Origin of the sequence: Ensifer sp. 22521, assembly GCF_052044795.1 — a bacterium.
Lineage (GTDB): Bacteria > Pseudomonadota > Alphaproteobacteria > Rhizobiales > Rhizobiaceae > Ensifer.
In genome coordinates this window covers 111,988-219,543 of sequence record NZ_JBQENM010000012.1, presented here as the reverse complement: position 1 = coordinate 219,543, position 107,556 = coordinate 111,988, and the positions used below count along the sequence as shown (strand labels likewise).

The 107,556-nt window shown below is 63.0% G+C and carries 102 protein-coding genes (1 of these 102 only partly in view); 51 read left to right on the top strand and 51 right to left on the bottom strand.

Annotated features, from left to right (window positions below; genetic code table 11):
• From ACTJKE_RS20550 to ACTJKE_RS20540, 3 genes are all read left to right on the top strand, one after another.
• Window positions 1-1,042: aldehyde dehydrogenase family protein (locus ACTJKE_RS20550; protein WP_440692281.1), on the top strand; the 1,042-nt coding region annotated here is incomplete at its 5' end.
• A 53-nt stretch (window positions 1,043-1,095) separates the two neighbouring features.
• Entirely contained in the window at window positions 1,096-2,841 is a 1,746-nt protein-coding gene (gene araD, locus ACTJKE_RS20545) for an L-arabinonate dehydratase (protein ID WP_112994308.1), read from the top strand.
• Between the two features lie 232 nt (window positions 2,842-3,073).
• Entirely contained in the window at window positions 3,074-3,751 is a 678-nt protein-coding gene (locus ACTJKE_RS20540; protein ID WP_110879329.1) for a hypothetical protein, read from the top strand.
• A 194-nt stretch (window positions 3,752-3,945) separates the two neighbouring features.
• Here ACTJKE_RS20540 and ACTJKE_RS20535 read toward each other — a convergent pair whose 3' ends face one another.
• From ACTJKE_RS20535 to ACTJKE_RS20520, 4 genes are all read right to left on the bottom strand, one after another.
• Window positions 3,946-4,779 carry a transglutaminase family protein gene (locus tag ACTJKE_RS20535; RefSeq protein ID WP_112994310.1) on the bottom strand — a complete coding sequence of 278 codons (834 nt, stop codon included), beginning with the start codon at window positions 4,777-4,779 and terminating at the stop codon, window positions 3,946-3,948.
• 15 nt (window positions 4,780-4,794) lie between these two features.
• On the bottom strand, window positions 4,795-5,733 hold the full coding sequence (locus ACTJKE_RS20530) for an alpha-E domain-containing protein (protein WP_057252951.1): 939 nt from the start codon (window positions 5,731-5,733) through the stop codon (window positions 4,795-4,797).
• Window positions 5,734-5,737: 4 nt separating this feature from the next.
• Window positions 5,738-7,132 carry a circularly permuted type 2 ATP-grasp protein gene (locus tag ACTJKE_RS20525; RefSeq protein WP_058326564.1) on the bottom strand — a complete coding sequence of 465 codons (1,395 nt, stop codon included), beginning with the start codon at window positions 7,130-7,132 and terminating at the stop codon, window positions 5,738-5,740.
• A 235-nt stretch (window positions 7,133-7,367) separates the two neighbouring features.
• Window positions 7,368-8,453 carry a YeiH family protein gene (locus tag ACTJKE_RS20520; protein WP_425985107.1) on the bottom strand — a complete coding sequence of 362 codons (1,086 nt, stop codon included), beginning with the start codon at window positions 8,451-8,453 and terminating at the stop codon, window positions 7,368-7,370.
• An 81-nt stretch (window positions 8,454-8,534) separates the two neighbouring features.
• Here ACTJKE_RS20520 and ACTJKE_RS20515 point away from each other — a divergent pair, with 81 nt between their 5' ends.
• The 3 genes from ACTJKE_RS20515 to ACTJKE_RS20505 all read left to right on the top strand — a co-directional run bounded on the left by ACTJKE_RS20515 (window position 8,535) and on the right by ACTJKE_RS20505 (window position 11,003).
• The gene (locus tag ACTJKE_RS20515) at window positions 8,535-9,404 is read left to right on the top strand and encodes a LysR substrate-binding domain-containing protein (protein ID WP_440692278.1); all 870 of its coding nucleotides are present in this window, start codon (window positions 8,535-8,537) and stop codon (window positions 9,402-9,404) included.
• Between the two features lie 81 nt (window positions 9,405-9,485).
• On the top strand, window positions 9,486-9,941 hold the full coding sequence (locus tag ACTJKE_RS20510; protein ID WP_113511358.1) for a GyrI-like domain-containing protein: 456 nt from the start codon (window positions 9,486-9,488) through the stop codon (window positions 9,939-9,941).
• A gap of 183 nt (window positions 9,942-10,124) precedes the next feature.
• Window positions 10,125-11,003 carry a DMT family transporter gene (locus ACTJKE_RS20505; RefSeq protein ID WP_058321187.1) on the top strand — a complete coding sequence of 293 codons (879 nt, stop codon included), beginning with the start codon at window positions 10,125-10,127 and terminating at the stop codon, window positions 11,001-11,003.
• 50 nt (window positions 11,004-11,053) lie between these two features.
• Here the strand turns inward: ACTJKE_RS20505 and ACTJKE_RS20500 are convergent, their stop codons facing one another.
• The 3 genes from ACTJKE_RS20500 to ACTJKE_RS20490 all read right to left on the bottom strand — a co-directional run bounded on the left by ACTJKE_RS20500 (window position 11,054) and on the right by ACTJKE_RS20490 (window position 14,334).
• Window positions 11,054-12,604: a DEAD/DEAH box helicase gene (locus tag ACTJKE_RS20500; RefSeq protein WP_112994362.1), complete on the bottom strand. Its 1,551-nt coding sequence runs from the start codon at window positions 12,602-12,604 to the stop codon at window positions 11,054-11,056.
• Window positions 12,605-12,899: 295 nt separating this feature from the next.
• A complete protein-coding gene (locus ACTJKE_RS20495; protein ID WP_113131784.1) occupies window positions 12,900-14,000 on the bottom strand; it encodes a DNA alkylation repair protein in 1,101 nt (366 codons plus the stop codon).
• A gap of 34 nt (window positions 14,001-14,034) precedes the next feature.
• Entirely contained in the window at window positions 14,035-14,334 is a 300-nt protein-coding gene (locus ACTJKE_RS20490; protein ID WP_440692275.1) for a hypothetical protein, read from the bottom strand.
• A gap of 147 nt (window positions 14,335-14,481) precedes the next feature.
• Between ACTJKE_RS20490 and ACTJKE_RS20485 the strand changes: the two genes are divergently transcribed.
• On the top strand, window positions 14,482-15,156 hold the full coding sequence (locus ACTJKE_RS20485) for a helix-turn-helix transcriptional regulator (protein WP_058321186.1): 675 nt from the start codon (window positions 14,482-14,484) through the stop codon (window positions 15,154-15,156).
• Between the two features lie 126 nt (window positions 15,157-15,282).
• Complete coding sequence (locus ACTJKE_RS20480; protein WP_057252966.1) at window positions 15,283-15,732, top strand: host attachment protein; 450 nt, start codon at window positions 15,283-15,285, stop codon at window positions 15,730-15,732.
• Window positions 15,733-15,798: 66 nt separating this feature from the next.
• Here the strand turns inward: ACTJKE_RS20480 and ACTJKE_RS20475 are convergent, their stop codons facing one another.
• Both ACTJKE_RS20475 and mnmD read right to left on the bottom strand, forming a co-directional pair.
• The gene (locus tag ACTJKE_RS20475; protein ID WP_440692272.1) at window positions 15,799-17,385 is read right to left on the bottom strand and encodes a trimethylamine methyltransferase family protein; all 1,587 of its coding nucleotides are present in this window, start codon (window positions 17,383-17,385) and stop codon (window positions 15,799-15,801) included.
• Window positions 17,386-17,636: 251 nt separating this feature from the next.
• Window positions 17,637-18,368: a tRNA (5-methylaminomethyl-2-thiouridine)(34)-methyltransferase MnmD gene (mnmD, locus tag ACTJKE_RS20470; RefSeq protein ID WP_113511368.1), complete on the bottom strand. Its 732-nt coding sequence runs from the start codon at window positions 18,366-18,368 to the stop codon at window positions 17,637-17,639.
• A 39-nt stretch (window positions 18,369-18,407) separates the two neighbouring features.
• Between mnmD and ACTJKE_RS20465 the strand changes: the two genes are divergently transcribed.
• A complete protein-coding gene (locus tag ACTJKE_RS20465) occupies window positions 18,408-19,550 on the top strand; it encodes an NAD(P)/FAD-dependent oxidoreductase (protein WP_113511355.1) in 1,143 nt (380 codons plus the stop codon).
• A 67-nt stretch (window positions 19,551-19,617) separates the two neighbouring features.
• Here ACTJKE_RS20465 and ACTJKE_RS20460 read toward each other — a convergent pair whose 3' ends face one another.
• A complete protein-coding gene (locus ACTJKE_RS20460; RefSeq protein WP_113511354.1) occupies window positions 19,618-20,007 on the bottom strand; it encodes a PRC-barrel domain-containing protein in 390 nt (129 codons plus the stop codon).
• A gap of 270 nt (window positions 20,008-20,277) precedes the next feature.
• On the opposite strand from ACTJKE_RS20460, the gene ACTJKE_RS20455 reads away from it, so the two are divergent.
• The 5 genes from ACTJKE_RS20455 (at window position 20,278) to uraH (ending at window position 23,654) form a co-directional block, all read left to right on the top strand.
• Window positions 20,278-21,078, top strand: coding sequence for a DUF1045 domain-containing protein (locus tag ACTJKE_RS20455; RefSeq protein WP_113511353.1), 801 nt, complete (start codon window positions 20,278-20,280; stop codon window positions 21,076-21,078).
• A 127-nt stretch (window positions 21,079-21,205) separates the two neighbouring features.
• The gene (puuE, locus tag ACTJKE_RS20450) at window positions 21,206-22,135 is read left to right on the top strand and encodes an allantoinase PuuE (protein WP_057254309.1); all 930 of its coding nucleotides are present in this window, start codon (window positions 21,206-21,208) and stop codon (window positions 22,133-22,135) included.
• Entirely contained in the window at window positions 22,135-22,638 is a 504-nt protein-coding gene (gene uraD / locus ACTJKE_RS20445; protein WP_057252976.1) for a 2-oxo-4-hydroxy-4-carboxy-5-ureidoimidazoline decarboxylase, read from the top strand. The genes puuE and uraD overlap by 1 nt, the downstream gene beginning before the upstream one ends.
• A gap of 87 nt (window positions 22,639-22,725) precedes the next feature.
• Complete coding sequence (locus ACTJKE_RS20440) at window positions 22,726-23,232, top strand: ureidoglycolate lyase (protein ID WP_113511351.1); 507 nt, start codon at window positions 22,726-22,728, stop codon at window positions 23,230-23,232.
• 59 nt (window positions 23,233-23,291) lie between these two features.
• A complete protein-coding gene (gene uraH, locus ACTJKE_RS20435; RefSeq protein WP_113511350.1) occupies window positions 23,292-23,654 on the top strand; it encodes a hydroxyisourate hydrolase in 363 nt (120 codons plus the stop codon).
• Between the two features lie 194 nt (window positions 23,655-23,848).
• Here uraH and ACTJKE_RS20430 read toward each other — a convergent pair whose 3' ends face one another.
• The 4 genes from ACTJKE_RS20430 to ACTJKE_RS20415 form a co-directional block, all read right to left on the bottom strand.
• A complete protein-coding gene (locus tag ACTJKE_RS20430) occupies window positions 23,849-24,985 on the bottom strand; it encodes an alpha-hydroxy acid oxidase (protein ID WP_057252982.1) in 1,137 nt (378 codons plus the stop codon).
• Between the two features lie 114 nt (window positions 24,986-25,099).
• Window positions 25,100-26,416, bottom strand: coding sequence for a guanine deaminase (gene guaD, locus ACTJKE_RS20425; protein ID WP_113511349.1), 1,317 nt, complete (start codon window positions 26,414-26,416; stop codon window positions 25,100-25,102).
• Window positions 26,413-27,651, bottom strand: a complete 1,239-nt coding sequence (puuD, locus tag ACTJKE_RS20420; RefSeq protein ID WP_113511347.1) for a urate hydroxylase PuuD — start codon at window positions 27,649-27,651, stop codon at window positions 26,413-26,415. The genes guaD and puuD overlap by 4 nt, the downstream gene beginning before the upstream one ends.
• Window positions 27,652-27,724: 73 nt before the next feature.
• On the bottom strand, window positions 27,725-28,639 hold the full coding sequence (locus ACTJKE_RS20415) for a LysR substrate-binding domain-containing protein (protein WP_057252987.1): 915 nt from the start codon (window positions 28,637-28,639) through the stop codon (window positions 27,725-27,727).
• Window positions 28,640-28,668: 29 nt separating this feature from the next.
• Between ACTJKE_RS20415 and ACTJKE_RS20410 the strand changes: the two genes are divergently transcribed.
• Entirely contained in the window at window positions 28,669-28,989 is a 321-nt protein-coding gene (locus ACTJKE_RS20410; RefSeq protein ID WP_113511345.1) for a hypothetical protein, read from the top strand.
• Window positions 28,990-29,007: 18 nt separating this feature from the next.
• Here ACTJKE_RS20410 and xdhB read toward each other — a convergent pair whose 3' ends face one another.
• The 3 genes from xdhB to ACTJKE_RS20395 all read right to left on the bottom strand — a co-directional run bounded on the left by xdhB (window position 29,008) and on the right by ACTJKE_RS20395 (window position 33,707).
• On the bottom strand, window positions 29,008-31,344 hold the full coding sequence (gene xdhB / locus ACTJKE_RS20405) for a xanthine dehydrogenase molybdopterin binding subunit (RefSeq protein WP_113511343.1): 2,337 nt from the start codon (window positions 31,342-31,344) through the stop codon (window positions 29,008-29,010).
• Between the two features lie 2 nt (window positions 31,345-31,346).
• Window positions 31,347-32,822, bottom strand: a complete 1,476-nt coding sequence (xdhA, locus tag ACTJKE_RS20400) for a xanthine dehydrogenase small subunit (RefSeq protein ID WP_440692267.1) — start codon at window positions 32,820-32,822, stop codon at window positions 31,347-31,349.
• 108 nt (window positions 32,823-32,930) lie between these two features.
• On the bottom strand, window positions 32,931-33,707 hold the full coding sequence (locus ACTJKE_RS20395; protein WP_113511341.1) for a 3-hydroxybutyrate dehydrogenase: 777 nt from the start codon (window positions 33,705-33,707) through the stop codon (window positions 32,931-32,933).
• Window positions 33,708-33,962: 255 nt separating this feature from the next.
• On the opposite strand from ACTJKE_RS20395, the gene glpK reads away from it, so the two are divergent.
• The 5 genes from glpK to sbmA all read left to right on the top strand — a co-directional run bounded on the left by glpK (window position 33,963) and on the right by sbmA (window position 40,291).
• A complete protein-coding gene (gene glpK / locus ACTJKE_RS20390) occupies window positions 33,963-35,450 on the top strand; it encodes a glycerol kinase GlpK (protein WP_440692264.1) in 1,488 nt (495 codons plus the stop codon).
• Between the two features lie 165 nt (window positions 35,451-35,615).
• Entirely contained in the window at window positions 35,616-36,674 is a 1,059-nt protein-coding gene (locus ACTJKE_RS20385; RefSeq protein WP_057252995.1) for an LLM class flavin-dependent oxidoreductase, read from the top strand.
• A 100-nt stretch (window positions 36,675-36,774) separates the two neighbouring features.
• Window positions 36,775-37,524: a type I methionyl aminopeptidase gene (gene map, locus ACTJKE_RS20380; RefSeq protein WP_057252997.1), complete on the top strand. Its 750-nt coding sequence runs from the start codon at window positions 36,775-36,777 to the stop codon at window positions 37,522-37,524.
• A 135-nt stretch (window positions 37,525-37,659) separates the two neighbouring features.
• Complete coding sequence (locus ACTJKE_RS20375) at window positions 37,660-38,859, top strand: MFS transporter (RefSeq protein ID WP_440692262.1); 1,200 nt, start codon at window positions 37,660-37,662, stop codon at window positions 38,857-38,859.
• Between the two features lie 163 nt (window positions 38,860-39,022).
• Window positions 39,023-40,291, top strand: coding sequence for a peptide antibiotic transporter SbmA (gene sbmA, locus ACTJKE_RS20370; protein ID WP_058321173.1), 1,269 nt, complete (start codon window positions 39,023-39,025; stop codon window positions 40,289-40,291).
• Between the two features lie 21 nt (window positions 40,292-40,312).
• On the opposite strand, the gene ACTJKE_RS20365 is transcribed toward sbmA, so the two are convergent.
• Complete coding sequence (locus ACTJKE_RS20365) at window positions 40,313-41,320, bottom strand: polysaccharide deacetylase family protein (RefSeq protein WP_082616096.1); 1,008 nt, start codon at window positions 41,318-41,320, stop codon at window positions 40,313-40,315.
• 221 nt (window positions 41,321-41,541) lie between these two features.
• Here ACTJKE_RS20365 and ACTJKE_RS20360 point away from each other — a divergent pair, with 221 nt between their 5' ends.
• Together ACTJKE_RS20360 and ACTJKE_RS20355 are read left to right on the top strand one after the other, a co-directional pair.
• A complete protein-coding gene (locus ACTJKE_RS20360) occupies window positions 41,542-42,129 on the top strand; it encodes an NnrU family protein (protein WP_058321172.1) in 588 nt (195 codons plus the stop codon).
• A 280-nt stretch (window positions 42,130-42,409) separates the two neighbouring features.
• A complete protein-coding gene (locus ACTJKE_RS20355; RefSeq protein WP_057253003.1) occupies window positions 42,410-43,078 on the top strand; it encodes a tetratricopeptide repeat protein in 669 nt (222 codons plus the stop codon).
• Between the two features lie 104 nt (window positions 43,079-43,182).
• Here the strand turns inward: ACTJKE_RS20355 and ACTJKE_RS20350 are convergent, their stop codons facing one another.
• Entirely contained in the window at window positions 43,183-43,437 is a 255-nt protein-coding gene (locus ACTJKE_RS20350; protein ID WP_143032950.1) for a hypothetical protein, read from the bottom strand.
• Here ACTJKE_RS20350 and der point away from each other — a divergent pair.
• The gene (gene der / locus ACTJKE_RS20345) at window positions 43,418-44,851 is read left to right on the top strand and encodes a ribosome biogenesis GTPase Der (RefSeq protein ID WP_057253007.1); all 1,434 of its coding nucleotides are present in this window, start codon (window positions 43,418-43,420) and stop codon (window positions 44,849-44,851) included. The two genes, ACTJKE_RS20350 and der, sit on opposite strands and share 20 nt — an antisense overlap.
• A 304-nt stretch (window positions 44,852-45,155) precedes the next feature.
• Here der and ACTJKE_RS20340 read toward each other — a convergent pair whose 3' ends face one another.
• On the bottom strand, window positions 45,156-46,073 hold the full coding sequence (locus ACTJKE_RS20340; RefSeq protein WP_440692260.1) for a sugar kinase: 918 nt from the start codon (window positions 46,071-46,073) through the stop codon (window positions 45,156-45,158).
• Window positions 46,074-46,270: 197 nt separating this feature from the next.
• On the opposite strand from ACTJKE_RS20340, the gene bglA reads away from it, so the two are divergent.
• Together bglA and aac(6') are read left to right on the top strand one after the other, a co-directional pair.
• Window positions 46,271-47,905: a beta-galactosidase BglA gene (bglA, locus tag ACTJKE_RS20335; RefSeq protein ID WP_440692258.1), complete on the top strand. Its 1,635-nt coding sequence runs from the start codon at window positions 46,271-46,273 to the stop codon at window positions 47,903-47,905.
• Window positions 47,905-48,369, top strand: coding sequence for an aminoglycoside 6'-N-acetyltransferase (aac(6'), locus tag ACTJKE_RS20330; RefSeq protein ID WP_057253013.1), 465 nt, complete (start codon window positions 47,905-47,907; stop codon window positions 48,367-48,369). The genes bglA and aac(6') overlap by 1 nt, the downstream gene beginning before the upstream one ends.
• Window positions 48,370-48,393: 24 nt before the next feature.
• Here the strand turns inward: aac(6') and ade are convergent, their stop codons facing one another.
• Both ade and ACTJKE_RS20320 read right to left on the bottom strand, forming a co-directional pair.
• Window positions 48,394-50,091: an adenine deaminase gene (ade, locus tag ACTJKE_RS20325; RefSeq protein WP_440692255.1), complete on the bottom strand. Its 1,698-nt coding sequence runs from the start codon at window positions 50,089-50,091 to the stop codon at window positions 48,394-48,396.
• 129 nt (window positions 50,092-50,220) lie between these two features.
• Complete coding sequence (locus ACTJKE_RS20320) at window positions 50,221-51,546, bottom strand: aspartate aminotransferase family protein (RefSeq protein ID WP_113511335.1); 1,326 nt, start codon at window positions 51,544-51,546, stop codon at window positions 50,221-50,223.
• A gap of 272 nt (window positions 51,547-51,818) precedes the next feature.
• Here ACTJKE_RS20320 and ACTJKE_RS20315 point away from each other — a divergent pair, with 272 nt between their 5' ends.
• Window positions 51,819-54,071, top strand: a complete 2,253-nt coding sequence (locus ACTJKE_RS20315; RefSeq protein WP_113511334.1) for a glycoside hydrolase family 9 protein — start codon at window positions 51,819-51,821, stop codon at window positions 54,069-54,071.
• A 162-nt stretch (window positions 54,072-54,233) separates the two neighbouring features.
• Window positions 54,234-55,322, top strand: coding sequence for a Gfo/Idh/MocA family protein (locus ACTJKE_RS20310; RefSeq protein ID WP_440692285.1), 1,089 nt, complete (start codon window positions 54,234-54,236; stop codon window positions 55,320-55,322).
• Window positions 55,323-55,343: 21 nt separating this feature from the next.
• Here ACTJKE_RS20310 and ACTJKE_RS20305 read toward each other — a convergent pair whose 3' ends face one another.
• The 6 genes from ACTJKE_RS20305 to ACTJKE_RS20280 form a co-directional block, all read right to left on the bottom strand.
• The gene (locus ACTJKE_RS20305) at window positions 55,344-56,375 is read right to left on the bottom strand and encodes a Gfo/Idh/MocA family protein (RefSeq protein ID WP_058321166.1); all 1,032 of its coding nucleotides are present in this window, start codon (window positions 56,373-56,375) and stop codon (window positions 55,344-55,346) included.
• Between the two features lie 176 nt (window positions 56,376-56,551).
• Window positions 56,552-56,896, bottom strand: coding sequence for an ArsR/SmtB family transcription factor (locus tag ACTJKE_RS20300; RefSeq protein WP_057253023.1), 345 nt, complete (start codon window positions 56,894-56,896; stop codon window positions 56,552-56,554).
• Between the two features lie 119 nt (window positions 56,897-57,015).
• Window positions 57,016-57,759: a HugZ family protein gene (locus ACTJKE_RS20295; RefSeq protein ID WP_440692252.1), complete on the bottom strand. Its 744-nt coding sequence runs from the start codon at window positions 57,757-57,759 to the stop codon at window positions 57,016-57,018.
• 193 nt (window positions 57,760-57,952) lie between these two features.
• On the bottom strand, window positions 57,953-59,002 hold the full coding sequence (choV, locus tag ACTJKE_RS20290) for a choline ABC transporter ATP-binding protein (protein ID WP_057253027.1): 1,050 nt from the start codon (window positions 59,000-59,002) through the stop codon (window positions 57,953-57,955).
• A complete protein-coding gene (gene choW / locus ACTJKE_RS20285; protein ID WP_440692250.1) occupies window positions 58,999-59,844 on the bottom strand; it encodes a choline ABC transporter permease subunit in 846 nt (281 codons plus the stop codon). Before choW ends, choV begins: the two co-directional genes overlap by 4 nt.
• Window positions 59,845-59,925: 81 nt before the next feature.
• Window positions 59,926-60,882: a choline ABC transporter substrate-binding protein gene (locus ACTJKE_RS20280; RefSeq protein ID WP_057253031.1), complete on the bottom strand. Its 957-nt coding sequence runs from the start codon at window positions 60,880-60,882 to the stop codon at window positions 59,926-59,928.
• 247 nt (window positions 60,883-61,129) lie between these two features.
• Between ACTJKE_RS20280 and ACTJKE_RS20275 the strand changes: the two genes are divergently transcribed.
• From ACTJKE_RS20275 to ACTJKE_RS20240, 8 genes are all read left to right on the top strand, one after another.
• Window positions 61,130-61,717 (top strand): thymidine kinase, encoded by a 588-nt coding sequence (locus ACTJKE_RS20275; protein ID WP_058321163.1) that lies wholly within the window; start codon window positions 61,130-61,132, stop codon window positions 61,715-61,717.
• Window positions 61,718-61,794: 77 nt separating this feature from the next.
• Complete coding sequence (locus tag ACTJKE_RS20270) at window positions 61,795-62,181, top strand: c-type cytochrome (RefSeq protein ID WP_057254321.1); 387 nt, start codon at window positions 61,795-61,797, stop codon at window positions 62,179-62,181.
• Between the two features lie 166 nt (window positions 62,182-62,347).
• A complete protein-coding gene (locus ACTJKE_RS20265; protein WP_110879312.1) occupies window positions 62,348-63,436 on the top strand; it encodes a hypothetical protein in 1,089 nt (362 codons plus the stop codon).
• Between the two features lie 58 nt (window positions 63,437-63,494).
• Window positions 63,495-64,643, top strand: a complete 1,149-nt coding sequence (locus ACTJKE_RS20260; protein ID WP_112946630.1) for a hypothetical protein — start codon at window positions 63,495-63,497, stop codon at window positions 64,641-64,643.
• Window positions 64,644-64,645: 2 nt separating this feature from the next.
• Complete coding sequence (locus ACTJKE_RS20255) at window positions 64,646-66,565, top strand: AAA family ATPase (RefSeq protein ID WP_440692247.1); 1,920 nt, start codon at window positions 64,646-64,648, stop codon at window positions 66,563-66,565.
• 16 nt (window positions 66,566-66,581) lie between these two features.
• The gene (locus tag ACTJKE_RS20250; RefSeq protein WP_057253039.1) at window positions 66,582-67,871 is read left to right on the top strand and encodes a DUF6638 family protein; all 1,290 of its coding nucleotides are present in this window, start codon (window positions 66,582-66,584) and stop codon (window positions 67,869-67,871) included.
• A gap of 3 nt (window positions 67,872-67,874) precedes the next feature.
• Window positions 67,875-69,098 carry a DUF2333 family protein gene (locus ACTJKE_RS20245; RefSeq protein WP_093234002.1) on the top strand — a complete coding sequence of 408 codons (1,224 nt, stop codon included), beginning with the start codon at window positions 67,875-67,877 and terminating at the stop codon, window positions 69,096-69,098.
• A 172-nt stretch (window positions 69,099-69,270) separates the two neighbouring features.
• Window positions 69,271-70,950, top strand: a complete 1,680-nt coding sequence (locus ACTJKE_RS20240; RefSeq protein ID WP_058321158.1) for a formate--tetrahydrofolate ligase — start codon at window positions 69,271-69,273, stop codon at window positions 70,948-70,950.
• A 99-nt stretch (window positions 70,951-71,049) separates the two neighbouring features.
• Here ACTJKE_RS20240 and ACTJKE_RS20235 read toward each other — a convergent pair whose 3' ends face one another.
• Window positions 71,050-71,559, bottom strand: coding sequence for a DUF1993 domain-containing protein (locus ACTJKE_RS20235; RefSeq protein ID WP_058321157.1), 510 nt, complete (start codon window positions 71,557-71,559; stop codon window positions 71,050-71,052).
• A 243-nt stretch (window positions 71,560-71,802) separates the two neighbouring features.
• Between ACTJKE_RS20235 and ACTJKE_RS20230 the strand changes: the two genes are divergently transcribed.
• Window positions 71,803-72,255 carry a thioesterase domain-containing protein gene (locus tag ACTJKE_RS20230; RefSeq protein WP_058321197.1) on the top strand — a complete coding sequence of 151 codons (453 nt, stop codon included), beginning with the start codon at window positions 71,803-71,805 and terminating at the stop codon, window positions 72,253-72,255.
• Between the two features lie 30 nt (window positions 72,256-72,285).
• On the opposite strand, the gene ACTJKE_RS20225 is transcribed toward ACTJKE_RS20230, so the two are convergent.
• A complete protein-coding gene (locus ACTJKE_RS20225) occupies window positions 72,286-73,206 on the bottom strand; it encodes an extensin family protein (protein ID WP_112994336.1) in 921 nt (306 codons plus the stop codon).
• 399 nt (window positions 73,207-73,605) lie between these two features.
• On the opposite strand from ACTJKE_RS20225, the gene ACTJKE_RS20220 reads away from it, so the two are divergent.
• The 3 genes from ACTJKE_RS20220 (at window position 73,606) to ACTJKE_RS20210 (ending at window position 78,181) form a co-directional block, all read left to right on the top strand.
• The gene (locus tag ACTJKE_RS20220) at window positions 73,606-75,711 is read left to right on the top strand and encodes a TonB-dependent receptor domain-containing protein (protein ID WP_440692243.1); all 2,106 of its coding nucleotides are present in this window, start codon (window positions 73,606-73,608) and stop codon (window positions 75,709-75,711) included.
• Between the two features lie 123 nt (window positions 75,712-75,834).
• Complete coding sequence (trpLE, locus tag ACTJKE_RS20215; protein WP_192494823.1) at window positions 75,835-75,879, top strand: trpE operon leader peptide TrpLE; 45 nt, start codon at window positions 75,835-75,837, stop codon at window positions 75,877-75,879.
• A gap of 112 nt (window positions 75,880-75,991) precedes the next feature.
• The gene (locus ACTJKE_RS20210; RefSeq protein ID WP_112994338.1) at window positions 75,992-78,181 is read left to right on the top strand and encodes an anthranilate synthase; all 2,190 of its coding nucleotides are present in this window, start codon (window positions 75,992-75,994) and stop codon (window positions 78,179-78,181) included.
• 97 nt (window positions 78,182-78,278) lie between these two features.
• On the opposite strand, the gene ACTJKE_RS20205 is transcribed toward ACTJKE_RS20210, so the two are convergent.
• Window positions 78,279-79,205, bottom strand: a complete 927-nt coding sequence (locus ACTJKE_RS20205; protein WP_058321153.1) for a LysR substrate-binding domain-containing protein — start codon at window positions 79,203-79,205, stop codon at window positions 78,279-78,281.
• Between the two features lie 177 nt (window positions 79,206-79,382).
• On the opposite strand from ACTJKE_RS20205, the gene ACTJKE_RS20200 reads away from it, so the two are divergent.
• The 3 genes from ACTJKE_RS20200 to queF all read left to right on the top strand — a co-directional run bounded on the left by ACTJKE_RS20200 (window position 79,383) and on the right by queF (window position 82,616).
• Window positions 79,383-80,957, top strand: a complete 1,575-nt coding sequence (locus ACTJKE_RS20200) for an MFS transporter (protein WP_440692241.1) — start codon at window positions 79,383-79,385, stop codon at window positions 80,955-80,957.
• Window positions 80,958-81,082: 125 nt separating this feature from the next.
• Window positions 81,083-82,000 carry a cation diffusion facilitator family transporter gene (locus ACTJKE_RS20195; RefSeq protein WP_113133449.1) on the top strand — a complete coding sequence of 306 codons (918 nt, stop codon included), beginning with the start codon at window positions 81,083-81,085 and terminating at the stop codon, window positions 81,998-82,000.
• 151 nt (window positions 82,001-82,151) lie between these two features.
• Entirely contained in the window at window positions 82,152-82,616 is a 465-nt protein-coding gene (gene queF / locus ACTJKE_RS20190) for a preQ(1) synthase (RefSeq protein WP_057253061.1), read from the top strand.
• Window positions 82,617-82,636: 20 nt separating this feature from the next.
• Here the strand turns inward: queF and ACTJKE_RS20185 are convergent, their stop codons facing one another.
• Together ACTJKE_RS20185 and ACTJKE_RS20180 are read right to left on the bottom strand one after the other, a co-directional pair.
• Entirely contained in the window at window positions 82,637-83,152 is a 516-nt protein-coding gene (locus ACTJKE_RS20185; protein WP_440692238.1) for a chloramphenicol phosphotransferase CPT family protein, read from the bottom strand.
• A gap of 11 nt (window positions 83,153-83,163) precedes the next feature.
• A complete protein-coding gene (locus ACTJKE_RS20180) occupies window positions 83,164-83,742 on the bottom strand; it encodes a HupE/UreJ family protein (RefSeq protein ID WP_057254325.1) in 579 nt (192 codons plus the stop codon).
• A 238-nt stretch (window positions 83,743-83,980) separates the two neighbouring features.
• Here ACTJKE_RS20180 and ACTJKE_RS20175 point away from each other — a divergent pair, with 238 nt between their 5' ends.
• Complete coding sequence (locus ACTJKE_RS20175) at window positions 83,981-84,568, top strand: ATP-dependent Clp protease proteolytic subunit (RefSeq protein WP_057253064.1); 588 nt, start codon at window positions 83,981-83,983, stop codon at window positions 84,566-84,568.
• A gap of 408 nt (window positions 84,569-84,976) precedes the next feature.
• Window positions 84,977-86,686 carry a 2-isopropylmalate synthase gene (gene leuA / locus ACTJKE_RS20170; RefSeq protein WP_057253066.1) on the top strand — a complete coding sequence of 570 codons (1,710 nt, stop codon included), beginning with the start codon at window positions 84,977-84,979 and terminating at the stop codon, window positions 86,684-86,686.
• A gap of 112 nt (window positions 86,687-86,798) precedes the next feature.
• On the opposite strand, the gene ACTJKE_RS20165 is transcribed toward leuA, so the two are convergent.
• From ACTJKE_RS20165 to ACTJKE_RS20145, 5 genes are all read right to left on the bottom strand, one after another.
• Window positions 86,799-87,179: a DUF6481 family protein gene (locus ACTJKE_RS20165; RefSeq protein ID WP_057253069.1), complete on the bottom strand. Its 381-nt coding sequence runs from the start codon at window positions 87,177-87,179 to the stop codon at window positions 86,799-86,801.
• A 37-nt stretch (window positions 87,180-87,216) separates the two neighbouring features.
• Window positions 87,217-87,441 carry a hypothetical protein gene (locus ACTJKE_RS20160; protein WP_057253071.1) on the bottom strand — a complete coding sequence of 75 codons (225 nt, stop codon included), beginning with the start codon at window positions 87,439-87,441 and terminating at the stop codon, window positions 87,217-87,219.
• Window positions 87,442-87,625: 184 nt separating this feature from the next.
• The gene (locus ACTJKE_RS20155; protein WP_053248201.1) at window positions 87,626-87,835 is read right to left on the bottom strand and encodes a cold-shock protein; all 210 of its coding nucleotides are present in this window, start codon (window positions 87,833-87,835) and stop codon (window positions 87,626-87,628) included.
• Window positions 87,836-88,312: 477 nt separating this feature from the next.
• On the bottom strand, window positions 88,313-89,140 hold the full coding sequence (locus ACTJKE_RS20150) for an anti-sigma factor family protein (protein WP_093233993.1): 828 nt from the start codon (window positions 89,138-89,140) through the stop codon (window positions 88,313-88,315).
• Window positions 89,141-89,143: 3 nt separating this feature from the next.
• The gene (locus tag ACTJKE_RS20145) at window positions 89,144-89,662 is read right to left on the bottom strand and encodes an RNA polymerase sigma factor (protein ID WP_058326532.1); all 519 of its coding nucleotides are present in this window, start codon (window positions 89,660-89,662) and stop codon (window positions 89,144-89,146) included.
• 375 nt (window positions 89,663-90,037) lie between these two features.
• Here ACTJKE_RS20145 and ACTJKE_RS20140 point away from each other — a divergent pair, with 375 nt between their 5' ends.
• On the top strand, window positions 90,038-90,895 hold the full coding sequence (locus ACTJKE_RS20140; RefSeq protein ID WP_440692235.1) for a DUF3313 domain-containing protein: 858 nt from the start codon (window positions 90,038-90,040) through the stop codon (window positions 90,893-90,895).
• Window positions 90,896-90,982: 87 nt separating this feature from the next.
• Here ACTJKE_RS20140 and ACTJKE_RS20135 read toward each other — a convergent pair whose 3' ends face one another.
• Together ACTJKE_RS20135 and ACTJKE_RS20130 are read right to left on the bottom strand one after the other, a co-directional pair.
• Window positions 90,983-91,534 (bottom strand): tetratricopeptide repeat protein, encoded by a 552-nt coding sequence (locus tag ACTJKE_RS20135; RefSeq protein WP_440692233.1) that lies wholly within the window; start codon window positions 91,532-91,534, stop codon window positions 90,983-90,985.
• A 235-nt stretch (window positions 91,535-91,769) separates the two neighbouring features.
• On the bottom strand, window positions 91,770-92,672 hold the full coding sequence (locus tag ACTJKE_RS20130) for a metallophosphoesterase family protein (protein ID WP_057253082.1): 903 nt from the start codon (window positions 92,670-92,672) through the stop codon (window positions 91,770-91,772).
• Window positions 92,673-92,743: 71 nt separating this feature from the next.
• Between ACTJKE_RS20130 and ACTJKE_RS20125 the strand changes: the two genes are divergently transcribed.
• On the top strand, window positions 92,744-93,253 hold the full coding sequence (locus tag ACTJKE_RS20125) for an NUDIX domain-containing protein (RefSeq protein ID WP_440692231.1): 510 nt from the start codon (window positions 92,744-92,746) through the stop codon (window positions 93,251-93,253).
• 28 nt (window positions 93,254-93,281) lie between these two features.
• Here the strand turns inward: ACTJKE_RS20125 and ACTJKE_RS20120 are convergent, their stop codons facing one another.
• On the bottom strand, window positions 93,282-94,259 hold the full coding sequence (locus tag ACTJKE_RS20120; RefSeq protein ID WP_440692229.1) for a glutathione S-transferase family protein: 978 nt from the start codon (window positions 94,257-94,259) through the stop codon (window positions 93,282-93,284).
• Window positions 94,260-94,518: 259 nt separating this feature from the next.
• Here ACTJKE_RS20120 and ACTJKE_RS20115 point away from each other — a divergent pair, with 259 nt between their 5' ends.
• The gene (locus tag ACTJKE_RS20115; protein WP_057253085.1) at window positions 94,519-95,064 is read left to right on the top strand and encodes a GNAT family N-acetyltransferase; all 546 of its coding nucleotides are present in this window, start codon (window positions 94,519-94,521) and stop codon (window positions 95,062-95,064) included.
• 89 nt (window positions 95,065-95,153) lie between these two features.
• On the opposite strand, the gene ACTJKE_RS20110 is transcribed toward ACTJKE_RS20115, so the two are convergent.
• The 6 genes from ACTJKE_RS20110 to ACTJKE_RS20085 are packed head-to-tail and all read right to left on the bottom strand — an operon-like array spanning window position 95,154 to window position 102,896.
• A complete protein-coding gene (locus tag ACTJKE_RS20110; protein ID WP_112994345.1) occupies window positions 95,154-95,576 on the bottom strand; it encodes a GNAT family N-acetyltransferase in 423 nt (140 codons plus the stop codon).
• Between the two features lie 10 nt (window positions 95,577-95,586).
• On the bottom strand, window positions 95,587-96,060 hold the full coding sequence (locus ACTJKE_RS20105) for a GNAT family N-acetyltransferase (RefSeq protein WP_440692226.1): 474 nt from the start codon (window positions 96,058-96,060) through the stop codon (window positions 95,587-95,589).
• A complete protein-coding gene (locus tag ACTJKE_RS20100) occupies window positions 96,057-98,126 on the bottom strand; it encodes a hypothetical protein (protein ID WP_440692224.1) in 2,070 nt (689 codons plus the stop codon). Before ACTJKE_RS20100 ends, ACTJKE_RS20105 begins: the two co-directional genes overlap by 4 nt.
• A gap of 10 nt (window positions 98,127-98,136) precedes the next feature.
• Window positions 98,137-100,962 carry a DUF4159 domain-containing protein gene (locus ACTJKE_RS20095; RefSeq protein ID WP_058321139.1) on the bottom strand — a complete coding sequence of 942 codons (2,826 nt, stop codon included), beginning with the start codon at window positions 100,960-100,962 and terminating at the stop codon, window positions 98,137-98,139.
• Entirely contained in the window at window positions 100,959-101,879 is a 921-nt protein-coding gene (locus ACTJKE_RS20090) for a DUF58 domain-containing protein (protein WP_112994347.1), read from the bottom strand. Before ACTJKE_RS20090 ends, ACTJKE_RS20095 begins: the two co-directional genes overlap by 4 nt.
• A 3-nt stretch (window positions 101,880-101,882) precedes the next feature.
• Complete coding sequence (locus ACTJKE_RS20085) at window positions 101,883-102,896, bottom strand: AAA family ATPase (protein ID WP_057253096.1); 1,014 nt, start codon at window positions 102,894-102,896, stop codon at window positions 101,883-101,885.
• Between the two features lie 171 nt (window positions 102,897-103,067).
• Between ACTJKE_RS20085 and ACTJKE_RS20080 the strand changes: the two genes are divergently transcribed.
• Genes ACTJKE_RS20080 through ACTJKE_RS20070 form a run of 3 tightly spaced genes read left to right on the top strand, consistent with a single transcriptional unit; the run spans window position 103,068 to window position 105,576 of the window.
• A complete protein-coding gene (locus ACTJKE_RS20080; protein WP_440692221.1) occupies window positions 103,068-103,691 on the top strand; it encodes a DUF1285 domain-containing protein in 624 nt (207 codons plus the stop codon).
• Window positions 103,688-104,320, top strand: coding sequence for a CoA pyrophosphatase (locus tag ACTJKE_RS20075; protein WP_058321137.1), 633 nt, complete (start codon window positions 103,688-103,690; stop codon window positions 104,318-104,320). The genes ACTJKE_RS20080 and ACTJKE_RS20075 overlap by 4 nt, the downstream gene beginning before the upstream one ends.
• The gene (locus tag ACTJKE_RS20070) at window positions 104,317-105,576 is read left to right on the top strand and encodes a CCA tRNA nucleotidyltransferase (protein ID WP_440692219.1); all 1,260 of its coding nucleotides are present in this window, start codon (window positions 104,317-104,319) and stop codon (window positions 105,574-105,576) included. Before ACTJKE_RS20075 ends, ACTJKE_RS20070 begins: the two co-directional genes overlap by 4 nt.
• A gap of 74 nt (window positions 105,577-105,650) precedes the next feature.
• Here the strand turns inward: ACTJKE_RS20070 and ACTJKE_RS20065 are convergent, their stop codons facing one another.
• Entirely contained in the window at window positions 105,651-105,836 is a 186-nt protein-coding gene (locus tag ACTJKE_RS20065; protein ID WP_057253104.1) for a DUF1059 domain-containing protein, read from the bottom strand.
• Window positions 105,837-106,031: 195 nt separating this feature from the next.
• On the opposite strand from ACTJKE_RS20065, the gene ACTJKE_RS20060 reads away from it, so the two are divergent.
• Entirely contained in the window at window positions 106,032-106,574 is a 543-nt protein-coding gene (locus ACTJKE_RS20060; protein WP_057253106.1) for an adenine phosphoribosyltransferase, read from the top strand.
• Window positions 106,575-106,646: 72 nt separating this feature from the next.
• Here the strand turns inward: ACTJKE_RS20060 and ACTJKE_RS20055 are convergent, their stop codons facing one another.
• The 3 genes from ACTJKE_RS20055 to ACTJKE_RS20045 all read right to left on the bottom strand — a co-directional run.
• Window positions 106,647-106,859 carry a hypothetical protein gene (locus ACTJKE_RS20055; protein ID WP_057253108.1) on the bottom strand — a complete coding sequence of 71 codons (213 nt, stop codon included), beginning with the start codon at window positions 106,857-106,859 and terminating at the stop codon, window positions 106,647-106,649.
• 154 nt (window positions 106,860-107,013) lie between these two features.
• Entirely contained in the window at window positions 107,014-107,484 is a 471-nt protein-coding gene (locus tag ACTJKE_RS20050) for a MaoC family dehydratase (RefSeq protein WP_082616006.1), read from the bottom strand.
• Window positions 107,484-107,556: the 3' end of a MaoC family dehydratase gene (locus tag ACTJKE_RS20045; protein WP_112994348.1), read on the bottom strand. Its footprint extends 380 nt past the window's final position; the window shows 73 of its 453 coding nt (coding positions 381-453); its start codon lies beyond the right edge, outside the window; it ends in the stop codon at window positions 107,484-107,486. The genes ACTJKE_RS20050 and ACTJKE_RS20045 overlap by 1 nt, the downstream gene beginning before the upstream one ends.

Genomic DNA, 107,556 nt, shown 5'->3' with positions numbered 1-107,556 from the left:
CGAGATCACCCGCGAGCCGGTCGGCGTCGTCGGCATCATCACGCCCTGGAACTTCCCGATCGCCATTCCCGCCTGGAAGATCGCGCCGGCGCTTTGTTACGGCAATACCATCGTCTTCAAGCCGGCCGAACTGGTGCCCGGCAGTTCCTGGGCCATCGTCGACATCCTCCACCGTGCCGGCCTGCCGAAGGGTGTCCTGAACCTCGTGATGGGCAAGGGCTCGGTCGTCGGCCAGGCGATGCTCGACAGCCCCGATATCCACGCCATCACCTTCACCGGCTCGACCGGCACCGGCAAACGGGTGGCGCTCGCCTCCGTCGAGCACAATCGCAAATACCAGCTGGAGATGGGCGGCAAGAACCCCTTCGTCGTGCTCGACGATGCCGATCTGTCGGTGGCGGTCGAGGCCGCGGTCAACTCCGCCTTCTTCTCCACCGGCCAGCGCTGCACCGCCTCCTCGCGCATCATCGTCACCGAGGGCATCCACGATCGCTTCGTGGCCGCCATGGGCGAACGGATGAAGGGGCTGACGATCGACGATGCCTTGAAATCCGGCACCCATATCGGCCCGGTGGTCGATGAGAGCCAGCTCAACCAGGACACCGACTACATCGCCATCGGCAAGCAGGAGGGCGCCAAGCTCGCCTTCGGCGGCGAGCTGCTGAAGCGCGACACGCCCGGCTTCTACCTGCAGCCAGCGCTGTTCACCGAGGCGACCAATCAGATGCGGATTTCGCGGGAAGAAATCTTCGGGCCGGTCGCGTCCGTCATCCGCGTCCGCGATTACGACGAGGCGCTCACTGTGGCCAACGACACCCCCTTCGGCCTGTCCTCGGGCATCGCCACCACCAGCCTCAAGCATGCGACCCATTTCAAGCGCAATGCCGAGGCCGGCATGGTCATGGTCAACCTGCCGACGGCCGGCGTCGATTTCCACGTGCCCTTCGGCGGCCGCAAGGGCTCGTCCCACGGTTCGCGCGAGCAGGGCCGCTACGCCGCCGAGTTCTACACAACCGTCAAGACGGCCTACACGCTCGCTTAACGGGCGCCGTCACAGGCCCGCGTGACTGCGCGGGCCGCCTAAGGAAGGATAAGATGAAGAAGAAAGCTGAATGGCCGCGCAAGCTGCGTTCGCAGGATTGGTTCGGCGGCACCGGCAAAAATGCCATCATGCACCGCTCCTGGATGAAGAACCAGGGCCTGCCGGCGGACACGTTCGATGGTCGACCGATCATCGGCATCTGTAACACCTGGTCGGAACTGACGCCGTGCAATGCGCATCTGCGTGATCTCGCCGAGCGGGTGAAGCGTGGCGTCTATGAGGCCGGCGGTTTCCCGGTCGAGTTTCCGGTGTTCTCCGTCGGCGAGAGCACGCTACGTCCGACGGCGATGATGTTCCGCAACCTTGCAGCGATGGACGTCGAAGAGGCGATCCGCGGCAATCCGGTCGATGGCGTCGTGCTGCTCGGCGGCTGCGACAAGACCACGCCGAGCCTGCTGATGGGGGCTGCCAGCGTCGATATCCCGGTTATTCTCGTCTCCGGCGGCCCGATGCTGAACGGCAAATGGCGCGGCAAGGATGTCGGCTCGGGCACGGCGATCTGGCAGTTCTCCGAGATGGTGAAGTCCGGCGAGATGTCGCTGGCGGAATTCATGGATGCGGAGCAGGGCATGGCCCGTTCGGCCGGAAGCTGCATGACCATGGGCACGGCTTCCACCATGGCCTCGATGGCCGAAGCGCTCGGCATGACGCTGCCCGGTAATGCCGCGATCCCCGCGGTCGACGCACGCCGGCGAGTGATCTCGCAGCTCTCCGGCCGCCGCATCGTCGACATGGTCAAGGAAGATCTGAAGCCGTCCGACATCCTGACGAAGCAGGCCTTCGAGAATGCCATCCGCGTCAACGGCGCCGTCGGCGGCTCGACCAATGCGGTGCTGCACCTCTTGGCGCTCGCCGGCCGCATCGGCGTCGATCTCAGCCTCGACGACTGGGATCGCCTCGGCCGTGACGTCCCGACGATCGTCAATCTGCAGCCGTCGGGCAAATACCTGATGGAGGAGTTCTACTACGCCGGCGGTCTCCCGGTCGTGATCAAGGCGGTCGGCGAAATGGGTCTCCTGCACAAGGATGCCTTGACCGTCACCGGCGACACGATCTGGAACGACGTCAAGGACGTCACCAACTACAATGACGACGTCATCGTGCCGCGCGAAAAGGCCTTGACGCAGTCGGGCGGCATCGCCGTGCTGCGCGGCAATCTGGCGCCCAAGGGCTGCGTGTTGAAGCCATCGGCCGCCTCGCCGCATCTGATGCAGCACAAGGGCCGCGCCGTGGTCTTCGAGAGCATCGAGGACTATCACGCCCGCATCAACCGCGACGATCTCGACATCGACGAGACCTGCGTGATGGTGCTGAAATATTGTGGCCCGAAGGGTTATCCGGGCATGGCCGAGGTCGGCAATATGGGCCTGCCGCCGAAGGTGCTGAAGAAGGGCATCACCGATATGATCCGCATTTCCGATGCGCGCATGTCCGGCACGGCCTATGGCACGGTCATCCTGCATACCGCACCGGAAGCGGCCGATGGTGGCCCGCTGGCGCTGGTCGAAAACGGAGACATGATCGCCGTCGACGTGCCGGCCCGCACCATTCACCTCGACATTTCGGACGAGGAACTCGCCCGTCGTCGTGCGGCCTGGGTGTCGCCAGTCAAGCCACTAGCCGGCGGCTATGGCGGTCTCTACGTCAAGACGGTCATGCAAGCCGATACGGGGGCGGATCTCGACTTCCTCGTCGGCCCGCGCGGCTCGGAAATCCCTATGAACCGCGACAGCCACTGACTTTTCTGTTTGCTGGCGTGCAATGCCGCACCGCTCGTCGGTGCGGCATTTCCATTCGCGCTCCGGCCAGTCGTTTCAAAAAGAAGCGCAATCTTTGCACGTCTTCGGTTTGTATTATCTACAACCTCCGAAACGTTTGGCTTCCGGTAGAGTCAGCGCAACCAGACTTGATCTTCCGACGTCTCCTCTAGCCTGGGTCATTCCGGCCCTACGCTTGAGAAGGAGGACGATCATGCGGAAGAATGTGCTTGCGTTGTCGCTGGGTCTTCTTGCGACGGTGGCGTTATCCGCGCCGGCATTTGGCCAAAGCGCGGAGCGCGATGGTCTCGGTGTCGGGCTGTCCGTCGGCGCAGCGAACGGGCTGAACACCAGTGTGGGGCTCGGAGGATCGGACGGCGTGAATGCCGACGTCGACGCGTCGCTGGGCGGTGCCAACGGCGTCAACGCCGCCGCCAATGCCACGGTCGGCGGTTCGCGCGGCGTCAACGCCGATGCGCAGGCGAGCGTCGGTGGCAGCAATGGCATCAACGCGGATGCCGATATCGGTCTCGGCGGTGACAACGGGCTCAACTCTTCCGTTGACGCCAGTGTTGGTGGCCGACGTGGCCTGACTGCCGGCCTCGACGTCAATACCGGCGGTGGCGACAACGGTGTCGATGTCGGGGTGGGCCTGGGGCTTGGGACCGGCACAGGCAGTTCCGGCGGAAGCAGCAGCAGTGCGGGCGGTGGCGGTGCAGGTGTTGGTTCCGGTGGCGCAGTTTCTCCAGGCGCCTCGCTCACGGCGTTCAACAAGCTGTCGAGCGCCGAACGGGTCAAGCTCATCAAGCGTTGCCGCGACGTGGTCAGTGGCGGCTATGACGGCGGACTGGTTTCGCTCTGCCGCATCCTGCAGGCGAGCGCCTCGCGCTAGAGCAATTCCAGGAAAAGTGCGAAACGGTTTTCCGTCAGGAATTGCGTAATTTCAAAGACTTAGATCACTTCAGTGTTTCGATGAAACATTGAAATACAAACGACCGGGCGGGCGTCTGCAGCTTTCATGCCGGGAGATCCAGCTTTCGATGGGGTGTTTATGGCGCCCCATCGAAGAGGTTACTGGCGCAGAGGCTACTGGCTTTGTGACTGGCTCTGACTCTGGCTTTGCTGCTTTTGCTCGACGGTTACCGAAACTTTCAGCGTTTCCTTGGCTTCGCCATGGATCAGGCCGGAGATCGGCGCGGCGTCGCGGTAGCAGAGGCCGGAAGCTATGCGAACGTAGCGATCGTCGGGGCAGATCTTGTTGGCGGCGTCGAAGCCGACCCAGCCGAGCCCGTTCAGATGCACTTCGGCCCAGGCGTGGCTCGCCGTCTGATCCGGCTGGCCTTCCATCATCAGATAGCCCGAGATGTAGCGCGCCGGCAGGTCGAGCGAGCGCGACGCTGCGATCAGGATGTGGGCGTGGTCCTGGCAGACGCCGCTGCCGCTTTCGAGCGCATCCTCGGCCGTCGTCTCCGCGTGGGTCTCGCCGGGTTTGTACTCAACCGCCTTGTGGATTGTCTCCATCAGCGCATGCATGCGGGCAAGGTCGGTGTCGCCTTCGGCGGATTTTGCGAGTTCGCGGATCAGCTTGCCGGCCTTGGTCAAAGGCGTTTCGCGGGCATAGAGCCAGAGCGGTACGTAGGACTGGTGCGGCCCGAAGACGCCGGCGCGGTCCTCCGTATGGACCTCGCCGGAGGCGGTGATGCGGATCGCGTCGCGGTCGCCGTCGACGCTGACGAGATGAACCCGGTTGCCGAAGTGGTCGTCGTAGCTCACTTCGATTGCCGCGCCATCGACAAGGGTATCCCAGCCGAGAACGGTCTGGCCGGCCTGGGTCAGTGGCGTCAGCCGCAGACGCTGCAGCGCGTATTGCACGGGTTCGTCATAGTGGTATTCGGTCGTGTGGCTGATCTTCAGGTGCATGCCATTCTCCCGAACTCAGTTGAACCGGTAACCGTCGGAGATTTCCTGTCCCAGACGGTTGTTGTGGCTGATGAAGTCTTCGAGATATTCGTGCAGGCCCACATCCATGATGTCCTTGATCGACTGGCTGCGCAGCGACGCGAGCGTGCGGTCGGCCGTGTCGTGGGCGGCGTGGCGCTCGCCATATTCCCGTTCGAGGTAACCGAGATTACTGGCGATCTTCTCGTAGCAATAGGCAAGCGAGCGGGGCATGCGGCCGTTGGAAATCAGGAAGTCGGCGATGTTGGCGGGGCGGAGCTCGGCATCATAGACCCAGCCATAGGCGCGGTGGGCCGAGACCGAGCGCAGGATCGATTCCCACTGAACATTGTCCATCGACGAGCCGACGGCGGCGACTGCCGGCAGGAGCACGTAGTATTTCACGTCGAGGATGCGGGCGGTGTTGTCGGCTCGCTCGATGAAAGTGCCGATGCGCGAGAAGTTGAAGATCTCGTTCCGGAGCATCGTGCCGTGGAAGGCACCACGGATGAGGCCGGCGCGGCGCTTGATCGTATCGATGATCTCGGGCATGTCGGTCGGACGGGCCTTCCTGGAGAGGATCGTCTTCATTTCGAGGTAGCATTCGTTCGTCGCTTCCCAGGTCTCGCGCGTCAGCGCCGTGCGGACCATGCGCGCATTGTGGCGTCCCGCCTCGATGCACGACATCACGCTCGACGGATTGGCGCGGTCGCGCAAAAGGAAATCGATCGCGTCGATGCTCGTCAGCGTCTCGTGCACTTCGTCGTAGAGTTCGCGCACGCCCGCACTTTGCAGCACGCCGTCCCAGTCGCCCTCCGTCGCTTCGCTGCGGGTCAGCGCCATGCGCAGTCCGGCATCGATCAGTCGGGCGCTGTTTTCGGCGCGTTCGATGTAGCGGAACATCCAGTAGAGACCGTTTGCAGTTCTTCCCAACATGGTCTCAGTCCTCCAGTACCCAGGTGTCCTTGGTCCCGCCACCCTGGCTGGAGTTCACGACGAGCGAACCAGCCTTGAGTGCCACGCGCGTCAGGCCGCCGGGAATGATCTGCACCTTGTCGGAGACGAGGACATAGGGGCGAAGGTCGACGTGCCGGGGCGCGATACCCTTGTTGACGAGGATCGGCACGGTGGAAAGCGAAAGCGTCGGCTGGGCGATGTAGTTGGTCGGGCGGCTCTTCAGCTTTTCGGCAAAGAAGGCGCGCTCCTTCTTGCTGGCGGTCGGGCCGACCAGCATGCCGTAACCGCCGGATCCGTGCACCTCCTTGACCACCAGCTCTTCCAGATGTTCGAGCACGTATTTCAGGCTCTGTGGCTCGGAACAGCGCCAGGTCGGCACGTTTTCAAGCAGTGGCTTGCGGCCAGTATAGAACTCGACGATCTCGGGCATATAGGAATAGATCGCCTTGTCGTCGGAAATCCCGGTGCCGGGCGCATTGGCAATTGTGATGTTGCCGGCGCGGTAGACATCCATGATGCCGGGAATGCCAAGCGCCGAATCCGGACGGAAGGTGAGCGGATCGAGGAAGTCGTCGTCGACGCGGCGGTAAAGCACGTCGATCGCCTCGTAGCCGCGGGTGGTGCGCATCTTCACCTTGCCGTCGATGACGCGCAGATCCGAACCCTCGACCAGTTCGACGCCCATCATGTCGGCGAGGAAGGCATGTTCATAGTAGGCGGAGTTGTAGATACCGGGCGTGAGCACGGCGACGCGCGGCTTGCCGCTGCAGCCGGGGGGTGCCAGCGACGCCAGGCTCTGGCGCAAGAGATTCGGGTAGTTCTCCACCGGGCGCACGCGGTTCTGATGGAAGAGTTCGGGGAACATCTGCATCATCGTCTCCCGGTTTTCCAGCATGTAGCTGACACCGGATGGCGTGCGCGCATTGTCCTCGAGCACGTAGAACTGATCTTCACCTGTTCTCACGATGTCGGTGCCGACGATATGGGTGTAGACGCCGCCCGGCGGCCTGAAGCCGATCATCTGCGGCAGGAAGGCGACGTTCTTCTCGATCAGCTCTCGCGGCACGCGTCCGGCGCGGATGATTTCCTGCTTGTGGTAGATGTCGTCGAGAAAGGCGTTGAGCGCGATGACCCGCTGTTCGATGCCTTGGGCGAGCTTGCGCCATTCGCGGCCGGAAATGATGCGGGGGATGAGGTCGAAGGGGATGAGCTTTTCGGATGAGTCTGCGTGTCCGTAGACCGCGAAGGTGATGCCGGTTTTCCGGAATATGTTCTCGGCTTCCCTGGATTTGGCTATGAGCCGATTTTTGTCCTGGCTGGCATACCATTCATGATAGGTCGAATATGGCTGGCGCGGACTGCTATCCGCATTCATCATTTCGTCAAATGCCAAAGGCGTGGTCCCCTTATTTTTGACCATTTGAGTACAACGCTGGTTGCAATGCAAGAAGCGTGCTCAGTCGCCGGAAAAGAAAATTGGCATCGATCTTCTCGCCCATTCACGGGGAAAACTGCCCAACAACCCGGCAGCGGGATCCGGCCGCCGAAAGGTGTGGCGGCCGAGCGGCTGCAAAATATGCATATGCTCTAAAATTGGGCGCGGATTTTCGGTGCTAGCCGAGGCCCAGGCAAGCGATCGCGAGCGCTGACAGGATGCAGAGCACGAGAAGCGAGAGCAGGGCAGCGGCACTGGCGCGCGGGCCGGCATTGGCGAGCGTGCGGACGTCGACCTCGAGGCCGAGAGCGGCCATGGCGATGACGGTCAGCCAGGTGGAGACCTTCACGGCGCCTGTCGCGACCGGGTCGGGGACTACGCCGCTATTGCGGGCAATGGCGACGACCAGGAAACCGAGGATGAACCAGGGGACGAAGTGGGCGACAGGAGTGAGGCGCGATCCCACTGTGCGGCGTTCGCTCGGTTCGGCTTCAGGTTCAGCATCGCGGCCGCCGATCAGCGAGAAACAGAAGACGACGGGGCCGAGCATCAGCACGCGCACGAGCTTGACGAGCGTGCCGACCTGAACCGAGAGCGAACTGAAAGGGCTGGCAGCGGCGAGAACCTGCGGCACGGCATAGACGGTCATGCCGGCAAAGACGCCGTAGCCCTGCGGCGTCATGCCGAGCCAGCCGCCGACGAAGGGTAGAGACAGGACGACGGCGATGCCGAGAATGGCGGTAAAGGAAATGGCGGCGGCAACCTCTTCGCCGCGGGCGCCGATTGCCGGAGCGACGGCGGCGATGGCGGAATTGCCGCAGATGGCGTTGCCGCAGGCGATCAAGGTCGCGAGCCGCTTCGGCAGGCCGAGCAGCCGTGCGATCAGGTAGCCGGTGGCGATCGACATGACAACCATGGCGACGATGGTGACAAGCAGGGTCGGCCCGCTTTCGGCGAGCGCATCGAAGCTCAGCATGGCGCCGATCAGGACGATTGCGGTCTCCAGCAGAACCTTGGCGGAGAAATGGATGCCGGAGAGGAAGCGGGCGCTGGGCGTCCAGATCGTGCGGACGATGGTGCCAAGCAGAATGGCAAGAACGAGGGCCTCCAGCCATGCCCGGCCCGTCCAGCGCCACTCGATCCATTCAAGGCCGATGGCCGCGAGCGCGACGAGGCAGCAGAGGAAAAGGCCCGGAAGAATGCAGGTCAGGCGGGAGGAGGCGGAGCAAAATGCGGAGCGAAATGTGGGATGCGATCTGGACATGGCGGGCAACCTACGCCGATCCATGAATCAGTCTAACGGATTATTCTTGTCATTCTGATCGATTTTTGCGATTGATTTGCCATGACACTCGATCAACTTAGAATCTTCGTCGCGGTCGCCGAGCGCCTGCACATGACGAAAGCCGCCGAGGCGATGAACGTCACCCAGTCGGCCGCAAGTGCTGCCATCGCGGCGCTCGAAACCCAGCACGGCGTGCGTCTGTTCGATCGCGTCGGCCGTGGTCTGGCACTGACGGACGCGGGCAAGACGTTCCTGCCGGAGGCGAGGGCGGTTCTCGCTCGGGCGATGGCCGCGGCGGCCTGCCTCAACGATCTTTCCCAGCTTCGCCGCGGCGAACTGTCGATTGCCGCTAGCCAGACGGTTGCGAGCTACTGGCTGCCGGCGCGTCTGGCGCGCTTCACCCACGACTATCCGCAGGTCGACGTGAAACTCACCGTGCGCAACACCGCCGTCGTTGCCGAGGCGGTAGAGGAGGGGACGGTGCAGCTCGGCTTCGTTGAAGGGCGGGTCGATGGTGCCAAGCTCGACCACCGCCGCGTCGCGGTCGATCGCATCGCGGTCTATGCTTCGCCCGCGCATCCGCTTGTCGGCGCCCCGGTCAATCTGGAGATGCTGCTTGCCGCGCGCTGGGTGCTGCGTGAAGAGGGCTCCGGCACGCGGGCAATGTTCCTGCAATCGATGGGGGATTATGGAGCGGAGCTTGACGGGTTGAAGATCGAGCTCGAGCTGCCTTCGAACGAAGCGGTACTGACGGCCGTCGAAAGCGGTCCTTTTGTCACGGCCGTGTCCCGGCTCGCCGCCCAGCCCTTCGTTGATAGCGGCCGGCTGGTCGAGTTGCCGTTTGAACTGGCGGAGCGCAATTTCGAGCTTTTGACCCATCGCGAGAGGCAGTTCAGCCACGCCGCGCGCGCCTTCGTGGAACTGCTTTGAGGCAAATTCCGTTCTACTCCTGCGATTGGCCTTTGTGTGGCCGGCCAAAAGTTGCAGGACCTTCGTTTGATGAGGTGGGTCATGGCGTTCGAAATCGTTGAAAGACCGGCCCAGCGTATAGCCGGCTCGTTTTGGGAAGGCACGTTTGGTGAGGCGGCCGATGGAGCCGTGCGCCGGCTGATCGCTGAGATGCAGGGGCACCACCAACATCTTCACCCGGGGGATCATGCGGCGCTGGTCGGCCTTTCCTGGAACGACCGCCCGGACGGCTTCCGCTATCTTGTCGGCTACATCTCCGACAAGGCCGAGACAACGGTTCATCCCGGGCATGTCGACCTGCCGGCCATGCGTTTTGTCACCGCCTTGCATCATCCGGAAAGCGGCGACGCCTTTGCCCACTATCAGAGAATGTTCGACTGGATGGCGGCTGAGGGACACGCTGCCGATACCACCGTGCTGCACTATCGCGAGGAATATGATCCGGGCTTCGTTTCGCTGTCGCTTTCCTCGCTCCGGCTGATGGTTCCGATTGGCTGATGCTTGCCATCAGAAAAATTGCTTTGACCATCAGTGTGGTCGCGTCTACTTGCCTCAATGCCTAAATCGCAATGATTAGGCTCGAAATCATCCGGTAGATCAGAGTATTCAGCGACTTGAGGCCGCCTTCCGTTGAGCGGGCTGTACGCCGCCGCTCTGCCGCCGTTATCCGATAGGCCCATCATGCTCGCCCGCCTGGCTCCCGCCATCTTCGTTCTGCTCTGGTCGACCGGCTGGGTCGTCGCGAAATATGCGGCTGCCTACGCGGATCCGCTGACCTTTCTGGTTTTGCGCTACACGCTGGCGATCGCGCTCTTCATCCTGTTTTGCATCGTCACCGGCGCCCGGTGGCCAAAGTCCTGGTCGGTGGCCGGCCATGCCGTGGTGTCAGGCATGTTTTTGCACGGGCTCTATCTCGGCGCCGTCTGGTGGGCGATCGGTGAGGGTGTTCCCGCCGGTATCTCCGGCATCATTGCCGGCCTGCAGCCGTTGATGACTGCCGTCGCGGCGGCCTTCGTGATCGACGAAAAGCTGACGACCCAACAGAAGCTCGGACTGGTGCTCGGCTTCTTCGGCATTGCGCTAGCCGTGCTGCCGAAGGTGCTGGCGATAGATACCGGCGCGACGCCGATCCACCTCCTGCCTGTCATCGTCAACGTGCTCGGCATGGCCGCCGTCACCTATGGCACGCTCTATCAGAAGCGCCATCTCCAGAGCGGCGACATCCGCAGCATCGCAGCACTGCAATATCTCGGCGCGCTGATCGTGACGATCCCGCTGGCGCTGCTGCTGGAAGATCTGCACGTCACCTGGAACCTCCAGGTCGTGCTCGCACTCGCCTGGTCGGTCCTAGGGCTTTCGATGGGGGCGATTGCGCTGCTGCTCTATCTCATCCGCCGCGGCCAGGTGTCCCGCGCGGCGTCTCTGATCTATCTGGTTCCGCCGCTTGCCGCAGTGCAGGCGTGGCTCTTCTTCGGCGAAGCGCTGACGCTGCCGATGGTCATCGGAACGGTGATCGCCGTCGCGGGCGTTTATCTTACCAACCGCAAGCAGCGGGCATAAAAAACGGCGGGTCGCTTAGGCCCGCCGTTCATTTCAGCGATTTTTAGAAATCAGCCCTGGTGGCCGCGGTTGCCGCCGTTGCCACGACGCTGGCCCTGGCCGCCTTCGCGACGCTCGCCACCACCGCGGTTTTCGTTGCGGCCGCCATGGTTGCGGTCGCGACGGTCGCCCTGCTTCTGGCCGGGACGTCCGTGGTGCTTCTTGCCCTCATGGTTGCGGTTGCCTTCGCCACGGCCGTCGTTCTGCGGATGGCCGTGATCGCGGCGCTCCTGGCGCTGCGGGCGGCGCTCGTCGCGCAACAGGTCATCGCCGGTAAAGCCGCTGGTCGCTGCCACCGGCTCGCCGGCCGGGCGTTCGCGACGCGGAGGACGGCCGCCGTTCTGGTGCTGGCCGCCGCCATTGCCCTTGCGATGGCCGGCGCCGTTGTTGCCGCGGCCGCTGCGACTCTTGGAGGGGCGGGCCTGGTCGGCCGGCGCTTCGCCGCTGGCAACAGCAATGTTGATGCCCATCAGCTTCTCGATGTCGCGCAGCAGGCGGATTTCGTCCGGAGCGCAGAAGGCTATCGCGATGCCGTCGCGGCCGGCGCGCGCGGTGCGGCCGATGCGGTGAACATAGGCATCAGGCACTTCCGGCAGGTCATAGTTGTAGACGTGGGTGACGCCGGGGATGTCGATGCCGCGGGCGGCGACGTCGGTGGCGACAAGCACGCGGATCTCGCCATCACGGAAGGCCTTCAGTGCCCGCTCGCGCTGGCCCTGGCTCTTGTTGCCGTGGATCGAGGCGGCCTTGAAGCCCACGTGGTCGAGGTGCTTCATCAGCTTCTCGGCACCATGCTTGGTGCGGCTGAAGATCAGCGACAGGCCGTCCGGATTGTCGGTCAGCGTCTTCTTGAGGATGGTCGTCTTCAGGTCCTTGCCGGGAACGAAGTGAACATACTGTTCGACCTTGTCGGCGGCCTTGCCCGGAGGTGTGACTTCAACCTTGATCGGGTTGGTCAGGTACTCGCCGGCAAGCTCGGCAATCTGCTTCGGCATGGTGGCCGAGAACAGCAGCGTCTGGCGGTTCTTCGGCACGAGCTTGGAGATCTTGCGCAGGTCGTGGATGAAGCCGAGGTCGAGCATCTGGTCGGCTTCGTCAAGGACGAGGTAGCGCCCTTGCGTCAGCGTCACGGCCTTGCGGTTGACGAGATCGAGCAGGCGGCCCGGTGTTGCGACCAGGATGTCGACGCCGCGGGCGAGCTGCTCGGTCTGCTTGTTGATCGAGACACCGCCGACGACAACGCCGATTTTCAGCGGAGACTTCTTGACGAAGAGCTTGAGGTTGGCAGCGATCTGGTTGACCAGTTCGCGGGTCGGGGCAAGTACGAGGGCGCGGATGTTGCGCGGATCGGGGCGCTTGCCTTCGGCAACGAGCTTTTCGATCATCGGCAGGCCGAAGGCGGCCGTCTTGCCGGTGCCGGTCTGGGCGAGACCGATGAGATCGTTGCCCTTCAGCACCTGAGGAATGGCCTGCGCCTGGATCGGCGTCGGTTTTTCGAAGCCGTTGGCGGACAGGGTCTCCAGAATGTGCTCGGAGAGGCCGAGATCTTTAAAGGTGGACAAATGCATATACCTTTTGGGGGCGCCAAACGCATTCGCCGGAACCGCATCCTTGCTGTTCCGGTGTCGTTTGGCGTCAAGAACCCCGCGTGAATTGGGAACTTGTGGGTTAAGAAAAAAGTCGTCAAGCGCCTGTGCTGTCGCCGCTTACGGCGTATGGGTGCGCTTTTCCTTCTTCACGGCTTTCTGTGTTGCCGAGGGCGCGCTCACGCGGCGGCCTGAAGGTGACGCTGGGCACCATGTCGTCGTTTTGGGCGAAAAAGTCAAGGTGCATCTTTTCGCAGGTGCGAAATGAGATCTACTCCAGCGCGAGATCAAAGCCGGCTTCAGCCGCTTCCTGGCCGTTGACGAGGATGACGATGCGGTGCGCGCCCGGATAGTAACGCCGGGTGGTGATCGGTCGGATCGCATGGCGTTTTTCGATCTCGATCGAGCGGCCGGGCGCAAGCGTCGCCGAGGTCCATTTGAACACTTTCGGCGATGACGCGCCGTTCGCCTTGCGGTGATGCACGGCGTAATCGATCATCACCTTCTGGCTCGTCTCGGCGTCATGACTGACGGCCAGACGCAGGCCGAGGCTTTCGCCGAGCACGATCTCGGAGCGGTCGAGCGAGAACCTGGCATTGATGCCGGCCGGGGGAGCGAAGCCGAAATTGCCAAGCGCGTCCGGGTGGCCCTGCTTCAGGAGCGTGCGCGAGGCATGGCGCAGCAACTGGCGGCGCTCCGGCGCCGCGTCGCCGATATGCCCGGCGACGAAAGCCACCACCAGATCCGGATGGTCCTTGGCGATGTCGTTGAGGCTGTTGGCGACCGAGCGGCGCACATAGTCCTCGGGGTCGTCGAGAAGGGCCGTCAGGATCGGCAGGATCGGCTTCGGATCGCGGATGAGTTTCGGCAGCCGCATTGCCCAGGGCAGGCGCGGGCGCGTGCCTTCGCTCGCCAGCCGGCGGACGTGATGGTTGGTGTCTTGGGTCCAGGAGTGGATCGTGGCAAGAGCGCGCTCCTGATCGCGATCGATGAAGACGCGAATGCCGAACTCGGCGGTGAAATGCGGCGTCAGTGCACGCAGCAGCGACAGCGACAGGTCGAACTCCCCAAGGCCGCGCAAGGCAACGTACTGGCTGAGGGGGAGCAATGCCCAGCCGCTGAGACCGGGCGCATCGTCTCGGGGCAGGCAGGCCGCAAGAATGGCGGCCGCTTCAGGGAACGGCTGCGGCAGCGTTTCGACCAGCGCATCACGGATCTTGAGCGAACGCTGCATCAGTTCCAGCGTTTCGAGGCCATCGCCCGCTAGCCGCAAGAATTTCTCCCGATCGAAGGCGCTGGCGCCACGGGCGATCCGGTCGGCGATATCGGTGACGACGCCGGGGTGCAGCAGGTTCTTCAGTGGTTCGGCCATCGCTAGGCAGTCCTTCGCTCGTTTCTCTGGCCGCTCAGATCTTCTGGCGGTCGGTAAAATGCTGCACCAGCATTACCGCGCTGATCGTCGCCGCGTAAGGCGCAAACTCCGGATCGACACGAACGCGCTCACCGGCCGATTGGGCGGCCTCAAGCGTCTCCCATTCGACCAGGTCCGCAAACATGCCCGAGGTCTCGCAGGAATCGACGGCGCGCCAGGAGACGAACCCGGGATAGCGGGAAACGGCCTGCATCGCCCGGCGGCGCGTGGCTGTCGCCGCGGGTTTGTCGAGAACGATGCAAACGGCAAGCTCAAGGATGTGGTCGCTGGTCATGTTCATGCTCCATGTCTGTTGGAGCTTGATTTAGCATAGGGCAACTGACAGCCTTATGGCCATAGTCGACACCGGCATGCTTGTGCCTGCCGGACGGTCGCTATAGCCCTTTCAAACGTGGGAGAGAATGGCGAAGGGAGACCACGGATGAGACCCGCCGACCGGCTGTTTCGCATTATCCAGCTCCTGCGCGCGACCGGCCGGGCGATGACGGCGCGGGAGATCGCCGAGAAGATGGAGGTCGCGCAGCGGACGATCTATCGCGACATGGAGCATCTGATCGCTTCCGGTGCGCCAATCGATGGCGAGCGTGGTGTCGGCTATCTGCTGCGCGGGGCCTTCGACGCGCCGCCGCTCGCCTTCACCTTCGAGCAGCTCGAAGCGCTCGCCTTCGGTGCCAGGGCCGTGCAGATGCTGGGCGACGGGCGACTTGCTCGATCGGCGCGCGAGGCGATGGAGAAGATCGCCCACGGCTTGCCTCCCGAACACCGGCAGCGGCTGATGGCGGCACCACTTCGCGCCTTCCGCTCGGCGCTCCAGCCGGAACCGCCGGCACTGCTCGGCGATCTGCGCCAGGCGATCGCGGAGCGGCGCAAGCTTCGCCTTAGCTATGACAGCCTCAAGAACGAGCACTCAGAGCGGATCATCTGGCCGCTGGGCTTAAGCGTCTTCGGCCACTTCTGGCTGCTGACGGGCTGGTGCGAGCTGAGGTCGGATTTCCGCGATTTCCGCGTCGACAGGATCAGCTCCGTTCACGTCGAGCGCGAGCGTTACGAGGTGACAGCGGAGCGCAGCTTCGAGGCCTATGTCGCGCGGATGTGATCGCCGTTACAGGCCGAAACAATTGCTGCTGAGCGGCGTTTTGATGGAACCGAACCGAGCCTCGCGCGTTTCCTTCCAGGGCCTTTTCGGCCCGCCACGATCAACACCTTTCACTGGGAGACAATCGTGCAGAACCGGACATGGATACTGGTCGCGGACGGCAACACCGCGCGCATCGTCAAGGGCGTGAACCTGTTGAAGGAGGAACGCCAGCGGCCGGACGAGGAAACCTTTCACACCGAACCGAAACGCGTTCAGGACATCATGGCGGATAAGCCGGGCAGAGCGCACTCGTCCGACGGGCACGGCCGCTCCGCCATGGAATACAAGAGCGATCCCGTTCGCGAGGAGCAGCAGCGCTTCGTCGCCGACGTTGCTGAAAGGCTGGAAAGTTACGCGGCCGACCACGCTTTCGACAGCCTGGTGATCTGCGCCGCCCCAAGGACGCTCGGCGATTTCAGAAAACAGCTCTCCGCGCATGTGAGGGAGCGGACGGTCGCTGAGATTGACCGCAATTGTGTCGCTGCAACGACGGAGCAATTGATCGCCACGGCGCGGGCTGCCGTCTTTCCCTGAGCCCGGCTTGTAGGGCTCGCCTCCATACTAGCGGCTGCTCGTGCAATCAGCCAACGCGGCGCTCCGTCAGAAGTCCGTCGGGACGCCGCCCTCTGCCTTACGTCTGGCGACAAAGGCATCAAGTTCCTCTTCGATCGCCGGATCGAGCGGCGGGCGCTCATATTCGTTGAGCTTCTGCTTGAAGATCCGGTTGGCATGATCGTAGGTGGTCGGCCGTCCGGCTTCTGTCCAGGTCTCGAAGTTGCGCCAGTCGGACAGGATAGGCGAATAGAAGGCGGTCTCGTAGCGCTGCAGCGTGTGCAGCGTGCCGAAGTAATGGCCGCCGGGGCCGACGTCGCGCACGGCGTCGAGGCCTAGCGCATCCTCGCTGACATCGAGCGGCGTCAAATATTCCGCCACCATCTGCAGCATGTCGACGTCGAGAATGAACTTCTCGAAGGAGGCCGTGAGCCCGCCCTCGGTCCAGCCGGCTGCATGCATGACGAAGTTGCCGCCGCCCTGGGTCAGCGCCCAGAGCGACATGGCGGACTCGTAGGCGGCTTGAGCGTCGAGCGTGTTGGCGGCATTGGTGTTCGAGGTGCGGTAGGGGATGTTGTAGCGGCGGGCGAGCTGGCCGCCGGCGACCACCGCCTTCATGTATTCCGGCGTGCCGAAGGCGGGTGCGCCGGTCTTCATGTCGACGTTCGAGGTGAAACCGCCATACATGACGGGTGCGCCGCGCCTGACCATCTGGGTGAAGGCGATGCCGCACAGTGCCTCGGCGTTCTGCTGAACCAGTGCGCCGGCGATCGTCACCGGTGCCATCGCGCCGGCCAATGTGAAGGGCGTGACCACCACCACCTGATTGCGCGAGGACATCTCGATGATGCCCTGCAGCATCGGTCCGTCGAGGCGGAGCGGAGAGGAGGTGTTAATGATGGTGAACAGCGAAGGCTCGCGCTCCATCTGCTCCATGGAGATGCCGCGGCCGATGCGGGCGATCTCGATGCCGTCGGTGTTGCGCTGCTTCCCAAGCGAATAGGCGTGGAAGACCTTGTCGGTAAGCTTCACCATGTCGGAGAGGCAGTCGAGGTGGCGGACTGAGGCATGCAGATCGACCGGCTCGACCGGATAGCCGCCGGTCGTGTGCACGATGTCGTAGGACTGGGCGAGCTTTACCAGCTTGCGGAAGTCTTCATGGTTGCCGGTGCGGCGGCCGCCATCACGATCGGCGACGAAGGGCGCGCTGGCGATCTGGGCGAAGACGAGATTGTTGCCGCCGATCGCGACGTTGCGCGCCGGGTTGCGGGCGTGCATCGTGAAGGCCGGAGGCACGGAGGCGATCATGTCCATGATCAGCCCGCGGTCGAAGCGCACCCGGTCGGTGCCGGGCGTCACATCGGCGCCTGCGGCCTTCATCCGGTCGCGTGCTTCCGGCAGGATGATGTCCATGCCGATCTCTTCGAGGATGGTCAGCGACGCGTCATGGATCGCTTCGAGCGCATCTTCCGAAAGCACCGTGGACTTCGCCAGCGTATTGACAAGATTGAGGTATTTTCCGCCTGTGGACTTGCGGGTCCGCTCAGCGCCGCGGCCACCTGGCCTGCGTCGCCGCTCCAGCGGGGTCGAGGCCGCATCACCGGTTGCTGCATCGGGAAACTGATCGTCGTTCATGAAGGACCCACCGTGTTGCCGATGGGGTTGTGTCGCAGATTCTCGGCGGCGATGGCCCGCCATTTGCGACAGTTCAGTTCTCTTGTGGAGTAAATCGTTTCCGCTGACGCATTTTCGCAGTGCGATGGCGCAACCGTTCAAGACACATCGAAATCGGGGCGGGGCGCCTACAGCGCCGCGCGTCTTATCAGACGCGCAAAGGTCGCTGTAGCACTTTGATTTTCTGCATGTCTCCTTAAATCGAGATCGATTTAAGGAGACATGCAGTAGGAGCGGTCGCCCCGCAGCATCTCGCGCTTGCCGGCGAAACCCTTGCGTTTTTCGACGACGAAACCGGCGGCCTGAAGATTGCGGCGGACGAAACCGGCGGCCGCATAGGTCGCGAAGCTGCCGCTGGGCGCGGTTTTTTCGAAGACGAGCCGCATCAGCTCTTGCGACCACATGTCGGGATTGCGCGAGGGGGCGAAGCCATCGAGATACCAGGCGTCGAACGGATGTTCGGTGCGGGCGACACCTTCGAGCGCCGCACCGCAGACGACCGTGAGGGTGACGCCGTCGCCAAAGTCGATGCGGACGTCACCGTCGGGGTCTGCCGGCCAGCGGGAGACCAGGGCCAGCCGTTCCGTGTCGATCTCCGGCCAGTGGATGAGCGCGCGGGAAATCTCGTCGGCGGCCATGGGAAATCGCTCGAACGAGACGAAGTGCAGACAGTCGCCGGCTCCAGCGGTTGCCTTCCACTGGCGCCACGTCTCGCAGAAATTGAGCCCGGTGCCGAAGCCCAGTTCGCCGATGCGGAAGGTGCCCGCACCGACCCAGCGATCCGGCAGGCCGTTGCCCGAAAGGAAGACGTGGCCGCATTCCAGCCGCCCATCGGTGCGGCAATAAAAGTGATCGCCAAACTCCCGGGAATAGGGCATATCGCCCTCGTGCCAATCAAGGTTTTGGCGCGCTGGCGGGTCGATCGGGTCTGCTGGTCCTGTCATGGCAAAGGCGATAATCCGCCGGCCGGAGAAGGTCAATCGATGAGCGAGCTTTTGGTCGTCGGCGGCGGCATCATGGGGCTGTGGGCCGCCCTTTCCGCCGCGCGCAAGGGCATGATTGTGCGGCTCGTCGAGCAACAGGCGATCGGTGCCGGCGCGAGCGGCGGCCTGCTGGGCGCGCTCATGCCGCATATGCCCGACCGCTGGAATGCCAAGAAACAATTCCAGTTCGAAGCGCTGGTGTCGCTCGAACAGGAGATCGCGCAGCTCGAAGCCGAGGCGGGGGTGTCGACCGGCTATCGCCGCACCGGGCGGCTGATGCCGCTCGCCAAGCCGCACTTACGCGACATTGCGCTCCGGCATGAGCAGGACGCGCGACAACAATGGCGCGCGGGCGACCGGCAATTCTTCTGGCATGTCCAGGAGGGCGGCCCGGAGGGTTGGCCAGGCACGGAGGCAACGGCGCATGGCGTCGTTTTCGATACGCTCGCCGCGCGGGTGTCGCCGCGCCGCACGCTGTCGGCCCTGCGTGCCGCCTTGTTGCAGTTGCAGAATGTTCAGATCGATGAAGGCTCGGGCGTGCGCGCCATCCTTCCGGCGCACGGCAGGGCCGAGCGTGACGATGGCAGCCGGCTCAGCTTCGACCATTGCATCATCGCTGCCGGCATCGGCAGTTTCCCGCTGATCGATGCCGTGTCGGGGCCGCTGAAAGCGACGAGCGGCACGGCCGTCAAGGGCCAGGCCGCGCTCTTGAAGGCGGATGTCGATCCAGGCCTGCCGGTTATTTTCACCGACGGCGTCTACATCATCGCTCATGACGATGGCCATGTGGCGATCGGCAGCACCAGCGAGAACAGCTTTGCCGATCCACTGTCCACGGACGAACAACTCGACGATCTCCTTCGACGCGCCACGTTGCTGGCGCCGCGTCTGGCGGATGCGGAGGTGGTCGAGCGCTGGGCCGGGCTCAGGCCAAAGTCGGCGGGGCGCGAACCCATGGTCGGGCGGCACCCTGACCATTCGAACATTTCCGTGCTGACCGGCGGCTTCAAGGTGAGCTTCGGGATTGCGCATCAGCTGGCGCGCTTCGTTGTCGACGAGATCGCCGGTCTCCCGACGCTCGATCTGCCGGAATCCTTCCTGTGCCGGAACCACATCGCGGCGCTTCGCGAGAAGCATCTCTAGGCTTGGGCATGGGAAGGGCCCCGCCGCAGGCGGAGCCTCACATATTCGGACATTCGAAAGTTCGACCTTACATCCAGTAGGGTGGCACGCCGTAGTAGTCGTAGACGCGACGGCCGTTTTCCTCGTTCCAGTCGTATTCCTCGTTGCCGCGATATTTCGGCGCGCGCTCGACCTGATCGCGCGTAACGTCGGTGCGATAGCCGCCGAGGTTTTCGTCATAGGTCAACTTCGCCCAGGGCAGCGGATAGTGGTCTTCGCCAAGGCCAAGGAAGCCGCCGAAACCGAGCACGGCGTAGGCAACGCGACCGCAGCGTTTTTCGATGATCACGCGCTCGATCGAGCCGATGTGCTTGTTGTCGGAGCCATAGACCTTCGTGCCTTCAACCTTGTCGCTCGCGATCAGGTCATGGGTTTCCTTGATCCGGGCATCCTGCAGGTTTGCGTTGTGATAGCTCACGCTTCTTCTCCATCCTTGATTGTTACCTTGAGTGAACGGCCGTTGGGCCGGATGGTTCCGAAAATCTGGTGCGCAAACCGGTGGGATCGCGTGGTTTTGCACGATCCACTTCGTCAATCTGTCACGCAAATCACCTAAGACGCGGCCAATAGATCACGAAGATCCCGGGTCGGATCGATACTCATAAGCGTGATCGATCTCATTGGAGCGGGGCGGAAAACCGCAGGCACTTTTCCTCGTCCCGCTCGACACGGATAACCGGAGCCAGACATGCGCTACGCCATTTGTTTTACGCCGCCGATGGCCGACCCGCTTTCCGCGGTCGCCGCAAGCTGGCTTGGGCGCAACGTCTATTCCGGCGAACCGACGGAACTGCCTTCGGTTGCGGGCCTGAGTTCTGCCGACATCGCCTACCATACGGCCGTACCGCGCCGCTTCGGTTTCCATGCGGTGATGATGTCGCCGTTTCGTCTGCATCCGGATATGACGGAATCACAACTCCTGAAGGCGCTCATGCATTTTGCCGGCGCGCAGACACCGTTCGAAATCGATCGCCTGGAGGTCGCCCGCATCGGCCGGTGCTTCGGTCTGATGCCGCAGGTCCCGAGCACCGCGATGCATCTGCTGGCAGCCAATATCGTTCAGGAGTTCGATGCTTTTCGTGCGCCGCTCAGCGAAGACGAGATCGAGCGCTCCGATCCGGATCGGCTGACCGCACCGCAGTTTTCCAATTTGCACCGCTGGGGCGATCCTCATGTGATGGACGAGTACCGCTTCCACATGATGTTGACTGGCCCGCTCGCGTCGGACGCGATACGCCAGGTCGAGGCGCCGCTTCGCGAGCTGTTCGAGCCGTACCTGGCGACGCCGCTTGCCATCGGCAGTCTTGCCCTCTTCGTCGAGCAGGAGACCGGCGCGCCCCTGCGTGTGCATTCGCAGCACCCGCTCGGCAAGATCTCCACGAATGCGCGCGCCGAGCGCGCCAAGCGCGTTGCCGCCGATCCCTCTCTTGGTTCGGGATCGATCCGGCCCTTGCCGCTCATCGTCGCGGCATTGATGGCGCATCGCTAGTGAGAGCGCAGAATTCAGCCTTCGTCTCATTCCGAACTCGTCGCCCAGCAACCCTTCGCGGGTAGATTTCGGTATCGACAATCCGGTCGGCGGTGATACCGTTCTGGAAAAATCGAAGGGTGATTTGATGTCTGAGACTAAGTATCCGCGCGACCTCGTTGGCTACGGCCGCAATCCGCCGAAGGCAAACTGGCCGGGCGATGCGCGCATTGCCGTGCAGTTCGTGCTGAACTACGAGGAGGGCGGCGAGAGCTGCATTCTCGATGGCGACGCGGCGTCCGAATGTCTGCTGTCCGAGATCGTCGGCGCGCAGCCCTGGCAGGGACAGCGTAATCTCAACATGGAATCGATCTACGAATATGGCGCACGCTCCGGTTTCTGGCGGCTGTGGCGCATGTTCACGAGCCGTAACGTTCCGCTGACGGTCTACGGCGTGACGCTCGCCATGGCGCGCAATCCGGAAGCGGTTGCGGCCATGAAGGAAGCCGGCTGGGAAATCGCCAGCCACGGCCTGCGCTGGCTGGAATACAAGGATTTTCCGGAGGAGGTCGAGCGCGAGCATATCCGCGAAGTCGTCCGTCTGCATACGGAACTGACCGGCGAGCGCCCGCTCGGCATCTACCAGGGCAAGCCTTCGGCCAATACGCTGAAGCTGGTGCTGGAGGAGGGCGGCTTCCTCTATTCCTGCGACAGCTACGCCGACGAACTGCCCTATTGGGTGCCGGGGCTGCCGGCCGACAAGCCGCATCTGATCATCCCCTATACGCTCGATGCCAACGACATGCGTTTTGCCACCAACCAGGGCTTCAACTCCGGCGACCAGTTCTTCACCTATCTCAAGGACAGCTTCGACGTGCTCTATGAGGAAGGCCGTCAGGGCGATGCCAAGATGATGAACATCGGCCTGCACTGCCGGCTCGTCGGCCGCCCTGGCCGCGCCGCAGCCCTTGCCCGGTTCATCGATTACGTGATGTCGCACGATAAGGTCTGGGTGCCCAGGCGCATCGACATCGCCAACCACTGGTACCAGCACCACAAGCCGGAAGGGACGCTCTGATGTCCGACCGCGACGCCTTCGTCGCCCGTTTCGGCGGCGTGTTCGAGCATTCGCCCTGGGTGGCCGAACGCGCTTACGATCGCGCCGCGGCGGCGGGTTTGATGGCGGGCAACGTGCATTCGGCGCTCTGCCAGGCTTTTCGTGCGGCGTTGCCGCGCGAAAAGCTGCAAGTGCTGCGCGCCCACCCGGATCTCGCCGGAAAGCTGGCGATCGCGGGCAAGCTTACGGCAGACTCGACCGCCGAGCAGGCGTCTGCTGGCCTCGATCGGTTGACGCCCGAGGAACATCAGCGCTTCACGGCGCTGAACGATGCCTACACGAAGAAATTCGGCTTCCCCTTCATCATCGCCGTGAAGGGGCTCACCAAGGGTCAGATTCTCGCCTCCTTCGAAAGCCGCATTGACAATTCGCCCGAAGAGGAATTTGAAACCGCTTGCGCGCAGGTGGAAAAAATCGCCCGCCTGCGGCTGCAGTCGATGCTTCCTGGAGACGAAAATGCCTGACAAAACCGTTCGATACGCGTCCTCGCACATGGGGGAGGCCATCGAACCGGACTTCGCACGCGCGCCAATGCAGGAGGTTAACGCCTGATGTCGCGCCTGCTTACGATCGAACCGCTGACGCGCGACGCCTTTGCACCCTTCGGAACCATCATCGAAGCCGATCCGGCGACGATGCGCTACATCAACGGCGGCAACACGGAACGTTTCCACGGGCTGGCGCGCGCCGATGTGGTCGGCGACGGCGCCAATGTCATCATCAACATCTTCCGCGGTCAGCCGCGCGCTTTTCCCTATGCGGTGACGATGATGGAGCGCCACCCTCTCGGCAGCCAGAGCTTTTCACCGCTCGACGATCGCCCCTGGCTCGTCGTCGTTGCCGAAGACGAGGACGGGCGTCCAGGCACGCCTCGGGTATTCCAGGCGAGCGGCAAGCAAGGGGTCAATTACGGCCGCAACGTCTGGCATCACCCGCTGATGTCGATCGGCGCGGTCAGCGATTTCCTGATCGTCGATCGCGATGGGCCGGGCAACAATCTCGAAGAGTTTTTCTACGATGAGCCCTTCGTCATTGAGAGCCCCAGTCTGGTGTTATGAGGAAAGGGTGTGCGGTCTTCCGCGCCCATCCCGTGCCAACTGATGAATGAGAGGATAGGATGAGCAGCACCGGCAGACTGACGACCCACGTTCTCGACACCGCGCTCGGCAAGCCGGCCGAGGGGCTGCGCATCGATCTCTACTGGCTCGAAGGCGAGGAGCGGCAGTTGATCCGCACCGTTCATACCAACAGCGACGGGCGCGTCGACGGGCCGATGGTCGAAGGCGTCGGCTTCCTGGTCGGCAATTACGAGCTGGTCTTTTATGCCGGCGACTATCTGCGCCGGTCAGGCGCGACGCTGCCGGAACCGGCCTTCCTCGACCGCATCCCCTTGCGCTTCGGCATCGCCGATCCGGCGAGCCACTATCACGTGCCGCTGCTGCTTTCGCCCTATGGGTATTCGACCTATCGGGGGAGCTGAGGCGTAAGGGGTCTTGCGCTCGCTTCGCGTTTTGCCGAAAGGGTCACTCCAAGCTCCCTCATCCTCGCCCTTGTGGCGGGGATCCAGCGACCCGAAGTCTGTCGGGTCAAAAGACCTTTCAGCCCAAGGACTTGGGCTGGCTAGATTCCTGTGACAAGCACAGGAATGAGGGCGGGAGTGGCTGATGCCGTGGCCTATTCCGCCAGGATGCTGCGGTCGACGTCGTTGATGTTGCGTTTGCCGCAGAGCGCCATGGTGATGTCCATCTCCTTGCGGATGATTTCCAACGCCTTGGTCACGCCGTCCTTGCCCATGGCGCCGAGGCCATAGAGGAAGGGGCGGCCGATATAGGTGCCCTTGGCGCCCATGGCGACGGCCTTCAATACGTCCTGGCCGGAGCGGATGCCGCCGTCGAGATGTACCTCGATCTGGTGGCCGACCGCATCGACGATGCGCGGCAGCATGCTGATGGAGGAGTGGGCGCCGTCGAGTTGGCGGCCGCCATGGTTGGAGACGATGATCGCATCGGCACCGGTCGCCGCCGCCATCTTGGCGTCTTCGGGATCGAGAATGCCCTTGAGGATCAGCGGTCCGCCCCAGCGCTCCTTGATCCACTCGACGTCCTTCCACGAAAGCTGCGGGTCGAACTGTTCCGCCGTCCAGGCGCCGAGCGAAGAAAGATCGGTGACGCTCTTTGCGTGGCCGACGATGTTGCGGAAGGTGCGGCGCTTGGTGCCGAGCATCTTCATGCACCAGCCGGGGCGCGTCGCCATCTGCCAGAGATGCTTCGGCGTCATCTTCGGCGGTGCGGAGAGGCCGTTGCGCAGGTCCTTGTGACGCTGGCCGAGGATCTGCAGGTCGAGCGTCAACACCAGCGCCGAGCACTTCGCCGCCTTGGCGCGGTCGATCAGGTTCAGCACGAATTCGCGCTCGCGCATGACGTAGAGCTGGAACCAGAAGGGCTTGGTGGTGACGGAGGCGACGTCCTCGATCGAGCAGATGCTCATGGTCGAGAGCGTGAAGGGGACACCAAAGGCTTCGGCGGCCTGGGCCGCCAGCATCTCGCCGTCGGCGTGTTGCATGCCGGTGAGGCCGGTAGGCGCCAGCGCCACCGGCATCGACACCTTCTGGCCGATCATCGTCGTTTCCAGCGAACGATCGGTCATGTCGACCAGCACCCGCTGGCGCAACTTGACCTTGGCGAAATCCTCCTCGTTGGCGCGATAGGTGCCCTCGGTCCAGGCGCCGCTGTCGGCGTAGTCGAAGAAGAGCTTCGGCACGCGGCGCTTGGCGAGCGCCTTGAGATCGCTGATTTCGAGGATTTGCGTCATGAAAACGGCCTTCGTCCAACGGAGATTGAACGAGCCATTACCATGTTTGCCGGAGGCTTGTTAATAGCCGGAACGCAGAGAGGTCAATTTTCTTGACCTCTCTGGATTTGGCGGTCACGTGGCGGCGAGTGCCGATTTCGCCGGCTTGCCGGCGACATAGGTTTCGACGATCGCGCGGTCGTCGCCCATGGTCTGTAGCAGGAAGAGTTCGTCGGCGAGCGAATTGACCACTTCGGCCCGAAGCGCCATTGCCCGCGTTGCCGCCATGTCGAGCACGATGAAGTCGGCATCGGTTCCGGCTTCGAGCGTGCCGATCCTGTCGACGAGCGAGAGCGCCTCGGCATTGCCGCGCGTCATCATGAAGAAGCTGTCGAAGGGGTTCAGCCGCTCGCCCTGCAACTGCAGGATCTTGTAGGCCTCGTCGAGCGTTTTCAGCATCGAGTAGCTGGTGCCGCCGCCGATGTCGGAGGCGACCGAGGTGCGGACCGGCTTGTCGCGGCGGGTAAGCGCCCGCAGCGGAAAGAGGCCAGAGCCGAGGAAGAGGTTGGAGGTCGGGCAGAAGACGGCGACGGAGCCAGTCTCGCTCATCGCATCCGCCTCGCGCTCCGAAAGATGGATGCAGTGACCGAAGAGGCTTTTCGATCCAAGCAACCCGTAGCGGGCGTAGACGTCGGTATAGTCTTTGGCATCCGGATAGAGCTCACAGGTGAAGGCGATCTCGTCGCGGTTTTCCGAAAGATGCGTCTGTACGTGCAGATCGGGGAACTCGTGCACCAGCGATTTGGCGACGTCCATCTGCTCGGGCGTCGAGGTGATGGCGAAGCGCGGGGTGATCGCCACATGGTTGCGGCCCTTGCCGTGCCAGTCGCGGATGACGGCGCGGGTTTCGTCATAGCCCATCTGCGGCGTGTCGAGCAGCCCTTGCGGTGCGTTGCGATCCATCATCACCTTGCCGGCGACCATGCGCATGTCGCGGCGCAGCGCCTCGGCGAAGAAGGCATCGGCGGACGCCTTGTGCACCGAGCAATAGGCCGTCGCCGTCGTCGTGCCATGGCGGACCATCTCGTCGAAGAAGCGGGTCGCGATGCGTTCGGCATGGGCGGTTTCGACGAAGCGGCATTCCTCGGGGAAAGTGTAGGTGTTCAGCCATTCCAAGAGATTGGCGGCATAGGAGGCCATCACCTGCATCTGCGGGAAATGCAGGTGCGTGTCGATGAAGCCGGGCACGATCAGGTGCGGGCGATGATCGACTTCCGCGACATCTTCAGGCGCGCTTGTCTTCACCGCGGCGTAAGCGCCACTCGCAAGGATCTGGCCACCCTCGACCAGAAGCGCGCCATCGCTCTCGTAGCTATAGGCGGCGCTGTCGTCGATCGACGTTGGCGCGCGGTTATAGCTCAGCAGTCGGCCGCGGATGAGGGTGGTGGTCATTGTGTCTTGCCTTCCTCGACGGCGCTTTCGAACCAGGCTGTCAGCAACTGGCGCTCGTCCGTCGTCATGTCTGTCACGTTGCCGGGCGGCATCGCATGGCTGCGCCCGGCCTGGATATAGATTTCGCGGGCATGTGCGGCAATCTCCGCATCGCTTTCCAGCAACACGCCCTTCGGCGCCTGGGTGATGCCCTCATAAACGGGTTCTGCCGCGTGGCACATGGAACAGCGGGTCGAGACCGTATCCTTGACGGCGGGGAAGTGCGCGTTCGCGGCGAAGCGCGAAAAGACCGGTGCGACCTCGGCCTTCTCGCCGCCGGTCAGCACCTTCGGCACGGTCGAAAGCCACATGATCAGGATGAAGAGAAGCGCAGTCACAAGCCAGGTCCAGGTTGGCTTGCCCTTGCGGGCATGGGTGGTGTTGAACCAGTGGCGAATAGTGACGCCCATCAGGAAGACGAGTGCGGCGATGATCCAGTTGAACGCCGTCGCGAAGGCCAGCGGATAGTGGTTCGACAGCATGAAGAAGATGACCGGCAGCGTCAGGTAGTTGTTGTGCAGCGAACGCTGTTTCGCCTGGGCGCCGAGCTTCGGGTCCGGCGTGCGCCCGGCTATGAGGTCAGCGACGACGATCTTCTGGTTCGGAATGATGATGAAGAAGACGTTGGCCGACATGATCGTCGCGGTAAACGCGCCAAGATGCAGGAAGGCGGCGCGGCCGGTGAAGACCTGCGTGTAGCCCCAGGCCATGACGACCAGCGCCACATAGAGCAGCGCCATCAGCCCCCAGGTGTTGCCGCCGATCGGCGACTTGCAGAGCAGATCGTAGAAGATCCAGCCGATGCCGAGCGAGGCAAGCGAGATCAGGATCGCTGTGGTTGCGGAGATATCGAGCACATGGCGGTCGATCAGGAAAAGATCGGCGCCGCCGTAATAGACGAGACAGAGCATGGCGAAGCCCGAGAGCCACGTCATGTAGGATTCCCATTTGAACCAGGTGAGATGCTCAGGCATCGAGGCCGGCGCCACCAGGTATTTCTGGATGTGGTAGAAGCCGCCGCCATGCACCTGCCACTCCTCGCCATAGGCGCCGACCGGCAGGTGGTCGCGCTTCGTGAGGCCGAGGTCGAGCGCGATGAAATAGAAGGATGAGCCGATCCAGGCGATGGCCGTGATCACGTGCAGCCAGCGGACGGCAAAGGCCAGCCATTCCCAGGCAATGGCGAACTCGTACATTCAGATCCCCTTTTGTCTCTATCGCTGCACCTTGCGCAAAAACGACGGAGGGGAAAAGGGGGCAGGGCTCTCGTCAAGCGCTATTTGCGTGCAGGAAGCTCGGCGGACAAAGCTCGCCGAGGATCCAGTCGCGGAAAATCCGGATCTTGGGCGTGTTGCGGCGCGCGTGCGGATAGGCAAGCCAGTAGTCGCAGCCGTCGCTGCAGCGCAGATCAAAGGGCTGGTAGAGCCGGCCGAGCGCGACATCATCCGGATAGAATTCCGGCGTCAGGATGGCGACGCCCTGGCCGGCGACGGCTGCGCGTGCCTCGAAGGTCTGTGCGCCAAGCCGGCTGTGCGGCCGTCCCTCGAGATCGGGATCGTCGACCCCGGCGGCCTTGAACCACATCGGCCACCAGGGATCGCCGGCATCGATGATGCGAAGCTTCAAGAGGTCGCGTGGTTCGTGTACGCCGCCGATGGTCTCGGCGAGCGCCGGGCTCAGCATCGGGCTGAACTCGACGCGCATCAGCGGATGGGTGTCGAGGCCGGGCCAGACGCCCCCGCCGGAGCGGATCGCGAGGTCCGCGGGCTCGCGGCTAAAATCGGTGAGCGAGTCACTCGTCGTCAGCCGCACGGCAATGTTGGGATGGGCGAGTTGGAAGCTGCCGATGTTGCGGGCAAGCCATTGCGAGGCGAAGGTCGGGGTCGAACTGATGAGGAGCGCGCTGTCGATATCGCCGCGGGCATTGGAGACGGCTTCCTGCAGCATCTCGAAGGCTTCGGTCACACGCGGTGCCAGCCGCTGGCCGACGTCGGTCAGCGAGATCTGACGCGGGCGCCGCAGGAAAAGCGGTTCGCCGACATTCTCCTCGATCAACTTGATCTGGTAGCTGACGGCGGTCTGGGTCATGCCCAGTTCTTCGCCGGCCTTGGTGAAACTGCCGAGCCTGGCGACCGCTTCGAAGACCCGCAGCGCATTCAGCGGAAACTGCTTCGACATCTTCATGGATAAGTTCTCTTGATGCATGCAGACGGATGTTCGATTGGATTTCGATCCTCCTCCACGGCATCCTCCAAGTCAACTTCCCAAGACGAACAGGTGCTGAAATGACTTGCGACACATTCGAACGTACTGAAAGAAAACCATTTCTTTCAATCGAGCCGGTCATACGGCTCACGGCTGCCCTGTTCGGCGGCCTCGTTGCCCCCAAGCCGATGCTGGATGTCAACGCTCTCTCCGACCACATGAAGAGAGATATGGGTTTCATGGATGTGCAGAGCCCCCACAGCGACGACGAGGAGGCGATGGCCAACGCTCGCCGCTTGTTCAGCATCAATGAACTGCCGCGGATCTAAGGTAAATTTTGGTGGCCGTCAGCGATTTCTGAGACGCTCGACGGCCATCAGCACACGCTCCGGTGTTGCCGGGGCATCGAGCCGCGGGCACTCGCGATAATCCGCGACACTGGCGACCGCCATCGACAGCGCCTCCAGAACCGAGATCGGCAGCATGAAGGGCGGCTCTCCCACCGCCTTGGAGCGGCCGATGGTTTTCTCGGTATTGCTCGACCATTCGGCGAGCTTCACGTTGAAGATCTGCGGCCGGTCGGAAGCGAGCGGGATCTTGTAGGTGGAGGGGGCGTGGGTGCGAAGCCGGCCCTTGTCGTCCCACCACAGTTCCTCCGTCGTCAGCCAGCCCATCCCTTGCACGAAGCCGCCCTCGATCTGGCCGATGTCGATCGCCGGGTTCAACGAACGGCCGACATCGTGCAGCACGTCGACACGGTCGACCATGTATTCGCCGGTCAGCGTATCGACAGACACTTCCGAAACCGAAGCGCCATAGGCGAAATAGTAGAAGGGCGTGCCGCGGCCACTGGCACGATCCCAGTGGATCTTCGGTGTCTTGTAATAGCCGGCGGCCGACAGCTGGATGCGGCCCATATAGGCCTGCTTGATGAATTCGGGAAAGGGGATGAGCTCTTCGCCGATCTTCACATGGTTGGGCACGAAGCTGACATGATCAGGCGTCGTCTGCCAGCGCTCGCAGGCGAAGGCGACCAGCCGCTCCTTGATCTGGCGCGCGGCGTCATGAGCCGCCATGCCGTTCAAGTCCGAGCCCGAGGAGGCGGCGGTCGCAGAGGTGTTCGGCACCTTGCCGGTGGTTGTTGCGGTGATACGCACCCGGTCGAGGTCGACCTGGAAACTGTCGGCGATCACCTGCGCCACCTTGATGTAGAGGCCCTGGCCCATCTCGGTGCCGCCATGGTTCAGGTGGATCGAGCCGTCCTGGTAGATGTGCACCAGAGCCCCCGCCTGATTGAAGGCGGTCATGGTGAAGGAGATGCCGAACTTCACTGGCGTTAGCGCGATGCCCTTGCGGATGATGCGGCTCGTCCGGTTGAAGTCGAGGATCGCCTGGCGACGCGCCTGATAGTCGGCGCTCTCCTCAAGCTCGGCGACGATGCGGGCAATGATGTTGTCTTCGACCTTCTGGTGGTAGGGCGTGACGTCCCGGCCCGAGCCGCTCTCGCCATAGAAGTTCAGCTTGCGGATTTCGAGCGGATCCTTGCCGAGCTGGTAGGCGATTTCCTCGAGGATGCGTTCGCCGCCGAGCATGCCTTGAGGCCCGCCGAAACCGCGATAGGCGGTGTTCGAGACCGTGTTGGTCTTCAGCGGCTGCGAGGTGAGCTTCACATGTGGGTAGAAATAGGAGCTGTCGGCATGGAAGAGTGCCCGGTCGGTGACGGGGCCGGAGAGGTCCGACGAAAAGCCACAGCGCGCCGCATAGTTGGCATGAACCGCATGGATGCGGCCGTCGTCGTCGTAACCGACGTCGTAGTCGACGAGGAAGTCATGGCGCTTGCCGGTTGCCGTCATATCCTCGTCCCGGTCCGGGCGGAATTTCACGGCGCGGTTGAGCTTCTTCGCCGCAACCGCCGCAAGCGCTGCGAACTGATTCCCTTGCGTTTCCTTGCCTCCGAAGCCGCCGCCCATGCGGCGGACGTTCACCGTCACCGCATTTGAGGGCACGCCGAGCACATGCGAGACCATGTGCTGGATCTCGCTCGGATGCTGGGTCGAGGACCAGACGGTGACCTCGTCGTCCTCGCCGGGAATGGCGAGCGCGATATGGCCTTCGAGGTAGAAGTGCTCCTGGCCGCCGACGCGCATTTGCCCTTTGAGCCGGCGTGGCGCTCTTTCCAGCTCCGCCTCGGCGTCGCCGCGCTGCAGGCTCAGCGGCTGCGTCACCAGTTCGCCGCCATGGGCGAGCGAGTCGAGGATGTCGGTGAAATGCGGCAGGTCGCGATAGGTGATTTTCGCCAGCCGTGCCGCCCGGCGGGCGATGTCGCGGGTCTCGGCGATCACCGCAAAGGCGGGTTGTCCATGAAACTGCACGAGACCATCGGCAAGCACTGGCTCGTCATGCAGGTGGCTCGGGCTGATGTCGTTGGAATGCGGCATGTCCTTGGCGGTGAGCACGCAGACGACGCCGGGTACGGCGGCGACGGCCGAGAGGTCCATCGCGGTGATCTCCGCGTGCGCCCGGTCGGTCATGCCGAGTGCGCCATGCAACGTGCCCACGGGTTCCGGCATGTCGTCGATATAGTCGGCGGTGCCGGCGACATGTTTGTGGGCGCTGTCGTGGCGCTGCGCCGCGTGCATCTCGCCCCGGATTGCCTTGCGTTCCTCGAAGGTGGACTTGTCCATGATCATCTGTCTCCCGCGGCGTAGCGCACCAGTTGCGCGGGCTCGCCACCGCTTTCCAGGAAGAAACGCATCAAGAGGTTTTTCGCCGCTAGCATGCGGTAGTCGCTTGTCGCCCGCCAGTCGGTGAGCGGCTGGTAGTCGGTCTCGAAGGCGACTTGTGCTGCGCGAACCGTCTCCTCGGTCCAGGGCTTGCCGATCAGCGCCGTTTCCACATTCGTGGCGCGCTTCGGCGTGCCGGCCATGCCGCCGAAGGCGATGCGGGCGGAGCGGACCACTCCGCCGTCTACCGACAGGCGGAAGGCGCCGAGCAGGGCGGAAATGTCCTCGTCGCGGCGTTTTGAGATCTTGTAGGCGGCAAAGAGATCGCCGGCCGGAAGACTTGGCACGAAGATGCTTTCGACGAATTCGCCCGGCTTACGGTCCTGTTTGCCATAGGCGATGAAGAATTCTTCGAGCGGCAGCGTCCGGCGACCCTCCGTCGAGCGCAGCGTCACGGTGGCGTCGAGCACGATCAAGGGCGGCGGGCTGTCGCCGATCGGCGAGCCGTTGGCGATGTTGCCGCCGATCGTGCCCATGTTGCGCACCTGCTCGCCGCCGATCCGGTCGATCAGCGGGCCGAGGCCGGGAAAGGCTTTGCCGAGCGCGGCATAGGCCATCGTGTAGCTAACGCCGGCACCGATCGTCAGACCCGGCTCCGTCTCCTCGATGCGCTGCAGCTCGGCAATGCCGTTGATGAAGATGGCCGGGTTGATCGGCCGCATCTGCTTGGTCACCCAGAGGCCGACATCGGTGGAACCGCCAACCACGGTCGCCCCCGGATTGTCGGCAAGCGCTGTCGCCAGGCCGTCGCCGTCCGCAGGCACGATCAGACAGGTGTCGCCCTGGCGAATGGTGATCGTCTCGGTCGGCGCCAGTGCCTTCAGCCGGACGGTGATCGTTTCGCGTTCTCGCGTGATCGGGTCGAAGATTTCGGAGGGGCGCGCCTTTGCCGCCGCTTCCGCGGCGCGCACGATCGGCTCATAGCCGGTGCAACGACAGAGGTTGCCCTGCAGCGCCTTTTCGATATCAGCGCGGCTGGGATCGTCGTTTGCGAGCCACAGGCCATAGAGCGACATGACGAAGCCGGGCGTGCAGAAGCCGCATTGCGATCCGTGGAAATCGACCATCGCCTGCTGCACCGGATGCAGCGTCCCGTCCTGGCCGGCAAGATGCTCGACGGTGACGACATGGGTTGCCTGCAGCGAGCCGAGGAAACGGATGCACGCGTTGACGGCTTCATAGACGAGCCTGTCGCCGGCAAGCTTTCCGACGAGCACGGTGCAAGCGCCGCAGTCGCCCTCCGCACAACCTTCCTTGGTGCCGGTCAACCGACGCTCCAACCTCAGGTAATCGAGCAGGGTCGCGGTCGGTGCGATGTCGGAAAGCGCGACCTCGCGATCGTTGAGGATGAAGCTGATGCTTCCGTTCGGCTGGGGCATGCCACTCATTCCCTGCTGCTGCATGTTACCTGAAATCACTTTGATCTTAGGTGGTTATGCAGAAAAGCAAAGGGCCGTGGAAACTTTTGGCTGTGTCCGTGCGTGTGGCTACTGTGCCGTCCAGCCGCCGTCCATCGACACATGCGTGCCGGTGATCTGGGCGGCATCGTCGCCGGCGAGATAGACGGCGAGCGAAGCCACCTGTTCGACGGTGATGAACTTCTTGGTCGGCTGGCCCTTCAGCATCACGTCGTTGATGACCTGCTGTTCGGTGATGCCGCGGGTACGCGCCTGATCGGGGATCTGCTTTTCGACGAGCGGCGTCAGCACGTAGCCCGGGCAGATGGAATTCGCGGTGATGCCGTTTTCGGCGACTTCGAGAGCGACGGTCTTGGTCAGGCCAAGAACGCCGTGCTTGGCCGCGACATAGGCGGCCTTGAAAGGCGAGGCGACGAGGCCATGGGCGGAGGCGATGTTGATGATGCGGCCCCAGCCCTTCGCCTTCATGCCGGGAATGGCGGCGCGGATCGTGTGGAAGGAGGAGGAGAGGTTGATCGCGATAATCCGATCCCATTGCTCGACCGGAAAATCCTCGACCTTCTCGACATATTGGATGCCGGCATTGTTGATGAGGATATCGACGCTGCCGAAGCGCTCGGTTGCTGTCACGATCAGATCGGCGATCTCGGCGGGTTTCGTCATGTCGGCGCCGTGATAAAGCACCGTTCCGCTCGTCAGCGCGCTGACGTCGTCCGTCGCTTGTCTGATCTCATCAGGACTGCCGAAGCCGTTCAGCACGATGTTGGCACCGCCCTTGGCGAAAGCCTTGGCGATCGCAAGCCCGATGCCACTCGTCGAACCGGTGATGACCGCTGTTTTCGTCATTGCTGCTCTCTCCCTTTGTGCCGCTTCGGACTGCTTTGTTGCGGCGCAACAGCGCCAGCCTACGCGTAAAACGGGCGCACTGACAATTGTGTTTTTGAGCTCCGGGCCGCAGAGTTGCCGCGGGGGCCAGCGAAGCCGATCGGTTGCGTTTTGTTTTCGTTTGACATTCGTTTTGCCATCGTATTGAAGTTTTCGAAATGAGATCCCGCCCTTGAGGACGGGTGAATAAACATGCGTGTGGCCGGGGAGGGGCATATGGGCGGATATATTCTCGCGATCGATCAGGGTACGACCTCAAGCCGGGCGATCGTCTTCGACGGTCAGCAGCAGATCGCTGGCGCCAGCCAGAAGGAATTCAAGCAGCACTTCCCCAAATCCGGCTGGGTCGAGCACGATCCCGAGGAAATCTGGCAGACGGTCCTTTCGACGGTCCAGGAAGCGATCGCCAAGGCGGGCATCACCGCCGGCGACCTTGACGGCATCGGCATCACCAATCAGCGCGAGACGGTCGTCGTATGGGATCGCGAAACCGGCAATCCGATCCACAATGCCATCGTCTGGCAGGACCGCCGCACTGCGTCCTATTGCGACAGGCTGAAGAAGCAGGGGCTGGAAAAGACCTTCACCAGGAAGACCGGCCTGCTGCTCGATCCCTATTTCTCCGGCACCAAGCTCAACTGGCTGCTGACCAACGTCGACAGGGCCCAGGCGCGCGCTTCCAAGGGTGAGCTCTGCTTCGGCACGATCGACACCTTTCTCATCTGGCGGCTGACCGGCGGCAAGTCCTTCGTGACCGATGCCACCAACGCCTCGCGCACGCTCCTCTACAACATCTCGGAGAATGCCTGGGACGACGAACTGCTGAAGATCCTGAAAGTGCCGCGCGCCATGCTGCCGGAGGTCAAGGACTGCGCCGCCGATTTCGGCGTCACCGACCCGGCAATCCTTGGCGCCGCCATCCCGATTCTTGGCGTTGCCGGCGACCAGCAGGCGGCGACGATCGGCCAGGCCTGCTTCAAGCCGGGGATGCTGAAATCCACCTATGGCACTGGCTGCTTCGCGCTGCTCAACACCGGCAAGGACATGGTGCGGTCGAAGAACCGGCTGCTCACCACCATTGCCTATAGGCTCGACGGCGAAACGACCTATGCGCTGGAAGGTTCGATCTTCGTTGCCGGTGCTGCCGTGCAATGGCTGCGCGACGGCCTGAAGGTGATCAAGGCGGCACCTGATACCGGGACGCTCGCCGAGAGCGCCGATCCGACGCAGGAAGTCTACCTGGTGCCGGCCTTCACAGGGCTTGGCGCGCCGCACTGGGACCCGGATGCGCGCGGCGCGATCTTCGGCATGACCCGCAACACCGGCCCCGCCGAGTTTGCCCGCGCCGCGCTCGAAGCCGTCTGCTACCAGACGCGCGACCTGCTCGAGGCGATGCACAAGGACTGGCGCAACAACGGCAAGGAAACGGTGCTGCGCGTCGATGGCGGCATGGTCGCCTCCGACTGGACGATGCAGCGGCTGTCCGATCTGCTCGACGCGCCGGTCGACCGGCCCGTCATTCTCGAGACCACCGCGCTCGGCGTCGCCTGGCTTGCCGGCAGCCGTGCTGGCGTCTGGCCGAAGCAGGAGGCGTTCGCCCAGTCCTGGGCGCGTGACCATCGCTTCGAGCCGACCATGGACGAGAAGACGCGAAAGGCCAAGCTCAGGGGCTGGCGCAACGCCGTCAAGCGCACGCTGAGCTGAGAACCAGGACTGGGCGGTTTTCGCCCGCATCATCCGGTTCCTGCCAATCATCCGACACAGGCTCCATTCATGCTCATCCGGGAAACACAGCGTTTCCCGGATGAGCATTTGCTGCCCACGCGCGCGGCAACTATCTGTTGTCACAACAGAAATAGGACGGGCATCATGGAACTCGGGCTTTATACATTTGCGGATGTCGATCCGAATGCGGCAGACAAGGGCAAAGAGGGGCAGCGGCGCCTCAAGAACCTTCTCGAAGAGATCGAGCTTGCCGATCAGGTCGGCCTCGACGTTTTCGGTCTTGGCGAGCATCACCGCCCTGACTATGCGGCCTCGGTACCCTCGGTCATTCTGGCCGCTGCCGCCGCAAAGACGAAAAACATCCGGCTGACCAGCGCCGTGACGGTGCTGAGCTCGGACGATCCGGTGCGCGTCTTCCAGCAGTTTTCGACGCTGGATCTGATCTCCAATGGCCGCGCCGAGATCATGGCCGGTCGCGGCTCCTTCATCGAATCCTTCCCGCTCTTCGGTCAGTCTCTCGACGATTACGACCAGCTCTTTGCCGAGAAGCTCGATCTGCTGATGGCGCTGCGCGACAGCGAGAAGGTCACCTGGTCGGGCGAGATGCGGCCGGCGATCCATGATCGCGGCGTCTATCCGCGGCCGCTGCAGGAGGTGCTGCCGCTCTGGATCGCCGTTGGCGGCACGCCGCAATCGGTGGCGCGGGCAGGAGCACTCGGCTTGCCGGTGGCGCTCGCCATCATCGGCGGCGAGCCGCGCCGTTTTGCGCCGCTCTTCGATCTCTACCGCGAGGCCGCGCGCCGGGCCGGCCAGGATGCGACCAAGCTGAAAACCAGCATCAACGTGCACGGCTTCATTGCCGACACGACGGACCTCGCCGCAGACCAGTTCTACGGACCGCAGGCAGAGGTGATGAACCGCATCGGCCGCGAGCGCGGCTGGGGACCGACCAACCGGGCGCATTTCGACCAGGCACGCAGCCCGAACGGGAACCTCTTCCTTGGCGACCCGGAGACGGTGGCGGAAAAGATCGTCGAGAACTGGAAGCTGTTCCGCAACGATCGTTTCCTGCTGCAGATGGCGATCGGGCCGATGCCGCATGACCAGATCATGCGCGGCATCGAGCTCTACGGCACCAGGGTGGCGCCGCTGGTGCGCACGGCGCTGGCGGAAGAGAAGGCGGCGGCACGGGCCGCCGTCTGACCTCAAACGCCGGGTTCAGTGTTCGATTGCCGACCGTCCCGTTCGGCGCTGGCATAACGTATAGCGACACGCTACATGTGAGCGCGAAAGCGAGACACGGATGACCCTCAACAACGAAGAAGATCTGCTGCGGCTGAAGGAAATCGGCCGCATCTGCGCCAATGCCTTGCAGGCGATGGGCGAGGCGCTGGAGCCCGGCATCACCACGGCGGAACTGGACGCGATCGGCCGCAAGGTGCTGGAAGAGGCCGGCGCGCGCTCGGCGCCCGAGCTCTGCTACAAGTTTCCCGGCGCCACCTGCATCAGCGTCAACGAGGAAATCGCCCACGGCATTCCCGGCAGCCGGGTGATCCAGGCGGGCGACCTCGTCAATATCGACGTCTCGGCCGAGAAGGACGGCATCTTCGCCGATACCGGCGCCTCGTTCCCGGTGCCACCGGTCACGGCCGCGATCGACCGGCTTTGCCGCGACGGCAAGCGGGCGATGTGGGTGGGCCTCAAGCAGGTGCGTCCCGACCAGCCGCTGGCGGCCATCGGCAACGCGATCGGCGACTTCGCCCGCAAGAACCGCTATTCGCTCGTCACCAACCTCGCCAGCCACGGCATCGGCCGCTCGCTGCACGAGGAGCCGACCGAGATCGCCACCTGGCCTGATCCACGCGAACGGCGCCGGATGACGGACGGCATGGTCTTCACCGTCGAACCCTTCCTGTCGATGGGCGCGCAATGGGCCGAAGGCGGCAACGACGATTGGACGCTCTACAGCGATCCAAGGGCGCCAACGGTGCAATACGAGCACACCGTCGTCGTCACGCGCGGCGGGCCGTTGGTCGTGACGCTGCCCGGCTAGATCAGGGATGCGATTGCGGGCCGCGGCCGTCATCGCTCCTCTAACCCATTGAAATCGGCGATCGTTCGATTTCTTCAATAGGACCTTCAATTATTGTCGTTTGTGGCGCGTCGTGTTGCGGTGCAATAAACTGACATGACCACGCTCGACAGACCGCTTCAGGCCAATATCTCCGCCACGGCAACCGCCGGCGCCATTGCCATGGCCGTCGCCATGGGGTTCGGCCGATTCTCGTACACGCCGATCCTGCCGGCGATGATGACCGATCTTGGTCTCTCGCCCGGCGATGCCGGCCTCATCGCCTCGGCCAATTTCGTCGGGTATCTCGCCGGTGCCATTCTCGCCGCCTATGGCTGGGCGCACGGGCACGAGCGCCGGATCGGTCTTCTATCGCTCATCGCCACGACGGTGCTGCTTGCGGCGATGGGGCTCTCGTCCTCTGTCGTCGTGCTGGCGCTGATCCGCTTTCTGGCCGGCCTTGCCAGCGCCTTTGCGATGATCTTCATCTCCGGCATCGTGCTTGGCCACGGCCTGCTTGCACGATCGGAGCATGTGCCGGCCGTCCATTTCGGCGGCGTCGGCCTCGGCATCGCATTTTCGTCGCTCTGCGTCTGGGCAAACCCGCTTGCGGGTCATGCCAGCCTGACGACCTCCATGGGCGACTGGTTCACCGGGGCTCTGGTTGGATTGATCGGGACCATTATCGTCGCGGGACTTCTGCCCGGCGTTCCTTCGTCCGGTGCGGGCACGGTGCGCGAGAAGCCGCTTCGCTGGACGCGACCGCTCACGGTGGTGACGTTCACCTACGCACTCTTCGGCTTCGGTTACGTGATCACTGCCACCTTCCTCGTCGCCATGGCGCGTGACCCAAGCGGCGGCCACGGCATCGAGTTTCTCGCCTGGTTGCTGACGGGCCTTGCCGCCGCACTGTCCGTCTATCTCTGGCGCTTTGCCGTGCCGCGCTTCGGCCTTGCCGGCGTCTACGCAATCGGCCTTCTGGTCGAGGCGGTCGGGCTGGTTCTGACGGTCAGCCTGCCCTTGCCCTATGCGCCGCTTGCCGGCGGGCTGATGCTTGGGGCGACCTTCATGATGATCACGGCTTACGGGCTGCAGATCGGCCGGCAGCTCGCGCCGGAAAGCCCGCGCAAGGCACTGGCGCTGATGACCGCCGCCTTCGGCATCGGTCAGATTATCGGTCCTCTGGTCGCCGGTTGGCTGGCCGACCGCACCGGCAGCTTCTCCGCGCCAACCTTGATTGCGGCAGCCGTGCTCTTCCTCTGCGGCGGCGTCATCCTTGCCGAACTAAAGCGGATATCTGCAGCACTGAAGGGCTGACGGGTGCCATGGGCTGCGGCGGAAAAAGGTCTTGTTCGCCGTGGTTTGCCCGGATGAAATAACAGTAACGTTTATATTATCCGATTGTTGACGACGGCGCTTTGCCCTAGTTTCGGCGCTTCGAGCGGTGACACATCGCCTTACCGAAACGTGAGTAGACCCTTTGTTCCATTCCTTCTTTCCGAAGCCGAAGCTGTTCTTCACCTCCGGTGCCCTCTGGTCGATTATCTGCATTCTCGTCTGGTACACGGTCGGCCCGCAAATCGGCGCCGCGGTTGGCCTGCCGCCATTGGCCCCGGGCGAAAAGCCACCGATCGGCCTTGCGTACTTCTTCACCCCGGACAATCTCTGGTTCTATCTCTACTTCACCATCTTCGTGGCGATATTCGGCGGTGCCTGGAAGATCATCGCCAAGGATCACCCTTGGGCGAACTGGTCGATCTGGGGCTCGGCCTTTATCATCTTCATCGCTTACTTCGCTGTGCAGGCGTCAGTGGCGCTCAACAATTGGCGTGGTCCGTTCTTCGATCTCTTGCAGGATGCGCTTGCCGGAAAGCCCGGCATTACCACCACTCAGTTCTACACGCTGCAACTGCGCTTCCTTGAAATCGGTTTCGTCGGCGTCACGTTGAACGTCGTCACCGCGTTCTTCACCAACCACTATGTGTTCCGTTGGCGCACCGCCATGAACGATTTCTACATGTCGAAGTGGGACAAGCTGCGCCACATCGAGGGGGCGTCGCAGCGTGTGCAGGAAGACACGATGCGCTTCGCCAATATTCTCGAAGGGCTCGGCGTTACCTTGATCAATTCGGTGATGACGCTGGTGGTGTTCCTGCCTTTGCTGTTCAACATGTCGCAGCACGTCTCCGACCTTCCGATCATCGGCGCAGTCCCGCACGCGCTCTTCTGGCTGGCGATCGTGTGGTCGGTGTTCGGCACGGCGCTGCTGGCGCTCGCCGGTATCAAGCTGCCGGGGCTGAATTTCAAGAACCAGCGCGTTGAGGCAGCCTACCGCAAGGAACTGGTCTACGGCGAGGACAATGAGGATCGCGCGCAACCGGTCACGGTGAGGGAGCTTTTCGGCAACGTTCGCCGAAACTACTTCCGCATGTATTGGCACTATCTATATTTCAACATCGCGCGCTATTCCTATGGCCAGCTCGATGCGATTTTCCTGAACTTCATCCTGATCCCGACATTCGTCGCCGGGAAGATCACGATGGGTATCTGGCAGCAGATCGCCACGGCCTTCGGCGAAGTCAGCAACTCGTTCCAATATCTGGTGAATTACTGGTCGACGATCATCGAGCTGCTGTCGATCCACAAGCGCCTGAGAGCCTTTGAGGCGGCAATCTCCGACGAACCGCTGCCGGAAATTGACCAGCGCTATCTGGAGCGCGGCGCTGCAGAAGACGCGCAGCCGGCCTAAGGCCGGCGCTCTCTACGGCAATCAGAAGGCGGAGCGACCCGCCTTCTTTTTTGCCTGCTCGATGACAGGCAAGGCCTGGGCATAGCTGACACAGGCGACGTCGGGTTTTCCGCAGACTTCCGAGAGCAGTCGATCAAGGGCGCGCCAGTAGGCGCCGCCGTTCATTTCGACGAAGTGGAAGCCGAGCTGCAGGGGAATGCGGTCGCCGCCATATTCGCGGTCGAAGGCTTTCCGGTAGGCCTCGTAGGTGCGCTCCTCGAAGCGGGCGCTGTCCTTCTTGTTCTCGACACCCATCGAGTGGCGGACGAAGAGATTGTAGTCCATGCCGATGACAGGGCGCTGCGACGGTCCCTCGGGGATCAACGGCAAGCCGAAGCGCGGCAGACCGTCCTTCGTCGTCGGCCAGCCCGGTCCTTTGGTGACCAGGCTTGCGTCATAGGTGAAGTTGTCCGCCTTCAGCGCCGGCAGCAGGCCGTCGCTCAGCGATAGATAGGGGGCACGGAAGCCTTTGACGCCGGTCTTGGCGAACTCAGCCCAGCCCTGGGGCTCCGCTTCTGGCTTGCCCGCCTTCTTCCAGGCGTCGGCGAGCGCGGTATTGAAGGTCGAGAATTCGCTCTGCCAGTCGGCCTTGCTCCAGCCCTTGCCGTCGAAATGACCGCAGGCGTGGCTGGCGATGTCGTGACCATCAAGATGGGCCTGCCAGATATGGCCGGCACGTGCTGCAATCTCCTCGCGGCTCTGGGCGAAGCCGACATTGGAGCGGCCGGGCTTCTGGCCCGGCGGCCTGTAGATCTCCTTGCCGTCGGCCCGGGTCATCAGGAAGGTGCAGGACAGGAAATAGGTGAAATGCGCGCCGGTGCGCTTGGCCATCGCCAAGCTCTTTTCCCAAAGCGAGTTGTCATGGGCACCGTCGAAGGAGACGATGACCAGCTGCCGGTCAGCGGCGGGGACGGTGGCCGGCGTCGCCGGTTCGGCCCGCGCAAGCGCCGGAACCAGGACAAGGGAAAAGGCGAGAAATGTTCGGATCATGATCAACTGCAGCGATGAATTTTTGTCGCAGATGGTTCGAAATTGCGGCAATCCTTTGATCGGGCTGGAAAAAAGACGCCATCAAGGCTACTCCATAGCAACCTGGACTGGAATCGGTCCAAGGGCGAAGGGCATAGAAAATCAAAGAGCTACAGCGACTCAAGCGCGCCAGATCCGGCACGCGACGCTATCTCCGATATCTCGAACAAAGCGGTGGCCCCATGGCGATACTCGTTCTCGGCATCATCATCTTTCTCGGCATGCATCTCATCCGCGTGGTTGCGCCCGGCTTTCGCGCCGGCATCATCGAGAGTCGCGGCAAGGGCACCTGGATGGGGATCTATGCGATCCTCAGCCTCATCGGCCTCTGTCTGATCATCTATGGTTTCGGCCAGGCGCGCGGCGAAACGGGCATGCTCTACAATCCGCCGGTGTTCCTGCGCCACATAGCGCTGCTCCTGATGCTCTTCGCCTTCGTCTTCCTTGCTGCAGGCTTCCTGCCGGCGGGCCGCATTGCGGTGGCGGTCAAGCATCCGCAGATCCTGTCGATCAAGACCTGGGCTTTGGCGCACCTGCTGGCGAACGGCGAGACGTCCTCGGTCCTGCTTTTCGGATCGTTTCTCGCCTGGGCGGTGATCCTGCGCATCTCGCTGAAGCGTCGCGAGCGGGCAGGGGAGCGCGTGCTGCCGGTGTTCAAGTCATCGACGAACGACGTGCTGGCCATCGTCATCGGTCTCGTCGCCTACGGGCTCTTCGTCTGGAAGCTTCACGAGTGGTTGATCGGGGTTGCCCCCGTGGTGATGGGCTAAGGCAATTCCAGCAAAAGTGCGCAGCGGTTTTGCGTCCCGACTTGCGTGTAACAAAAAATTTAGAGCGACGGAGGTGACCTCGTGTCGACCGTAGGCGCTCTAAATAACGTCGGCCCCCTTACAAGCGCCGCAAAATCGGGTAGAAGGCGCAAAATCCATGAGAGCGTGATGCGTGCGCTAGAACGCGTCGTGCATGCTCGAACAGTTTGAGATTGTGCGCTGTTCCCGTCGATGACGGTCGGAATGGCGTACCAGTGGGCAGGCAAGGCCGGGGCAGTAGATGGCGAACCAAGACGACAGCTTTATCCGCGAGGTCAATGAGGAACTGCGTTCCGACCAGATGAAGAGCATCTGGGCTCGTTTCGGCGGTCTCATCGCGGCGATCGCCGTGCTTATCGTTCTCGGCACTATCGGCAAGGTCGGGTTCGAGTACTGGCAGGAGGGAGCTTCCTCGAAGTCGGGCGACGCCTTCCTGCAGGCGCTCAATCTGGCGAAGGAAAACAAGACGGACGAGGCGCTCGCTGCCTTGAACGCGCTTGAGAAGGACGGCTACGGCGCCTATCCGGTGCTGGCTCGTCTGCGCGCTGCAACGCTTCAGGCCCAGAAGGGCGACACCGATGCGGCGGTGAAGGCATTCTCCGCCATCGGCAAGGACGGCAGCGTTCCGGCTGCCATTCAGGAAGCGGCGCGACTGCGTGCGGCCTATCTGCTCGTCGATACCGGCAGCTACGATCAGGTTTCGGCTGAAGTCGAGCAGCTTGCGACGCCGCAGAACAATATGCGCCACTCGGCGCGCGAAGCGCTTGGTCTCTCGGCCTACAAGGCCGGCGACTACGCCAAGGCGAAGACCTGGTTCCAGCAGATCGTCGACGACACGCAGAGCCCGCGCAACATCACCGGTCGCGCCCAGATGCTGCTCGACGTGATCACGGCCAGCGGCAAGGCCTAAGGTTTCCGCCCATTCCACGTGGATGGGCACAGGGTGCACGACCCTTTCGAATCAGCGCATGATCCCAAAATCGATCTCGATCTTGGGGTTGTGCGCTAAAGCATTTAAAGCAGTTCCAGCAAAAGTGCGTAGCGGTTTTGCGTCCGGAACTGCGGAAGGCAGACAAGCAGTTCCAGCAAAAGTGCGCAGCGGTTTTGCGTTGCGAATTGCAGGCAAACAATCAGATGGGGCAGTTCCTCTACGGAAACGCTCGCGAGCCGCCTGAATGCGGCACAGAACGAAATTACGAGCGCGGCCCGCCCATCGGCTGCGGCGCTCCAAGCGGAAACGGATAGATCCATGAGCTTCACCGTCGCCATCGTCGGGCGTCCCAATGTCGGCAAGTCCACCTTGTTCAATCGTCTGGTCGGCAAGAAGCTGGCGCTCGTCGACGATACGCCGGGCGTCACCCGTGACCGGCGGCCGGGCGAGGCAAAGCTGATCGACCTGCGCTTCCGCATCATCGACACGGCCGGTCTCGAGCAATCGGGGCCCGACACGCTGCAGGGTCGCATGTGGGCGCAGACGGAAGCCGCGATCGACGAAGCCGATCTTTCGCTGTTCCTGGTCGACGCCAAGGGCGGCCTGACGCCGGCCGACGAGACCTTGGCCGAAATGCTGCGCCGGCGCGGCAAGCCGGTGGTGCTGGTGGCCAATAAGTCCGAGGCGCGCGGCTCCGATGGCGGCTTCTACGATGCGTTTACGCTCGGCCTTGGCGAACCTTGCCCGATCTCGGCCGAACACGGCCAGGGCATGCTGGACCTGCGCGACGCGATCGTCGCTGCGATCGGCGAAGAGCGGGCCTATCCGCCGGAAGACGACGTGGCCGAGACCGATATCGATCTGCGCCCGACGTTCAAAGACGAAGAGGGCGAAGAGGAAGAGGCGGAGACAGCCTATGACGAGACCAAGCCATTGCGCGTGGCGATCGTCGGCCGCCCGAACGCCGGCAAGTCGACGCTGATCAACCGCTTCCTCGGCGAAGACCGACTTTTGACCGGGCCGGAAGCCGGCATTACACGCGATTCCATCTCGGTCGAATGGGACTGGCGCGGCCGTACCATCAAGATGTTCGACACCGCCGGCATGCGCCGCAAGGCGAAGGTACAGGAGAAGCTGGAGAAGCTCTCGGTCGCCGACGCGCTGCGCGCGATCCGCTTTGCCGAAACGGTTGTCATCGTCTTCGACGCGACCATTCCCTTCGAGAAGCAGGACCTGCAGATCGTCGATCTCGTCTTGCGTGAGGGCCGCGCGGCGGTGCTCGCCTTCAACAAGTGGGATCTGGTCGAGGACTGGCAGGCGGTGCTCGCCGACCTTCGCGAAAAGACCGAGAGGCTCCTGCCGCAGGCGCGCGGCATCCGCGCCGTGCCGATTTCCGGCCACACCGGTTACGGTCTCGACCGACTGATGCAGGCCATCATCGAAACGGACAAGACCTGGAACCGCCGCATCTCCACCGCGCGGCTCAACCGTTGGCTGGAATCGCAGACGGTTCAGCATCCGCCACCGGCCGTGTCCGGTCGCCGCCTGAAGCTCAAATACATGACGCAGGTCAAGGCACGTCCGCCGGGCTTCATGATTTCCTGCACGCGTCCCGACGCGCTGCCGGAATCCTACGTGCGCTACCTGATCAACGGCCTGCGCAACGATTTCGATCTGCCGGGCGTGCCGATTCGCATGCATTTCCGCGCGGGCGATAATCCTTACGAGTCCAAGGCGAAGAAGCGCCGCTAGGCGCTTCCCAGACTGCTACAAACCTTGAAGATGGTTTTCTGGCGATAGCGCGACCCCAATCTCCCCTCATCCTCGCCCCCGTGGCGGGGATCCAGCGACCCGACGTCCGTCGGGTCAGAGACCCTTCAGCCCAAGGACTTGGGCTGGTCCCGCAGTTCCAGCGGAACCGCTAGAGATTCCTGTGACATGCACAGGAATGACGGAGATTTTGGCTGGCGCAAAGGTTTTTCCGGCAAGCTTACAACTATCAGAAATATCTTAATCAGCAGCCTGAGAAGCGCCGTTAGGCCCTTTCTTCTGCCACCTACGCCGCAGGTAGCCTCTCCCTGGCGACCAGCGCACCGTGATGGCCGATGACGCCGGCGGCGACGCTTGCCGCGAAGGCGGCGGCCTTAGCCGGTTGATCACCGGTGACAAGGCGGGCGACGAAGGCACCGTTGAAGCTGTCGCCGGCGCTGGTGGTGTCGACGACGCGTTCGACCGGGGTTGCCGGTACGTGCTCAATCGGCGCATCGCCGAAGGCAAGCGTCACGCCCTTCTCGCCATCTTTGACGACGACATTGGTGGCGCCAAGACCCTTGTAACGCGCAATCGTCGCTTCGATCGAGGCGTCGCCGAAATGGGTGACTTCGTCGTCGAAGCTCGGCATGACGAGGGTTGCGGCGCGGGCGCCATCGGTCAGCGTCCGGCGCATGCGCTCGGCGTCGTCCCAGAGGCGCGGGCGGATGTTCGGGTCGAAGACCACTTGGCTGCCGGCCGCTTTCGCACGGCGCAGTTCCGACAGCAGCGTTTCGACCGCGTCGGGTGCAAGGATCGCCAGCGTGATGCCGGAATAGAGGATCAGGCCGGAGCCCTCGATCGCGCTTCTCAGATGATCGGCATCGTCGGCGAGCAGCTTGGCTGCCGAGTGCGAACGCCAGTAGGAGAAGCTGCGCTCGCCGTCCTTCAGATGGATCATGTAGAGCCCGGCCGAGCGGCTCTCGATCCGGCGCACGGCTGACGTGTCGATCGCCTTTTCCGCCATGAAGGCCAGCATCTCGTCGGAAACCGTGTCGGTGCCGACCGCGGAGCAATAGCCGACGGTCCAGTCATCAGGCATGAACAGCCGCGCATAATAGGCGGCGTTGAAGGTGTCACCGGCATAACCTTTACGCAGCAGCCCGCCTTCCGCCTGCATGAGCTCGACCATGCACTCCCCGATCGCAAGCATCTTCCCGGCCAACGACTTTCCTCCTCACAAGATTTCGCCTGAGACGGGATAAGGGGCTCAGCCGATCTCGGCAAGAGATTGTTTCTGGTGAAGGGCTCGCGGCGGACCGAGAGGAAGGAACGGCGTTTACTCCCGCGCCGGGCGGCGATACACCTTGGTTCCTCATCATCCCGCTCTGGCGTGGAGCATCGGTCTTCAAGGGGCATTTCATGACGTCTCGGCAGGCATCGAATGACGATTGGTGGCGCGGCGCGGTGATCTACCAGGTCTATCCGCGCTCCTTTCAGGACACCGACGGCGACGGCATCGGCGATCTCAAGGGCGTTACCCGGCGGCTGCCGCATATCGCCTCGCTTGGCGTCGACGCGATCTGGCTGTCGCCGTTCTTCACTTCGCCACAGGCCGACATGGGCTATGACGTATCGGACTACTGCGACGTTGATCCGATGTTCGGCACGCTCTCGGATTTCGACGAGATGCTTGGTGAGGCCCACCGTCTCGGCCTCAAGGTGATCATCGACCAGGTGATTTCCCACACCTCCGATCGCCACCCCTGGTTCGCTGAGAGCCGCTCGAGCCGGACGAACGGGAAAGCCGACTGGTATGTCTGGGCCGATCCGAAGCCGGATGGCACTGCGCCCAACAACTGGCTGTCGATCTTCGGCGGCCCCGCCTGGGAGTGGGACGGGGTGCGCAAGCAGTACTACATGCACAATTTCCTCGGCTCGCAGCCGGACCTCAACTTCCACAATCCGGCGGTACAGGACGCGGTGCTCGATGCCGCCCGCTTCTGGCTCGATCGCGGCGTCGACGGGTTCCGCCTCGACACGGTGAACTTCTATTTTCACGACCGGCATCTGCGCGACAACCCGCCGCTGGTTCCCGATCCGGATGCGACCAGCAACGATGCGCCCGACGTGAACCCCTATGGCATGCAGGACCATCTCTACGACAAGAGCCAGCCGGAAAACATCGCTTTCCTGAGGCGGTTCCGGGCGCTGCTCGACCGCTACGAGGGCCGCATGACGGTCGGCGAGGTGGGCGACGGCGCCCGCTCGTTGAAGACCGTGGCTGCCTATACCGGCGGCGGCGACAAGCTCAACATGTGCTACACCTTCGACCTGCTCGGTCCGGACTTCACCGCGGCCCATATCCGCCGCTGCGTCGAGAATTTCCAGAAGGCCGTCACCGACGGCTGGGTCTGCTGGGCTTTCTCCAACCACGACGTGACGCGCCACGTCAGCCGCTTCGCTCGGAACGAAGCAGAGCGGGAGAGGGTGGCGCGGCTCGCCATCACGCTGCTTTCGAGCCTACGCGGGTCGATCTGTCTCTATCAGGGCGAGGAGCTGGGACTTCCGGAGGCGGAACTCGCTTTCGAGGACCTGCGCGACCCCTATGGCATCCGCTTCTGGCCCTCCTACAAGGGCCGCGATGGCTGCCGGACGCCGATGGTCTGGGAAGAGGCGGCGGCCAATGCCGGCTTTACCGGCGGCAAGCCCTGGCTGCCGGTTCCGGCTGAACACCGCCGCCTGGCCGTGGATGCCATGACCGAAGGCGCGGATACGGTGCTTGGCCACTACCGCGCGACGCTCGCCTTCCGCAAATCGCGACCGGTTCTGCACGATGGCGCGATGCATTTCCTCGATAGCAACAGCGATCTCCTGGCCTTCGTTCGCGAAAAAGATGGCGAGCGCTTGCTCTTCGTCTTCAATCTCACCCGCGAACCGCAGGCGTTTCTGGTCCCCGCTGTCGTCGAGCCCCTGGATTTGCCCGGATATCCGGCGCGCCTCGAAGCGGGTAGCATCCAGCTTGACGGATTATCGGCCTTCTGCGGGAAGCTCTGATGCGCGTATTGTTGATGGATGGCGAAACCATCGGCCGCTGGGTCGAGATGCGTCTGGCGCTCTGGCCGGATACGCCGGAAGCGGAGCACCGCGCGGAAGTCGAGTCCTCTCTTGCCGAGACCGATCGCTATGCGTCGTTCCTCTGCGAGGACGAGGCTGGTGTTGCCGCCGGTTTTGCCGAGGCGTCGATCCGCCGGGACTATGTCAACGGCTGCGAAACCTCGCCCGTGGCCTTTCTCGAAGGGATTTATGTGTTGCCCGGATATCGTCGTCGCGGCGTCGCGCGTGCGCTGATCACGGCGGTGGAACGCTGGGCAACATCGCAAGGATGCCAGGAACTCGCTTCCGACACGGCGACCGACAATCTCAGGAGCCAGAGCCTGCACATGGCGCTTGGCTTCGAGGAGACGGAGCGGGTCGTCTATTTCCGCAAGGAACTGTCGCCGGCCGTGGCAGACAATTGAGGATCCCGCGGGCAGGGATGGAACTCACCCGATCAGCATGAACTTGTCGACATCGACCAGTCCGCGGTCGGAGATTTTCAGGTGCGGGATGACCGGCAGCGGCAGGAAGGCGAGTTGCAGGAAGGGTTCCTCCAGCGTCGCGCCAAGGGCGAAAGCGGCGTGGCGCAGGTGATGCAGCGTATCGCGGACGGACTCGTAAGGTTCGAGGCTCATCAGACCCGCGACCGGAAGCGCGATCTCTCCGGTCACCTTGCCGTCCTCGACCACCACGAAGCCGCCCTTGATCTCGCCGAGCCGGTTGGCGGCGATCGCCATGTCCTCGTCATTGACGCCGACGACGCAGATGTTGTGGCTGTCATGACCGACGGTCGAGGCGATCGCGCCCTTCTTCAGCCCAAAACCCTGGACGAAACCGTTGGCGTGGTTGCCGTTGACGCCGTGGCGCTCGATCACCGCGACCTTGATGATATCGCGGCCGAGGTCGAGGCCGGTCTGGTTGCCGACGGCCGGCAGGCGGTAGCGGCGGTGTTCGGTGATGATCTTACCGGGGAGCACGCCGATGACCGACGTATCGCCATCTGAGACGGGGATGCCGAAGGCACTGGCATGGACATGGCCGGCTTTGACGCTGTCGAGGCCGACGGGCTCAACCGGGTTTCGGGTCGCAAACAGCGCATCGGTCACCCGGCGGCCGCCGGAAAACACCGTCTCGGCCTTGCAGTTCTTCAATGTGTCGATCACCACGAGGTCGGCGCGCCAGCCGGGCGCAACCAGCCCGCGGTCGCGCAGCCCGAAAGCGCGGGCGGCCGAGATCGAGGCGGCGCGGTAGATCGCCAACGGCTCGACGCCGGCGGCGATCGCCGTGCGGATTATGTGGTCGAGATGGCCCTGTTCGGCGATATCAAGGGGATTGCGGTCGTCGGTGCAGAGCGCCAGATAGGGCGACAGGCGCTCGGTGATGATGGGCATGAGCGCATGCAGGTCCTTCGAGACCGAGCCTTCGCGCACCAGAATATGCATGCCCTTGCGGATCTTCTCCATTGCCTCTTCGGCGCTCGTGCATTCGTGATCGGTGCGGATGCCGGCGGCGAGGTAGCCGTTCAGGTCCTTGCCTGACAGCAGCGGCGCGTGGCCGTCGATATGCGCGCCCTGAAAGGCGTCGAGCTTGGCGAGGCAGACCGGGTCCTTGTGCACGACGCCGGGGAAATTCATGAACTCGGCGAGGCCGATGACCTTCGGATGATGGCGGAAAGGCAGAAGCCTTTCGATCGGCAGATCGGCGCCCGACGTCTCCAGATGCGTCGCCGGCACGCAGGACGAGAGCTGGACGCGGATGTCCATGATCGTTTCGAGCGCCGAATCCAGGAAGAACTGGATGCCTTCGGTACCGAGCACGTTGGCGATCTCGTGCGGGTCGCAGACGACGGTCGTGATGCCGAGCGGCAGGACGCAGCGGTCGAATTCATGCGGTGTCACGAGCGAAGATTCGATGTGCAAATGCGTGTCGATGAAGCCGGGCACGACGATGCGGCCGGAAATGTCGATTTCCTCGCGTCCGTCGTAGTTGCCGAAGGTGCCGACGATGCGGTCACCTGATATCGCGATGTCGGAGGCGACGAGTTCGCCGGTCACGAGGTCGAAGAAGCGCCCACCCTTCAACACGATGTCTGCCGGTTCGCGCCCGACGCCCTGATCGATGTAACGTTCCAGCGCTTCGGACATGAGGCAACTCCAGTTTTCTTTGGCGCCCGGTGCGATCGGTGTGATCGCGCCCAGGTTCGATGTGGCAGATAAGAGTAACCCTTCCCCCGTCGCCGGGGAAAGGGTCAAGATCGTTGGCGGTTGGCCTGCTCAGATGTTGCTGTTGAGAACGGCGCGCAGCTTGCCGAAGAGTTCGTCGATCTGCGCCTTGGTGATGATCAGCGGCGGCGACAGCGCGATGATGTCGCCGGTGGTGCGGATCAAGAGGCCGCTTTCATAGGCCTTGAGGAAAGCCGAGAAGGCGCGCTTGGTCGGTTCGCCGGCGATCGGCTGCAGTTCGATCGCGCCGATCAGGCCGAGATTGCGAATGTCGATGACATTCGGGCAGTCCTTCAGAGAGTGCAGGCCCTCTTCCCAGTACGGGGCGAGTTCGGCGGCGCGGGTGAGCAGGCCTTCTTCCTTGTAGGTGTCGAGCGTGCCAAGCGCGGCGGCGCAGGCGATCGGGTTGCCGGAGTAGGTGTAGCCGTGGAAGAACTCGATCATGTGCTCCGGGCCATTCATGAAGGCATCATGGATCTCGGAGGTGACGAAGACGGCGCCCATCGGGATGACGCCGTTGGTGAGGCCCTTGGCCGTGGTGATGATGTCGGGCTTGACGTCGAAATACTGCGCGGCAAACGGCGTGCCGAGGCGGCCGAACCCGGTGATGACTTCATCGAAGATCAACAGGATGCCGTGTTTGGTGCAGATGTCGCGGAGTTTCTGCAGGTAGCCCTTCGGCGGGATCAGCACGCCGGTGGAGCCGGCCACCGGTTCGACGATGACGGCGGCGATGGTCGAGGCGTCGTGCAGCGTGACGATGCGTTCGAGCTCGGTCGCGAGATCGCCGCCATGTTCCGGTTCGCCGCGGGTAAAGGCGTTCTGCGCCGGCAGGTGCGTGTGCGGCATGTGGTCGACGCCGGTCAGAAGCGTGCCGAACATCTTGCGGTTGGAGACGATGCCGCCGACCGAGATGCCGCCGAAGTTGACGCCGTGATAGCCGCGCTCGCGGCCGATCAGGCGGAAGCGCGAGCCGTCGCCCTTGGCGCGGTGGTAGGCGAGCGCTACCTTCAGCGCGGTGTCGACCGATTCCGAACCGGAGTTGGTGTAGAGAACGTGGTTCATACCCTCGGGCGCGATATCGACCAGGCGGTTCGCCAGTTCGAAGGCCTTGGGGTGGCCGAGCTGGAAGGCCGGCGCATAGTCGAGCTCGCCCGCCTGCTCGCGGATCGCCTCGGTGATCTTCGGGCGACAATGGCCGGCGTTGACGCACCACAGACCTGCCGTTCCGTCCAGAACCGTCCGACCGTCATGGGTCGTGTAGTACATGTCCTTGGCGCCGACGAACAGGCGCGGTTCCTTCTTGAACTGCCGGTTGGCGGTGAACGGCATCCAGAAGGCGCGCAGATCATTCGGAGTGTTGAGACGGTTCGACATTGCAGTTCTCCTCGGTCAGTTCTTCGTCAGGCGCTCGCCGCCCGCATTTTTTACCCTTTGGTCAAACTATCAGCGCCCCGGGACGCGTCAAGCCTTGGAAGCCCCGCACAGAGAGCCTGTGGGGTGGCGATTTTTTGTCTTCTGGCTGGAAATTTTCTCTAGCTTAACTTGTTTGCGGCAACGCTGCGTTGCCATGCCTTGCCGGGTCCATGGCCGCCTGTGAATGGGTATGCGCGCCCCGCGGCCCGGCCTGACCAATCGGGAGCTGGGACGTGTCGAGGTTGGGGATAGTACACGCGGCAATTGGTGCGCTCTTCCTGCCAGGTCCGGCAGTCGCTACCGAACTGATCGCCGACGGTCGCTTTGAAAAGGGGCAGGACACGTTCTGGGCGAGCGACGGGCTGACCCTCGAGCGGGAAAACGGGCGGCTCTGCGTGGAGGTCCACGGCGGTGGAGAAGTCTGGAGCCAGATCGTCGGCGTCAATGGTTTGACGCTGGTGCCCGGGCGCATCTATCGCCTGTCGCTGAGGATTGCCGCCAAGCCGGCGCGCTCGATCGCTGTCAGGGTGCAGCGGGCCGCAGATCCCTGGACCGCCATTGCCGAGTTTACGACGGTGGGGTCGCCGGGCGGCAGTCCGTTCTCCGTGGAGTTTGAGGCAACCGAACCGGATGAGGCGCAACTGGTGCTGCCGCTCGGGGGTGCGGAGGCCGGTCGCATCTGTCTTGACGATGTATCGCTGGTCGCGACCGGTGCGGTGTCGCAGGCGGCGAAGCGGGCCACCGAGGGGCCCGTCATTCGAGCAAACCAGCTCGGCTACTTCACCGACGGTCCGAAGCGCGCGACCTTCATTGCCGATGTGAAGCGCCCCATCGATTTCCAGCTGCTCGACGCCAAGGACAAGGTCGTCGGCAAGGGCAAGACGCAACCAAGCGGTTTCGATCCGACGGCGGGCGTCGAAACGCAGGTCGCGGATTTCTCATCCTTCGCGACGGCCGGCGATGGCTATCGCCTTGTGTCCGGCGATTGGGCGAGTGACCGCTTCTCGATCGGCGACAATCTCTATGACCGTCTGCGCGTCGATGCGCTTTCCTGGTTCTATCCCCAGCGTAGCGGCATCGAGATCAAGGCAGCGATCGCCGGCAAGGCCTACGCCCGGTCCGCAGGCCATGTCGGCGTGGCGCCGAACCAGGGCGATACGGCAGTCCCATGCCTCGACAGCAAGCAGGCCGTGGCGCTTTACGGTGGCTGGTCCTGTTCCTATCGACTGGACGTTTCCGGCGGCTGGTACGACGCAGGCGACCACGGCAAATACGCGGTGACCGGCGCCCTGTCCGCCGCGCAACTGCTTGCCGCCTACGAACGCGGGCGTGTCTACGCCGCGGCTTCGCCGGTGACGCGCGACGGTCTCTCTCGCATTCCCGAAAACGGCAACGGCATGCCCGACATTCTCGACGAGGCGCGGTGGGAGCTCGAGTTCCTGTTGCGCATGATGGTTCCGGATGGCGAGCCGCTCGCCGGCATGGTGCACCACAAGGTCCACGACACCACCTGGACCGCGCCGCCGATGCTGCCGAGCGACGATCCGCAGCCGCGGGCGCTTTACCGTCCGTCGACTGCCGCAACGCTCGATGTCGCAGCCGTCGCGGCTCAAGGCGCCCGGCTTTTCGCCGATCAGAATCCGACGTTCTCGGCACGTCTGCTCGCGGCTGCGCGCAAGGCCTGGATGGCCGCCAATGCCAATCCCGCACTCCTTGCGCCGAAGTCGGACGGACTTGGCGGTGGTGGCGACTACGACGACGACAGCATTTCGGACGAACTCTTCTGGGCGGCGACCGAGCTCTATCTGACGACCGGTGACGAGGCCTATCTCGACGTGCTGCGGGCGTCGCCGCTTTGGGCGGCGGATACGCTGTCTCCCGGCGGCGCCTTCGATTGGCGCAACGTCGCCGGCTTCGCGCGACTGCAACTGGCCCTTTATGGTACGGGCTTGCCGGACGACGAGCGTGAACTGATCCGAAACGCGGTGCTTGCGGCAGCGCGGCATTTTCTGTCGGTGCAGCAAACAGAGCCCTTCGGGCTCGTCTACCGACCCGAGGGCAGACGCTACGACTGGGGATCGAACCAGCTGATGCTGCAGAACATCATCGTGTTGTCGGCCGCTTTCGATCTCTCCGGCGAGAAGAGCCTTCTCGATGGTGCGCGCGAGGGCATGGATTACATTCTCGGCCGCAATGCCATGGCACTGTCCTACGTCACAGGCTATGGCACCCGCGCGCCCAAGAACCAGCACAGTCGCTGGTATGCGCACCAGCGGGACCCGCAACTGCCGAACCCGCCGGTTGGCTCTCTCGCCGGCGGTCCGAATTCCACCTTCGTCGATGACGTCGCACGGCAACACCTGAAGGGATGTGCGCCGCAGACGTGTTATGCCGACGACATCGAAGCCTATGGATCCAATGAAATCGCCATCAACTGGAATGCGCCGCTCGCCTATGTTGCCTCGTTCCTTGCCGATGCGCGCTAGAGTATTTCACTATTTCATTGAAACAGTGAAATACTCTAACTGTTTGAAATTACACAATTCCGGACGGAAAACCGTTTCACACTTTTCCTGGAATTGCGCTAGGAGACTGAAAGCGTGACCGGAATAGCCTTTGTCGGAACCGGCTTCGTCGCCGACTATTACATGACGACGCTTGCCAATCATCCGCAGCTCCGGCTTGTCGGCGTCTGGGATCGCGACGCGGTGCGTCTCGACGCCTTTGCGCGCTACTGGAAGGTTTCGCCCTATGCCTCGCTGGATGCGGTGCTCGCCGATCCTACCGTCTCGATCGTCGTCAATCTGACGACGCCGGAAAGCCATTACGCGGTCAACCGCGCCGCTCTCACCGCCGGCAAGCACGTCTATTGCGAGAAGCCGCTGGCGATGACCGTGGAGGAGGCGAGCGAACTGGTCGCGCTTGCCCGCGAGCGTGCTCTGGTGCTTGCCGGCGCGCCGGCCAATGGCCTTAGCGATGCGCAGGCGCTCTGTGCGAGCCTGCTTGCGGCTGGGACCATCGGCACGCCACGTCTGGTCTATGCCGAGATGGAGGATGGGCCGGTCTTCAAGGCGAACTGGCGCGCTTGGCGCAGCCGCTCGGGCGCCCGCTGGCCGGGCGTGCACGAGTTCGAGGTTGGCTGCACGCTCGAGCACGCGGGCTACGCCGCAAGCTGGCTCGTCTCGCTCTTCGGGCCGGTCGCCGAGGTCAGCGCCATTTCGGCCCTGACCTTTCCGGACAAAGGCCCGGGAACCGAGACGCTGACGCTCGGCCCTGATTTCTCGGTGGGTTGCCTGAAGTTCCGCTCGGGCGTGACGGCGCGCGTCACCTGCGGCCTGGCGGCACCGCGCGACCGGTCGCTGACTGTTATCGGCGACAAGGGCACGATCGTGGTGCGGGATCTCTGGGACAATCGCTCGCCCGTTCATGTCGAAGCGGTCGGCGCCAAGCGCTCGTTGATGCATCGCGGTCTCGACTGGCTGGAATGGAAGATGGGGCGCAAGCTGCCCATGCGGCTCTACCCCGGTATGAGGGTGCGCTACCCCAAGACATCGTCAGCGCCGGCGCTTCCGGCCTTTCCGTCGCAGATCGATTTCGTGCGGGGGATTGCCGTTCAGGCCGATGCGATCAACCGCGGCGAAACACCATTCTTCTCCGGCGCGACGGCGCGGCATCTGACCGAGGTCGTGCTCGCGCTCAACAGTGGCTGGCGGGACTATCGTCCGTTCGATTTTTAGGGACTCTTCGGGATGGACCTCTCAGGTAGGTCCATTGGCGCGGATCGTCTCGATAATTTCCAGAGCTTCGATACTGCGTGAAAGCGGCATCAGCGCATGCTCGCGCCGGCCGTCCAGGATGGCCGCGCTGGCGGCCTCGATCTCGAATTGCAGGCCGTTGCCGGGAAACGCATGGTCGAAGCGTTTGAGACCGGGCAGGGGGATCCGCCGCGCAGCCCTGAAAAACGCTTCCCCCGTCGATGTCAGCAGGTTGCGTGCCGGGGCGCTGGTGGCGACGAACAGGCGGCTTGCCTTCAGGAACGGCGCGTCGATGACGAGCGTACCGCGATCGCCGTCGATGACGAAGCGATTGTGGCCGTTTCGATCGAAACCGCACCTCAGGTCAGCATCAAAGCCGTCATAGGCCAGCCTGGCGTCTGCCGAGACATCGACGCCGGTGGGCGCGCTTCTCCAAGTGCCGCCAATGGACTTCGGCTGGCCGAAAAGGTTCAGGCAAAGTGCGATCGGATAGATGCCGAGATCGAGCAGGGAACCGCCGCCCAGGGCCGGATCGAAGAAGCGGCTGTTCGCGTCGAACGGTTTCTCATAGGCAAGTTCCGCCCGGACATGGCGGATGGTTCCGAGCCTCTCTGCACGCAGGCGTGCGCGAACCTCGGCGATTGCCGGCAGGAAGCAGGTCCACAGCGCTTCCATCGCGAAGGTGCCGCTGATGGCGGCTGCGTCTTCAAGGGCGCGCGCGTCGGCGACCGATGTCGTCAGCGGCTTCTCGACCAGCACCGCCTTGCCGGCCGCGAGGAAGAGGGCGGCATGGTCGCGATGGAGCGCATTGGGCGAGGCGATGTAGACCGCGTCGATGTCGGGGGCGGCGGCGAGCGCGCCGATATCGTGAGAGCTGCGGATTCCGCCGAAGCGTGTGGCGAAAGCCGCGGCGTTCGAAGCGCTGCGGGATGAGACCGCGACAAGCGTCGCGTTACCCGCGAAGCGGAAATCCGATGCAAAACTGTTTGCGATTGTGCCGGTTCCGGCAATACCCCAACGGACCTTGTCACGCATTCCCTTGTGTCCGTTGCTCCGGCCGACCCTGCTGCGGCGCATGGTGCCGCCGAAGTCTCAAGGCTCGGTAAACGTCCGTGGAGAAGCCGGATGTGGTGGCGCCCTGCTGAAAAGAATAAGCCCCGCGCGATTTCTCGTGTGGGGCTGTTCGACGGGTTCGCAGAGCGAACCGAATATCAGGCCGACTTGCGGACCGGAGTCTTTTCTGCGGTGACGATCGGTTCGTCGCCGTAGATTTGGTTGAGCGTGCCTAGAATCCGCATCACTGCGTCGGATGAGCTCGAATAATAGATCGTCTGCGCATCGCGGCGGGTGCTGACGAGATTCTGGGCACGGAGCTTCGAAAGATGCTGGGAGAGAGCCGACTGGCTCAGCCCAACCTTGTTGGCCAATGCGCCGACTGCCATCTCTTCCTTGACGAGGGAATCGAGGATGAGAAGGCGCTTAGGGTTTGCCATGGCCGAGAGGAAACCGGCTGCTACCTCGGCTTCATCGTGTTTTTCAGGCGAAAGTGGCTGCATTGCGTGCTCCATGCGAAAAGTACATCACGCGTAATTATGGTTGACGAAGCATGATAATTAGTCGTGATGCATAAAAGGGCAACCACCCACTGCAAGAAATGGGGGTAGCTATCCCGCGATTAACCGTAAAGTTCACGCAAAATTGCCCGTAAATTGGAACTGTCTTCGATAGGTGCCGGGAATTCAAGGCGTTTCAGCCGATCGCCATCTGCAAGATCGAGGCCGGCGGCGTCGATCCCGACGATCTTCCAATTGCCTTCCGGCGCATTGCAGAGCTTGACCGCATAGTGCTGCACGGCGTCCGAATGATCCGCGTTCATGTGCTCGATTGCGCTGGCTTCCGTGGCGGCGAGCGAGGCGATGGCGGGCGTGTCGATCAGCAGATCTTCCGCGGTCAACACATAGGCGCGACCGAAACCGCCGTTGAGGCTGGCGCGCAAGGGCTTCAGCCGGAAGAAGCCGAAATCGGGGAAATCGACGTAGAGGTTCGACTTGGGGTGACGGCGAACGAATCGCTCGCGGATGCGCGCATGGGCTTCACTGTCGCGAGCGACCTGTTCGGCCGTGCATTGCACCGTGAGGCGGGGATGGGCGAGCGGATCGCCCTTGCCGGGCTCGCCGGTCAGCAACGAGGCCCTGATATCGGCAAGCAGCGCCTGGGTGTGGGTGGACAGCTTCGAGATCAGGATGACGGGTACGCCGTCGACATCCATGCCGACAAGAACGCGGCTGACGAAGGGAAAGCCGCCACTGTCAGGCTCGATCGCGGCGAGCGAGCCGCTGCGCGCGCCGCGCAGCAGCGTGCGGGCTAGCGTGCGGGCTTCGTCATCGGTGTCGCGCAATACGCTCGGCTTGTCGCTCATGTCTTTGAACCTTTCCTGCCATGCCATCAATGCCTACAGCGCCGCGTCTTATCAGACGCGCAAAGGTCGCCGTAGCACTTTGAATGGCTGCATGTTTTTATCCTGAAATCGGCTACGTTTTAAGGAAACATGCTGTGACGAAAAAAGCCCGGAACGACGCTCCGGGCTTTTATTGGCTTGATGAGCGGCTTCGTCAACTTTTGTTGCGGTGCCGCGTCAATCCCTGAACGATGTCCTGGGCGTCGATGGTGCCGACGACGGAGCCGTTGTCGACGACCCCGATGCTGCCCGGCTGGCGGGACATGGCGTCGAGAATGTCGACGAGCGGTGTCGTCGGCTTGGCCGTGGCGGTAACGCCGGCAACGGTCGCGCCGCGCTGCACGCCGGTCTGCATCACGTCCTTCGCCATCAGCATGGTGATCGGGTTCATGTGCTGAACGAAATCCGCGACATACTGGTTGGCTGGATTCTTGACGATATCCTGCGGCGTGCCGCACTGGATGATGCGTCCGCCTTCCATGATGGCAATGCGGTTGCCGATGCGGAACGCCTCGTCGAGATCGTGGCTGACGAAGATGATGGTCTTCTTCAGCCTCCGCTGGAACTCGAGCAGTTCGTCCTGCAGTCGCGTGCGGATCAGCGGGTCGAGCGCCGAGAACGGCTCGTCCATCAACAGGATCGGTGCGCCGGTGGCAAAGGCGCGGGCGAGGCCGACGCGCTGTTGCATGCCGCCCGAAAGCTCATTGACCTTGCGCCCCGCCCATTTCGTCAGGTTGACGAGGTCGAGCTGTTCGCCGACACGCGCCTTGCGCTCGGCGTCCGGCATACCGGCAAGCTCGAGGCCGAAGCCGACATTGTCGGCAACGGTGCGCCAGGGAAGGAGCGCAAACTGCTGGAACACCATCGAGACCGTGTGCATGCGGAAGTCGCGCAGCGATTTCGCATTGGTCCGGTAGGGATTGAGCGGCCCGTTCGAGGTCTTCACCTCGACGTCGCCGCGCACCACCGGCGCAAGGCCGTTGACGGCGCGAAGCAAGGTCGACTTGCCGGAGCCCGAAAGCCCCATCAGCACCAGGATCTCGCCCTCGGTGATTTCGAGCGAGGCGCCTGCGACGCCGAGCACGAGGCCGGTTTCGGCACCGATCTCGTCGCGGGTCTTGCCCTGGTCGACCATCTGCAGCGCGATCTGCGGGTTGTTGCCGAAGATGATATCGACGTTCTTGAATACGACGGCGGTGGTCATGCGCCTTCTCCTTCGTCGGACGAGCGGAAAAGGCGGTCGAGGATGATCGCCAGGATGACGATGCAGAGGCCGGCTTCAAAGCCCTTGGCGACATTCACCGAGTTCAGGGCTCGCAAGACCGGAACGCCAAGGCCGTTGGCGCCGACGAGGGCGGCAATCACCACCATCGACAGCGACAGCATGATCGTCTGGGTCAGGCCGGCCATGATCTGAGGCATGGCGAAGGGCAGTTCCACCTTGCGCAGCACCTGGCGGGGCGTTGCGCCGAAGGCCTGGGCGGCCTCGACCAGCGACGGCGGCGTCGAGATGATGCCGAGGCGGGTCAGGCGGATCGGCGCAGGGATCGCGAAGATCACGGTGGCGATAAGGCCGGGAACCATGCCGAGACCGAAGAGGATCAGCGCAGGGATCAGATAAACGAAGGTCGGGATCGTCTGCATCAGGTCGAGGATCGGCCGCATGATGGCATAGATCCAGGCGCGACGGGCGGCGGCAATGCCGAGCGGAACGCCGACGGCCATGCTGACGAAGCTGGCGGCGAGCACCAGAGCCAGCGTTTCCGTTGTTTCCTTCCAGTAGCCCTGGTTGATGATCAGCAGCAGGCCGAGGCCGGTGAACAGCGTTACGCCGATCGAGCGGCGGAACCACCAGGCAGCCGCCGTGATCACGGCAACGACGATCAGCGGGTGAGGGGTCTGGAGAATCCAGAGCAGCACGGCGACAACGCCGGAGAGGAAGCGAGCGAGCTGGTCGAAGAACAGCTCGAAATTCGTCGTCAGCCAGTCGACGAACGCCTTGGCCCAGCCGCCAATGGGGATGCGGTTATCGGTCAGATATTCCACGAAGGTAAATCCGTCTCGTCAGGTCAAAAGGAGCGCATGACGCGGTGAAAAAAGGCGGGGTTTTCCCCGCCTTGATGCCGATCAGAGGCCAAGAGCGGCCTTGACCGCGGCCAGGCCATCGCCGCCGTCCTTGGCGGTCACACCCGCAAGCCACGGATCGACGACCGTCGGATTGGCCTTCAGCCATTCCTCGGCAGCCTTGTCCGGCTCCTGCCCGTCGTTCAGGATCTTGCCCATGATCTCGTTTTCCATCTGGAGCGAGAACTTGAGGTTGGTGAGCAGCTTGCCGACGTTCGGGCACTCGGTGGTGTAGCCGGCGCGCACGTTGGTGAAGACTTCCGCGCCGCCAAAGTTGGCGCCGAAGATGTCGTCGCCGCCCGAAAGATAGGTCAGCTTGAAGTTGGCGTTCATCGGATGCGGTTCCCATCCGAGGAAGACGATCGGCGAGCCATCCTTTTCGGCGCGGGACACCTGCGCCAGCATGCCCTGTTCGGAGGATTCGACCACCTCGAAGCCCTTGAGGCCGAAGGTGTCCTTGTCGACCATGTCGATGATCAGGCGGTTGCCGTCATTGCCGGGCTCGATGCCGTAGATCTTGCCTTCAAGCGCGTCCTTCTTGGTGGCGATATCCTTGAAATCCTTGATGCCGAGCTCAGCGCCCTTGGCGTTGGTCGCCAGCGTGTACTTGGCGCCGACCAGGTTCGGCCCGAAGGATTCGACCGACTTGTCGTCGAGATAGGGGCGAACGTCGTTTTCCTGGGTCGGCATCCAGTTGCCGAGGAAGACGTCGATGTCCTTGTTCTTGAGCGAGGTGTAGGTGACCGGAACCGAGAGAACCTTGATGTCGGTCTGGTAGCCGAGGCCCTTGAGGACGGTGGAAACGGTCGCGGTGGTTGCAGTGATGTCCGTCCAACCGACGTCGGAGAAACGGACGGTACCACAGCTTTCCGGCTCGGCAGCTGCAGCCTGTCCAGCGGCGAGGGCGACGACCGAAACGGCGCCCGCCAGCATCAGTTTGAGAGAGAGTCGTTTTTTCATCGTTGTCGTTCCCCTGCCTCTATTATTGTTTTAGCCAAACACCATTGGATAGCGAATTCAAGCGCTTTGATGTCGAAGGAAGTGTATTGCGTCAATATGCTGAGGGGGTGCACGATGCGACGCTGAATGTCGCATTGTCCACGAAATGGTCTAGTCCGGCGAAAAACTGTGGGTGCCGCAAACACGCTCTGGCCTTCCGGGACAAGGCTCGTCATTACCCGGGAGACGGAAACCGGACGCGGTGAAGATGGCCAAACTCTATTTCAGCTATGCGACGATGAACGCGGGCAAGAGCACGATGCTGTTGCAGGCCTCCTACAACTACCAGGAGCGCGGCATGCGTGTGGTGATGCTGATCGCTGCGCATGACGACCGGGCAGGGGTAGGCCGCATCTCCTCGCGCATCGGTCTTGCCTCCGACGCCATTCCGTTCCATGGCGATGACGACATCTATACGCTGATCGAAACGCTTCATTCCGATGGTGCCGGCGAGATCGCCTGCGTCTTCGTCGACGAGGCGCAGTTCCTCAACGAGGCGCAGGTCTGGCAACTCGCGCGGGTCGCCGACCGGATCGGCATTCCGGTCATGGCCTATGGCCTACGTACGGATTTTCAGGGCAAGTTGTTTCCGGGCTCGATGGCGCTGCTGGCGCTCGCCGACGAGTTGCGCGAGGTGCGCACCATCTGCCATTGCGGCCGCAAGGCGACGATGGTCGTGCGTCTCGATGGTACGGGCAAGGTGGTGCGCGAGGGTGCCCAGGTCGATGTCGGCGGCAACGAGAAATACGTCTCCTATTGCCGGCGCCATTGGGACGACCTGATGCGTTGCGAGTGAGTGCGACCGACTGGCCGCTTGCGGCCGCCTTGGTCGCGGTGCCATTCTCGTCGGGTCCTGTCAGCAAGAGGTTTTCGATGCGGCGCCTGCTTTCCAGTCTTTTCCTCTGTCTTGGTGTCGCAGCTCCGGCTGCCCACGCCGGCGGCGACGCGACGGCGGGTGCCGCGGTGTTCCGCAAGTGCGCGGCCTGTCACACCGCCAGCGAGCCGGTCAATCGCGTCGGCCCGAGCCTGATGGGCGTGGTCGGCCGGCCGGTGGCGTCGGTTGCCGACTACAACTATTCCGAGGCGATGAAGACCTTCGGCGCCGAGGGGCACGTTTGGGACGAGGCGACGCTGAGCGAATATCTCTTGAGCCCCAAGGCGATGGTCGGCGGCACCAAGATGACTTTTCCCGGTCTCAAGAAACCTCAGGACATTGCCGACGTGATCGCCTATCTCAAGGCGCCGCCGGCCGCCAAATAGGCAATGCCTTCGATATCTCAAGCACTTCGCTGCAACGCTTGATCGAAAAAAGCCGCTGCGGCAGGCTTGTTCTCTTTCCATAAACACCCTTTATATAACTGCAATCGAAGGCTGAATAATTCGGCTGGGCTGGCGGATCGCGCCACGGTGGATCGAGGGGCAGGACATGGCGACTCTTCAGAATTTTGACGCGGAGATCGAGAAGACGAAAGGCGTCGTCGAACAGATGCGCGGCAAGCTCGAGCAATCCGGTGTGGTGCTGGAGCAATTCGCCAAGGCCGAGACCAAGCTCGGCGACGTCAACTTCGACATCGAGAACGCCCGCATCCAGGACGTGATCAACCAGCAGAAAGTGATGGAAGCCAACATTGCCGACCTGATCATCGGCCTCGAGGATGCGACCAATGTCTTCGGCTCCGAATTCGAGAGCATGAAGAACTATACCGGCTATGAGAAGTTCATCGGCATCTTCTCCAAGCAGAAGATGCAGCGCATGCGCACCGACCGCGTGCGCAACATGTCGCTTGCCGGCAACCTGCAGGAGCTGCTGTCGAAGTCCGACATGATCGTCGGCATCCTCAAGGAGCAGAAGTCGGTCCTCGACCAGCGCTACAAGACCTCGGAGCAGAGCCTGATCCAGGTGATCGAGCGCCGCAAGGGTACGATGGCGAACCTCGAAGAGGTGCAGAAGCGCATCGAGGAACTGAACCCCCTGCTGCTCGACATCGAAAACCGCATTGCCGCCTCCACGGAGCAGAAGGTCCGCACCGAGCTCGAAGGCGAACGCTCGGCGCTTGCCACCGAATACAACGAGAAGCAGGCCAAGGAACAGGAGCTGCTCGCCGAGAGCCAGACGCTCGAACGCTACACCGCGATGTTCCAGACCTTCGTCGATTCGCTCAACAACCAGATCGCCGCGCAGAACACGCTGATCAACAAGCTGACGATCGATACCGAACAGCGCATCGTGCTCTACAAGGCGCTGGAAGACTCCTTGAAGACGGCTGCCCAGCAGGATGTCGCCCACAAGATCAACACGCTCGGCAGCCAGGTCGACACCGCCGCCGAAGAGACGATGGCCGGCATCGGTGCCGCTGCGCAGCGCCATATCGGCGATCTCCTCGAAATGCATGAAAAGAACATGCTTTCGACGCAGGATATCCAGCGCCGCAAGAAGCTGGCGGACGACGCCTTTGCCCGTCGCTTCCAGGCTGTCATGGACAAGCACAACACTGCCAACTACGTGAAGCAGTGATCGGCAGGCGAATGATCGGAACCGAGTTTGCCGTCTGGCACGCGCCACGGGGATTTGCATGAAAGTCGCGGCTTCATCCGCTGTCGCACAATATTTCGCGTCGATCCACGCCGCACTCGCCGGGCTCGAACTCTTTCTCGGCGACCGCAACTCGCCGCTCTATCGCAACACCGTCGTCGGCGAAGTGATCGTCCCCTATCTCGGCCGGTTGAAGGCGTCGATCGACTGCTGGGAGAACCGCATCGGCTTCGTCGATCAGTTCCGGATCTCGCGCGCCGAAAGCGGTTTTCCGGTGTTCCAGAACGTGCTGGAACTGGAGAACGATCGCCAGACGGCGGCAAAGCGCCTCGCCGACATTCCCACGGCCGATGCGCTGAGGGACGAGATGGTCGATTTCATCCTCCGTCAGAAGGCCTTTCCCGAGGCGTTGCAGACGCGCATGGCCGAGCGGCTCTATCTGGAGCAGATCGGCAAGGGTGAGATCTTCTCGCCCTTTATCTTGCCGGAGACCATCCGCGTCGCCGTCAATTCCAAGACGATGCGTCCCTATTACATCGTGAGCTGGGGCGCCTTCGACGGCGCCAATACCCTGCCGATGGTCTACATGGCGACGATCGAGGATTCCTCCGAGAAGATCGTCGAGATGCTGGTGACCGAGGACGGCAAGCTCAATCCGCAGGTCGAGATCCCGTTGCCGGTTGGTGGTTTGCTCAATCCAGATCTCGCCAGCCGCTTCGACGATTTCGCCTCCAAGAACAGCAGCTATTCGCTGACCCCGGTGACGATCGCGACCAATCTCGACAAGGATTTTGACGAGCTCCATCCGAAGCAGCTGCGCCGCATCGTGCTCGGCCCGTTCTATTCTGCCGGGATCACCGAGAACAATGCGCGCATCAACGACATCCTCTCCAAGGTGCGAAAGACCGAGAATGCCTGGCTTCTGACCTGGACCGTGCAGGAGGTCTTCTCCAAGGCCGAAAGGCCCGCCAAACGCGGCTTCTGGTCATCGACGCCGGCGCAGGAGGAGTTCCACATCGATACCGCCAATCTGGAAGCGGCGCGCATGGGTGTCTCCTCCTACGAGAAGCACGCGCTGGTGCCGCACGACGCCTATCAGGCGCTCTATGCCGCCGGCGAGGCCGAACAGGTGTTCGGCGACTACAAGGTCCACGTCATTTCCGGCAACCAGGTCGTAAGCGAGGTTTGACGATGACACTCAATACGGGGCTGACGACGCTGCACGAGGACGACATCGCCAAGCATCAGGCGGTGGCGCAGGGGCTGGTGACGAAGCTCATCATTCTGGAGCGCGAGGATGCATCCGCCGGGACGACGCTTGCCGGCACCGGCCGCCGCTTCGTCTCGACGGTTTCGACCGGTGGCCAGCGGCGCACACGCGAAGTCGAGCTGACCAAGACCATTCAGTCAGTGCGCCAAGGCGATCCGATGTTGTCGCCGGCCCAGCACGCCGTGCTTTATCGCACACGCCGCGGTATTCAGGTGGCGCTCGCCGTGGCCGACGTCTTTGCGCGGCAGACAAACCTCGAGCAACTGCAGGCGAAAAACGCCACATCGCCGCTCGGAGGAGATGAGGCCAACCAGTTCAAGGCGCTGCTTTCGGCGTCTGCCTATGTCGCCGCGTTTACGCTTGCCGCCTATCTCGGCTCGACGCTTTCAGGTGAGGGCGAGCCGGTGGACGATGCGGTCGAGCCCGACTTTCTGTTCGACACGCCGCAGGACGCATTGAAGAGCCTCATCTCGGCGCTCGACCACGGCATTGCCGGGGCGCCTGACGATCTGGCGCTGACCGCCCGGGCGCGCGCCTTTTCGCGCGTGGCAGTCGAGGGGTTGATCGCGCGCAAGGCGCGGTTCACTGGACTGCAGAGCTTCGAGACCGTGCATATCCGGCTCGACCAGGACGATTTCACGCTGAACGGCTTCGATGTCGCACCGGGCCAGAAGCGCAAGCCGCTGGTGATGACCTTCAAGAAGCCCGAGGAGATCATCGGCAACCACATTGCCAAGTACCAGGCGTTGAAGCTTGCCAAGATGCTGATGGCCTATGACTTCGACCGGCAGATGAACCCCTTCGTCGAGCTTGGCGGCTTCCTCTTCACCTTCATCGGCGACGGCATGCCGGGCACCGGCAAGACGATCCTGATCCAGATGCTCGCCGGCATGCTCAACGAATATTGCGAGATTGCCGGCTACGCCTTCCATTACGAGAATTTCGGCGTTGACCAGATCTCCTCCTATCAGGGCAAATCGGGCCAGAACTGCAAGGAGTTCGTCAACAACGTCATCAACCCGCGCGCGATCGGCTTCGGCACGATCGACGATGTCGACCAGGTGGCGGCGAAGCGCTCCGATGATCGCGCTTCCGCCGGCCAGCATGAGGTGACGGCGGTGCTGATGGAGAGCTTCGCCGGTGCTTCGACGGTGGTGCGCGGCAACTGCACCTTCGGCATGTTCTCCAACTATCCCGAGAATGTCGACGATGCGCTGCGTCAGCGCGCCGGCGCCCGTTGGCTGGTCGACGGGCCGCAGACGGAAGACGACTATGTCGACATCTTCGCGCTGCTCGTTGGCAAGAACCACAAGATCCCGCTCGGCGAACACCAATTGTTCGAGGGGCAGGAGATCAAGCGGGCCGTGTCGCAATCCTATGCCGAGCACGCGCGGCCGAAGGAGGATGGCCTCATCGCCGTCTGGGAGCGTTACCAGAAGGAACGGGGCGCGCTCGCCTCGCTCGCCGATGTCGGCGCCTATCTGCACATGATCAAGGAGGCCGAGCCGCGCTTTACCGGCCGCGCGATCAAGAACATCACCGACGCGATCAAGCTGCGCGCCATGGATGTCGAGCTGCCGGATGACTGGTTCAGGGATGCCGGCTCGTTCATGCACAAGAGCTACGACGAGAAGAAAGCGATGATCGAGGCGCTACGCGGCCCGATCACCATCGACATGGTGCTGCAGGAGATCAACCGCTACGCCGACAGCGAATTCCGCTACACCGACAAATCCGACGATGCCGCCGTCACCGACATCATCCGCCGCGAGCGCCAGCGCGAAAAGGCGATCCGCGAGATCGAGGCGATGAAGCGCGACGGCCGGTGGCAGGGGTTATGATGGGAAGAGCTGACCGATGAAACGCTTGCTCGAAGCCGAGCTCATCTATGGACGGCTGCTCGATGTCTCCGAGCCGCACCTGATCGCGCGTTACAACAAGGCACTCGAAGGCTTCGGCCTGCGCCCGACGGCGTTGACGGCGTTCAGCATCGACATGACCGGGTTTTCGCCCGAAATCGCTGACGAACTGGGTGACCGTGATTATCTCGATCCGAACCGGGTCAACCGCCGGTTCATCATCATGACACCGGATCAGGCGGAGCTGCCGGTCGTGCATACGAGCTTCTCCAATACGGCGGCGCTGATGCACGAATTCTTCAACGCCAACGGCCGCGCGATCAATGCGATCACGATCAAGGACGCGCTCTACGGCGAGATCGAGGATTCGGTTTCGGTCGTCGACGACATCGACGACCTGCTGTCGATCAACGAGGTGCGTTTCCGGGTGCTGTCGGCCGAGGACATGCTCGGCAAGGCCGCCGAACTCAGGGGCCTCGTCGACCGGCTGAAGAAAGTGCCGACGGCCTGGGCCGACGACGAGATGCTGAACCGCATGGTCGAGCTTGCCAAGCTCACCGGCGATATCCGCCAGAATGCGCTGGTGCCGGACCAGCTCGTCTTCCGCCACGAAGCCTTCTGGGCCAATCATTTCGGGGGCGTCTATGTCTTTCTCGACGACAAGACGACGACCGTGATCTGCGACCCCTCGGTCCCCGGCTTCCGCCGCTCGCGGCCATGGCAGGTCAGCTATATCGCCATCAACGATCATGCCCGGATCTACGACTTCCTCGCCTCGACCAAGCGGCTGCAATTGCCACAGGCGTCCTGGGTGGAGGAGTCGGGGCTCTATCAGCACCGGGCCGACATGATCGTGCGCGGGCTGATCGACGAAATTGACCCGACGGCCGATCTCGCCAATGCCGACCGGATCTGGCTGCAGACCTGGATGCACCGCAATGCGGCTGTCGTCGCGAGGGACGGGGCCTATCCGTTCCTGCAGGAGATGATCCGCATGGTTGCCGCGACCGGCACGATCAAGATGCAGGACGTGGCGCCGGCGAACCGCTTCATGCTGGTGCGCGCAGCACCCACCCATCCCGACCAGTGGCTGGTCAACCGACTGATTTCCCAGCTCGTGCCCCGCGATTTCGTCTCGCGCTTCGTCTTCGACAAGCAGGGTTTCTACGACGCCTACGAGCGCTATGGCGAAAGCTTCAAGGCCTATGTTGTGGCGACGCTGACGGGTTCATATCTCAAGGACAAGGCGGCCTTCCGCCACAAGCTTTACGGCCTCAGAGAGGAATAGGACATGTTCGATCCGATCGTTGCGTTTTTCCAGCGGGTCTTTACCGCGATCGGCCGCGGCATAGGTCTCGCCGTTGCCTGGCTGCTCTGGCCGTTCGTTGCGGCCAGTAACTGGTATCGGCAGCGGAGCTGGATCATCAAAGGACCAATCGGCATCGTTCTGCTCGGCCTCATCTTCCTCTACGGCTATTTCATCTGGCAGACGCAGGCCTGGACGAACTTCGATCCTGACTATGTCGAGCGTTACAAGCTGGCCGAGCACAAGGTGCCGGCGGGCTCGCCGAAGAGCGGCCCGGGTGCGACGACGGGCCAATCGACGACCGGTGCGGCGGCAACCAACCTTGCGGCGGCGGCTGCACCGCAGACCGAATCGACACCGGAGGCGCTGGCGGTGGTGCAATTGCCTGCCGGTACCGTGTGCCAGACCTCGGCAATCGTCGATGTCGCCGCCGACCTTATCGATTACAATGTCAACGAGAATGCGTGGATATCGTCGATGCTGCTCTACAAGCTCGGGTTCTTCGGGCTTGACTGGGACGACACGCCCTGGCTCGACAACAAGGCGTCGTTCCAGCGCGGCATCAACCAGGCGGTGCGCCGCACCTCGGTCGAACTGGTCGATTCGCTTGGTCGCGTGCGCGGCACGTCCGGCATCAACAGCGACCTGCAGAGTGCGCGCGGCAATATCCAGTTCGATGAGGAGACCTGGTATTTCGGCCTGAACCCGTTTGGCCCGAAGACGCCGACGCCGAGCTTCTACCGGGCGGCGATGAAGGACCTCAGGGCCTTCAACATCTCGCTCGGCAAATGCGAAGCGATCTTCGACGGCCGCTCCGACAACCTCGTCGAATTCCTCGACCGTGTTGCCAACGATCTCGGCAACACCTCGGCGATCATTCGCGAACGGTCGGAAAACCACAATGGCGGCTGGTTCGACACGCGCGCCGACGACCGCTTCTGGTTCGCCTATGGCCAGCTCTACGGTTATTACGGCATTCTGTCGGCCGCCGGCGCCGACTTCGACAACGTCGTTGCCCAGCGCGGCCTGACGCCGATCTGGACGGAAACGATCAAGCAACTGCGCGCCGCATTGCGCATCCAGCCGCTGATCATCTCCAACGGCGAGGAGGCCGGCTGGATCATGCCGACGCATCTGGCGACGATGGGCTTCTATACGCTGAGGGTACGCTCGAACATCGTCGAAATGCGCGATATCCTCGCCCGATAGGGCTGAACGGCAAGGTGGCGCCTGAACTTCCGGGCGCTGCCGCAGACCTTACTTGAGTTAAAGCGGGATGCGGGCCGAAAGCCGCAGACACGTTTCCTCATCTCGCTCCGGCATCGCGAACTGCGCCTTGAAAGGCGTGGATGAAAACGAGACCCTGGGGAGGGGACATGTCATGACCGAGGTTAAGTCCGATATCGAGATTGCGCGTGCGGCGAAGAAAAAGCCGATCCTGGAGATAGGGGCGGCACTCGGCATCCCGGCGGAAGATCTGCTGCCCTACGGCCACGACAAGGCTAAGATCGGGGCCGATTTCATCGCCCGCCAGCGCGAAAAGAAAAACGGCCACCTGATCCTGGTGACGGCGATCAATCCGACGCCGGCCGGCGAAGGCAAGACGACGACGACGGTCGGCCTCGGCGACGGGCTCAACCGTATCGGCAAGAAGGCGATCGTCTGCATCCGCGAGGCGTCGCTCGGCCCCTGCTTCGGCATCAAGGGCGGAGCCGCCGGCGGCGGTTACGCACAGGTGGTGCCCATGGAGGACATGAACCTCCATTTCACCGGCGATTTCCACGCCATTACTTCAGCGCACAATCTGCTCGCGGCGCTGCTCGACAATCACATCTACTGGGGCAACGAGCAGAACGTCGACATCCGCCGCATCGCCTGGCGTCGCGTGATGGACATGAACGACCGGGCACTGCGCAGCATTGTCGGGCCGCTCGGTGGTGTCGCGAATGGTTATCCGCGCGAGACCGGTTTCGACATCACCGTTGCATCCGAGGTCATGGCCATCCTCTGCCTGGCAACCGATCTGAAGGATCTCGAGAAGCGCCTCGGCAATATCATCGTCGGCAACCGACGCGACAAGAGCCCGGTGTTTGCGCGCGACATCAAGGCCGATGGCGCGATGGCGGTGCTGCTCAAGGACGCGATGCAGCCGAACCTAGTGCAGACATTGGAAAACAATCCCGCCTTCGTGCATGGCGGTCCCTTCGCCAACATCGCCCATGGCTGCAATTCGGTGATCGCGACGACGACGGCGCTGAAGCTCGCCGACTATGTCGTGACGGAAGCCGGCTTCGGCGCCGATCTAGGTGCGGAAAAATTCTTCGACATCAAGTGCCGCAAGGCGGGGCTGAAGCCCGATGCCGCGGTGATCGTCGCCACCGTCAGGGCGATCAAGATGAATGGCGGCGTCAAGAAGGACGATCTCGGCAAGGAAAACCTGGAGGCCCTGCGCAAGGGCTGCGCCAACCTTGGCCGGCATGTACAGAACGTTAAGAAGTTCGGCGTTCCCGCGATCGTCGCGATCAACCACTTCACCTCCGACACCGAGGCCGAGATTCAGGCGATCAAGGACTATGTGACGACACTCGGTGCCGACGCCGTGCTCTGCCGGCATTGGGCCGAGGGGTCGGCGGGAATCGAAGAACTGGCGCGCAAGGTGGCGGATCTGGCCGAGGGCGGCCATTCGCAGTTCTCGCCGCTCTATCCGGATGACATGCCGCTCTTCCACAAGATCGAGACAATCGCCAAGGACATCTATCATGCGAGCGAAGTGATCGCCGACAAGTCGGTGCGCGATCAACTGCACACCTGGGAGAACCAGGGCTATGGCCACCTGCCGATCTGCATGGCCAAGACACAATATTCCTTCTCGACCGACCCGAACCTGCGCGGCGCGCCGAGCGGCCATGCGGTGCCGATCCGCGAGGTGCGACTTGCGGCCGGCGCCGGTTTTATCGTGGTCATCACCGGCGAGATCATGACCATGCCCGGCCTTCCCAAAGTGCCGTCGTCGGAGAAGATCTTCCTGAACGAGCGGGGTTACATCGAGGGGCTGTTCTAGAGCGACCGACTGGCCTGATCGAAACAACGCCGCGCATCCGGCGGGATGCGCGGCGTTGTCGTGTTTTGCATTCCTTTATCTTCGCTTCCAGAATGGAAGTTAGGCAGTGAGGCTGAGGAAGTCGGCCTTGCCGATCGAGACGCCCTTGTGACGCAGGATGTCGTAGGCCGTCGTCAGGTGGAAATAGAAGTTTGGCAGAACGAATCTCAGCAGATACTCTTCGCCCGTGAGCGTCACTTTCAGGGTCGGGAAGTTGAGGACGACCTCGCGGCTGCCGCTATCCTCCAGGTCGACGGGGCGCACAATTTCAAGAAAAGCAACCGTGTTGGCGATGCGCTGACGCAGTTCGTCCAGGGTCTTTTCCTCGTCCGGAAAACGGGGAACCTCGATCGAAGTCAGGCGCCCGACCAGACCCTTGCTCGTGTCGCTCACTCGCTGCACCTGGCCGGCAAGCGTCAGCATGTCCGGCGCCAGCCGGGCAATGACGAGATCATCAGGGGAGATGCCGTTGTCGCGCGCATGAGCCTCGGCCTTGTCGAGCAGTTTGGTGAGCACACCAAGACCGCGAATGAATGCGGGAATGGAGAGCTGGTAGATCGTCAATGCCATGACACATTTCCTTGAGACTGGGCGCAAAACGGGTGGATTTTCCTCATGCCTGTATTTGGGAGCCGGGGTGCCGTCCTGCAAGGCGCGCCGACCGGTATCTTTGTGGTTATGAGGCTGGCCGGAGGCGACTGAACGCGGGCCTGCGGCACTGGCCAGGACATGGGGTCTCGTGCATTGATCGGAGGCGACCTTTGCGCGACACGCAAGGCGTACGCCACTGTAGCAGACACAATGGACACCGCGATGACGCCCCAGGATTTGCAGACCTATCTTCACGCCCATATCCCGCTTTCGGCGGCGATGCAGGTTCATGTAGAGGAGGTAGCGGAAGACCATATCCTGCTCTCGGCGCCCCTGGCACCCAACATCAATCACCGCGAAACGGTGTTCGGCGGCAGCGCCTCGGCGCTATCGATCCTGTCGGCGTGGTCGCTCTTGCATGTGCGGTTGCGCAAAAGCGGCGTGGCTGCGCGCCTGGTGATCCAGAGCAACCGCATGGACTATCTAAAGCCGGTGGCCGGTGCCTTTTCGGCTCGCTCGTCGCTAGCGAATGCCGGGCAGTGGCCGAGCTTTCTGCGATTGCTCGAACGGCGGGGCAGGGCGCGGGCCGTGGTCGTTGCCGACCTGCTTGACGGTGGAGAGGTGGCCGGGCGTTTCGAGGGCGAGTTTGTCGCCCTCGGCTATAGCAATGACTGAGTTGCGGCGACCGGGCTAGGTGATCCCCGCCTAGCGGCAATAGCGATAGTCATTGCGCCGATCGATCACGTCGAGATGCAGGTGGGTTTCGTGGGCGGCGTCGCTGCCGGGATCGAGCACAGTCTTGAAATACAGGCAGGCGGAGGCGGTGACCGCGCGCTGGAAGGCGCCGTCCATCGTGCCATCCTCGTCGCGCGGCTGGATGGCGATCGTCGTTCCGTCGCTCAAGCGGAAGGACGCGATGTCGACGGCGTTGCCGTGGGCATGTTCGGAGATCTTGCCTGACGTTGCATTGTTGCGCAGGCGGCAGATATAGGTCGACGCCTGGTTCAGCGCCTTGATCTTGATGTTCTTGTCGAAGGCGACCTCGGCAGCCGGCTGGGCGGCTTCCTTTGTCCAGCGTGCCAGCGCCAGCGCCGTTTCGCACCGCATCACTCCCTTCGGCGCGAGCGTAACGTCGGGCAGAATGCTGGTGACCTCCAGTGGCTTGTCGATGCCGCAGCCCTTGCCGTCGTCGATGCGCTTGGCTTCGACAAACGTCGCGCCAACCGCTTTCAGGTCGGCGAGGCACTTGGCATATTCGGCAGCATTCTCCGTCTCGACCGGTGGATAGACGATTGGCGCCGGTGCGGGCTTGGCATCCTTCTTCTCGTCGGCGCGCTGGTCCTTTTCGTCCGCCGGCAGCTTCTTGTCCTTTGTCGATTGCTCGTCTCCATCCGCCTGCTTCGGCTGCGGAACGGGCTGTTCGCCGTTGGCTGCCGTCGGCCCTTTCTCCGTCGCGCCCTTGCCGTCGTCCGCCGGTGCCGCCGGCTTCTTGTCGGGTGTGGGAACAGCCTCTTCCGCTCCTGCATCCGTCGGCGGCTTTTCTATCGGGATGGGGCCGTGTTTCGGCAGGCTGGCGCCCGTCAGGATCAGGAGTGACAGCAGGATCAAGGGGAAAGAGCGACGCATCCAGTACCTTTCTCACTGCCCGCGCGGCGGGCTTTGAGCGGAGGGAACGCGCAGAACCGGATCTGGTTTCATGAGATCGCGATGTTTTGGGTGGAATCGATCCAATCATAAACGTGACCGATTCCAATAAATTAGAGCGGGATGCGGGCGGAAGGCCGCATGTACTTTTGCTCGTCCGCTCCAACTCTCCGGCAAAAGCGTTGCAGTTCGGCAACGCCTCGAATTGGCACGACCCCACAAATTGTGGGGAGTATCTTTATATGTTGACAAATAAACTCATGTTTTTTATGCGGCATAAATGAGGCGACGACATGTCGCAACGCCCAGAACGCGCCCAGCCAGCCCCTTGAGTTTGCCGCTCAACAGCAAGCCCGGCCTCGAACCTCAAAGGATTGGTCCATGCTCACCCGGCATCGTCGCCAGGCCCTGTTGGCTTGCACGACAACTCTTGCAATTTCAGTCGCCACCGTCGCATTCGCCCAGAGCCCGACAAACCAGGCAAAGCCGGAAGAGAAAATGGCTGAGGAGACCAAGAAGGGCGAAACCTATCTGTCGCCGATCGTTGCCAAGGGCTCGCGCACCGCTGACCCCTATGCCAAGGCCGGCCCGGTCAGCGTCGTCACGTCCGACCAGATCGACCTGCAATCCGGTCTCGAGACCGACGACCTGCTGCGCGGCGTTCCCGGCACGTCGACCGCCAACAACCCGCAGAACCCGGGCGTCGCCGTCAACATCCGCGGCTTCGAGGGGTCCGGCCGCGTCAACATGATGATCGACGGTGTGCGCCAGAACTTCCGCTTCACCGGCCATGAAGCCCAGGGCTTTGCCTATTTCGATCCGGCATTCCTGTCCGAGATCGATGTCACCCGCGGTGCCGTCACCGGTGTCGGCGGCGGTGCTTTGGCCGGTTCGGTCAACTTCAAGACCTACGACGTCGAAGACCTGATCCAGGACGGCAAGAACTACGGCGGCATCGCTTCTGCCACCTACGGCAGCAACGAGGCCGGCTGGTCGGAATCTTTGATCGGTGCCTATCGTTTCAACGACGTCTTCTCGGTGCTCGGCGGCATCAGCAAGGCTGATCCCGGCAACTACGACAACGGCAACGGCGTAACGGTGCCTTACACCGAGGAAGACCTGCTTTCCGGCCTGTTGAAGTTCGAGGTGACTCCGGATCAGGACCACACCTTCAAGCTCACCGGCATCACCTATGACAACGACTTCTTCGCGAACTCCTACTTCCAGAACGTGAAGAACCAGACCGTTTCGGCCAGCTATTCCTATACGCCGGACAACGAACTCATCGATTTCCGGGCGAACGCCTATTGGAACCGGCTGAAGATGAAGTATGACACCGATATTCGCGGTGGCGGCACGGCGGCCGGTCGTCGCATCACCGACACGGGCAAGGGCTTCGACATTTCGAACACCTCGCTGTTCGATCTCGGTGAGGTTGCCGTCCGGGCGAACTACGGCGTCGAATACTTCCGCGACGACTATGACGTCATCAACAGCACGGCGCGCCCGTCTGGCGGCGTCAACGGCAGCGGCACTAATGCCACGACCGGCGTCTTCAGCAACACGACCTTCACCTATGGCATCGTCGACCTGACGGCCGGCCTGCGGTGGGATCACTTCAGCCTCGATGGCTCCGGCGCCGTGGTGCGAGGCAACCCGATCGGCCTGCCGGCGGGTCCCTACACGGTCGACAAGTCCGACGGCCGTCTCAATCCGAGCGTCACGGTCGCGCTCAACCCGACGGACTGGATCCAGCCCTACGTGACCTACGCCGAGACCTCGCGCTCGCCGACTGTCAACGAAACCTTTGCAGGTGGCACGCACCCGGGTACGAGCGGCCAGTCGTTCTTCCCCAATCCGTTCCTCGAGCCTGAAATCTCGAAGGGCTGGGAAATCGGTGCGAACTTCACCTTCGACGGGCTGCTCGATCCCAGCGACAGCCTGCGTGTGAAGGCGAACTACTTTCACAACCGCATCGACAACTACATCACCGCAGCGCTGCTGGGTGGCGGTCGCCAGATCTTCTTCGTCAACAATCCCGGCACGTCGACGGTGCAGGGCTTCGAACTCCAGGCGGCCTATGATGCCGGCTATGTCTTCGGTGATCTCGCCTACACCTACACCGACAGCAATTTGCCTTCGCAGGTCAATGGATTCGGTGTCCAGAGCTATCTGCCCGACAACATCATCAGCGCAACGCTCGGTGCGCGCTTCCTCGAAGACCAGCGCCTGACGGTCGGCACGCGGCTCTATGCCGTGTCGAACGCATTCGTCGGCGAGATCAACCGCACGCCGCCGAACGTTCCGGGCTATGGCCTCGTCGACCTCTTCGCGAACTACAAGTTCGAGAACGGCTTCGAGGTGACGGCGACGGTGACGAACCTGTTCGACAAGACCTACACGCCGTCGTCGAGCACGATTGCAGGCAGCACGATCGATACGGGCCGCGGTCGCACCTTCCTGGTTACGGCGAAGGCGAAGTTCTGATAGGATGAGATCAACTCCAGTCGGGCGGCTCGCAAGAGCCGCCTCTTTTTTTGATCGATCCGTGATATCCGGCGCGGCTTTCCCGCTTGCGCAAGGCATCAACCCACGCTAACACTTTCGCCCATGGAAAATGCACGCAACATTTCGACCTGGTGGTGGGCTCGCTGAAGCGGCCTTGACCAGTCATGCGTGATTGAGAGATGAAGCCGCCCGGAGATTTCGAGGCGGCTTTTTTCATGTTTGGGCCGCTCAAGGACCGGGCTTTTACGGAGCGAGGCGAATGGCAACGGTAATTCTCGAGGGCGGAGCGGAGAGCTACACCACCAAAGGCGGCATCGTGGTGACGCGCAGGCGACGCGAAGCCTCCTATACGCAGGCGATCGCGAGCTATGTGGACAAGCTCGATGAACGCCGCGGCGCGGTGTTTTCCTCCAACTATGAATATCCCGGCCGCTACACCCGTTGGGACACGGCCGTCGTCGATCCGCCGCTCGGCATTTCCTCGTTCGGCCGCGCGCTCTGGATCGAAGCCTATAACGACCGTGGCGAAGTGCTGCTGTCGATCATCGCCGAGCAGCTGAAGACAGTCGCGGACATCACCCTCGGCGCCTCGACCAGCCGCCGCCTCGATCTGACGATCAATCAGCCTGACCGCGTCTTCACTGAGGAAGAGCGCTCGAAGATGCCGACGGTGTTCAGCGTGCTGCGCGCCGTCACCAATCTCTTCCATTCGGCCGAGGACGCGAGCCTCGGCCTTTATGGCGCCTTCGGCTACGATCTCGCCTTCCAGTTCGACGCGATCGACCTGAAGCTCAAGCGTCCCGACGACCAGCGCGACATGGTGCTGTTCCTGCCGGACGAGATCCTCGTCGTCGACCACTATGCCGCCAAGGCCTGGATCGACCGCTACGATTTCGCCAAGGATGGCAAGACGACCGAAGGCAAGGCGGACGAGATCGCGAGCGAACCATTCCAGACAGTCGACAGCATCCCGCCGCATGGCGACCATCGCCCCGGCGAATATGCCGAGCTCGTCGTCAAGGCGAAGGAGAGCTTCCGCCGTGGCGATCTGTTCGAAGTGGTGCCCGGCCAGAAGTTCTTCGAGCGCTGCGAGAGCAAGCCTTCGGAAATCTCCAATCGGCTGAAGGCGATCAATCCGTCGCCCTATTCCTTCTTCATCAATCTCGGAAACCAGGAATATCTCGTCGGCGCTTCGCCGGAAATGTTCGTTCGCGTTTCCGGCCGCCGCATCGAGACCTGCCCGATCTCGGGTACGATCAAGCGCGGCGACGACCCGATCGCCGACAGCGAGCAGATACTGAAGCTCTTGAATTCCAAGAAGGACGAATCCGAGCTCACCATGTGCTCGGACGTCGACCGCAACGACAAGAGCCGCGTCTGCGTGCCCGGCTCGGTCAAGGTCATCGGCCGCCGCCAGATCGAGATGTATTCGCGCCTGATCCACACGGTCGACCATATCGAAGGGCGGCTGCGCGACGATATGGATGCCTTCGACGGCTTCCTCAGTCACGCCTGGGCGGTGACGGTCACCGGTGCGCCGAAGCTTTGGGCCATGCGCTTTATCGAAAGCCATGAGAAGAGCCCGCGTGCATGGTATGGTGGCGCGATCGGCATGGTCGGCTTCAACGGCGACATGAACACGGGCCTGACGCTGCGCACGATCCGCATCAAGGACGGCATCGCCGAGGTCAGGGCAGGGGCGACGCTGCTCTACGATTCAAACCCGGAAGAAGAAGAAGCCGAAACCGAACTGAAGGCCTCCGCCATGATCGCTGCCATTCGCGATGCGAAATCCGCCAACGCCGGCAAGGCAAGCCGCGACGTTGCGGCGGTCGGCGCCGGCGTCAACATCCTGCTCGTCGACCACGAAGACAGCTTCGTTCATACGCTCGCGAACTATTTCCGCCAGACTGGGGCAACCGTCACGACGGTACGCACGCCGGTCGCGGAAGAGATCTTCGATCGCGTCAAGCCGGATCTCGTCGTGCTTTCGCCAGGACCCGGCAATCCGAAAGATTTCGACTGCAGGGCAACGATCAAGAAGGCGCGGGCCCGCGAACTGCCGATTTTCGGCGTCTGCCTCGGTCTGCAGGCGCTTGCCGAAGCCTATGGCGGGGACCTGCGCCAACTCGCGATCCCGATGCACGGCAAGCCGTCGCGCATCCGCGTGCTGGAACCGGGCATCGTCTTCTCCGGTCTCGGCAAGGAAGTGACCGTCGGGCGCTACCACTCGATCTTCGCCGATCCGTCGAGCTTGCCTAACGACTTCATGATTACAGCTGAAAGCGAAGACGGCACGATCATGGGTATCGAGCACACCAAGGAACCGGTGGCTGCAGTGCAGTTTCACCCGGAATCGATCATGACGCTTGGCGGCGACGCCGGCATGCGGATGATCGAGAACGTCGTGGCGCATCTTGCCAAGCGCGCCAAGATCAAGGCCGCCTGAGCATTCCCGCATTCGGGCGATGCTGACGTTGGGAAGATCTTGACGATATTGAAGAACCAAGGGGCCGCTTCCGTCATGGAGGTGGCCCTTTTTGTTCCTACCGTGTCGCCTGAATGGCTGGCGCGCGCTCGCAGCGATCGGCAAAAAGCCGCTCGCCCAGGAAATCGACGAACACGCGCACCTTTGGCGATAGATGGCGGTTTGACAGCCAGAGGAGGTGAAACTGTCCGGGAGCGTCGAGATAGGCGTCGAGCACCGTGCGGAGCCGGCCGTCACTGAGTGGCTGGCGCGCGAGGAAATCCGGCAGGCAGCCGATGCCGAGACCGCTGAGGACGGCGCCGCTGAGCGCCTCCATGTTGTTGCTGGTGAGCACGGTCTTGATCTGCGGTCCGGGTCCGTCTGAGGGCATGGCGATCGGCCATTCCTGCAGCTTCCGGCTGTTGGGAAAACGGAAGCGGATCGCATGGTGCCCGTCGAGGTCACGCGGGCATTCGGGTGTGCCGTGCCGATCGAGATAGGCGGGGGCGGCGCAGAGCAGAAGCTGGAACGGTCGCAGCGCCCGGGTCATCAGCCGGGAATCCGGCAGCACGCCGCTGCGGACGGCGACGTCGACTTCCTCGTCGATCAGATCGACGATGCGATCGTTGAAGTCGAGGTCGAGCTCGATTTCGGGGTGGCGCCGCACGAACTCCGGCAGCACCGGTAACAGCAGATGGTAGCTGACGATCGGCACGCTGACACGCAGCCGTCCGCGCGGAACGGCCACCGCCTCGGCCAATGAGGCTTCTGCATCGTCGAGGTCGTCGAGAATGCGGCGGCAGCGCTCGTGAAAGAGGCGTCCCTCCTCGGTCAGCCGGATACTACGGGTCGAGCGCTGCAGCAGGCGCACTCCGAGCTGCTTTTCGAGAGCAGTGACTGCCTTGCCGACCGCGGAGGCGGACAGGCCGAGCACGCGCCCAGCGGCGACGAAGCTGCCGAGATCGGCGGTGCGCACGAAGGCGGTCAATCCACTCAGGCGATCCATTGCTGACTTCCTATTCGAGCGTTCTGTTCCGGTATGCCTGTCCTCTTGGCACAATTCTCAGCCGATTATGGCGAAACTATCCTGCATTCGTCAATCGATGCCCAAGCGGCGGACGTCCAGCTGCAGGTTTCCAGGAAGTCTGTGTGGGTATCTCCTTTGCTCCAACGGATGGACGATATGAGAGAAAAGTTCAAAGACGGGCGCGGACGCCGGTTCGTGCTGCTCGCGGTTTGCTGCGCGGCGGCTGCGATGCCGCTCACCTTCACGGGACCAGCCGTGGCGTTGCCGGCGATCAGCCGCAGCCTCGGCGCCGATCCGATCGCGCTCAATTGGGTCACCAATGCCTTCATGCTGACCTTCGGCAGTTCGCTGATGGCGGCAGACGCAGTTGCCGACAGTTTCGGTCGCAAGCGCGTCTTCCTCGGCGGACTTGCTGCCTTCCTGCTGTTCTCGGCTGCTCTGGCATTCGCCGGCAATATCGTCTGGTTCGACGTGTTGCGAGCGCTTCAAGGGATAGGCGCAGCCGCCGCCTTCTCCGGCGGCATGGCCTCGCTCGCCCAGGAGTTCGAAGGAAACGAGCGGCTGAGAGCCTTCAGCCTCGTTGGCGCCAGCTTCGGCGTCGGCCTCGCCTTCGGGCCAATCGCCTCGGGCCTCATGGTCGAGGCCTTCGGGTGGCCCGCGATCTTCCTGCTCGTCGTTGCTCTCGCTGGCCTGGCGCTGGCACTTGGAGCGGTTTTGATGCGGGAGACGCGGGATCCGGATGCCACGGGCCTCGACTGGAAGGGAGCTGCGAATTTCACCGCGGCGCTGACTGCGCTCACCTTCGGCATTTTGCAGGCACCGGAAAGCGGCTGGAGCCACCCTCTCGCGGTCGCCATGTTCGCGGCCTCCGTGCTTTTCTTCCTGGCCTTCTGGTGGATCGAGCGCTCGGTCGCGCGGCCGATGCTCGATCTGACGCTGTTTCGCTATCCGCGCTTCGTCGGCGTGCAATTGCTTGCGGCCGCTCCCGCCTATGGCTTCGTCGTTTTGCTGATCCTGCTTCCCGTGCGTTTCATCGGCATCGAAGGCATGAGCGCGGTCTCAGGTGGCCAGATGATGATCGCGATGTCTGCGCCGCTTCTGATCCTGCCGATTGCCGCAGGTCTGTTGACGCGCTGGTTCACGCCGGCAGCGATCTGTGGAGCGGGCTTGCTGATCTCGGCGGCAGGGCTCTTCTGGCTAAGCCGGTTTCCGGTGGGTTCCGAGCCGGCCGTGCTGCTCGCACCTCTGCTGTTGATAGGACTTGGCATCAGCCTGCCCTGGGGGCTGATGGACGGGCTTGCCGTCAGCGTCGTGCCGAAGGAGCGCGCGGGCATGGCGACGGGGATCTTCAGCACCACGCGCGTGGCAGGCGAGGGGGTTGCGCTCGCGATCGTGACCGCAGTTCTCTCCGCGCTCACCGCTTCGAACCTGGGGCCGGAGGCCGGCGCGAATGCCGCTGCAATGGCCCAGCGCGTCGTGACTGGCAACCTTACGGACGCAGCGCTGCTTGCACCGCAGACATCGCACGCCGTTCTCCTCCACGCCTATGGCGATGCGTTCAGTGCCTTGCTTTGGCTGCTGACTGGCATCACGGTGGCGACCGCAGCCGTCGTGTTCTTCTTCATTGGCCGGGGCAGCAAGGTTGCCGACGGCGACGAAATCGAAGCCAAGCTGTTGGCCCTCGAGGTCATTGCCTGCGGAGAAACCGGAGCCAGCCGAACCAAGCTTTGACAAGCGGGGCCCAATCGCTCATATGCTTAGCGATAGACCGCCTGCGCGAAATTCGCGCGGGCGGTTTTGCGTTTCAATGGGCTTGCGTTTGCAACTCGTTTGCATCTGCATAGGGAATGATAAAAATGTCTGCGTCCGACAACAGAACCGTCCTGCAGCTTGCCTTTTGGGGCATTCCGCTGTCTCTGGCCGTGCTGGGGCTGAAGCTTCTCGCCTGGTGGCTCACCGGCTCGGTGGCCCTTTTGTCCGATGGCCTCGAGTCCACGGTCAACGTGATCGCCGCAGTGATCGCCTATCTGATGATTGGTTATGCTTCCAAGCCGGCGGATGCCGGCCATCCCTTCGGCCACCACAAAGCCGAGTATTTTTCAGCCGTCATCGAAGGCGTGCTGATTGTCGTTGCAGCTCTTTTGATCGTCTGGGAAGCGGTGCCGGCGATCATGGCGCCGGTGGTGATGGAAGCGCCGGCTCTGGGCCTGGCGATCAACTTCGCCGCGGGAGTCGTCAACGCCATCTGGGCCTATGTGCTGATCACAGCCGGCCGCAACCATCGCTCGCCGGCGCTGAGTGCCGATGGTCACCATATCCTGTCGGATGTCGTCACCTCGATCGGCGTTCTCGTCGGCCTCGTGCTTGCCATCGCGACCGGCTACGCGATCCTCGACCCCCTGCTCGCCGTCGTCGTCGCCTGCAACATCCTCTTCCAGGGCTGGATGGTGATCTCGCGTTCGATCGATGGATTGATGGACCGGGCGGTTTCGGGGGAAGAGGAAGAGGCGATCAAGCAGGCGATCGCCGCCAATGCCGCGGGGTCGCTCGGCGTGCACGATCTCAAGACCCGTCAGGCCGGTCCGGCCATCTTTGTGGACTTCCACATGGTCGTGCCGGAAGCGATGCCGGTCGGCGAGGCGCACGATATCTGCGACCGGATCGAGGATGCGATCCGTGTGGTGCATCCGGGCGCCAGGATAGCGATCCATGTGGAGCCGGAGGGCGAGAAGGCGCACGGCGTGCGCGTCAAGACGACGTCAGCGCGCCATTGAAAACACAAACGGCCGATATCGCTTGAACTGCGAGAAGATTTCCTTCTTAAGGCAGTTCTGATTTAAGGGCCGCAAACGGGGCGGGTCGGCGAGGGCGCAAGCCGGTATCGACCGAACCCACGCGCGGATGTTCTCACGGAGCAACAGGCAAATGAGCAAGACTGACGTATCTGGCCTCTCGCAATTGGGCGCGAAGGTCGACCTGCCGCAAAGCCCGGAAGAGGCGGTGCTGGAGCGGGTGCCGAGTGGCAACAAGGGCAAGGACTATCTGGTGCGCTTCACCGCGCCGGAGTTCACCTCGCTCTGCCCGATGACCGGGCAGCCGGATTTCGCCCATATCGTCATCGACTATGTGCCGGATGAGTGGCTGGTGGAATCGAAGTCGCTGAAACTGTTCCTGCACTCCTTCCGCAACCACGGCGCCTTTCACGAGGACTGCACCATCGAGATCGCCCAGCGGCTGGTCTCGCTGCTTTCGCCACGCTGGCTCCGCATCGGCGCCTATTGGTACCCGCGTGGCGGTATCCCGATCGACGTCTTCTGGCAGACCGGCAAGCCGCCGGAGGGCCTGTGGCTGCCCGATCAGGGCGTGCCGACCTATCGCGGTCGCGGGTAAGGGAAAAAGCGGGGTCTCCGCTACGGCTTGAAAGCCCGGCGTTGGCGCCAGGCATCAGCGATGCGCGCGGCAACCTGATCGGTTGGTTCGTGCGTATCCACTTCGAGGTCGTAGTTGCAGTGGGCATGCGTCTTGAGGTGAAACCGGGCTTCACCGATCGTGCGATCGCCGCGCTCGCGACGCTCAAGGTCTTCGATAGGCGCATGAACGCCGATCCAGAAGACGTCCAGATGTGCTGTCAGTTTTCTGATCTCGTCGGACCAGCTTTTCTCCTCGACGATATGCTCGACGATCAGATCGTTGCCGGCCTCGGCGAAAGCCGCAATCGAGCAGTGAAATCCGTCGAAGAACCTGTTGCGTTCGCCGCGCATCCCATGGTGCATGCCACGCTTGAGCACCCGAAAGCCGGCGTCGGCAAGCTGATCTGACGCATAGTAGCAGAAGGGCTCCGGGAGGATTTCCCGGAGCGCCTTTGCCAGCGTGGATTTTCCGGAACTGGACGTGCCGTTCAGAAAGATAATGCGTCCGTGCTGCACGTTTCCTGATCTCAGCCGAAGATCAGGGCTGCACCCGCAACTGCCGTCAGCCCGCCGAGGATGCGCGCCAGCACGTTGCCGCCGGAAAGGCGCTGAAGGGCGATGCCGAGACCGATGCCGGCTACATGAAGCGCTGCGGTCGCGCCAATGAAGCCGACCGAGAAGGCGAGTGCCCCGGCGCTGCCAAGCTCACCGCCATGGGCGTGGCCGTGGAAGAGGGCAAAGACGCCGACGATGGCCGCCGATGCAGCGGTGTCGAGGCGCACCGCCATGGCGACGAGCAGGCCGAGTGCGACCACAGAGGCCAAGATCGCCGGCTCGACGAAGGGCAGTCCGACGCCGGCCATGGCGAGCGCGAAGCCCGCCGCCATCATGGAGACGAAGGCCGTCGGCACGATCCACAGTGCCCGGCCGCCAATCTGGGCGGCCCAGAGGCCGACGGCGACCATGACGAGGATATGGTCGAGGCCGAAGAGCGGATGCGAGAAGCCGGCCGCAAACGAGCCGTTTTCTTCCGGGTTGAGGTGGGCGAAGGCCGGGGCGGCGGAAGCGATCAGCGCCGCGGCAGCAATCAGGATGCGTCTGTTCATGCGTGTCCCCATGGATCGGCGAGGCCTGGGAGGATGGCCCCGTTCTGAATGTTTGGCGCGGTTGATTTTATTGGCCTTTGTCCACCTGTCTATACGGCATTTGGCGGTAGGTGTTTTTACCATAAGCGAAGTGCGCCTTGCCGCTTTGTCGCCGCTTCGGTTTGTTGCATTGTCTTCGGCGTCGAGTCGCATTATCTGACTTTGACTGAAGACTTCATGAGACGCCGGAGAAACACGGATGTACGACAACGACGACGAGGACGACAAGAAGACCGAATTGCCGCTCGGCAAGGAAACGGAGGCGAACCTTTTCAAGTCGCGTTCGATTTTCATCTACGGCACGATCACCCAGGAACTGGCGCAGAAAGTGTGCTCGCAGCTCGTGGCGCTTGCGTCGGCCAGCGATGAGGACATCCGTCTCTTCGTCAGTTCGCCGGGCGGCCACGTTGAATCCGGCGACAGCATTCACGACATGATCAAGTTCGTGAAGCCGAAGGTCTGGACGATCGGCACCGGCTGGGTCGCATCCGCCGGCGCGCTGATTTATGTCGGCGTTCCCAAGGAGCGTCGCCTTTGCCTGCCGAACACCCGCTTCCTGCTTCACCAACCGTCGGGCGGCACCCGCGGCATGGCTTCGGACATCGAGATCCAGGCACGCGAAATCATCAAGATGAACGAGCGCCTCAACAAGATCTTCTCCGAAGCGACCGGCCAGACGGTCGAAAAGATCGCCAAGGACACCGAGCGCGATTACTGGCTGTCGGCTGAAGAGGCCAAGAGCTATGGTCTCGTGTCGCGCATCATCACCTCGGCTGCGGACATCTGAGTTCGCTCAGCCGAACGGATATGAAGGGCACCGGCATCGCGGCGGTGCCCTTTTCTTTTGCAGCGACCTGCGCGCATTGTGCCGCTTGCTCCGGTTCGGCAAGCCGTGTATAGGCTTTGACCATGACCAAGGCCGACGCACACCAGATCGCTACGATCTCTGCTGCACACGATGACAATCGTGCGCCGCTGCGCGCCTTCGCCTCGCTTCTTCTTCTCGGCCTTACTCGCGGTTGCCGGGTTCGCTGAGGAGCGCCCGGCGGCCGAAAAGCCACGCCGGCGGATGCTCCTCGACCCCACAAGAGTTTTAGGACAAAGGCGCGCCCGCCGCTCCATTTGCCATCGCAATCCGGTCCCCGATCGGTTATGGCAATGCGGCCAGAGCGCTCAGTGATGAAGAGAAGCTGCAATGATCCAGAAATCCCATTCCATCAAGAACGGCATGCCGGAAGCGTCGGTGAAGTATCAGCCTTACCCGCAGATCGCACTCACCGACCGCACCTGGCCGTCGAAGACGATCACCAAGGCGCCGATCTGGTGCTCGGTTGACCTGCGCGACGGTAACCAGTCGCTGATCGACCCGATGGGTCACGATCGCAAGGCCCGCATGTTCCAGCTGCTGCTCGACATGGGCTTCAAGGAAATCGAGATCGGCTTCCCCTCGGCCTCGCAGACCGACTTCGACTTTGCCCGCTGGTGCATCGAAGAGGGTAACGTCGCCAAGGACGTGTCGCTGCAGGTGCTGGTGCAGTGCCGGCCCGAGTTGATCACCCGCACCTTCGAGGCGCTCGAAGGCGCCCACCAGCCCATCGTGCACTTCTACAATTCCACCAGTGAATTGCAGCGCCGCGTGGTCTTCGCCAAGGACGTCGCCGGCATCAAGCAGATTGCCACCGACGCTGCCAAGATGATCACCGACATGGCGGCCAAGGCCGGTGGCGGCTACCGCTTCGAGTATTCGCCCGAGAGCTTTACCGGCACCGAACTCGAAGTGGCGCTGGAGATCTGCAATGCGGTCACCGAAATCGTCAAGCCGACTCCCGAAAACAAGCTGATCCTGAACCTGCCCTCGACCGTCGAGATGGCGACGCCGAACATCTATGCCGACCAGATCGAATGGATGTGCCGCAACCTCGACAACCGCGAAAACCTGATCATCTCGCTGCACCCGCACAACGACCGCGGCACCGGCATTGCCGCCACCGAGCTCGGCCTGATGGCTGGCGCCGACCGCGTCGAAGGCACGCTGTTCGGCAATGGCGAGCGCACCGGCAACGTCGACGTCGTCACCCTGGCGCTGAACATGTTCACGCAAGGCGTCGACCCGCAGCTCGACTGCTCGGACATCGAGCGGATCAAGGAAGTCTACGAATACTCCAACCAGATGGTCATTCCGGAGCGCCATCCATACGTCGGCGAGCTGGTCTATACGGCCTTCTCTGGTTCGCACCAGGACGCGATCAACAAAGGCATGAAGGCGATCAAGACGGCCAACAAGCCGCTCTGGGAAGTGCCGTATCTGCCAATTGATCCGCGCGACGTCGGCCGTTCCTACGAGGCGATCATCCGCATCAACTCGCAGTCGGGCAAGGGCGGCATCGCCTACATCCTGCAGGAGGATTACGGCATCAACCTGCCGCGCAACCTCCAGGTCGAGTTCCGCGAAGACATCCAGCGCATTACCGACGAGGAAGGCAAGGAGGTGCCCTCCAGGCGCATCCACGAGCGCTTCATCGAGCGCTATGTCGAGCAGCCGGGCGCGCGCATCAAGTTCGTCGATCACCACACCTATCCGGTCGGCGAGCACAAGGGCGTGCGCGTGGTGGCCGCCGAGATCACCGACAATGGCGAGGTGAAGCGCATCGAAGGCAAGGGCACCGGCCCGATCGACGGCTTCATCAACGCGCTGTCGATCTACCTCGGCATCGATCTTTCGGTCGCTGACTATTCCGAGCACTCACTGCAGCACGGCTCCAACGCGGCGGCCATCGCCTATGTCGAGATGGAGCATCCGGGCGGAAAACTGTTCGGTGCCGGTATCAATACCAACATCGTTGCCGCCTCGCTCGAAGCGATCGTGTCGGCGGCGAACCGCGTTCTGGAAATGAAGCGCGGCTGATCAACAAAAACGCCGCGTGCCCTCAATGGACGGGCGGCGTTTTCGATCAATCGTTGAGACAGGGCAGTCGCAGCTCGGCATGACGGCGTCATGCCGACGCGCCGGTCGTCTGTTATGCCTGCCGCGCCTTGCGGTTGGCGTAGCGCCGGTCGCGTTCGGCCTTGCGAGCGGCCTCGTCCTCGATCACGCGCGAAATGCGGCTCCGGTCAGCGGCCTCGCGTGCCTCGGTCTCGGCTCTAGCAGCGGCTGCGATGGCGGCCTCGCGCTCTGCCGCCTCGGCCTGCAAACGCTCGCGCTCCTCGGCCTTCGCCCGTTCGCGACCAGCGCGCCGTTCCTCGCGGGCCGCAGCGACTGCCTGACGCTCGGCCTGGCGGGCGAGCTGGGTCGGTTCTGCGGCTTCCTTTGCCGCGCGGTAGGCTTCAAGAAGCGCTTTCTTCGCATCGGCAGCGGCGCTGCGACGGTCGGTGAGTTCACTGTTTCTGATGTTTCTCAAGTCTCTCTTCCAGTTGAGGTGTCACCCTGACTGAAGGTCAGGTTTTTCTGACGCGTTTCGAAATGGGGGCGGCAGCACCCGCCAGACGATCTTGCAATTCCTTCGCCAGGCGTGCTTCGCGCAGGCGCGAGGTCTTCTCTTCGCGTGCCTGGACGATGGCGTCGAGTTCCTCGACTGCGCTGCCTCGAGCAAAGAATTGCGATTGCTCCTTGGCAAAGGCAATCTCGGCCCGCTGGCGCGATTTGGTGTGGGTCTCTGTCATGGGGGATCCCGATCTTACAGGCGCGTCGACGGCAGTCACGTCATTCCCGATGTGCAACGCAGTCGCGGGAACGTGCATTCGATGCGCGGAAATAAAAAAGGCCAGGCATATTGCCTGACCTTGATGGGTATCATGCTCTCGGCAGTGCCAGTACATCCGTGGTCAAGGGAGAGCCGATACCGATTCAGGCCGCCTGAAGATTGCAGGCCGACATCTTGCCCGACTTGTTGTCGCGCTCCATGTCGTAGGAGACCTTCTGGCCTTCGACGATTTCGCGCATGCCAGCGCGTTCGACGGCGGAGATGTGGACGAAGGCGTCCGGGCCGCCGTTGTCAGGCTGAATGAAGCCGAAGCCCTTGGTGGAATTAAACCATTTAACTGTGCCGGTGGTCATGATGAACCCTCTCATAGCATATTGAACGACCGCGACGCGGGAGCGCTGCGGATGGTGATAGCGATTTTTGAAAGGAAGGTTCGTTCAGGGCGCAGTTGCTAGATGCGCGGTAACCAAAGCTTAGCAAGCAAATATCGATTTGCCAGAGATAGAGGTAAAGTATTGCAATGTCAACCTTTGGTTTTTTCTTGCCGATTTTTGCCAATTTTGCGGGAGCTGTGACGCTGCAATTCGGACTCAATATTTGGCCATCGCGGTAGTGTATTTTGCGACGTGGTCGCAGGTGTAACCGTTTGGTTGCCTACACAAATTTCTGCTTGCTCCAAATATGGGCGCAGGAATTATGCTTTCTGCCGACCGCGGCCGATGTCTGCTTTTCATGGCAGCGAAATCCCCCTTGGCAACTGGTGTTGCCAAGGGGGCGGCTCCAGAATTTTCGTGTTGGTTGCGGCAAAGCCAAGCTTTGAAGGCGTGAACTCAGATCGTCGCGGCGGCGGCCTCGGCGATATCCTGCATCCCGACATGGGCGGAAGGGCCGACGAGCACGAAGGAGGCGCCACCTCTCTGCCAGGAGACCATGCCGAGATCATCGCGGATGCTCTCGTCAAAATCGTTCGACTGCGGGCCGGTGGTATTCTTGAGGAAGCAGATCGCGAAGATCTCGCCCTCAGTGCTGCGGTAAACGAGCTGTGCCACGGGTTTGCCGTTCGCCACCAGCAGACGGGCGCCTGCGAAGGTCAGGCCCTTGCCGCCAAGCTGCGGAATCTTGAAGGGAACGCCGACGCTGGACGCAAGCCAGGTCTCGATCTTGGGAGCCTCGGAGGCGGGAACCTCGACGAGATGCTCTTTCTGGCGCGAATAGATGCGGTGGTAGTCGGCGATATCGTCCAGCCAGCCGCGCGCCGCTGCCACTTCGGCCGGTTCGCCCACATTGTTTGCCGTGCCGATGACGAAGCCGGCCGAACCGCCGAGCAGCATCAGTGCAACCGATGCGGCAAGCACGCGCGGCCAGATGCGCACGTTTCTGACGTTGGCGGCTGTCGCCGTCACGCGTTCGGTTTTGGGGCTGACACCGGGACCCTGCTTGATCTGTCGCACCAGGGCCAGCGGCACGGGGTCGTGCAGAAAATCCTCAAAGGCCGTATCGCCGAAGCTGCTGCCGGCTTTCAGCTTTTCGAACAAAGCCTTGGCGTCTTCGTCGCGGGCGAGAAGCGCGTCGAGTTCATTTCGTTCCGCTTCGCCGATCTCACCGTCGATATAGGCGGATAGGCGAACTTCGAGTGCGTGACCCTTTGTCTGTTGCAACGGTCAGGCCCTCCTTTCGGTATTCTCGGAGATCATGGCGGCAAGCCTGAGGCGCGCCGTCGACAGCCTGCTCATGACAGTGCCGATCGGAATGCCGAGGATGTCGGCCGTCTCGCGGTAGCTATGGCCTTCGACGTTGACCAGCAGGAACACGCTCGCCAGGCCTTCGGGCATCGACAGGATCATCTTCTGCAACTGGTTGGCGTAGACGGCCTTTTCGGCCGAAGCCTCGATGCTGAGCTCTTCCTGGCCGAGCGCATCGACCGTGCCGCTGCCGGCGCGGACCTTGCGCTTGCGAATCTCGTCGACCCAGAGGTTGCGCGTCATCGCATAGACCCAGCTTTCCAGCCGGCCTTCTCCGTTCCACAGGTGGCTGCGCGTGATCGCGCGCTCGCAGGCTTCCTGGACGAGGTCGTCGGCATCATTGGCGTTGCGCGTCAGCGTCATCGCGAACCGACGCAATTTGGGCAGGAGACTGACCAAGTCGCGTCTGAAGTCCTTCGTTTCTGCCGCTGGACGCATTGCTCTTCCAAATGAAACGTGCCGGATCGTGCATTTATTCGCGGTGCGAGGCACGAGCCGGATGATATGAAACATTTGCCCCTTAGTCTGCAAGGGAAGTGCCGGAACGGGAAGCAAATTCTGCTGCTTCATAGCGTCTTTTCCCAAAAAGCTTTTGCTTGCCGGCCGCCGTTAACCGAGGACTTCGTTACCGTAAACTGCACCGCCACCCCGAGATCGCGTCAAAGTTCGGCCCGAATCTGGCTGGACCCCATGGCACAACTGCAGGTCGATGTCGGGGACACGCCAATGAACGCACAGCATCCTAGCAAGAGAATGAACGCCGCTCGGATCAGGGGCGGCCGATGGGGCAGCGCCCAGCTTCGGCGAGGGGCCATGGCCATGCGCATTGGTGCGGTGGTTCCGCTGCTTGTGGGCCTTGCCGCATGCCAGAGCGCTGAGGTCATCGAAACCGGATCACTATCGTCCTACAAGGATTTCGTCGCCAGCGACGGGATGGTGACCAAGACGAAGTATCGGGTGGATGCCGCCTCGACCAAGAACGTCAAGACGGTGCACGTGATCCCGACGACCTTCGCGGCCAATGCCGATCTCGACAAGCTTGGAGATCCGCAGAGGAAACTGGTGGCGACGGCGATCGACCGGTCGCTCTGCGAGGCATTGAGTGCGCAGTTCGATGTCGTGCCGATATCGAAGCCGGCGGATATGGCCGTGCGCTCCGTGGTCAGCAAGGTCAAATCGACAAATGCCGTTGTTGCGGGCGTGTCGACCGTCACCTCGGCGGTCGCTCCCGTTCCGGTTCCGCGCATTCCGATCGGTCTCGGAAGTCTCGCAGTCGAGGCGGAGGCTTTCGACGCGCGGGGCAAGCAGATCGCCGGGCTGACATGGGCGCGCGGTGCCAACATCCTCACCAATGGTTCCCGCGCATCGACGGCTGCCGACGCCTTTGAGCTTGCCGGAGATTTTTCGGGCGATTTCAGTGCGCTGCTGGAAAAATCGGGTGACCCGATGAAATCCGACTTCGAACTGCCTTCGATGAAGAACGTCAAGAGCAGCGTCGCCTATGCGGTGACCGGCAAACCCTCCGATCCCGATTGTGCTGTTTTCGGCAAAGGATCCGGCCTCGGCGGCATCGCTGGCGGCGCGCTCGGTCTGCCGCCGGAATGGTCGGAGAAGAAGAACGAGAGCGCGCCCATTGCAAGCGGCAGCAGCGGGGGCGCAAAGAAGGGCTAGACAGCCAATGCCGGCGCGTCTCTTGCGCGCTCGGCGCTCTGTCGTTTGGCGCTGCGATCGAGGCGGCNCCTCGATGCTCCCGGTGGGTCAGTACTGGCGCACGCCGCCAAGCGACTGCAACAGTGCGCGGTAGGCCCAGGTGTTCTCCCCGCCACGATCGCGGATCTCGACGAGCTGCACGCGTGCTTCCTCGACGTGTCCCTGTTCGATCAGCGCCTGGCCCATGTAGGAGCGCGCGAGAATGTAGTTCTCGTCGGCCTGGAGCGCGCGCTTGTAGTACTGCATGCCGAGTTCCATGCGGCCGGCCTTGCGGTTGGAATAGCCGAGATAGTTGAGGACGCGGGCGCTCTTCTGGTCCTTGACCGCGCCGAGTACCTTGATGGAATTTTCATACTGGCCGGCATAGGCGAGCTCGCGGGCGGCCTGGAACAGGATATCGTCGCTGAGGTCGCTTTTCTTGGCGTTGACGCAGGCATTCTTCTTTGCGTCCCACACCTTGCAATCCGTGCATTCGCTGGTCGTCTTGGTCTTCTTGGGCGGTTCGCTGGTGTCTTCGCCGGCTGCCATCACGGCCTGCGCCATGAAGCTGGTTGCGCCGGCCACAATCAGGGCGCCAAGCAGGGCCTTTCGGTACATCATGCCATCTCCCGTTCTTCGCGCATGCCCTTGAAAGCCCGCGCGTCGTTTCAAAATGATCGCGTGTCCTTGACGCTCCGAAAGGAGGTGAGCCGCCGTCGGGCGGCTTCAGCCACGAAGCATGCCAGAAGACAATGCACACCACCAGCGGGCGGCGCACGACTGGGGTATGACGCATGAATGCGGGAAAATATTCGCCGGGCGATGAATATTCTGCGAAGTGGCCCGCCTGACGGCTTCAGAAACGCGTCGTTTCGGCGAGTGTCACCGTCGTTGCATCGCCGTTCAGCGCATAGCGTTCGCGCGTCAGCTGCCAATTGCCCGGCTCGCCGGTGATGGTGAAGAGGTTATAGGCTGCTGGCGGCTTGTGGCCGCCCGGGCCTTGCGAGGCCGAGGCGATGCCAACGACCGGGACCGGTGCATTCTGGCCCTTCAGCCAGTAGACGGTGTTGAGATGGGTGTGGCCATGGATCACGAGCTCCGCACCGCCCGAGGAAATCGTCGCGGCGAAACGGCGGATGCCGATCATGCGCTTGTGCATCGAGGCCGCGCCGCGGATCGGCGGGTGGTGGATCATGACGATACGAAAGAGGCCCGCTTCGCCGGCGGCCCGCAGCATGTTGACGGTCGCGCGTGCCTGCCGCTGGCCGAAATAGCCGCTTGCGGCAAAGGGGGGCGTTGCGACAGCGGTCGAGCAGCCGATCAGCGCGACCGGTCCGCGCACCCGCATATAGGGAAAGCAACGGTGCCGGTCGTGCCAATGAGCCGGCGCATCGTCGCCCCGCATGTAGGGATACCAGGCACGGGTGGTCTTTTCGTAGGCGCCCGGCACATAGGCGTCATGGTTGCCCGGAACGATGGAAATGTTCTCCGGCTTGCCGGCATCCGTCAGCCATTCGGTCACTGCCTTGATCTCAAGCGAAGACGCGAGGTTCACGAGATCGCCTGTCATCGCCAGATGGTCAGGATCCTTCTTCTCGATATCCGCCAGCAGGGTGTCGAGCGTGCCGGTAAAGAGATGCCGGCTGCGGTTGCGGTGCCAGTTGACGAAACCGGTGATGCGCTTCGACGCGAGCTCCCTCAAGGACAATTCGGGCAGGGGCCCGAGATGGACATCGGAGATATGGGCAAGTTTGAACATCGCCCCCGTCTAGCGCATATTCCGGCCGAGGGGAATCAGGTCGCCCGATGAATCGCGTGCGGGCCGAAAACATGGGAAGGACGAGACGACTGAACGAGGAATGGCCACCGGAGATGCGGCGCTGGTATCTCCGGCTCCTGATGCGGCTCGCGCATGGCTATTACGCCCTTGCGCGCGGCATGACGATCGGCGTTCGCGCTGCCTGTTTCGATGACGAGGGCCGGGTTTTTCTCGTGCGCCATTCCTATCTGCCGGGCTGGCACCTGCCGGGTGGGGGGCTCGATCGCGACGAAGCCTCGATTAACGGGCTGCTGCGGGAGCTGCGCGAAGAGGGAAACCTGGAGGCAACGGCGCCGCCGGTGCTCATCCAGGTCTACTACAACAGGCGCACGAGCCGCCGCGACCATGTCGTCTTCTACCGCTGCGACGGCGTCAGGCAGACCACGCCGAAGACACCGGATCTGGAGATCGCCGCGAGCGGCTTCTTCACGCTCGATGCGCTGCCGGAGGATACCACGCCGGCGACGCGTCGCCGGCTTGCGGAACTCGCCGGCAGCGCTGCCTTCGACATTCACTGGTAGAGGCGGTCCAGCCGCTCGAACAATCGGTCTACAGCCTCTCGCGTCCGTGCGGGGAGGTGAGGTCGAGCACCGGACCCACTGGCACGACGCCGGTCGGGTTGATGGTCGTGTGGCTGCGGTAGTAGTGCTCCTTGATGTGGCGCATATCGACGGTCTCGGCCACGCCCGGGACCTGGTAAAGCTCCCGGAGGTAACCTTGCAGGTTCGGATAGTCGGCGATCCGGCGGATGTTGCACTTGAAGTGGCCGACATAGACCGGATCGAAACGCACCAGCGTGGTGAACAGGCGCCAGTCGGCCTCGGTGAGGCGGCTGCCGGTCAGATAGCGATGCGACGCGAGGCGTTCTTCCAGCTTGTCGAGCCGGGAAAAGAGCGCGGTGACGCTCTCCTCGTAGGCGGCCTGCGTGGTGGCAAAGCCCGCCTTGTAAACCCCGTTGTTGACGTCGTTGTAGACGTAGGCATTCAACGCATCGATTTCGGCGCGCAGTTCTTCCGGGTAGAAGTCGGTCGTCGAGCCGGTCAGCCCGTCGAAGGCGGAATTGAACATGCGGATGATCTCGGAGGATTCGTTCGAGACGATGGTGTTTTGCTGCTTGTCCCAGAGAATCGGTACGGTCACGCGGCCGGAATAGTGGGCATCGGCGCGGGTATAGATCTGCCACAGCGCCTTCGATCCGAAGAGATGGTCGCCAGTGCCGATGCCGCCGTCCTTGAACTCCCAGCCCTGGGCGAGCATGAGCGGATCGACGACCGAAACGGAAATGAGGTCCTCCAGCTTCTTCAGCTTGCGGAAGATCAGCGTGCGGTGCGCCCAGGGACAGGCGAGCGAAACATAGAGATGATAGCGACCGGCCTCCGCCTTGAAACCGCCGTCGCCGCTAGGTCCCGCGGATCCGTCTGCCGTGACCCAGTTGCGAAACTGCGAAGCGCTGCGCTTGAAATGGCCGTTCGTTGCGACGGTATCGTACCAGACGTCCTGCCAGACGCCGTCCACTAATCTACCCATCTTGAAATCTCCTTCGTGATCCTTGCGCTCATAGATAGCGCTTCCAGCGGCGTCCGATAGATGGCGAAATCCGAACAGTGCGTTTTAGACTTTGACAGCGGGCATTTTTCTGATATCGGCGATCTCACAACTTTTTTCGTGTTGGAAGAAACCGCACTGATGATGTTCTCGGGAAACCTGCGACGACGCTGATGCTGCCAACGCCCGCTTCGGGCGAAGCCATCCCTATGTCTGTTCGCATGCCTGGTTTCTCGATCCCATGAAAAAGCACGATCTCGTCTACCTGACCGAAGACGCGTCCCATGACGCAGCCATCGAAATCATCAATGAAGAAGCCTTCGGCCCCGGCCGGTTTGCCCGGGCGGCCGCGCGCATCCGCGAGCAAGGGCCGCATGATCGGTCGCTGTCCTTCATCTGTGCCGACAACGGCGAGACCATCGCTTCGGTCAGGATGACGCCTGTGATGGCAGGATCGATCAAGGGCCATCTGCTTGGGCCGCTGGCCGTACGGCCGTCGCACAAGAACATGGGTATCGGCCGGGAGCTCGTGCGCATCGCCGTCGAAGCGGCGCGGCGGCAGGGTTCGGAGGCGGTGATCCTCGTTGGCGATCCGCCCTATTATCAGCCGCTCGGTTTCGAGAAGGTGCGCTACGGTGCGCTCGAATTTCCGGGACCGGTCGATCCCGCCCGCGTGCTCGTCGTGCCGATGGCCGAGGGCGTGCATGCTGGCCTTGCCGGCACCATCGGCTGGCGGGACGATGCGGTGGCATCCGCCGTGCCGCTCGAGCTGCAGCTCGCGGTCTGAGACCAGAGCATCCCGCTTTCAGGTGGAAGGATGCTCTAGATCCAAAGTGCTAGAGCGTCCTGTGTGCGTTCAATTGAACGCACGGCGCTCTAGCCGGAGACGATCGATTTCTTCAGGAAGACCCGGGTGCGGCCGATCGGGAAATCCGGCAATTCGCCGAACGCCTCGTAGCCCTGGCGTTCGTAGGCGCGCCGGGCTTGCGGGTTGAAGGTGTCGATCCAGGCATTGTGGCAGCCGCGGCGTCGAGCTTCGTCTTCCGCCGCCTGAAGCAGCTTGCCGGCAAGGCCCTGGCCACGAAGATCCTCCGGCAGCCACAGCCATTGCACGAAGAGCCAGCCCCAGCCGGTGTAGCCGTTCAAGCCACCGCGTTGCCCCTTCGCCTCGGGACCGCCAACGAGCACGGCGAGTGGTCGCCGCTCCGACGGGCCGACATCGGCGGCATTGAAGGCTGTGAGGCCATTGCCGATCGCTTCCAGCGCCTCGGCCGGAGGCGCGTCCGTTACCTCGAACATCGAAAACCTTTCACGCGCGGCGCATGCTGAAGACGTCGAGGCGATCCTCGCCCACGTCCTTTTCATCGAGCCGCCAGCCGAGGCGCTCGTAGAAGGCGCGCTTGCCGGGAAGGGCGCAGAGATGAACGGCCTTGGCGCCGGAATCGAGCGCCGCACGGGCAGCCCTCAGCACGATGTCGCCGCCGATGCCGGTGCCGCGGAACGGCGGGTCGACCCAGACGGCCGCCACCCAGGGGGTGAGATCCGGTCGCTCCTCGAGGTCCGAGGCGATCACCGAGGCGGTGCCGACGAAGCGATCTCCGGCATGCGCCACCAGGCAAAGGGATTCTGCATCTTCGGTGAGGCTCGCCTGGAGCAGGCCGGTAATATGGCTCAAAGGAAAGCGCTGCTGTTCCCACCAGGCGCGCCAGATGCGATCGGCCACGGCATCGAAGAAATGCGGTGTGTCGCGAAGGTTGCTGACGACGACGTTCCGTTCGGTCATCGTCCCTCGCGATACCAGGTGGCGGAGATCAGGAAGAGCAGTGCCGCAAGCCCGAGGAGACCGGTAAACAGCGGCAGCGAGTTGATGCCCTTCAGCACGGTTTCGTCGGTCATGCGGATCGAGAGGCGCTGATCGTCGGCCGAACGTATCGAGCCCCTGACCGGCAGGACCGTCGGCAGATCGAGCGGCCCGTCGGCGCTTGCGAGACGCCGCACCAGTCCCTTGGTCTTCTCCGCCCACGGGCGCAGCTTGTCCTCGGTCGAGATCGCCGCCTTGAACTCGGGCGCATTGGGATCGCCGACATGGGCAAGGGCCGTGAGTTCACCATTGGCCATCTCGAACAGGCCGGTCTCGGTCGTTGCGAGTTCTGCCGAATAGAGACCCGGCTGGCGCTCGGTCAACTTCACGTCCTGCTTTTGACCCGAGGGGGAGACGAGCGAAACGGGACCCGGGTCGCCGTCGATCGTCTGACGGGTGATTTCCAGCGTGCGGCCCCGGGCGCGTGCCGTCAGCGCTTCTTCCTCCAGCGAGGGCTCCTGCATCAGCCAATGGGCGGTGCGGCGATAGAGCGAGACATGCGGACCGCCGCCTTCGAAGCCGCGAGCCCAAAGCCAGCCCTGGTCGGAGAGCAACATGGCAACGCGGCCCTTGCCCACACGGTTGAGCACGAGCAACGGCTTGCCATCGGCTGCTTCCATCACCGTATTGCCCTCAGGCCTGTCGACATCAACCGTACGGAACCAGCGGCCCCAGTGCGGCGGCTCGCTATCGGAGCCTTCGAGGCCGCGGGTTACCGGATGTTTCTTCCCTTCCTCCGACAGGCGGGGGAAGAAGGCCTTCTCGTTCATCACACCCGTGGGCGCGGCCGGAAGCACGGCCGAGAGCGGCGTTGCGGCGATCGAATCGTCGCCGGCATGTTCCGGCCCGGCGGCAATCAGAAGCGCGCCGCCGTTCTCCACATATTGCGCGATGTTGTCGTAGTAGAGGATCGGCAGCAGGCCGCGATGCTGGTAGCGATCGAGGATGATCAGGTCGAACTCGTTGATCTTGTCGACGAACAGCTCACGCGTCGGGAACGCGATCAGCGACAGTTCGTTGATCGGCGTACCGTCCTGCTTTTCCTGCGGACGCAGAATGGTGAAGTGCACGAGATCGACCGCGGCGTCGGATTTCAGGAGATTACGCCAGGCACGCTCACCGGCATGAGGCTCGCCGGACACGAGCAGCACGCGCAGGTTCTCGCGAATGCCGTCGAGCACGTGAACCGCACGGTTGTTGGTCGTGGTCACTTCGCCCGGAACCGCGTCCACCGCAAATTCGAGCACGTTGTTGCCGCCGCGCGTAACCTTGAAGCTGAAGGGGACGTCGGTCCCCGGCTCGGCCCGTTCCCGGGCGATTTCGTTGCCGTTGAGGCGGATGCTGACTTCCGCGGTCCCGCCGGGTGCGGCGCCGTCGTCGACAACCCGGAACGAGAGCTTCTGCTCTTCGCCGACGATGCCGAAACGCGGCGGGTTGATGAGCTCGACGCGCCGGTCGAACTCATCAGGCTTGCCGGTGATCAGGCCGTGAACCGGGGCGTCGAAACCCAGCTTGCGGCTGACATCGGGCACGTCGTGGATCTGGCCATCGGTCACGAAGATGGCGCCGCCGATGCGCGCTGGCGGAACATCGGAGAGCGCTGTCGTAAGTGTGGTGAAGAGGTTGGTCGCCGGCGAGACGCTCGCCGGATCGGACTTGGCCTCGACGATGCGCGGCTCGATCAGCGGTATCGCCGCCAGTCGCGCCTTCAGGCCCTCGATCGCACGATCGGTCTGCTCGGTGCGGTCGCCATTCTGCTGGCTCTGGCTGCGGTCAACGACGATCGCGACGATCGTCGAGAGCGGGTCACGCAGTTCGACGAAGATGGAAGGATTGGCGATCGCCAAGGCGAGTGCGGCCAAGGCGAGGGCGCGCAGCCAGGCGCCGCGTATCTTTCGCCATAGGCCGTAGCCGATGAACAGCGCCGCGACGACCAGAAGCGGCACGAAGAACATCAGTGGAAGCAGCGGAGCAAAACCATAAGTCATCGATCAGCCCTCACTGCCCAAGCCTCTGGAGGAGGTCCGGCACATGAACCTGATCGGACTTGTAGTTGCCGGTCAGCATGTACATCATGATGTTGACGCCCGCGCGATAAGCGTATTCGCGCTGCATTTCGTCCGGCGGTACCGTCGGCAGAAGCGGCGCGCCGTTGGCGTCGACAGCCCAGGCGCCGGCAAAGTCGTTGCCGGTGATCATGATCGGCGTGACGCCATCGCCGCCGCGCACCGGTCGGTTGCTCTGCTCCTCGGCGTCATGGGGGGCGGCTTCCACCCACAACTGGCTCTCGGTGTAACGCCCGGGAAAATTCGAAAGCAGGTAGAAGGCCTTTGTCAGCACGTGGTCTGAGGGCACCGGTTCCAGCGGCGGAATGTCGAGGCCGTTCAGCATCTCCTGCAGGCGCTGCACATTGGGGCTGTCGCCCGCCGCCGAAGGCGTCAGCGAGGAGAACTGGTCGCGCGTGTCGAAGAGCACGGTCCCGCCATTGCGCATATAGGCGTCGATCCGGCTCATCACTCTGCTGCTCGGCATCGGCGCCGTGGCGGATACCGGCCAATAGATGATCGGGTAGAACGCTAGCTCGTCCTGTTCCAGATCGACGCCAACGGGGGCGCCCGGTTCCAGGGCTGTGCGATAGGTCAGGTAGTTGCTGAGGCCCAGGAGGCCCTGTTCCGACAATCGATCGACCTCGGCCTCGCCGGTGATGACATAGGCGAGGTGGGTCGTGTCGAGGCGTTGCAGTGTCTGCGCGTCGCTTGGCTGGCTATCCTGCGCGTGAACAATCGTTGGTGCCAGGGCAGCAAGACCAAGGGTGGCAAGGCCAAGGGTTGCAAGCACGGCTGCCGTGGCGGCGCCACCGGCAGCGCGGTGGCGCAATCCCGTGAGGCCGCCCGCCATATAAAGCACGATCAACGTGTCGATCATGAAAAGCATCAGCGCGAGCCCGAAGAGATAGGGCCGGATCGAGAACGGACGCACGCCTTCCAGCCCTTCCGCGCGTTCGCTGACGAGGTTGCCTCTGATCGGAGCGATGCTGCCGCCGTCGGGGAGAAGATTGTTGGCAACAAAACCCTCTTCCGAGCCGTAGAGGCCGGGCGGTGTGTCTGCGGAAACAATCGGCGCAACTCCGGGGGCGATCTCAAGCGGCCGGGCGCTGCCCGTCTCGGTGGTCAGTTCGCCCCGGGCGTTTACCAGGCGATAGGGCGGCAGCGTCTGCGCCTTGCTTGTCTGGTCGCCGGCAATGCCGCCGGCACGTGAAAGCTGGATGGACCGGCGGAGCATGTCGACGAAGGAGCCTGAAATTGGCAGGTTCGACCAGCCCGGGTCGGCGCTCACGTGGAAGAGCACGATGCGTCCACGTCCGCGTTCGGCTGTCGTGACCAACGGCGTGCCATCGGCGAGGTTGGCCCAGGTCCGTTCGGCAAGGTCCGGTGTCGGCTGCGCCAGAACCTGGCGTTTGACAAGGACATCGCGCGGATGCTCGAGACCGGCAAAGGGGCTGGAAGATGGGTAGTCGGCAAGCGGCTGCGGCTCTGACCAGGAGAGCGCGCCGTCGAGGGACCGTTCGCCCTGCCTGAGCATGACGGGGACGAGCGGGTCGTCGGCAGGCGCGCCGGCCAGCCTCGGGCCGGCAAAGCGAACGAGCATGCCGCCATTCTCCAGCCAGCGCGTCACCAGCGGATAGCTTTCGTCCGGCAACCGGCCGACGTCGGCCATGACCAGGATCGACGGATTTTGAGCGAGAAGTTCGGCAATCGCCTTGCCGATCGCTTCCTCTCGCGGCTCGATCAGGTCGGCGTGCGGTTCGAGCGCCCGCTTGATGTAATAGAGCGGTGAAAGCAGCGGCTGCGACTGATGCACCTCGCCGCTCAGCAAGGCCACGCGACGACGGCGATTGCCATCGTCGAGCAGGTGGATGCCGCCGGCTGTCGCCTGGCCCTCGATCGTCAGACGTGCGAAATCGTTGCGCAGCTCGAAGGGGGCTCTCAACAGGGCATTCGCTGCCGTGGCGCCAGAAGCGAAGCGGAGTTCTCCTTCGGCAATGGCGGTGCCGCGCGCGTCGCGGGCAAAGACGTAATAGGCGCGTGGCTCGCCAAGCGGCAGCCGCGATGCCGTGACCCGCATGCCTTCGTTTTCGTTGGTCGCGGACGTCAACGCGATGGCGCTTTCCGCATTGCCTTCGATCCGGCGGACGTTGGCCGCGCCGATCTCCGCGACTTGGCGCATCGTCTGACCGTCCCCAGCCTCGATCCCGTCACTGAGGAACGCAAGCGTGCCAGGCGGCGAGTTCGCGAGGGCGGCTTTCATGGCGGCAAGCGCCCGATCGCGCGCGGCCGGCAGCGGTTGCGGCTGCGCCGCGGCCAGCCGGTCTCGCGCGGTGGTGGCGGAAGCCGGGGTCGCATCGTGCTGTCGATCGGTCGTGAAGACGATCGAAACCGGCAGATCCTTCGCCTCCGCATCGTCGATGAGCGCATTGGCGGCCTCGACCCGCCGATCCCAATCGGAGACCGTCGCCCAGCTGTTGTCGATGACGAGCGCCAGCGGGCCAGCGGAGGAAAGCGTGTTCTGCCGCGGGTTGAACACCGGATCGGCGATCGCCAGGATCACCGCCGCGGCCATCAGCATGCGCAGCAGCGTCAGCCACCAGGGGCTTTGCGCCGGGGTTTCCTCGCGCTTCATCACGGACGCCAGGATGCGCAGCGGCGGGAACACTTCGGCCGCGGGCCTTGGCGGCGTCATGCGCAGCAGCCACCAGATGACAGGCAGGGCAACCAGGGCGGCGAGGATAGCGGGGTTGGTGAACAGGAAGGGCAAGCTGCTCATAGCTGGCCCCCGTGCGTCGCGCGTCCCGGCATGCCGGAGAGATAGGTGTGCACGGCGACGAGCGCCTCCGAGGCGGGCCGGTCGGTTCTGTGCGGGGTGAAGGTCCAGCCGAGATGGCGGAGCGTCACGCCCAGGCTGTCGCGGCGGCTGACATAGGCGCGCTGATAGTCCTCGCGCAGCACTTCGGCGCGGCCGGCCGTCAGCTTCTCGCCGGTCTCCGGGTCGGTGAATTCGGTGCGGCCGCTATAGGGAAACACCTCTTCTGCAGGGTCGGCGATCTCGACCACATGGCCGCGCAAACCCCGGCGTGCCAGCGGGCCGAGGCGGTCCATGATCTTTTCCGCCGGATCGAGAAAATCGCCGATCAGCACGAGATCGCTGGCGCTGCGGATCATCCCGGTGTTGGGGAGGCCTTCCGCGAGCGGGCTCAGCATGATCGCGGTCGCCAGCCGTTCGGCGGCATTGCGGGCCGAGATCGGCTCCATGATGCCGGGGCAGCCGATGCGTTCGCCGGAGCGCGCGAGGATCTCGGCGAGCGCCAGCATCAGCACGAGCGCGCGGCTCTCCTTGGAGACCGCGCCGAGCCTCGACTTGTACATCATCGACGGGGAGAGATCCGCCCACAGCCAGATGGTGTGCGCGGCCTCCCATTCGCGGTCGCGGACATAGGTGTGGTCGTCGCGGGCCGAGCGGCGCCAGTCGATGCGCGACAGGCTCTCGCCGTCGCTGTAGGGCCGGAACTGCCAGAAATTCTCGCCGATGCCGCGCTTGCGCCGGCCATGCCAGCCGGAAATCACGGTATTGGCGATCCGCCGTGCTTCGACCAGGCAATCGGGAACGAGCATGGCGCGCTGTTGCGCGCGGGAAAGTACTTCACCAGCAGGAGTACGCGAGACTATGTGCCCGACGGTGGCCATTCGTCAGCCTCTGGCCTGTTTCACCAGATCGGCGATGACGTCGCGCACGGTCATGCCTTCGGCGCGCGCAGCGAAAGTGAGCGCCATGCGATGCTGAAGCACGGGCTCGGCAAGCGCCAGGATGTCGTCGATCGACGGCGCCAGGCGCCCGTCGTAAAGCGCGCGGGCGCGGGCGCAGAGCATCAGCGCCTGGCCGGCACGGGGCCCGGGACCCCAAGCAACGTTCTTGTCGGTCGCGGCATTGCCGTTGCCCGGACGGGCGGAGCGCACGAGCGACAGGATCGCGTCGACCACCTTTTCCCCGATCGGCATCTGTCGGATCAGGGCCTGGATCTGCTGTAGCCGCGCTGCATCGATGACCGGGTGAGCGGTTGCTTCGCTGACACCTGTGGTCTCGAGCAGAATCTGCCGCTCGGCCGCAAGGTCGGGATAGCCGACATCGACCTGCATCAGAAAGCGGTCGAGCTGCGCCTCGGGCAGGGGATAGGTGCCCTCCTGCTCCAACGGGTTCTGGGTGGCAAGCACGTGGAAGGGCGCCGGCAGGTCCTTGCGGGCGCCGGCCACGGTGATGTGATACTCCTGCATCGCCTGCAGCAGCGCCGATTGCGTGCGCGGCGAGGCGCGGTTGATTTCGTCGGCCATCAGCAATTGCGTGAAGATCGGGCCGGGAATGAAGCGGAACGAGCGATGGCCGGCCGCATCCTGGTCCATGACTTCCGAGCCGAGGATGTCGGAGGGCATCAGGTCGGGCGTGAACTGCACGCGGCTGGAATCAAGGCCGAGGACCGTGCCGAGTGTGGCGACGAGCTTCGTCTTGGCAAGGCCGGGAACGCCGACGAGCAGGGCATGGCCGCCGGAGAGAACGGCGAGCAGGGTCTGCTCGACAACGCTCTCCTGACCGAAAATAACCTTGCCGACTTCCGCACGCACCCGGGCGATTTCGCCGAGTGCGCTTTCGGCCGCGGCGACAATCGTCTTCTCGTCGATCGCGTCGGCCGCGCCCTTCATGACAGTCATGGTCGTACTCCCCGGTCGCCCGTTGTTAAACCGAATCGCCCTATACCGGGATTTCAGTTGCCAAATTCCAATTTAGACCCTGCCGGACGGCTGACAAGTCGGCGCCGACGCACTATCTCGTGACATATCAAAGGTCTCGATCTGAAAATCGGGGTCAAACGGGACGGAACAATGGCAGAAGCCGAAATTCAGCAAACCGGCGATGCCGCCGGACTGGCGGCACTGATTGCGCGTGCTGCGGGGCAGACCGGCGAAAAGGCGCGCGGCCTGCCGCCGGTGGACCGCTGGAATCCGCCGTTCTGCGGCGACATCGACATGGAGATCCGCGCCGACGGCACCTGGTTCTATCTCGGCACACCGATCGGCCGGCAGCCCTTGGTCAGGCTGTTTTCCACCGTTTTGCGCAAGGACGAGGATGGGCACACCTATCTCGTGACTCCTGTGGAAAAGGTCGGCATCCGCATCGTCGATGCGCCCTTCGTGGCCGTCGAAATGAGCATGACCCAAGGAGAACAGGGCCAGCTCCTGACCTTCCGCACCAATGTCGGCGATGTGGTCGAAGCCGGGCCGGAGCATCCGCTGCGCTTCGTCATCCACGGCGAGAACCGGGAGCTGAAACCATATCTGCATGTGCGCGGGCGCCTGGAGGCGCTGGTCTCCCGGCCCGTCATGTACGACATCGTCGAACTCGGTGAGACGCAGCAAGTCGATGGCACCGAGATGTTCTGCGTGCGCTCGGGCGGCGCCGTCTTCCCGATCATGCCGGCGGCAGAGCTGGAAGCGCTGTCGCGATGAACCGGCATCTCTTCTCCGCTGACGAATTCCGTCGACGTGCGCTGACCCAGATGGGCGGACCGGTGGAAACCTCCTGGCGCGACCATGGCGATTTCCTGCTCAATCCGGGCATCGTGCCCTATCTGGAGACGCTGCATCTGAAGGATGCCGCAGTCCTCGTGCCCGTCGTCGACGATGGCGACGATGCCAGCGTCATCCTGACCCAGCGTACGGCGAGCCTGCGCAAGCATTCCGGCCAGGTCGCCTTTCCCGGTGGGGCCGTCGATCCCGAGGACCGGTCCGTCGAAGTGGCGGCACTGCGCGAAGCGCAGGAGGAGATCGGTCTCGATCCGCGCTTCGTCGAGACCATCGGCCGGCTGCCGCATTACATGGCCATGTCCGGTTTTCGCATCACCCCGGTGCTGGCGGTGGTGAAGCCCGGCTTCGAGCTGATCGCCAATCCGGACGAGGTCGAAAGCGTCTTCGAGGTGCCGCTGTCCTTCCTGATGAACCCCAGCAATCACACCCGCGGTCGCGGGCATTGGCAGGGTGAGGAACGGCATTTCTATCGAATGCCCTATGGCGACCACAACATCTGGGGTATCACCGCCGGCATCCTCCGCATGCTTTATGAAAGGCTTTACGCATGACTTCCGTTGCCGGCGAAGGCTGGTTTTCATCGCCCTCTCTCCGCCGTGTTTTCGAGGTCCTGAACGTCGAGGGCGGCGAGGTCCGGGTCGTCGGCGGCGCGGTGCGCAACAGCCTGATGGGTCTGCCGGCCGGCGACATCGACATGGCGACCACCTGGCGTCCGGACGAAGTGTCCGAGCGGGCGAAGGCGGCAGGCATCAAGGTGGTGCCGACAGGCATCGATCATGGCACCGTAACGCTCGTCATCGACGGAACGCCCTATGAAGTCACGACGCTCCGGCGTGACGTTTCGACTGATGGCCGCCGCGCGGAAGTCGCCTTCGGCAGCGACTGGAAGGCGGATGCAGAACGGCGGGATTTCACCATCAATGCACTTTACGCGAACGACCGCGGCGACGTGTTCGACGATGTCGGCGGGCTCTCGGACATCGAGACGCGCACGCTGCGCTTCATCGGCGATGCTTCAGAGCGGGTTGCCGAGGACTATCTGCGCATCCTGCGTTTCTTCCGGTTCTTCGCGCATTACGGCAGCGGCAGGCCGGATGCCGAGGGCCTGCGCGCCTGTGCCAGGGCGCGCTCGAAGCTTGCAACGCTTTCGGCCGAGCGGGTCTGGGCCGAAACAAAGAAGTTGCTTTCCGCCGCCGATCCCGGCCGCGCGCTGCTGTGGATGCGCCAGGCAGGCGTGCTGACCGAAGTTCTGCCGGAAACGGAAAAATGGGGCATCGACGCGATCCCGGATATCGTTGCCGCCGAGCGGGCCTTTGGCTGGGCGCCGGATCCGCTTCTGCGCCTGGCCGCGATCGTGCCGCCGGACGAAGAGCGGCTGGAGGCAATGGCGGAGCGTCTGCGTCTGTCGAAGGCGGAAGCTGCCTATTTCAGCCGCTGGGCCAAGGCGCCGGCGGTCCCCGCGACCACCGTCGATACGGCCTTCGATCGGTTGCTCTATCGTCATGGAGTGGAGGGGATTGTCGTAGCGCTGCGGCTGGCGCTGGCAACGGCACGGCGCAAGTCGGAAGGCGATCCGGCGCTGCTGTCCGAAACCGCTGCGCTGCGCCGGCTGCTGGCACGCGCCGACGCCTGGAAGCGGCCGAGCTTCCCGCTGAATGGCGGCGATGTGCTGAAGGCCGGCGTTCCGGCCGGCCCGCGCGTGGGAGAAATCCTCAGCGAACTCGAAAATCTCTGGATCGAGCGCAACTTCAGTCTCGACCGGGCAAACCTCATCGCCCGGCTCGAAGCCATGGTGCAGCCGGACTAATCGGACGGCTAGCGCCGCCTTGAGGACGGCTACCCTGCCTTGGCCGGACGGCTTACGCCGCCTTGGCCGGACGGTTACGCCGCCTTGGATTCGTCGGTGATCCGGGCCTTGATGTTGTCGATCATGTTTTCGCGAATAACCGTCTCGCCGTGCGTTTCGCGCATGTGCTCGACGGCGCGGCGCACGATTTCGGCATCGTTGTCGGCGCGCGTGTGCCATTCGCAACCCGGGACGAGGGAACCGCATTCAAACAGGCGCATGGTGCTTCCTTCCCTGTCTAAAGTTTGATGCGAGAGCGCGGCGCGCCGGTCGGGCGACCGCACGATTAGAGTAGCATCAACCCCCAAGGGCGGCCAATTGTTCCCGCCGACGACGCGAGAAGAAACCGTTATAGACAAAGAGGCCGATGGTGTTATGGGTTTGCGGTAACAAGAGACGCAAAGGCCCTTTTGCCCATGACCACCGTTCAATCGGAACTGATCTCCGCCATCCGGAACATTCCTGATTATCCGAAGCCGGGCGTGATGTTTCGCGATATCACCACGCTGCTCGGCAATCCGCGCGCATTCCGCCGCGCGATCGATGAACTGGTGCATCCCTACGCCGGTACCAAGATCGACAAGATCGCCGGCATCGAAGCGCGCGGTTTCATCCTCGGTGGCGCGATTGCACACCAGCTTTCTTCCGGCTTCGTGCCGATCCGCAAGAAGGGCAAGTTGCCGCACGACACCGTGCGCATCGCCTACAGCCTGGAATACGGCGTCGACGAAATGGAAATGCACAAGGACGCGATCAAGCCGGGCGAGAAGGTGATCCTCGTCGACGATCTGATTGCGACCGGCGGGACGGCGGAAGCGGCCACCAAGCTTCTGAAGCAGATGGGCGCCGATATCGTCGCCGCCTGCTTCGTCATCGATCTCCCCGATCTCGGTGGGCGCAAGAAGCTCGAAGCGCTTGGCGTCAATGTCCGCACGCTGATCGAATTCGAAGGTCACTGATCCTGATGGGCGATAGCGGCATCGCGGATCGAAATCCGCGCTGCCGTTCCGCACCGGATCATTTCGATCGCTTCAGAGGCGATTGATCGTCCGCAACATCAGCTGAACTTCACGCTGTGTGGCGGGTGGCAGTGTCTCTACTTCCTTTTGCCAAAACTGTTCGGCTTCCGGAGGCTCGTCTTCCCAACTTCTGACGGATGTCTCGTTATCGTCGATCACGACACGGCGATGGCCGCCAAGACGCAGATAGGCGTCCGCCAGTTCACAGACATGGGTTTTTTCCATGGCCAACACTCCCGTTTCCTTGATGCAAGGCGGGCATCCCGCACGGGGTAAGTGACAGGCGGCACCGCGCTTTGTCTGATGCTGATTTTACGCGCAAACCGCGCTGGAATTAAGATGTCTCTGGAGGGGCGTCGCCCGAAGGCGGCGCTCGTTGCTACACGAACTCGATCACCTTGCTCTCGAAGCGGATCACCGCCTCGCCGTGCTGGTTGTCGCCTTCGCACAGGATCGTGTTGATCCGCCAGCCGGGTTTCGAGGTGAGCGAGCGGCTTTCGAGGAAGGTCACGAAATAGGTGACCGTGTCGCCGGCATAGACCGGCTTCAACCATTTGAGATCGCGAAAACCGGGCGAGGGGCCGAGGTTCGGCGCACGCAGACCCTCGGCGGCGAGCCGGCGCTGCTCGTTCCTCCAGAAGCGGACGAAGCATTGCATCCATCCGGCGCTGGTATGCCAGCCCGATGCGCAAAGCCCGCCGAACAGCGAATGCCGTGCCGCTTCCTCATCGAGATGAAAAGGCTGCGGGTCGAAGTCGCGGGCGAAGCGGATGATGTCTTCGGCCGTGAAGGTCAGGCTGCCGATGGCGGTCCTGGCCCTGGCGGCGTAAAATTCTTCCATCGTCATCATCAGGCTTGCCCCTTCTCGCGGCAGCGAAAGAGAACGGTGCATTCGGAGACCGCTACGGGCTCACCCGCCTGG

What these genes read in the sequence shown, in the direction of transcription:
- ACTJKE_RS20530 (WP_057252951.1), bottom strand. Translation starts at nt 5,733, where the DNA reads ATGTTGGGAAGAACTGCAAACGGTCTCTACTGGATGTTCCGCTACATC.
- ACTJKE_RS20145 (WP_058326532.1), bottom strand. Translation starts at nt 89,662, where the DNA reads ATGCGTCCAGCGGCAGAAACGAAGGACTTCAGACGCGACTTGGTCAGT.
- ACTJKE_RS20195 (WP_113133449.1), top strand. Translation starts at nt 81,083, where the DNA reads ATGTCTGCGTCCGACAACAGAACCGTCCTGCAGCTTGCCTTTTGGGGC.
- ACTJKE_RS20395 (WP_113511341.1), bottom strand. Translation starts at nt 33,707, where the DNA reads ATGACGAAAACAGCGGTCATCACCGGTTCGACGAGTGGCATCGGGCTT.
- choV (WP_057253027.1), bottom strand. Translation starts at nt 59,002, where the DNA reads ATGACCACCGCCGTCGTATTCAAGAACGTCGATATCATCTTCGGCAAC.
- ACTJKE_RS20240 (WP_058321158.1), top strand. Translation starts at nt 69,271, where the DNA reads ATGACCGAGGTTAAGTCCGATATCGAGATTGCGCGTGCGGCGAAGAAA.
- ACTJKE_RS20300 (WP_057253023.1), bottom strand. Translation starts at nt 56,896, where the DNA reads ATGCAGCCACTTTCGCCTGAAAAACACGATGAAGCCGAGGTAGCAGCC.
- ACTJKE_RS20540 (WP_110879329.1), top strand. Translation starts at nt 3,074, where the DNA reads ATGCGGAAGAATGTGCTTGCGTTGTCGCTGGGTCTTCTTGCGACGGTG.
- puuD (WP_113511347.1), bottom strand. Translation starts at nt 27,651, where the DNA reads ATGTACGAGTTCGCCATTGCCTGGGAATGGCTGGCCTTTGCCGTCCGC.
- uraD (WP_057252976.1), top strand. Translation starts at nt 22,135, where the DNA reads ATGTCCGACCGCGACGCCTTCGTCGCCCGTTTCGGCGGCGTGTTCGAG.
- araD (WP_112994308.1), top strand. Translation starts at nt 1,096, where the DNA reads ATGAAGAAGAAAGCTGAATGGCCGCGCAAGCTGCGTTCGCAGGATTGG.
- ACTJKE_RS20505 (WP_058321187.1), top strand. Translation starts at nt 10,125, where the DNA reads ATGCTCGCCCGCCTGGCTCCCGCCATCTTCGTTCTGCTCTGGTCGACC.
- ACTJKE_RS20375 (WP_440692262.1), top strand. Translation starts at nt 37,660, where the DNA reads ATGACCACGCTCGACAGACCGCTTCAGGCCAATATCTCCGCCACGGCA.
- glpK (WP_440692264.1), top strand. Translation starts at nt 33,963, where the DNA reads ATGGGCGGATATATTCTCGCGATCGATCAGGGTACGACCTCAAGCCGG.
- ACTJKE_RS20255 (WP_440692247.1), top strand. Translation starts at nt 64,646, where the DNA reads ATGACACTCAATACGGGGCTGACGACGCTGCACGAGGACGACATCGCC.
- ACTJKE_RS20430 (WP_057252982.1), bottom strand. Translation starts at nt 24,985, where the DNA reads ATGACGCAAATCCTCGAAATCAGCGATCTCAAGGCGCTCGCCAAGCGC.
- ACTJKE_RS20200 (WP_440692241.1), top strand. Translation starts at nt 79,383, where the DNA reads ATGAGAGAAAAGTTCAAAGACGGGCGCGGACGCCGGTTCGTGCTGCTC.
- ACTJKE_RS20410 (WP_113511345.1), top strand. Translation starts at nt 28,669, where the DNA reads ATGTTCGATTGGATTTCGATCCTCCTCCACGGCATCCTCCAAGTCAAC.
- der (WP_057253007.1), top strand. Translation starts at nt 43,418, where the DNA reads ATGAGCTTCACCGTCGCCATCGTCGGGCGTCCCAATGTCGGCAAGTCC.
- uraH (WP_113511350.1), top strand. Translation starts at nt 23,292, where the DNA reads ATGAGCAGCACCGGCAGACTGACGACCCACGTTCTCGACACCGCGCTC.
- mnmD (WP_113511368.1), bottom strand. Translation starts at nt 18,368, where the DNA reads ATGACAGGACCAGCAGACCCGATCGACCCGCCAGCGCGCCAAAACCTT.
- ACTJKE_RS20220 (WP_440692243.1), top strand. Translation starts at nt 73,606, where the DNA reads ATGCTCACCCGGCATCGTCGCCAGGCCCTGTTGGCTTGCACGACAACT.
- ACTJKE_RS20055 (WP_057253108.1), bottom strand. Translation starts at nt 106,859, where the DNA reads ATGGAAAAAACCCATGTCTGTGAACTGGCGGACGCCTATCTGCGTCTT.
- ACTJKE_RS20355 (WP_057253003.1), top strand. Translation starts at nt 42,410, where the DNA reads ATGGCGAACCAAGACGACAGCTTTATCCGCGAGGTCAATGAGGAACTG.
- ACTJKE_RS20260 (WP_112946630.1), top strand. Translation starts at nt 63,495, where the DNA reads ATGAAAGTCGCGGCTTCATCCGCTGTCGCACAATATTTCGCGTCGATC.
- ACTJKE_RS20495 (WP_113131784.1), bottom strand. Translation starts at nt 14,000, where the DNA reads ATGGCCGAACCACTGAAGAACCTGCTGCACCCCGGCGTCGTCACCGAT.
- ACTJKE_RS20485 (WP_058321186.1), top strand. Translation starts at nt 14,482, where the DNA reads ATGAGACCCGCCGACCGGCTGTTTCGCATTATCCAGCTCCTGCGCGCG.
- ACTJKE_RS20235 (WP_058321157.1), bottom strand. Translation starts at nt 71,559, where the DNA reads ATGGCATTGACGATCTACCAGCTCTCCATTCCCGCATTCATTCGCGGT.
- ACTJKE_RS20440 (WP_113511351.1), top strand. Translation starts at nt 22,726, where the DNA reads ATGTCGCGCCTGCTTACGATCGAACCGCTGACGCGCGACGCCTTTGCA.
- ACTJKE_RS20365 (WP_082616096.1), bottom strand. Translation starts at nt 41,320, where the DNA reads ATGATCCGAACATTTCTCGCCTTTTCCCTTGTCCTGGTTCCGGCGCTT.
- xdhA (WP_440692267.1), bottom strand. Translation starts at nt 32,822, where the DNA reads ATGCCCCAGCCGAACGGAAGCATCAGCTTCATCCTCAACGATCGCGAG.
- ACTJKE_RS20080 (WP_440692221.1), top strand. Translation starts at nt 103,068, where the DNA reads ATGGCAGAAGCCGAAATTCAGCAAACCGGCGATGCCGCCGGACTGGCG.
- ACTJKE_RS20515 (WP_440692278.1), top strand. Translation starts at nt 8,535, where the DNA reads ATGACACTCGATCAACTTAGAATCTTCGTCGCGGTCGCCGAGCGCCTG.
- ACTJKE_RS20280 (WP_057253031.1), bottom strand. Translation starts at nt 60,882, where the DNA reads ATGAAAAAACGACTCTCTCTCAAACTGATGCTGGCGGGCGCCGTTTCG.
- ACTJKE_RS20520 (WP_425985107.1), bottom strand. Translation starts at nt 8,453, where the DNA reads ATGTCCAGATCGCATCCCACATTTCGCTCCGCATTTTGCTCCGCCTCC.
- ACTJKE_RS20415 (WP_057252987.1), bottom strand. Translation starts at nt 28,639, where the DNA reads ATGAAGATGTCGAAGCAGTTTCCGCTGAATGCGCTGCGGGTCTTCGAA.
- ade (WP_440692255.1), bottom strand. Translation starts at nt 50,091, where the DNA reads ATGTCCGAAGCGCTGGAACGTTACATCGATCAGGGCGTCGGGCGCGAA.
- ACTJKE_RS20210 (WP_112994338.1), top strand. Translation starts at nt 75,992, where the DNA reads ATGGCAACGGTAATTCTCGAGGGCGGAGCGGAGAGCTACACCACCAAA.
- ACTJKE_RS20180 (WP_057254325.1), bottom strand. Translation starts at nt 83,742, where the DNA reads ATGAACAGACGCATCCTGATTGCTGCCGCGGCGCTGATCGCTTCCGCC.
- ACTJKE_RS20510 (WP_113511358.1), top strand. Translation starts at nt 9,486, where the DNA reads ATGGCGTTCGAAATCGTTGAAAGACCGGCCCAGCGTATAGCCGGCTCG.
- xdhB (WP_113511343.1), bottom strand. Translation starts at nt 31,344, where the DNA reads ATGGACAAGTCCACCTTCGAGGAACGCAAGGCAATCCGGGGCGAGATG.
- ACTJKE_RS20120 (WP_440692229.1), bottom strand. Translation starts at nt 94,259, where the DNA reads ATGGGTAGATTAGTGGACGGCGTCTGGCAGGACGTCTGGTACGATACC.
- ACTJKE_RS20385 (WP_057252995.1), top strand. Translation starts at nt 35,616, where the DNA reads ATGGAACTCGGGCTTTATACATTTGCGGATGTCGATCCGAATGCGGCA.
- ACTJKE_RS20140 (WP_440692235.1), top strand. Translation starts at nt 90,038, where the DNA reads ATGGCCATGCGCATTGGTGCGGTGGTTCCGCTGCTTGTGGGCCTTGCC.
- ACTJKE_RS20090 (WP_112994347.1), bottom strand. Translation starts at nt 101,879, where the DNA reads ATGGCCACCGTCGGGCACATAGTCTCGCGTACTCCTGCTGGTGAAGTA.
- ACTJKE_RS20490 (WP_440692275.1), bottom strand. Translation starts at nt 14,334, where the DNA reads ATGACCAGCGACCACATCCTTGAGCTTGCCGTTTGCATCGTTCTCGAC.
- ACTJKE_RS20275 (WP_058321163.1), top strand. Translation starts at nt 61,130, where the DNA reads ATGGCCAAACTCTATTTCAGCTATGCGACGATGAACGCGGGCAAGAGC.
- ACTJKE_RS20105 (WP_440692226.1), bottom strand. Translation starts at nt 96,060, where the DNA reads ATGACCGAACGGAACGTCGTCGTCAGCAACCTTCGCGACACACCGCAT.
- ACTJKE_RS20320 (WP_113511335.1), bottom strand. Translation starts at nt 51,546, where the DNA reads ATGTCGAACCGTCTCAACACTCCGAATGATCTGCGCGCCTTCTGGATG.
- ACTJKE_RS20065 (WP_057253104.1), bottom strand. Translation starts at nt 105,836, where the DNA reads ATGCGCCTGTTTGAATGCGGTTCCCTCGTCCCGGGTTGCGAATGGCAC.
- queF (WP_057253061.1), top strand. Translation starts at nt 82,152, where the DNA reads ATGAGCAAGACTGACGTATCTGGCCTCTCGCAATTGGGCGCGAAGGTC.
- ACTJKE_RS20475 (WP_440692272.1), bottom strand. Translation starts at nt 17,385, where the DNA reads ATGAACGACGATCAGTTTCCCGATGCAGCAACCGGTGATGCGGCCTCG.
- ACTJKE_RS20465 (WP_113511355.1), top strand. Translation starts at nt 18,408, where the DNA reads ATGAGCGAGCTTTTGGTCGTCGGCGGCGGCATCATGGGGCTGTGGGCC.
- ACTJKE_RS20245 (WP_093234002.1), top strand. Translation starts at nt 67,875, where the DNA reads ATGTTCGATCCGATCGTTGCGTTTTTCCAGCGGGTCTTTACCGCGATC.
- ACTJKE_RS20160 (WP_057253071.1), bottom strand. Translation starts at nt 87,441, where the DNA reads ATGACAGAGACCCACACCAAATCGCGCCAGCGGGCCGAGATTGCCTTT.
- ACTJKE_RS20050 (WP_082616006.1), bottom strand. Translation starts at nt 107,484, where the DNA reads ATGATGACGATGGAAGAATTTTACGCCGCCAGGGCCAGGACCGCCATC.
- ACTJKE_RS20225 (WP_112994336.1), bottom strand. Translation starts at nt 73,206, where the DNA reads ATGCGTCGCTCTTTCCCCTTGATCCTGCTGTCACTCCTGATCCTGACG.
- ACTJKE_RS20250 (WP_057253039.1), top strand. Translation starts at nt 66,582, where the DNA reads ATGAAACGCTTGCTCGAAGCCGAGCTCATCTATGGACGGCTGCTCGAT.
- ACTJKE_RS20270 (WP_057254321.1), top strand. Translation starts at nt 61,795, where the DNA reads ATGCGGCGCCTGCTTTCCAGTCTTTTCCTCTGTCTTGGTGTCGCAGCT.
- ACTJKE_RS20535 (WP_112994310.1), bottom strand. Translation starts at nt 4,779, where the DNA reads ATGCACCTGAAGATCAGCCACACGACCGAATACCACTATGACGAACCC.
- map (WP_057252997.1), top strand. Translation starts at nt 36,775, where the DNA reads ATGACCCTCAACAACGAAGAAGATCTGCTGCGGCTGAAGGAAATCGGC.
- ACTJKE_RS20100 (WP_440692224.1), bottom strand. Translation starts at nt 98,126, where the DNA reads ATGACTTATGGTTTTGCTCCGCTGCTTCCACTGATGTTCTTCGTGCCG.
- ACTJKE_RS20525 (WP_058326564.1), bottom strand. Translation starts at nt 7,132, where the DNA reads ATGATGAATGCGGATAGCAGTCCGCGCCAGCCATATTCGACCTATCAT.
- ACTJKE_RS20125 (WP_440692231.1), top strand. Translation starts at nt 92,744, where the DNA reads ATGGGAAGGACGAGACGACTGAACGAGGAATGGCCACCGGAGATGCGG.
- ACTJKE_RS20060 (WP_057253106.1), top strand. Translation starts at nt 106,032, where the DNA reads ATGACCACCGTTCAATCGGAACTGATCTCCGCCATCCGGAACATTCCT.
- puuE (WP_057254309.1), top strand. Translation starts at nt 21,206, where the DNA reads ATGTCTGAGACTAAGTATCCGCGCGACCTCGTTGGCTACGGCCGCAAT.
- ACTJKE_RS20135 (WP_440692233.1), bottom strand. Translation starts at nt 91,534, where the DNA reads ATGATGTACCGAAAGGCCCTGCTTGGCGCCCTGATTGTGGCCGGCGCA.
- ACTJKE_RS20265 (WP_110879312.1), top strand. Translation starts at nt 62,348, where the DNA reads ATGGCGACTCTTCAGAATTTTGACGCGGAGATCGAGAAGACGAAAGGC.
- ACTJKE_RS20305 (WP_058321166.1), bottom strand. Translation starts at nt 56,375, where the DNA reads ATGCGTGACAAGGTCCGTTGGGGTATTGCCGGAACCGGCACAATCGCA.
- ACTJKE_RS20095 (WP_058321139.1), bottom strand. Translation starts at nt 100,962, where the DNA reads ATGAGCAGCTTGCCCTTCCTGTTCACCAACCCCGCTATCCTCGCCGCC.
- leuA (WP_057253066.1), top strand. Translation starts at nt 84,977, where the DNA reads ATGATCCAGAAATCCCATTCCATCAAGAACGGCATGCCGGAAGCGTCG.
- ACTJKE_RS20230 (WP_058321197.1), top strand. Translation starts at nt 71,803, where the DNA reads ATGACGCCCCAGGATTTGCAGACCTATCTTCACGCCCATATCCCGCTT.
- bglA (WP_440692258.1), top strand. Translation starts at nt 46,271, where the DNA reads ATGACGTCTCGGCAGGCATCGAATGACGATTGGTGGCGCGGCGCGGTG.
- ACTJKE_RS20205 (WP_058321153.1), bottom strand. Translation starts at nt 79,205, where the DNA reads ATGGATCGCCTGAGTGGATTGACCGCCTTCGTGCGCACCGCCGATCTC.
- ACTJKE_RS20085 (WP_057253096.1), bottom strand. Translation starts at nt 102,896, where the DNA reads ATGACTGTCATGAAGGGCGCGGCCGACGCGATCGACGAGAAGACGATT.
- ACTJKE_RS20175 (WP_057253064.1), top strand. Translation starts at nt 83,981, where the DNA reads ATGTACGACAACGACGACGAGGACGACAAGAAGACCGAATTGCCGCTC.
- ACTJKE_RS20110 (WP_112994345.1), bottom strand. Translation starts at nt 95,576, where the DNA reads ATGTTCGAGGTAACGGACGCGCCTCCGGCCGAGGCGCTGGAAGCGATC.
- ACTJKE_RS20130 (WP_057253082.1), bottom strand. Translation starts at nt 92,672, where the DNA reads ATGTTCAAACTTGCCCATATCTCCGATGTCCATCTCGGGCCCCTGCCC.
- ACTJKE_RS20075 (WP_058321137.1), top strand. Translation starts at nt 103,688, where the DNA reads ATGAACCGGCATCTCTTCTCCGCTGACGAATTCCGTCGACGTGCGCTG.
- ACTJKE_RS20155 (WP_053248201.1), bottom strand. Translation starts at nt 87,835, where the DNA reads ATGACCACCGGCACAGTTAAATGGTTTAATTCCACCAAGGGCTTCGGC.
- ACTJKE_RS20070 (WP_440692219.1), top strand. Translation starts at nt 104,317, where the DNA reads ATGACTTCCGTTGCCGGCGAAGGCTGGTTTTCATCGCCCTCTCTCCGC.
- ACTJKE_RS20310 (WP_440692285.1), top strand. Translation starts at nt 54,234, where the DNA reads ATGACGACGCTTGCCAATCATCCGCAGCTCCGGCTTGTCGGCGTCTGG.
- ACTJKE_RS20455 (WP_113511353.1), top strand. Translation starts at nt 20,278, where the DNA reads ATGCGCTACGCCATTTGTTTTACGCCGCCGATGGCCGACCCGCTTTCC.
- ACTJKE_RS20295 (WP_440692252.1), bottom strand. Translation starts at nt 57,759, where the DNA reads ATGAGCGACAAGCCGAGCGTATTGCGCGACACCGATGACGAAGCCCGC.
- ACTJKE_RS20350 (WP_143032950.1), bottom strand. Translation starts at nt 43,437, where the DNA reads ATGGCGACGGTGAAGCTCATGGATCTATCCGTTTCCGCTTGGAGCGCC.
- ACTJKE_RS20115 (WP_057253085.1), top strand. Translation starts at nt 94,519, where the DNA reads ATGAAAAAGCACGATCTCGTCTACCTGACCGAAGACGCGTCCCATGAC.
- ACTJKE_RS20360 (WP_058321172.1), top strand. Translation starts at nt 41,542, where the DNA reads ATGGCGATACTCGTTCTCGGCATCATCATCTTTCTCGGCATGCATCTC.
- guaD (WP_113511349.1), bottom strand. Translation starts at nt 26,416, where the DNA reads ATGACCACCACCCTCATCCGCGGCCGACTGCTGAGCTATAACCGCGCG.